General features: G+C 66.5%; 106 protein-coding genes, 2 tRNA genes and 3 pseudogenes (2 of these 111 running past the window's edge). 50 read left to right on the forward strand and 61 right to left on the reverse strand.

Annotated elements, in window-relative coordinates; all coding sequences use genetic code 11:
* Both MELE44368_RS24150 and MELE44368_RS24155 read right to left on the reverse strand, forming a co-directional pair.
* Positions 1-285, reverse strand: the 5' portion of a protein-coding gene (locus tag MELE44368_RS24150) for a penicillin-binding transpeptidase domain-containing protein (protein ID WP_409366155.1). 1,506 nt of this gene lie to the left of the window's left edge; 285 of the gene's 1,791 nt are visible here — the first part of the coding sequence; the start codon lies at positions 283-285; the stop codon falls past the left edge of the window.
* Between the two features lie 30 nt (positions 286-315).
* A complete protein-coding gene (locus MELE44368_RS24155; protein ID WP_164890214.1) occupies positions 316-1,329 on the reverse strand; it encodes a 4-hydroxy-3-methylbut-2-enyl diphosphate reductase in 1,014 nt (337 codons plus the stop codon).
* Positions 1,330-1,395: 66 nt separating this feature from the next.
* On the opposite strand from MELE44368_RS24155, the gene MELE44368_RS24160 reads away from it, so the two are divergent.
* From MELE44368_RS24160 to MELE44368_RS24175, 4 genes are all read left to right on the forward strand, one after another.
* Positions 1,396-1,956, forward strand: coding sequence for a lipid droplet-associated protein (locus tag MELE44368_RS24160; protein ID WP_128110802.1), 561 nt, complete (start codon positions 1,396-1,398; stop codon positions 1,954-1,956).
* Positions 1,957-1,960: 4 nt separating this feature from the next.
* Positions 1,961-3,202, forward strand: coding sequence for an exodeoxyribonuclease VII large subunit (gene xseA, locus MELE44368_RS24165; protein ID WP_128110803.1), 1,242 nt, complete (start codon positions 1,961-1,963; stop codon positions 3,200-3,202).
* Positions 3,199-3,411, forward strand: a complete 213-nt coding sequence (locus MELE44368_RS24170) for an exodeoxyribonuclease VII small subunit (protein WP_128110804.1) — start codon at positions 3,199-3,201, stop codon at positions 3,409-3,411. The genes xseA and MELE44368_RS24170 overlap by 4 nt, the downstream gene beginning before the upstream one ends.
* Before the next feature lie 64 nt (positions 3,412-3,475).
* Entirely contained in the window at positions 3,476-4,552 is a 1,077-nt protein-coding gene (locus MELE44368_RS24175) for a 3-beta-hydroxysteroid dehydrogenase (RefSeq protein ID WP_128110805.1), read from the forward strand.
* 92 nt (positions 4,553-4,644) lie between these two features.
* On the opposite strand, the gene MELE44368_RS24180 is transcribed toward MELE44368_RS24175, so the two are convergent.
* From MELE44368_RS24180 to MELE44368_RS24190, 3 genes are read right to left on the reverse strand one after another with little or no spacing between them, the layout of a single operon-like run.
* Positions 4,645-4,923 carry a dsRBD fold-containing protein gene (locus tag MELE44368_RS24180; RefSeq protein WP_128110806.1) on the reverse strand — a complete coding sequence of 93 codons (279 nt, stop codon included), beginning with the start codon at positions 4,921-4,923 and terminating at the stop codon, positions 4,645-4,647.
* A 37-nt stretch (positions 4,924-4,960) separates the two neighbouring features.
* Complete coding sequence (locus MELE44368_RS24185; RefSeq protein ID WP_128110807.1) at positions 4,961-6,598, reverse strand: fatty acyl-AMP ligase; 1,638 nt, start codon at positions 6,596-6,598, stop codon at positions 4,961-4,963.
* A complete protein-coding gene (locus MELE44368_RS24190; RefSeq protein WP_264031228.1) occupies positions 6,595-7,074 on the reverse strand; it encodes a DUF5994 family protein in 480 nt (159 codons plus the stop codon). The genes MELE44368_RS24185 and MELE44368_RS24190 overlap by 4 nt, the downstream gene beginning before the upstream one ends.
* Positions 7,075-7,217: 143 nt before the next feature.
* On the opposite strand from MELE44368_RS24190, the pseudogene MELE44368_RS24195 reads away from it, so the two are divergent.
* The 3 genes and pseudogenes from MELE44368_RS24195 to MELE44368_RS24205 all read left to right on the forward strand — a co-directional run.
* Positions 7,218-7,552 (forward strand): annotated as a pseudogene (locus tag MELE44368_RS24195) (haloacid dehalogenase-like hydrolase); the annotation flags it as partial.
* 88 nt (positions 7,553-7,640) lie between these two features.
* Positions 7,641-8,508 (forward strand): annotated as a pseudogene (locus MELE44368_RS24200) (formylglycine-generating enzyme family protein).
* A gap of 19 nt (positions 8,509-8,527) precedes the next feature.
* The gene (locus MELE44368_RS24205) at positions 8,528-9,574 is read left to right on the forward strand and encodes an NAD(P)-dependent alcohol dehydrogenase (RefSeq protein WP_128110809.1); all 1,047 of its coding nucleotides are present in this window, start codon (positions 8,528-8,530) and stop codon (positions 9,572-9,574) included.
* A 3-nt stretch (positions 9,575-9,577) separates the two neighbouring features.
* Here MELE44368_RS24205 and MELE44368_RS24210 read toward each other — a convergent pair whose 3' ends face one another.
* Positions 9,578-10,027 carry an SRPBCC family protein gene (locus MELE44368_RS24210; RefSeq protein ID WP_206613857.1) on the reverse strand — a complete coding sequence of 150 codons (450 nt, stop codon included), beginning with the start codon at positions 10,025-10,027 and terminating at the stop codon, positions 9,578-9,580.
* A gap of 78 nt (positions 10,028-10,105) precedes the next feature.
* Between MELE44368_RS24210 and MELE44368_RS24215 the strand changes: the two genes are divergently transcribed.
* From MELE44368_RS24215 to MELE44368_RS24225, 3 genes are read left to right on the forward strand one after another with little or no spacing between them, the layout of a single operon-like run.
* On the forward strand, positions 10,106-10,885 hold the full coding sequence (locus tag MELE44368_RS24215) for an SDR family NAD(P)-dependent oxidoreductase (RefSeq protein WP_128110811.1): 780 nt from the start codon (positions 10,106-10,108) through the stop codon (positions 10,883-10,885).
* On the forward strand, positions 10,882-11,697 hold the full coding sequence (locus MELE44368_RS24220; RefSeq protein WP_128110812.1) for an SDR family oxidoreductase: 816 nt from the start codon (positions 10,882-10,884) through the stop codon (positions 11,695-11,697). The genes MELE44368_RS24215 and MELE44368_RS24220 overlap by 4 nt, the downstream gene beginning before the upstream one ends.
* Before the next feature lie 44 nt (positions 11,698-11,741).
* Positions 11,742-12,923 carry an AI-2E family transporter gene (locus MELE44368_RS24225; protein WP_128110813.1) on the forward strand — a complete coding sequence of 394 codons (1,182 nt, stop codon included), beginning with the start codon at positions 11,742-11,744 and terminating at the stop codon, positions 12,921-12,923.
* Here the strand turns inward: MELE44368_RS24225 and MELE44368_RS24230 are convergent.
* Positions 12,904-13,701 (reverse strand): dienelactone hydrolase family protein, encoded by a 798-nt coding sequence (locus MELE44368_RS24230; RefSeq protein WP_128110814.1) that lies wholly within the window; start codon positions 13,699-13,701, stop codon positions 12,904-12,906. The two genes, MELE44368_RS24225 and MELE44368_RS24230, sit on opposite strands and share 20 nt — an antisense overlap.
* Before the next feature lie 25 nt (positions 13,702-13,726).
* Positions 13,727-14,374: a DUF4245 domain-containing protein gene (locus MELE44368_RS24235; RefSeq protein ID WP_128110815.1), complete on the reverse strand. Its 648-nt coding sequence runs from the start codon at positions 14,372-14,374 to the stop codon at positions 13,727-13,729.
* A 55-nt stretch (positions 14,375-14,429) separates the two neighbouring features.
* Here MELE44368_RS24235 and glpX point away from each other — a divergent pair, with 55 nt between their 5' ends.
* The 4 genes from glpX (at position 14,430) to MELE44368_RS24255 (ending at position 18,850) form a co-directional block, all read left to right on the forward strand.
* On the forward strand, positions 14,430-15,458 hold the full coding sequence (glpX, locus tag MELE44368_RS24240) for a class II fructose-bisphosphatase (protein ID WP_128110816.1): 1,029 nt from the start codon (positions 14,430-14,432) through the stop codon (positions 15,456-15,458).
* 24 nt (positions 15,459-15,482) lie between these two features.
* The gene (locus MELE44368_RS24245; protein WP_128110817.1) at positions 15,483-16,907 is read left to right on the forward strand and encodes a class II fumarate hydratase; all 1,425 of its coding nucleotides are present in this window, start codon (positions 15,483-15,485) and stop codon (positions 16,905-16,907) included.
* A 161-nt stretch (positions 16,908-17,068) separates the two neighbouring features.
* A complete protein-coding gene (locus MELE44368_RS24250; RefSeq protein WP_128110818.1) occupies positions 17,069-17,950 on the forward strand; it encodes a universal stress protein in 882 nt (293 codons plus the stop codon).
* Between the two features lie 12 nt (positions 17,951-17,962).
* A complete protein-coding gene (locus tag MELE44368_RS24255; protein WP_128110819.1) occupies positions 17,963-18,850 on the forward strand; it encodes a universal stress protein in 888 nt (295 codons plus the stop codon).
* A 41-nt stretch (positions 18,851-18,891) separates the two neighbouring features.
* Here MELE44368_RS24255 and fdxA read toward each other — a convergent pair whose 3' ends face one another.
* Entirely contained in the window at positions 18,892-19,233 is a 342-nt protein-coding gene (gene fdxA / locus MELE44368_RS24260) for a ferredoxin (protein WP_128110820.1), read from the reverse strand.
* Positions 19,234-19,306: 73 nt separating this feature from the next.
* Entirely contained in the window at positions 19,307-20,779 is a 1,473-nt protein-coding gene (locus MELE44368_RS24265; RefSeq protein ID WP_128110821.1) for a bifunctional aminoglycoside phosphotransferase/ATP-binding protein, read from the reverse strand.
* A gap of 132 nt (positions 20,780-20,911) precedes the next feature.
* On the opposite strand from MELE44368_RS24265, the gene MELE44368_RS24270 reads away from it, so the two are divergent.
* The gene (locus tag MELE44368_RS24270) at positions 20,912-21,913 is read left to right on the forward strand and encodes an Acg family FMN-binding oxidoreductase (RefSeq protein ID WP_128110822.1); all 1,002 of its coding nucleotides are present in this window, start codon (positions 20,912-20,914) and stop codon (positions 21,911-21,913) included.
* Between the two features lie 12 nt (positions 21,914-21,925).
* Here MELE44368_RS24270 and MELE44368_RS24275 read toward each other — a convergent pair whose 3' ends face one another.
* Positions 21,926-22,810 carry a universal stress protein gene (locus MELE44368_RS24275; protein WP_128110823.1) on the reverse strand — a complete coding sequence of 295 codons (885 nt, stop codon included), beginning with the start codon at positions 22,808-22,810 and terminating at the stop codon, positions 21,926-21,928.
* A gap of 240 nt (positions 22,811-23,050) precedes the next feature.
* On the opposite strand from MELE44368_RS24275, the gene MELE44368_RS24280 reads away from it, so the two are divergent.
* From MELE44368_RS24280 to MELE44368_RS24290, 3 genes are all read left to right on the forward strand, one after another.
* Complete coding sequence (locus tag MELE44368_RS24280) at positions 23,051-25,810, forward strand: AAA family ATPase (protein ID WP_128110824.1); 2,760 nt, start codon at positions 23,051-23,053, stop codon at positions 25,808-25,810.
* A 30-nt stretch (positions 25,811-25,840) separates the two neighbouring features.
* A complete protein-coding gene (locus tag MELE44368_RS24285) occupies positions 25,841-28,615 on the forward strand; it encodes a helix-turn-helix transcriptional regulator (protein ID WP_128110825.1) in 2,775 nt (924 codons plus the stop codon).
* Positions 28,616-28,694: 79 nt separating this feature from the next.
* Complete coding sequence (locus MELE44368_RS24290; RefSeq protein ID WP_046751976.1) at positions 28,695-28,910, forward strand: hypothetical protein; 216 nt, start codon at positions 28,695-28,697, stop codon at positions 28,908-28,910.
* A gap of 57 nt (positions 28,911-28,967) precedes the next feature.
* Here MELE44368_RS24290 and MELE44368_RS24295 read toward each other — a convergent pair whose 3' ends face one another.
* The 4 genes from MELE44368_RS24295 to MELE44368_RS24310 all read right to left on the reverse strand — a co-directional run bounded on the left by MELE44368_RS24295 (position 28,968) and on the right by MELE44368_RS24310 (position 34,200).
* Positions 28,968-30,281, reverse strand: a complete 1,314-nt coding sequence (locus tag MELE44368_RS24295) for an RNA 5'-3' helicase PhoH2 (RefSeq protein WP_128110826.1) — start codon at positions 30,279-30,281, stop codon at positions 28,968-28,970.
* 191 nt (positions 30,282-30,472) lie between these two features.
* The gene (locus tag MELE44368_RS24300) at positions 30,473-31,300 is read right to left on the reverse strand and encodes an acyl-ACP desaturase (protein ID WP_128110827.1); all 828 of its coding nucleotides are present in this window, start codon (positions 31,298-31,300) and stop codon (positions 30,473-30,475) included.
* A 129-nt stretch (positions 31,301-31,429) separates the two neighbouring features.
* A complete protein-coding gene (locus MELE44368_RS24305; RefSeq protein WP_128110828.1) occupies positions 31,430-32,893 on the reverse strand; it encodes a glycine hydroxymethyltransferase in 1,464 nt (487 codons plus the stop codon).
* A gap of 101 nt (positions 32,894-32,994) precedes the next feature.
* On the reverse strand, positions 32,995-34,200 hold the full coding sequence (locus MELE44368_RS24310; RefSeq protein ID WP_128110829.1) for a DUF885 domain-containing protein: 1,206 nt from the start codon (positions 34,198-34,200) through the stop codon (positions 32,995-32,997).
* Positions 34,201-34,230: 30 nt separating this feature from the next.
* Here MELE44368_RS24310 and coaA point away from each other — a divergent pair, with 30 nt between their 5' ends.
* Complete coding sequence (coaA, locus tag MELE44368_RS24315; RefSeq protein ID WP_128110830.1) at positions 34,231-35,169, forward strand: type I pantothenate kinase; 939 nt, start codon at positions 34,231-34,233, stop codon at positions 35,167-35,169.
* Positions 35,170-35,254: 85 nt separating this feature from the next.
* Here coaA and MELE44368_RS24320 read toward each other — a convergent pair whose 3' ends face one another.
* The 4 genes from MELE44368_RS24320 to MELE44368_RS24335 all read right to left on the reverse strand — a co-directional run bounded on the left by MELE44368_RS24320 (position 35,255) and on the right by MELE44368_RS24335 (position 38,407).
* Positions 35,255-35,662: a hypothetical protein gene (locus MELE44368_RS24320; protein ID WP_128110831.1), complete on the reverse strand. Its 408-nt coding sequence runs from the start codon at positions 35,660-35,662 to the stop codon at positions 35,255-35,257.
* Positions 35,663-35,745: 83 nt separating this feature from the next.
* Positions 35,746-36,168, reverse strand: a complete 423-nt coding sequence (locus MELE44368_RS24325) for a hypothetical protein (protein WP_128110832.1) — start codon at positions 36,166-36,168, stop codon at positions 35,746-35,748.
* 83 nt (positions 36,169-36,251) lie between these two features.
* The gene (locus MELE44368_RS24330) at positions 36,252-37,604 is read right to left on the reverse strand and encodes a hypothetical protein (protein WP_128110833.1); all 1,353 of its coding nucleotides are present in this window, start codon (positions 37,602-37,604) and stop codon (positions 36,252-36,254) included.
* A 14-nt stretch (positions 37,605-37,618) separates the two neighbouring features.
* Entirely contained in the window at positions 37,619-38,407 is a 789-nt protein-coding gene (locus MELE44368_RS24335; RefSeq protein WP_128110834.1) for a (2Z,6E)-farnesyl diphosphate synthase, read from the reverse strand.
* Positions 38,408-38,464: 57 nt separating this feature from the next.
* Between MELE44368_RS24335 and trhA the strand changes: the two genes are divergently transcribed.
* Positions 38,465-39,226: a PAQR family membrane homeostasis protein TrhA gene (gene trhA, locus MELE44368_RS24340; protein WP_128110835.1), complete on the forward strand. Its 762-nt coding sequence runs from the start codon at positions 38,465-38,467 to the stop codon at positions 39,224-39,226.
* 64 nt (positions 39,227-39,290) lie between these two features.
* On the opposite strand, the gene MELE44368_RS24345 is transcribed toward trhA, so the two are convergent.
* From MELE44368_RS24345 to mca, 4 genes are read right to left on the reverse strand one after another with little or no spacing between them, the layout of a single operon-like run.
* Entirely contained in the window at positions 39,291-39,662 is a 372-nt protein-coding gene (locus tag MELE44368_RS24345) for a nuclear transport factor 2 family protein (protein ID WP_128110836.1), read from the reverse strand.
* 10 nt (positions 39,663-39,672) lie between these two features.
* Positions 39,673-41,676, reverse strand: coding sequence for a thioredoxin domain-containing protein (locus MELE44368_RS24350; protein WP_128110837.1), 2,004 nt, complete (start codon positions 41,674-41,676; stop codon positions 39,673-39,675).
* A gap of 36 nt (positions 41,677-41,712) precedes the next feature.
* Entirely contained in the window at positions 41,713-41,982 is a 270-nt protein-coding gene (locus MELE44368_RS24355; protein ID WP_128110838.1) for a hypothetical protein, read from the reverse strand.
* Positions 41,979-42,848, reverse strand: a complete 870-nt coding sequence (gene mca / locus MELE44368_RS24360) for a mycothiol conjugate amidase Mca (RefSeq protein ID WP_128110839.1) — start codon at positions 42,846-42,848, stop codon at positions 41,979-41,981. Before mca ends, MELE44368_RS24355 begins: the two co-directional genes overlap by 4 nt.
* A gap of 130 nt (positions 42,849-42,978) precedes the next feature.
* On the opposite strand from mca, the gene MELE44368_RS24365 reads away from it, so the two are divergent.
* From MELE44368_RS24365 to MELE44368_RS24375, 3 genes are all read left to right on the forward strand, one after another.
* Entirely contained in the window at positions 42,979-43,401 is a 423-nt protein-coding gene (locus MELE44368_RS24365) for a DUF4307 domain-containing protein (protein ID WP_128110840.1), read from the forward strand.
* 235 nt (positions 43,402-43,636) lie between these two features.
* Positions 43,637-44,131, forward strand: a complete 495-nt coding sequence (greA, locus tag MELE44368_RS24370) for a transcription elongation factor GreA (RefSeq protein WP_128110841.1) — start codon at positions 43,637-43,639, stop codon at positions 44,129-44,131.
* Between the two features lie 37 nt (positions 44,132-44,168).
* Complete coding sequence (locus MELE44368_RS24375) at positions 44,169-44,822, forward strand: GOLPH3/VPS74 family protein (RefSeq protein ID WP_128110842.1); 654 nt, start codon at positions 44,169-44,171, stop codon at positions 44,820-44,822.
* A 76-nt stretch (positions 44,823-44,898) separates the two neighbouring features.
* Here MELE44368_RS24375 and MELE44368_RS24380 read toward each other — a convergent pair whose 3' ends face one another.
* A complete protein-coding gene (locus MELE44368_RS24380) occupies positions 44,899-46,053 on the reverse strand; it encodes a cystathionine gamma-synthase (protein ID WP_128110843.1) in 1,155 nt (384 codons plus the stop codon).
* Between the two features lie 57 nt (positions 46,054-46,110).
* Here MELE44368_RS24380 and MELE44368_RS24385 point away from each other — a divergent pair, with 57 nt between their 5' ends.
* Entirely contained in the window at positions 46,111-47,283 is a 1,173-nt protein-coding gene (locus MELE44368_RS24385; RefSeq protein WP_128110844.1) for an acyl-CoA dehydrogenase family protein, read from the forward strand.
* A 6-nt stretch (positions 47,284-47,289) separates the two neighbouring features.
* Here the strand turns inward: MELE44368_RS24385 and MELE44368_RS24390 are convergent, their stop codons facing one another.
* The 4 genes from MELE44368_RS24390 to MELE44368_RS24405 form a co-directional block, all read right to left on the reverse strand.
* On the reverse strand, positions 47,290-48,303 hold the full coding sequence (locus tag MELE44368_RS24390) for a DUF2189 domain-containing protein (protein WP_128110845.1): 1,014 nt from the start codon (positions 48,301-48,303) through the stop codon (positions 47,290-47,292).
* A 30-nt stretch (positions 48,304-48,333) separates the two neighbouring features.
* The gene (locus MELE44368_RS24395; protein WP_128110846.1) at positions 48,334-48,963 is read right to left on the reverse strand and encodes an Rv1078 family RDD domain-containing protein; all 630 of its coding nucleotides are present in this window, start codon (positions 48,961-48,963) and stop codon (positions 48,334-48,336) included.
* 146 nt (positions 48,964-49,109) lie between these two features.
* On the reverse strand, positions 49,110-50,504 hold the full coding sequence (locus MELE44368_RS24400) for a cystathionine beta-synthase (RefSeq protein WP_128110847.1): 1,395 nt from the start codon (positions 50,502-50,504) through the stop codon (positions 49,110-49,112).
* Between the two features lie 29 nt (positions 50,505-50,533).
* Entirely contained in the window at positions 50,534-51,595 is a 1,062-nt protein-coding gene (locus MELE44368_RS24405) for an alpha/beta hydrolase (protein ID WP_128110848.1), read from the reverse strand.
* 196 nt (positions 51,596-51,791) lie between these two features.
* Here MELE44368_RS24405 and MELE44368_RS24410 point away from each other — a divergent pair, with 196 nt between their 5' ends.
* Both MELE44368_RS24410 and MELE44368_RS24415 read left to right on the forward strand, forming a co-directional pair.
* Complete coding sequence (locus tag MELE44368_RS24410) at positions 51,792-52,784, forward strand: SGNH/GDSL hydrolase family protein (RefSeq protein WP_128110849.1); 993 nt, start codon at positions 51,792-51,794, stop codon at positions 52,782-52,784.
* 44 nt (positions 52,785-52,828) lie between these two features.
* On the forward strand, positions 52,829-54,046 hold the full coding sequence (locus MELE44368_RS24415) for an acetyl-CoA C-acetyltransferase (RefSeq protein WP_128110850.1): 1,218 nt from the start codon (positions 52,829-52,831) through the stop codon (positions 54,044-54,046).
* Between the two features lie 42 nt (positions 54,047-54,088).
* Here the strand turns inward: MELE44368_RS24415 and MELE44368_RS24420 are convergent.
* Both MELE44368_RS24420 and MELE44368_RS24425 read right to left on the reverse strand, forming a co-directional pair.
* Positions 54,089-54,948 (reverse strand): annotated as a pseudogene (locus MELE44368_RS24420) (hypothetical protein).
* Between the two features lie 143 nt (positions 54,949-55,091).
* Positions 55,092-55,937, reverse strand: coding sequence for a Bax inhibitor-1/YccA family protein (locus MELE44368_RS24425; RefSeq protein WP_128110851.1), 846 nt, complete (start codon positions 55,935-55,937; stop codon positions 55,092-55,094).
* Between the two features lie 152 nt (positions 55,938-56,089).
* Here MELE44368_RS24425 and MELE44368_RS24430 point away from each other — a divergent pair, with 152 nt between their 5' ends.
* The 3 genes from MELE44368_RS24430 to MELE44368_RS24440 are packed head-to-tail and all read left to right on the forward strand — an operon-like array spanning position 56,090 to position 59,613.
* On the forward strand, positions 56,090-57,124 hold the full coding sequence (locus MELE44368_RS24430) for an enoyl-CoA hydratase/isomerase family protein (protein WP_128110852.1): 1,035 nt from the start codon (positions 56,090-56,092) through the stop codon (positions 57,122-57,124).
* The gene (locus MELE44368_RS24435) at positions 57,124-57,897 is read left to right on the forward strand and encodes an enoyl-CoA hydratase (protein WP_128110853.1); all 774 of its coding nucleotides are present in this window, start codon (positions 57,124-57,126) and stop codon (positions 57,895-57,897) included. The genes MELE44368_RS24430 and MELE44368_RS24435 overlap by 1 nt, the downstream gene beginning before the upstream one ends.
* Before the next feature lie 9 nt (positions 57,898-57,906).
* The gene (locus MELE44368_RS24440) at positions 57,907-59,613 is read left to right on the forward strand and encodes an alpha/beta hydrolase (RefSeq protein ID WP_128110854.1); all 1,707 of its coding nucleotides are present in this window, start codon (positions 57,907-57,909) and stop codon (positions 59,611-59,613) included.
* Here the strand turns inward: MELE44368_RS24440 and MELE44368_RS24445 are convergent.
* Together MELE44368_RS24445 and MELE44368_RS24450 are read right to left on the reverse strand one after the other, a co-directional pair.
* The gene (locus MELE44368_RS24445; RefSeq protein WP_128110855.1) at positions 59,610-59,993 is read right to left on the reverse strand and encodes a rhodanese-like domain-containing protein; all 384 of its coding nucleotides are present in this window, start codon (positions 59,991-59,993) and stop codon (positions 59,610-59,612) included. The genes MELE44368_RS24440 and MELE44368_RS24445 overlap by 4 nt on opposite strands.
* Entirely contained in the window at positions 59,990-60,526 is a 537-nt protein-coding gene (locus tag MELE44368_RS24450; RefSeq protein ID WP_128110856.1) for a cysteine dioxygenase, read from the reverse strand. Before MELE44368_RS24450 ends, MELE44368_RS24445 begins: the two co-directional genes overlap by 4 nt.
* Before the next feature lie 632 nt (positions 60,527-61,158).
* Between MELE44368_RS24450 and MELE44368_RS27380 the strand changes: the two genes are divergently transcribed.
* The 3 genes from MELE44368_RS27380 to MELE44368_RS24470 are packed head-to-tail and all read left to right on the forward strand — an operon-like array spanning position 61,159 to position 64,293.
* The gene (locus tag MELE44368_RS27380) at positions 61,159-62,853 is read left to right on the forward strand and encodes a hypothetical protein (RefSeq protein WP_206613850.1); all 1,695 of its coding nucleotides are present in this window, start codon (positions 61,159-61,161) and stop codon (positions 62,851-62,853) included.
* Between the two features lie 21 nt (positions 62,854-62,874).
* Complete coding sequence (gene lpqV, locus MELE44368_RS24465) at positions 62,875-63,309, forward strand: lipoprotein LpqV (protein ID WP_128110857.1); 435 nt, start codon at positions 62,875-62,877, stop codon at positions 63,307-63,309.
* A gap of 27 nt (positions 63,310-63,336) precedes the next feature.
* Positions 63,337-64,293 (forward strand): patatin-like phospholipase family protein, encoded by a 957-nt coding sequence (locus MELE44368_RS24470; RefSeq protein ID WP_128110858.1) that lies wholly within the window; start codon positions 63,337-63,339, stop codon positions 64,291-64,293.
* Position 64,294: 1 nt separating this feature from the next.
* On the opposite strand, the gene MELE44368_RS24475 is transcribed toward MELE44368_RS24470, so the two are convergent.
* Positions 64,295-65,146, reverse strand: coding sequence for a patatin-like phospholipase family protein (locus tag MELE44368_RS24475; protein WP_206613851.1), 852 nt, complete (start codon positions 65,144-65,146; stop codon positions 64,295-64,297).
* A 159-nt stretch (positions 65,147-65,305) separates the two neighbouring features.
* On the opposite strand from MELE44368_RS24475, the gene MELE44368_RS24480 reads away from it, so the two are divergent.
* Complete coding sequence (locus MELE44368_RS24480) at positions 65,306-66,544, forward strand: MFS transporter (RefSeq protein ID WP_046754265.1); 1,239 nt, start codon at positions 65,306-65,308, stop codon at positions 66,542-66,544.
* Between the two features lie 9 nt (positions 66,545-66,553).
* Here MELE44368_RS24480 and MELE44368_RS24485 read toward each other — a convergent pair whose 3' ends face one another.
* Positions 66,554-67,612 carry an NAD(P)H-dependent amine dehydrogenase family protein gene (locus tag MELE44368_RS24485; protein WP_046754257.1) on the reverse strand — a complete coding sequence of 353 codons (1,059 nt, stop codon included), beginning with the start codon at positions 67,610-67,612 and terminating at the stop codon, positions 66,554-66,556.
* Positions 67,613-67,764: 152 nt separating this feature from the next.
* Here MELE44368_RS24485 and MELE44368_RS24490 point away from each other — a divergent pair, with 152 nt between their 5' ends.
* The gene (locus MELE44368_RS24490; protein WP_128110859.1) at positions 67,765-68,967 is read left to right on the forward strand and encodes a lipid-transfer protein; all 1,203 of its coding nucleotides are present in this window, start codon (positions 67,765-67,767) and stop codon (positions 68,965-68,967) included.
* An 18-nt stretch (positions 68,968-68,985) separates the two neighbouring features.
* A complete protein-coding gene (locus MELE44368_RS24495; protein ID WP_046754259.1) occupies positions 68,986-69,303 on the forward strand; it encodes a hypothetical protein in 318 nt (105 codons plus the stop codon).
* Positions 69,304-69,356: 53 nt separating this feature from the next.
* Here MELE44368_RS24495 and MELE44368_RS24500 read toward each other — a convergent pair whose 3' ends face one another.
* The 4 genes from MELE44368_RS24500 to MELE44368_RS24515 form a co-directional block, all read right to left on the reverse strand.
* Complete coding sequence (locus MELE44368_RS24500; protein ID WP_046754260.1) at positions 69,357-69,647, reverse strand: hypothetical protein; 291 nt, start codon at positions 69,645-69,647, stop codon at positions 69,357-69,359.
* A gap of 140 nt (positions 69,648-69,787) precedes the next feature.
* The gene (locus tag MELE44368_RS24505) at positions 69,788-70,798 is read right to left on the reverse strand and encodes an MmpL3/TtfA transport complex stabilizer (protein WP_241566752.1); all 1,011 of its coding nucleotides are present in this window, start codon (positions 70,796-70,798) and stop codon (positions 69,788-69,790) included.
* A 489-nt stretch (positions 70,799-71,287) separates the two neighbouring features.
* On the reverse strand, positions 71,288-71,749 hold the full coding sequence (locus tag MELE44368_RS24510; protein ID WP_241566753.1) for an ATP-binding protein: 462 nt from the start codon (positions 71,747-71,749) through the stop codon (positions 71,288-71,290).
* 32 nt (positions 71,750-71,781) lie between these two features.
* Complete coding sequence (locus MELE44368_RS24515; protein WP_198529530.1) at positions 71,782-72,090, reverse strand: STAS domain-containing protein; 309 nt, start codon at positions 72,088-72,090, stop codon at positions 71,782-71,784.
* A 290-nt stretch (positions 72,091-72,380) separates the two neighbouring features.
* Between MELE44368_RS24515 and MELE44368_RS24520 the strand changes: the two genes are divergently transcribed.
* Complete coding sequence (locus MELE44368_RS24520) at positions 72,381-72,806, forward strand: hypothetical protein (protein ID WP_128110861.1); 426 nt, start codon at positions 72,381-72,383, stop codon at positions 72,804-72,806.
* Between the two features lie 165 nt (positions 72,807-72,971).
* Positions 72,972-75,071 carry a PE family protein gene (locus MELE44368_RS27385; RefSeq protein WP_264031192.1) on the forward strand — a complete coding sequence of 700 codons (2,100 nt, stop codon included), beginning with the start codon at positions 72,972-72,974 and terminating at the stop codon, positions 75,069-75,071.
* 5 nt (positions 75,072-75,076) lie between these two features.
* Here the strand turns inward: MELE44368_RS27385 and MELE44368_RS24530 are convergent, their stop codons facing one another.
* From MELE44368_RS24530 to MELE44368_RS24565, 8 genes are all read right to left on the reverse strand, one after another.
* Complete coding sequence (locus tag MELE44368_RS24530) at positions 75,077-75,928, reverse strand: DUF4344 domain-containing metallopeptidase (protein WP_064890061.1); 852 nt, start codon at positions 75,926-75,928, stop codon at positions 75,077-75,079.
* A 93-nt stretch (positions 75,929-76,021) separates the two neighbouring features.
* A complete protein-coding gene (locus MELE44368_RS24535) occupies positions 76,022-76,318 on the reverse strand; it encodes a DUF732 domain-containing protein (protein ID WP_064890151.1) in 297 nt (98 codons plus the stop codon).
* A gap of 62 nt (positions 76,319-76,380) precedes the next feature.
* A complete protein-coding gene (locus MELE44368_RS24540; RefSeq protein ID WP_241566754.1) occupies positions 76,381-77,394 on the reverse strand; it encodes a peptidoglycan-binding protein in 1,014 nt (337 codons plus the stop codon).
* Positions 77,395-77,554: 160 nt separating this feature from the next.
* Positions 77,555-78,427: a peptidoglycan recognition protein family protein gene (locus tag MELE44368_RS24545; protein ID WP_128110863.1), complete on the reverse strand. Its 873-nt coding sequence runs from the start codon at positions 78,425-78,427 to the stop codon at positions 77,555-77,557.
* 87 nt (positions 78,428-78,514) lie between these two features.
* The gene (locus MELE44368_RS24550) at positions 78,515-79,039 is read right to left on the reverse strand and encodes a GNAT family N-acetyltransferase (RefSeq protein ID WP_157861354.1); all 525 of its coding nucleotides are present in this window, start codon (positions 79,037-79,039) and stop codon (positions 78,515-78,517) included.
* A gap of 25 nt (positions 79,040-79,064) precedes the next feature.
* A complete protein-coding gene (locus tag MELE44368_RS24555; RefSeq protein WP_052761528.1) occupies positions 79,065-79,316 on the reverse strand; it encodes a hypothetical protein in 252 nt (83 codons plus the stop codon).
* Positions 79,317-79,360: 44 nt separating this feature from the next.
* The gene (locus MELE44368_RS24560; protein WP_083042207.1) at positions 79,361-81,163 is read right to left on the reverse strand and encodes a molybdopterin-dependent oxidoreductase; all 1,803 of its coding nucleotides are present in this window, start codon (positions 81,161-81,163) and stop codon (positions 79,361-79,363) included.
* 203 nt (positions 81,164-81,366) lie between these two features.
* Positions 81,367-82,194 (reverse strand): endonuclease/exonuclease/phosphatase family protein, encoded by an 828-nt coding sequence (locus MELE44368_RS24565; RefSeq protein WP_128110864.1) that lies wholly within the window; start codon positions 82,192-82,194, stop codon positions 81,367-81,369.
* 121 nt (positions 82,195-82,315) lie between these two features.
* Between MELE44368_RS24565 and MELE44368_RS24570 the strand changes: the two genes are divergently transcribed.
* The 3 genes from MELE44368_RS24570 (at position 82,316) to MELE44368_RS24580 (ending at position 87,561) form a co-directional block, all read left to right on the forward strand.
* Positions 82,316-83,269, forward strand: coding sequence for a DMT family transporter (locus tag MELE44368_RS24570; protein WP_128110865.1), 954 nt, complete (start codon positions 82,316-82,318; stop codon positions 83,267-83,269).
* A gap of 122 nt (positions 83,270-83,391) precedes the next feature.
* Positions 83,392-85,404, forward strand: coding sequence for a bifunctional phosphatase PAP2/O-acyltransferase family protein (locus MELE44368_RS24575; protein WP_164890215.1), 2,013 nt, complete (start codon positions 83,392-83,394; stop codon positions 85,402-85,404).
* A gap of 411 nt (positions 85,405-85,815) precedes the next feature.
* Positions 85,816-87,561, forward strand: coding sequence for an Ig-like domain-containing protein (locus MELE44368_RS24580; RefSeq protein WP_164890216.1), 1,746 nt, complete (start codon positions 85,816-85,818; stop codon positions 87,559-87,561).
* 56 nt (positions 87,562-87,617) lie between these two features.
* Here the strand turns inward: MELE44368_RS24580 and MELE44368_RS24585 are convergent, their stop codons facing one another.
* On the reverse strand, positions 87,618-88,472 hold the full coding sequence (locus MELE44368_RS24585; protein WP_128110868.1) for a 5'-methylthioadenosine/S-adenosylhomocysteine nucleosidase family protein: 855 nt from the start codon (positions 88,470-88,472) through the stop codon (positions 87,618-87,620).
* Between the two features lie 239 nt (positions 88,473-88,711).
* Here MELE44368_RS24585 and MELE44368_RS24590 point away from each other — a divergent pair, with 239 nt between their 5' ends.
* From MELE44368_RS24590 to MELE44368_RS24600, 3 genes are all read left to right on the forward strand, one after another.
* Entirely contained in the window at positions 88,712-90,103 is a 1,392-nt protein-coding gene (locus MELE44368_RS24590; RefSeq protein WP_128110869.1) for an HNH endonuclease signature motif containing protein, read from the forward strand.
* A gap of 328 nt (positions 90,104-90,431) precedes the next feature.
* Entirely contained in the window at positions 90,432-91,289 is an 858-nt protein-coding gene (locus tag MELE44368_RS24595; RefSeq protein ID WP_128110870.1) for a class II glutamine amidotransferase, read from the forward strand.
* A gap of 243 nt (positions 91,290-91,532) precedes the next feature.
* Complete coding sequence (locus tag MELE44368_RS24600) at positions 91,533-91,793, forward strand: hypothetical protein (RefSeq protein ID WP_128110871.1); 261 nt, start codon at positions 91,533-91,535, stop codon at positions 91,791-91,793.
* 226 nt (positions 91,794-92,019) lie between these two features.
* Here MELE44368_RS24600 and MELE44368_RS24605 read toward each other — a convergent pair whose 3' ends face one another.
* The 4 genes from MELE44368_RS24605 to MELE44368_RS24615 form a co-directional block, all read right to left on the reverse strand.
* Positions 92,020-92,427, reverse strand: a complete 408-nt coding sequence (locus MELE44368_RS24605) for a hypothetical protein (RefSeq protein ID WP_128110872.1) — start codon at positions 92,425-92,427, stop codon at positions 92,020-92,022.
* Positions 92,428-92,794: 367 nt separating this feature from the next.
* Positions 92,795-93,211 (reverse strand): nitroreductase family deazaflavin-dependent oxidoreductase, encoded by a 417-nt coding sequence (locus MELE44368_RS24610; protein ID WP_128110873.1) that lies wholly within the window; start codon positions 93,209-93,211, stop codon positions 92,795-92,797.
* A 122-nt stretch (positions 93,212-93,333) separates the two neighbouring features.
* Positions 93,334-93,410: transfer RNA gene (locus MELE44368_RS26795), tRNA-Leu, on the reverse strand.
* A gap of 311 nt (positions 93,411-93,721) precedes the next feature.
* Positions 93,722-94,051, reverse strand: coding sequence for a hypothetical protein (locus MELE44368_RS24615; protein WP_128110874.1), 330 nt, complete (start codon positions 94,049-94,051; stop codon positions 93,722-93,724).
* Between the two features lie 651 nt (positions 94,052-94,702).
* On the opposite strand from MELE44368_RS24615, the gene MELE44368_RS24620 reads away from it, so the two are divergent.
* Positions 94,703-95,131, forward strand: a complete 429-nt coding sequence (locus MELE44368_RS24620; protein WP_082948538.1) for a very short patch repair endonuclease — start codon at positions 94,703-94,705, stop codon at positions 95,129-95,131.
* A gap of 8 nt (positions 95,132-95,139) precedes the next feature.
* Here the strand turns inward: MELE44368_RS24620 and MELE44368_RS24625 are convergent, their stop codons facing one another.
* Both MELE44368_RS24625 and MELE44368_RS24630 read right to left on the reverse strand, forming a co-directional pair.
* Positions 95,140-96,051, reverse strand: coding sequence for a Cfr10I/Bse634I family restriction endonuclease (locus tag MELE44368_RS24625; protein WP_064919233.1), 912 nt, complete (start codon positions 96,049-96,051; stop codon positions 95,140-95,142).
* Positions 96,052-96,162: 111 nt separating this feature from the next.
* A complete protein-coding gene (locus MELE44368_RS24630; protein ID WP_082948539.1) occupies positions 96,163-96,393 on the reverse strand; it encodes a type II toxin-antitoxin system RelB family anti-toxin in 231 nt (76 codons plus the stop codon).
* 130 nt (positions 96,394-96,523) lie between these two features.
* Between MELE44368_RS24630 and MELE44368_RS24635 the strand changes: the two genes are divergently transcribed.
* From MELE44368_RS24635 to MELE44368_RS24645, 3 genes are all read left to right on the forward strand, one after another.
* A complete protein-coding gene (locus MELE44368_RS24635) occupies positions 96,524-97,702 on the forward strand; it encodes a DNA cytosine methyltransferase (RefSeq protein WP_128110875.1) in 1,179 nt (392 codons plus the stop codon).
* A gap of 109 nt (positions 97,703-97,811) precedes the next feature.
* Entirely contained in the window at positions 97,812-98,780 is a 969-nt protein-coding gene (locus tag MELE44368_RS24640) for a phosphorylase family protein (RefSeq protein ID WP_128110876.1), read from the forward strand.
* 1 nt (position 98,781) lies between these two features.
* A complete protein-coding gene (locus MELE44368_RS24645) occupies positions 98,782-100,686 on the forward strand; it encodes a HEAT repeat domain-containing protein (protein WP_128110877.1) in 1,905 nt (634 codons plus the stop codon).
* Positions 100,687-100,767: 81 nt separating this feature from the next.
* Here MELE44368_RS24645 and MELE44368_RS26920 read toward each other — a convergent pair whose 3' ends face one another.
* Entirely contained in the window at positions 100,768-101,508 is a 741-nt protein-coding gene (locus tag MELE44368_RS26920; RefSeq protein WP_206613853.1) for a hypothetical protein, read from the reverse strand.
* Positions 101,509-102,023: 515 nt separating this feature from the next.
* On the opposite strand from MELE44368_RS26920, the gene MELE44368_RS24660 reads away from it, so the two are divergent.
* On the forward strand, positions 102,024-102,737 hold the full coding sequence (locus MELE44368_RS24660; protein WP_128110878.1) for a hypothetical protein: 714 nt from the start codon (positions 102,024-102,026) through the stop codon (positions 102,735-102,737).
* A 136-nt stretch (positions 102,738-102,873) separates the two neighbouring features.
* Here the strand turns inward: MELE44368_RS24660 and MELE44368_RS24665 are convergent.
* Positions 102,874-102,947 (reverse strand) — tRNA-Leu (locus MELE44368_RS24665).
* A gap of 124 nt (positions 102,948-103,071) precedes the next feature.
* Here MELE44368_RS24665 and MELE44368_RS24670 point away from each other — a divergent pair.
* A complete protein-coding gene (locus MELE44368_RS24670; protein ID WP_128110879.1) occupies positions 103,072-105,582 on the forward strand; it encodes an ATP-binding protein in 2,511 nt (836 codons plus the stop codon).
* Here the strand turns inward: MELE44368_RS24670 and MELE44368_RS24675 are convergent, their stop codons facing one another.
* From MELE44368_RS24675 to MELE44368_RS24695, 5 genes are all read right to left on the reverse strand, one after another.
* Positions 105,583-106,248 (reverse strand): response regulator transcription factor, encoded by a 666-nt coding sequence (locus MELE44368_RS24675; protein WP_064890035.1) that lies wholly within the window; start codon positions 106,246-106,248, stop codon positions 105,583-105,585.
* Positions 106,233-107,705: a sensor histidine kinase gene (locus MELE44368_RS24680; protein WP_128110880.1), complete on the reverse strand. Its 1,473-nt coding sequence runs from the start codon at positions 107,703-107,705 to the stop codon at positions 106,233-106,235. The genes MELE44368_RS24675 and MELE44368_RS24680 overlap by 16 nt, the downstream gene beginning before the upstream one ends.
* A gap of 70 nt (positions 107,706-107,775) precedes the next feature.
* The gene (locus tag MELE44368_RS24685) at positions 107,776-108,180 is read right to left on the reverse strand and encodes a hypothetical protein (protein ID WP_128110881.1); all 405 of its coding nucleotides are present in this window, start codon (positions 108,178-108,180) and stop codon (positions 107,776-107,778) included.
* 100 nt (positions 108,181-108,280) lie between these two features.
* Complete coding sequence (locus MELE44368_RS24690) at positions 108,281-108,766, reverse strand: DUF309 domain-containing protein (protein WP_128110882.1); 486 nt, start codon at positions 108,764-108,766, stop codon at positions 108,281-108,283.
* Positions 108,766-109,626, reverse strand: a complete 861-nt coding sequence (locus tag MELE44368_RS24695; protein ID WP_128110883.1) for an alpha/beta fold hydrolase — start codon at positions 109,624-109,626, stop codon at positions 108,766-108,768. Before MELE44368_RS24695 ends, MELE44368_RS24690 begins: the two co-directional genes overlap by 1 nt.
* Before the next feature lie 40 nt (positions 109,627-109,666).
* Here MELE44368_RS24695 and MELE44368_RS24700 point away from each other — a divergent pair, with 40 nt between their 5' ends.
* Entirely contained in the window at positions 109,667-111,538 is a 1,872-nt protein-coding gene (locus tag MELE44368_RS24700; protein WP_128110884.1) for a propionyl-CoA synthetase, read from the forward strand.
* Between the two features lie 12 nt (positions 111,539-111,550).
* Here the strand turns inward: MELE44368_RS24700 and zwf are convergent, their stop codons facing one another.
* Positions 111,551-112,679, reverse strand: the 3' portion of a protein-coding gene (gene zwf, locus MELE44368_RS24705) for a glucose-6-phosphate dehydrogenase (protein WP_128110885.1). 257 nt of this gene lie beyond the right edge of the window; the window shows 1,129 of its 1,386 coding nt (coding positions 258-1,386); its start codon lies beyond the right edge, outside the window — the gene reads right to left on this strand; the stop codon is at positions 111,551-111,553.

Here is a 112,679-nt window from a genome sequence, read left to right on the forward strand (position 1 = left end):
GGCCGGCTTGTCGTCTTCGTGCTGCACCGAACCGACCTCGACCTGCAGGTCCGTGCCCAGGCTGGCGAACAGTTCGGCCAGCGTGGCCGATGCCTGTGTCGGATCCGAGGTGAGCGCGCCTGCCGCCGACGCGTCGCCCTTCGACAACGCCTCAGCGAACTCGTGAACCGCAGCGGTCAGCCGGTCCTGCGCATCCGAGCATCCGGAGAGCACCAAGGCCACCGCCACCAGCCCGGCGAGCAGACGTGAAAACCCCTTCAAACAGCCGCAATTGGGGGTTTTCACGTCTGCTCGGCCAAGGGGAGCAAGGGGAAACTATGCGCGTGCCGGCCGGATCTCGCGAGGAAGGGCGAACACCAACGTCTCGTTGGCCGTCGTCACCGGCTGCACGGTGTCGTAGCCGTACTCGGCCAGCCGCTCCAGCACGCCGCGCACCAGGATCTCGGGCACCGACGCGCCGGAGGTGACACCCACGGTCGTCACCCCGTCAAGCCAGGCGGGGTCGATGTCGTCGGCGTAGTCGACCAGGTGGGCGGCGTCCGAACCGGCACCCAGGGCGACCTCGACCAGGCGCACGGAGTTCGACGAGTTGCGCGACCCGACCACGATGACCAGCTCGCACTCCGGGGCCATCGCCTTCACGGCGACCTGGCGGTTCTGGGTGGCGTAGCAGATGTCGTCGCTGGGCGGATCCTGAAGCTTGGGGAAGCGCTCACGCAGCCGGTGCACGGTCTCCATCGTCTCGTCGACCGAGAGCGTGGTCTGCGACAGCCAGATCACCTTGTTCTCGTCGCGCACGGTGACCTGGTCGACCGACTCGGGCCCGTCGACCAACTGCACGTGGTCGGGCGCCTCACCGGCGGTCCCGATGACCTCCTCGTGGCCCTCGTGGCCGATCAGCAGGATGTCGTAGTCGTCGCGGGCGAACCGCTTGGCCTCGTTGTGCACCTTGGTCACCAGCGGGCAGGTGGCGTCGATGACCTTGAGATCGCGCTCCTTGGCGCTCTGGTGCACGGTCGGGGCGACGCCGTGCGCGGAGAACACCACGATGGCGCCCTCGGGGACCTCGTCGGTCTCGTCGACGAACACCGCGCCGGCCTTGGCCAGCGTCTCGACGACGTGCCGGTTGTGCACGATCTCGTGACGCACGTAAACCGGTGCCCCGTGCTTTTCCAGCGCGCGTTCCACGGTCTCCACCGCCCGGTCCACCCCGGCGCAGTAACCACGTGGTTCCGCCAGCAACACCCGTTTGCCCATGACGCCACCGGCCCCCGAGCCCGCTGCCGTCTGGCTGACGCCCGGAATTCCCATGTCAATAGTCGGTGGCATGGCTTCCAGGGTACGCATCGGCGGCCTTCCCAGACCAGCGCAGCAGCCAGCCGTAGGCTGGGGGCCATGGCAACTGCACCGTATGGGGTCCGTCTGCTCGTTGGCGCAGCGGTCACCGCCATCGAGGAAACCCGCAAGCTTCCGCAGACCATCCTGATGTATCCGATGACGATCGCCAGTCAGGTCGCGCACCTCGTGATGAAGGTGCAGCAGGACGTGGCCGACCTGGTGATCAAGGGCGACGAGGCGCTCGAGGCGATGTTCCCTCCTAAGGAGGAGCAGCCGGAGTGGGCCACGTTCGACGAGGACCTCGAGGATGCGGACACGGTGGGCGGCGACGGCCAGCGCCGCACCGAGGGCCGTTTCGCGCTGTTCAGCGGCGGTGAGCCCGGGTCGCCCGCCGCCGAGCCCGGGGTCAACAACGCGTCGGTGACCGTGGACGAGGTGCCCGAGATCGTCACCGAGCTGGACTACGAATCGCTGACGCTGGCTCAGCTGCGCGCCCGGTTGGCGTCCCTTCGGGTGGCCGACCTGGAGGCCCTGCTGGCCTACGAGGAGGCCACCAAGGCGCGCGCACCGTTCCAGACGCTGCTGGCCAACAGGATCACCCGCGCCAGCGCCAAGTGAGCCCGTGACCGAGGCCGAGCCGGGCAGGTCGCCCGACAACCCCTGGCCGGTGCGCGCGGTGGCCACCCGGGTCGCCAAGTACATCGACCGATTGGGCACGGTGTGGGTCGAGGGGCAGATCGCCCAGCTCAACTTCCGGCCCACCGTGGTGTTCATCCTGCTGCGCGACCCGGCCGCCGACATGTCGCTGACGGTGGTCTGCCCGCGAGACCTGGTGGCCAACGCCCCAGTGGAACTCATCGAGGGCGTGCAGGTGGTGATGCACGGTAAGCCACAGTTCCACACCGGCCGGGGCAGCTTCTCGCTGCGGGTCAGCGACATCCGCGCGGTCGGCCTCGGCGAGTTGCTCGCACGCATCGAGCGTCTCCGCAAGCTGCTGGAGGCCGAAGGGCTTTTCGACCGGCGTCTCAAACGTCCGCTGCCGTTTCTGCCGAACACCGTCGGGTTGATCACCGGGCGTGCCTCGGCAGCCGAGCGCGACGTGCTTTCTGTGGCCCAGAGCCGTTGGCCCGCAGTGCGATTCGCGATCCGTAATACCGCGGTGCAGGGACCCAACACCGTTCCGCAGATCGTCGACGCGCTACGTGAACTCGACGCGGACGGCGAGGTCGACGTGATCGTGATCGCCCGCGGCGGCGGTGACATCGACGCGCTGCTGCCGTTCTACGACGAGACGCTGTGTCGGGAGATCGCCAAGTGCACCACGCCGGTGGTGAGCGCGATCGGCCACGAGCCCGACAACCCGCTGTGTGATCTGGTGGCCGACGTGCGGGCCGCCACGCCCACCGACGCGGCCAAGCGCATCGTTCCCGACGCCGCGGCCGAGCAGGCACGCATCGCCGACCTGTGCCGTCGCGGCGGACGGGCGCTGCGCAACTGGGTGCACCGCGAACAGCACACGCTGGACCAGTTGCGCAGCCGGCCGGTGCTGGCCCGGCCGCTGGCCGCGATCGACGCGCGCGCCGACGAGGTGCACCGCGCGCTGGCCGCTGCCCGACGCGACATCACCCGGCTGGTGGCCGCGGAGGCCGACCGCGTCGGGCACCTGTCGGCGCGCCTGTCCACGCTGGGGCCGGCGGCCACGCTGGCGCGGGGTTACGCCGTGGTGCAGACCATGCCCGACGCGCACGTGCTGCGCACGACGGCCGACGCGCCGGCGGGCACCCGGCTGCGGGTGCGCGTGGCTGACGGCGCGATCTCGGCGGTCAGCGACGGCCCAGAAGGACCCGAAGGGACGGATCGATGAAGCCCATTAGTGAACTGGGGTACGAAGAAGCTCGCGACGAACTGATCGCCGTGGTGCAGCAGCTCGAGCAGGGCGGGCTCGACCTGGATGCGTCGCTGAAGCTGTGGGAGCGCGGCGAAGGACTGGCTAAACGTTGCGAGGAACACTTAGCTGGTGCGCGCAAACGTGTCGAGGATGTGTTGGCCGCCAGGGATGCCGACGAAGGTTGAGTTTTCAAGCAATCCGCCCTTCGGGGGTCGAAACTGTAACACGTTTCAGTTAGTCTCGTCCGCTATGGGCGATTCAGCGTTGACCACCGAGCTCGGTCGGGTGCTCGTCACCGGCGGTTCCGGGTTCGTCGGCGCCAACCTGGTGACCGAACTACTCGACCGCGGACATCAGGTGCGTTCGTTCGATCGCGCGCCGTCGCCGGTGGCGGCCCATCCGCGGCTCGAGGTGATCGAGGGCGACATCTGCGACGCCGACACCGTGGCGGCGGCGGTGACGGGCATCGACACCGTCTTTCACACCGCCGCGATCATCGACCTGATGGGCGGGGCATCGGTCACCGAGGAGTACCGGCAACGCAGCTTCGCGGTGAACGTGCACGGGACGGAGAACCTGGTGCGCGCCGCCCAGGCCGCGGGGGTGAAGCGATTCGTCTACACCGCGTCCAACAGCGTGGTGATGGGCGGCAAGAAGCTGTCCGGCGGCGACGAGACATTGCCCTACACCGAGCGTTTCAACGACCTCTACACCGAGACCAAGGTCATCGCCGAGAAGTTCGTGCTGGCCGCCAACGGTGTTGCCGGCCTGCTGACGTGTTCGATTCGGCCCAGCGGGATTTGGGGTCGCGGTGATCAGACCATGTTCCGCAAGGTGTTCGAGAGCGTGCTCGCCGGTCACGTCAAGGTGCTGGTCGGCAGCAAGAACGTCAAGCTGGACAACTCGTACGTGCACAACCTGATTCACGGCTTCATCCTGGCCGCCGAACACTTGGTCCCCGGCGGAACGGCGCCCGGTCAGGCCTATTTCATCAACGACGGCGAGCCGATCAACATGTTCGAGTTCTCCCGTCCGGTGGTGGAGGCCTGCGGCCGGCGCTATCCCAGGCTCCGGGTGCCCGGCCGGCTGGTGTGGGCGGCGATGACGGCCTGGCAGTGGCTGCACTTCCGGTTCGGGTTGCCCAAGCCGATGATCGAACCCCTTGGCGTGGAACGGCTTTACCTCGACAACCACTTTTCGATCGCGAAGGCCGAGCGCGATCTGGGCTACCGCCCGCTGTTCACCACAGAGCAGGCGATGGCCGACTGCCTGCCCTACTACATCGATCTGTTCAACCAGATGAAGGCAGCCCCGGCGACAGCCTGACCACGATCTGCGGGGCGCGAACGTGGGTTACCCGCACACCCAACCGCGATTCTGTGTGCGGGTAACCCACGTTCGGCGGGCTGGGCCGGTGTTCAGTGATACAGGTGCACCGGCTGGTGCGTGCTCTGCGCGATCCGCGCCGACGCCTCCTCCAGCAGCTGCGCGGCCAGCGCGAAGAGGGCGCGCGCCGCCGCGATCTCCTCGCCCACCATCGGCTGGCTGTCATCCCTGGGATTGCGGTAGGCGTCCCCGGTCGTCGTCATCGTGGCATCGTCGCGCAGCGTGGCTCGCGCGGACGCGTGGGTGTGGACCTCGTCTTCGGTGAACTCCACCTCGACGTGCCACTTGTTCTCCAGAATGCTGTCGTACATAGCGATCACCTTCCACCTACCAGGGTGCGCCCCGAAGCTAGCGGCCGACAAGAGCCAGCGCGTGGGTGCGCCGCAGCTTGCCCGACGGCGTCTTCGGGATGGCGCCCGGGCACAGCACGGCCACACTGCGCGGCCGCATGTCGACTTCGGCGAAGACTTCGTGGGCGACCTGGTGCTGGATTCGTCGCGCGTCGACGCTGTCCTCGAACGTGTTGGACTCCACGGCGACCGCGAACCCCTCCCGGGACCGGCCGGCGTCCAGGCGCACCGCGATCGCGCACCCGGGCCGCACCCCGGCGACACGGCATGCCGCCCGCTCGATGTCGGTCGGGTAGATGTTGCGGCCGGCCATGATGATGACGTCCTTGACCCTGCCGCACACGACGATGCGGTTGGTCTCGGTCACGTAGCCGAGGTCGCCGGTGTCATACCAGCCCTGCGCGTCCTGTGCGGGTTGGAAACCGCCCATGGTCGTATATCCCGTTGTCACCGGTTCACCGCGGACTTGGATGACACCGACACCGCGGGTCGGTAGAACATTGGCGTCTTCGTCGACGATCCTGACCTCCAGGCCGGGCAGTGGCGGACCCAGCGTCGCCAGGCGCCGGGTGCGTCCCTTCGTCGCCGGAACCGCGCGGTGAAGCGCGGCGAGCAGATCGGCGTCGACCTCGTCGACCACCAGACCGCCACCGCAATCGGAGAACGACACGGCGACAGTGGTTTCCGCCATCCCATACGCGGGCAGGATCGCGTTCGGACGCAGCCCGAACGGTGCGCCGGCCTCACACAGTTCTTCGACGTCGGCGGGTTCGACCTGCTCAGAACCCGACAACGCCCAGCGCAGCGTCGACAGGTCGAACTCGCCCGGCGTGGCCTGCCTGCGCAGCCGCTTGGCGAACAGCGCGTACGCGAAGTTCGGCGCCGCGGTCATGGTGCCCTTGTACTTGTCGATGAGCCTGGCCCACAACAGCGTGTCGCGCAGGAAATCCATCGGGCCGACCTTGATCAACTCGGCGCCGAAGTACATCGGCACCACCAGGAACCCCGTCATCCCCATGTCGTGAAACAGCGGCAGCCAGCTCACGATGACGTCGGTCTCCAGGTCGTACTCCGCGCCGGTGAACATCGCTTCGGCGTTGGAAACGAGGTTGCGATGCGTGATCTGAACCGCCTTCGGCGGCCCGGTCGACCCGGACGTCAGCTGTAACAGCGCGAGGTCGTCCTCACCAGCGTCCACGGGGCCGATCCCGTCGTAGGCCAGCAGCTCTGCGATAGTGACCACCTGAAAACCTTTGCCCGCCAACACCGCAACGGCCGCCATGAACGGCTCGGAGACCACCACCACCTTGGCGTCGATCACCTCGACCACCAGGGTGGTCTCGGCGGCCCACAACAGCAGGTCGGTGCGCGGCGTCGGTTGGTGCAGCATGGTGAGGTGCGCCCCGCGCATCCACACCGCCTGGGCGGTGGGCGCGATCTCTGCCGGCGCCCCGGCCAGCACCGCGACAGCGTCGCCGGGGCCCACGCCCGCGGCCGCAAGACCACCGGCGATCCGTCGGGCACGGTGATGCACCTGTTGCCAGGTGTATCGGACGGGCGCGAACGGTTCGCCGGTCACCATGCCCCTGCTGCTCGACTGAGCATTCGCATACATGGTGTCGCAGAACCGGCTCACGGCGTTCGCTCGGCCGGACTCGCGGAAGCGACTGTGGGCTCGACATCGGAGATGTCGTTGGCCAACTGCCGCAGCATGTCTGCGCTCATCGGCCCGTCGGCGCCGTCAACCGTGCGGAGCAACCGCCCAACCACATCTCCGCGGCTCGAGGGTGGCAGCACATAGAGCACCGCGTCGCGGGAGTGAGTGCCGATCAGGTAGATCGTGTCGGAGGCGACCAGCGAGTACGGGTCGACCGCGACCATCGTGTTGCCACGAATGATCCGCGACGGCGCGTGCGGCCAGATTGCCGGGTCGTAGACGACGCGGCGCACAGGTCCGATCAGTCGCCCGAACACGGCGACGAGATCGGGAAGGGCACTTCTCAGGTCGGAGCTGGGAGGCCACCAGACTCCGTCCACGGCGCCTGTCTGACTGCCCCGGTCACAGAGCACCAACCGGGGTGTGTTCGAACGCTGGGACGTGATTTGCACCATGGGGTGCTCCCGTCACCTAGGTATGCGATCGCAGACGGAAACCAGGAGATGGAGACGCGACGAACCTACGACCCCGTCACCCTAACAGCAGCGGGCCCCTGCTCCGGTCAACCGGGCCGCAGCGCGAAGGGGGCGCGACGCACCCGGAACGCGTGATCGGCAGTTCGGTCGGGTTGATCTATCAGGACGGCGACATCGTCACCACCCCGAAACTCGAGTTCCTCGACGACGGGCCGATCAAGCCCGTCCGATCTGGAGCCGGGTCGGGCGCCGGCCGATCCTCGCCGCCGGCAACTCCAACGGCGACATCGAGATGCTCGAGTTCACCCGGGGTCTTCGGCTCCTCGTGTTGCACGACGACGCCGAACGCGAGTTCGACTACACCGCCGGTGCGGAGAGGTCGTTGGCGCAGGCGGCGCGCGACGGCTGGACGGTGGTGAGCATGCGCAACGACTGGACGACGGTCTTCGATGGCTGACCCCTCGGCTGACCCCCCGTCGCCCAAACCAACCTTTGGGCGAGAAAGTGCGGGTGGATTCCGCCAATACGTCGATCTCGGCGACGACCTGGTGTGGATTCCGGCGCAGACGACAATCGTCGGGTCGGACGCCCACTATCCCGAGGAAGCCCCCGCCCGCGAGGTGGCCGTCGACGGCTTCTGGATCCGAGCTCACCAGGTGACCAACGCCGAATTCGCCGAATTCGTCGCGGCCACAGGATATGTCACGGTCGCCGAGCGGCCGCTCGATCCCGATGACTATCCGGGCGCTCCGGTGGAGAACCTGCAACCCGGCTCGCTGGTGTTTCACCGCACGGCCGGACCCGTGGACCTGCGGCACCTCAACCAATGGTGGACGTGGACACCGGGCGCGTGCTGGGACCATCCCCGCGGTCCACGCTCGTCGCTGCGGGGACGCGAGCACCACCCTGTCGTCCACGTCGCGTTCGAGGACGCCGCGGCGCACGCGGAATGGGCCGGACTCGCGCTGCCGATCGAGCATGAGTGGGAGGTCGCCGCCCGCGGCGGGTTGAAGGGCTCCGTGTACACGTGGGGCCGACGAGCCCGATCGGGCCGGTCAGCGGCTGGCCAACTACTGGCATGGCGAGTTCCCGTACCTACCCGAGACGGGCTACGGGACCGCCGCCGCCGTCGGCAGTTTCGCGCCGAACGGTTACGGCCTGTACGACATGGCGGGCAACGTCTGGGAGTGGACCGTCGACTGGTACACCGACAGCCCCGCCGAGGGCGCCTGCTGCGCCGAGGACAGCTACGATCCCGCCCAACCACAGTTCCGAATTCCACGCAAGGTCATCAAGGGCGGCTCATTCCTGTGTGCGGACAGCTACTGTCTGCGGTACCGCCCTGCGGCACGCCGGCCCCAGCAAGTCGACACCGGCATGAGCCACATCGGCTTTCGCTGCGTGAAGCGTTGAGTTCGAAGGTGGAGGAGCGATGCAAGCACTGCGACTGATGGACTGGAAGACCGAGCCCGAACTCGTCGAGCTGCCGAAACCGACGCCGGGCCCGGGGCAGGTCGTCGTCAAGATCGGCGGCGCCGGGGCCTGCCACTCCGACTTGCACGTCATGCACGACTTCGACGCCGGGATGATGCCCTGGCAGCTGCCGTTCACCCTCGGCCACGAGAACGCCGGCTGGGTCGACTCGGTCGGCGACGGCGTCAGCACCGTCTCCGAAGGTGACGCCGTCGCGGTGTACGGCCCGTGGGGTTGCGGCAAGTGCCAGCGATGCAGGCACGGCGTCGAGAACTACTGCGAGAACCCCGCCGAAGCGCCGGTCATCAGCGGCGGCGGCGGACTCGGCCTCGACGGCGGGATGGCCGAGTACATGCTGGTGCCGTCCGCGCGGTCGTTGGTTCGGCTGCCCGACGGTCTGGACCCCGCGATCGCCGCGCCCCTCACCGACGCCGGGCTGACGCCCTACCATGCGATCCGCCGGTCATGGCCGAAGATGACGCCGACGTCGACCGTCGTCGTCATCGGCGTGGGAGGGCTGGGCCACGTGGCGCTGCAGCTGGTGAAGGCGACGACGGCGGCCAGGCTCATCGCCGTGGACAACCGCACCGAGGCGCTCGATCTCGCGGCGCAGGTCGGCGCCGACCACACCGTTGTCTCCGATGCGGAATCCGCGAACGCGATCAGGGATCTCACCGAAGGTCGCGGCGCCGACGTGATCCTGGACTTCGTCGGGGCCGAGGCGACGATCGAGCTGGCGCGTACGGCCGCCCGGCCGCTCGGCGACGCGACCATCGTCGGCATCGCGGGCGGCTCCGTGCCGTTCTCGTTCTTCTCGCAGCCCTACGAGGTCAGCATGCAGACGACCTATTGGGGGTCACGCCACGAGCTCATCGAGCTTCTGGAGTTGGCGTCCCGAAAACTGGTCCATGTCGAAACGACCGAATACTCACTCGGCGACGCCCTGCGCGCGTATCACGATCTGCGGGACGGAAAGGTCCGCGGCCGCGCCGTCGTCGTGCCCTGAGAGTCAGCGTGTTTCGGCCGCGGCCTTGATCGCCGCGAGCGTCGCGGGGATGCCCGTCCGCGCCGCCTCACGCCGCTTGTCGATCTCGATGTCGGCCTGCTCTCCGAACCGCTCGCGGAAGCCGGCGATGCCTTTCGACAGCAACTCCCACGATTCGGTCAGCCGGGTGCCGCCGTCCTCGGGTTCGAAGGTGTAGCCCCAGTACACCCAGCCGTCGTTGACCTCCCACGCGAACGCCTTACCGGGATCGGCGGTCACCACCTGTGACCGTGTCTCCCACGTGCGTTCCGGCGTCTCGTTGCGACCGGTGAACCAGGCGCCGACGTGTGGGCCCGCTCCCTCGTCCCACCAACACACCCGGCAGACCGGGCTCCACTCGCCCATCCTGGTCACGTCCGACACCATCCCGTACAACTCCTCGGGCGGCACCGCGACGTGGATCGACTCCGACATCTTCAGATCGGTCACGAACCGAGTGTGCCAAAGGGTTAAGTTGAAACACGTTCCACTCAGCGTCGAAGGGTCAACGGGATGGACGACAGTAGCGACCGCGCGGGAAGGAAGGCGCTGGTCATCGGTGCCGCGTCGGGAATCGGATGGGCCTCGGCGCAGGCGCTGGTCGCCGACGGCTGCCAGGTCACGATCGCCGATCGCAACATCGACGGCGTCAAAGAGCACGCCGGCGAACTCGGCGACCCGCACACCGCCGCCCCCGTCGAGGTCACCGACGAAGCATCGGTGCAGGCGTTGTTCGACCAGACCGGACCGCTCGACGTCGTGGTCAACTGCGCGGGCTTCTCCAACGTCGGACTGATCACCGACATGCCCGTCGAGGACTTCCGCGCGGTCATCGACGTCTGCCTCAACGGCGCGTTCATCGTCGCCAAGCACGCCGGTCGCACGCTGCGCAAAGGCGGTGTGCTGGTGTCGATCAGCTCACTGAACGGTCGCCAGCCCGCGGCCGGCATGAGCGCCTACTGCGCCGCCAAGGCCGGGCTGTCGATGCTCACCCAGGTCGCCGCGCTCGAACTCGGCCCGCGCGGCATCCGCGTCAACGCCGTCGCGCCCGGCTTCGTGCACACCCCGCTGACGGCGCCCGCCGCCGCGGTGCCCGGCGTAGTCGAGGAGTACGTCGAGAACACCGCGCTGGGCCGTGCGGGCACCCCGAAGGACATCGCCGAAGCGGTCCGTTATCTGTGCTCGCCGAGCGCATCTTGGTTGACCGGTGAGGTGCTCGACATCAACGGCGGCGCCCACATGAAGCGGTACCCGGATGTGATGGGTCACGTCATGAAGCTTGCCGCGCAATGACATTCGACGGAAAGCACGCGATCGTCACCGGGGCGGGCTCGGGTATCGGCGCGGCGCTGTGCCGGGCGTTGACCAGCGCGGGCGCGCAGGTGTTGTGTACCGATGTCGACGGCGACGCGGCCGAGCGCACGGCGTCGGCGCTGGGTGCGCGGGCGCGGTCGCTGCGCCTCGACGTCACCGACGCGTCCGCCGTACAGGCCGCCGTCGACCACGTCGTGGACCGGGCGGGCCGGTTGGACCTGATGTTCAACAACGCCGGAATCGTATGGGGCGGTGACAGCGAACTGCTCACGCTGGATCAGTGGAACGCGATCATCGACGTCAACATCCGCGGGGTGGTGCACGGGGTCGCGGCCGCCTACCCGCTGATGCTGCGGCAGGGCCACGGCCACATCATCAACACCGCGTCGATGGCCGGGTTGACCGCGGCGGGCCAGGTCACCAGCTACGTGATGACCAAGCACGCGGTGGTCGGGCTGTCGTTGGCGCTGCGCTCCGAGGCGGTGGCGCGCGGCGTCGGCGTGCTGGCGGTCTGCCCCGCCGCCGTGGAAACCCCGATCCTCGACAAGGGTGCCATCGGTGGTTTCGTCGGCCGCGACTACTTTCTCCAGGCCCAGGGCGGCAAGCCCTACGACGCCGACCGGTTGGCCGACGACATTCTGCGCGCCGTGAAGAAGAACAAGCCGCTGTTGGTGAAACCCCGTATCGCCCATGCCCAGTGGTTGTTCGCGCGGTTGGCGCCGGGCCTGATGAACCGGATGTCGATGCGGTTCATCGCCTCGCAGCGGGCTCGTCAGCGCGCACAAGCCTGAACTCCCGCCGATCCCGTCGCGGTGCCCGTAGTCTGAACGCGCCCATGACCGACGAATTCAACACCACCCAGAAACGCGCGCTGGCCGTCATCACGGTGATCGCCCTGCTCGTCGGCGCGTACTTCCTGCGCGGGTTCTTCGTGTTGATCGTCATGGCGGCGGTGTTCGCGTACTTGTTCACCCCGCTCTACGAGCGGCTACGCCGACGGCTCAGTACCGGGTTGTCGGCGGCCATCACGCTGCTCGCCGCGCTGCTGATGGTCGCCGTGCCGATCGCCGGGATCGTGCTCCTGGCGATCGTGCAGATCACCCACATGGTCAACGCGGTCAGCGACTGGGTGGCCCAAACCGACCTGTCCACGCTGGGTGACCGCACCCTGAAGCTGATCAACGATTTGCTTTCGCAGATACCGTTTCTGAACATCAACGTGACGCCGGATTCGCTGCGCCAGGCGATCATCACGGTCTCGCAGCGAGTCGGGGAATGGCTTCTGCAGCTGCTGCAGGGCGCGGTCGGCAACGTGGTGGCCGCGATCGCCGGGGCCATCATCTTCCTGTACGTGTTCATCTCACTGCTGGTGAACCGGGAGAAGATCCGCACCCTGATCCGGCAACTCAATCCGCTGGGCGAGGAGATCACCGACCTGTACCTGGCCAAGACCGGCGCGATGGTCCGCGGAACGGTCAAGGGGCAGTTCGTCATCGCACTGTGCCAGGGTGTGTCGGGCGCGATCTCGATCTACATCGCGGGCTTTCACGACGGCTTCTTCATCTTCGCGATCCTGTTGACGGCCCTGTCGGTCATCCCGCTCGGCGGCGGTATCGTCACGATCCCGTTCGGGATCGGAATGATGTTCTTCGGCAACATCATCGGCGGGGCGTTCGTGGTGATCTTCCATGTCGTGGTGGTCACAAACATCGACAACCTCCTGCGGCCGATCCTGGTACCCAAACAGGCCCGGCTGGATCCTGCCCTGATGCTGCTGGCGGTGTTCTCCGGTATCGCGCTGTGGGGGTTCTGGGGGATCATCATCGGCCCGGTGCTGATGATCATCATCGTCACCACCATCAGCGTCTACCTTTCGGTGTACAAGGGCGTGCCGATCACCGATCCCGACGAAGAGGAGGAAAAGCCCCGGCGCCCAACGCTGTTCAGCCGATTGGTGGACCGCATCAAGCAGGCTCGAAAACAGGACAGGAAGCCGGCTAAGTCAGCCGTTCGGTGAGGAACTCGACGACGCGCTTGCGGGCCTCGTAGGCCGGATGTCCGTCGACCTCGCGCACTTGGTCGGTGAGCACCGAGTGCGCCGTCTTCGAGAACCCGTGTTGGTTGCCCTTGCCCGAGTCGATCTCGATGACCTCGAACGCGTCGCCAAGCCGCGCTTTGAGCGTCTTGAACCGCTCGGCAGGCACCAGCGGGTCCTCACTGAACCGCAGCCCCATCGCACACAGCCCCTCGGCGGCGGCGCGCTGTTCGACGATTCGGAGCTCGGCCTCCGACAGGCCTGGGTCGCGCCGCTGCTTGGGCGTCAGCGGCAGCGGCAGTGACGGCTGGCTCAGCACCGGGGCGAGCACGCTGGCCTCGACCGCCGCCGCCAACGCGAAGCCGCCGGTGAAGCACTGCCCGATCACCCCGACGCCCTTGCCCGGCGTCTTCTCGTTGAGGTCGCGGGCCAACGCCCGAAGGTAATGCGCCACGGGCCGGTCGGCGTTGGTGGCAAACGCCGCGAACTCCCGCGCCACGCATCCGCGCAACAGCACCGGCACCATGCCGGGCCGCATCGCAGCCGCCCCCGGCGTGCCGAACAGCGACGGCGCGGCCACCGTGAAGCCGTTGTCCACCAGATGGTTTCCCAACGCCAGCACGCCCGGATGCAGACCCGGCATCTCGGGGATCAGCACCACACCGGGACCCTGCCCCTTGCGGTAGACGTCGTAGGTGAACCCGGCCGCGGAGAACGGTTCGGCGGTCCAGCCGCTCAGATCGGCTTCTGGTGCGGTCATGGCCTCTCCGTCCGTTATCCGTACGTCAGTGGGCGGGCAGCGGCGCGGCGCTCTGTGTCGCCGCGGCCAGCGTACGAAAGTCGTCCTCGCTGCCGGCACCGGTGATCGCGATCTGCGCCGGTCCGGTCGGGCCCTCCAGCCGGGTGGTCCACACCGGCTCGGCGGGCTGGTCGCCCTGCTCGCCGCCTTCGTACACCACCCAGGTGACGCCGCCGACGTCCTCGACGCCGACCGGATGGGTGTCGGTGTTGATCGAGGCGACCAGCTTGGCCTCGTCGGCGTTGCTCTGCGTCAGGCTGACGTACATGCCGCTCGGCGCGAGGTAGCCGACGATCGAGCTCACGGCGCGCACCGGCTGTTTGGTCGTCGGATCGGCGCGGCCCGCCTCGATGCCCTTGCGGCTTCCGGAGTTGGACTGCCAACCCTCGGGCAGCTGCGGCAACCGGATGGGGATGCCGAGGGCGTCGGCGTCGGCCTGCAGAGCCGCGGGCGCGTCATACGACGGGACGGGGCCCGAGCCGGGCCCGCTGAGCTGGAACGAACACATGCCCAGCAGGCCGGCCAGCACGATGCAGGCGAGCACCAGCGGTGCCATCGACCAGAACATGTCGCGGCCGTCCTGCAGAAGCCGGGGCTTCGCAGGCCTGGGCCCCGGTGGCGGCTGCGTACTCATGGTCACCAGTATCCCAGCTGCCACAGAACGACCCGATAATGGGACAATCTGGCCTATGACGCCAGCTCATAAAGAAGCCCCAGACCGAAACCTCGCCCTTGAGCTCGTCCGAGTGACCGAGGCAGGCGCCATGGCGGCAGGCCGCTGGGTCGGCCGCGGCGACAAGGAGGGCGGCGACGGCGCCGCCGTCGACGCCATGCGTGAGCTGGTCAACTCGGTGTCGATGCGCGGTGTCGTGGTGATCGGCGAGGGCGAGAAGGACAACGCGCCGATGCTCTACAACGGCGAGGAGGTCGGCAACGGCGACGGCCCGGAGTGCGACTTCGCCGTCGACCCCATCGACGGCACCACGCTGATGAGCAAGGGCCTGGCCAACGCGATCTCCGTGCTGGCGGTCTCCGAGCGCGGCACCATGTTCGATCCGTCGGCGGTGTTCTACATGAACAAGATCGCCGTCGGCCCGGACGCAGTCGACGCCATCGACATCACCGCCCCGATCGCCGAGAACATCCGCCGAGTCGCCAAGGCCAAGAACGTCTCGGTGTCTGACCTGACCGTGTGCATCCTGGACCGGCCCCGCCACGAACAGCTGATCGCCGACGTGCGCGCGGCGGGCGCGCGGTGCCGGCTGATCTCCGACGGTGACGTCGCAGGCGCCATCTCCACGTGCCGCTCCACCACCAGCACCGACATTCTCGCCGGGATCGGCGGCACCCCGGAGGGCATCATCGCCGCCGCGGCGATCCGCTGCATGGGCGGTGAGATCCAGGGCCAGCTGACCCCCCGCGACGACGAGGAACGGCAGAAGGCCATCGACCGTGGCTACGACCTCGACCAGGTGCTGACCAGCGCAGACTTGGTTTCCGGCGACAACATCTTCTTCGCCGCCACCGGCGTCACCGACGGCGACCTGCTCAAGGGCGTGCACTTCTACAGCGGCGGCTGCACGACCCAGTCGATCGTGATGCGGTCCAAGTCCGGCACGGTCCGCATGGTGGAGGCCTATCACCGGCTCTCCAAGCTCAACGAGTACTCCGCCATCAACTTCACCGGCGACGCCACCGCGATCCGGCCGCTGCCCTGACAACAACGAGCGAGGAACAAACAGATGAGCGTGGAGCAGGACGGCGCCACCAACACCGAGTACCGCATCGAGCATGACACCATGGGCGAGGTTCGCGTCCCGGTCGACGCGCTGTGGCGCGCGCAGACCCAACGGGCCGTGGAGAACTTCCCGATCTCGGGCCGCGGCCTGGAACGCACCCAGATCCGGGCGCTGGGCCTGCTGAAGGGCGCGTGCGCTCAGGTGAACAAGGACCTCGGGCTGCTGCCCGCCGACAAGGCCGATGCGATCATCGCCGCAGCCGGTGAGATCGCCGACGGCCGCCATGACGACCAGTTCCCCATCGACGTGTTCCAAACCGGTTCGGGCACAAGCTCGAACATGAACACCAACGAGGTGATCGCCAGCATCGCCGCGCGCAACGGCGTGACCGTGCACCCCAACGACGACGTGAACATGTCGCAGTCGTCGAACGACACCTTCCCCACCGCCACGCACATCGCCGCCACCGAAGCCGCTGTGCGCCACCTCATTCCGGCGCTGGAAGTGCTGCACGAGTCGCTGAGAGGCAAAGCGCGGCAGTGGCGCACCGTGGTCAAGTCGGGCCGCACCCACCTGATGGACGCCGTGCCCGTGACACTGGGGCAGGAGTTCGGCGGATACGCACGCCAGATCGAGGCCGGCATCGAACGGGTCAAGGCCACCCTGCCCCGGCTGGGTGAACTGGCCATCGGCGGCACCGCCGTCGGCACCGGTCTCAACGCGCCCGACGACTTCGACGTGCGCGTCGTCGCGGTGCTGACCCAGCAGACCGGGCTGGCCGAACTTCGGGTGGCCACCAACCATTTCGAGGCGCAGGCCGCGCGGGACGGCCTGGTCGAGGCGTCCGGCGCGCTGCGCACCATCGCGGTCTCGCTGACCAAGATCGCCAACGACATCCGGTGGATGGGCTCAGGTCCGCTCACCGGCCTCGGCGAGATTCAGCTGCCAGATCTGCAGCCGGGTTCCTCGATCATGCCGGGCAAGGTCAACCCCGTGATCCCCGAGGCAGTGACCCAGGTGGCCGCGCAGGTGATCGGCAACGACGCCGCGATCGCCTTCGGTGGCGCGTCCGGCGCGTTCGAACTCAACGTGTACATCCCGATGATGGCGCGCAACCTGCTCGAGTCGTTCAAGATCCTGACCAACTCCTCGAAGCTGTTCGCCGAGAAGTGCATCGACGGTCTGGTCGCCAACGAGGACCGGCTGCGGGAACTGGCCGAGTCCTCGCCGTCGATCGTCACGCCGCTGAACTCCGCGATCGGCTACGAAGAAGCCGCCGCCGTCGCCAAGCAGGCGCTCAAGGAGAAGAAGACGATCCGCCAGACGGTCATCGACCGTGGCCTGATCGGCGACAAGCTCTCGCTCGAAGAACTCGACAAGCGGCTCGACGTGCTGGCCATGGCCAAGGTCAAGGACGACGACCAGTAGCCGAGGACCACTGGCACCGCCACGCGGGACCAATGGCCCTGCGCAATCCGGGCCCACCGACCTAGGGTTGGTGTCGATGCGGCGCGTACGTGCATCGCCCGGACAAGGGCGGCAACTCCACGCGCCGGCAGACCGCGCAGACCGAATCGAGGGGTAGCGAAATGGCGGAGTCCATCACCAAGTACGGAATTTTGGTAGCGGTCGACGGATCCCCGGAGTCCGAAGCCGCTGTCAGCTGGGCTGCCCGCGAGGCAGTCATGCGCCGCCTTCCCGTCACCTTGATGCACGTCATCGCCCCGGTGGAGGTGACCTGGCCCGTCACGTACCTGCAGTCGAGCTTCGACGAGTGGCAGGAGGAGAACGCCAAGCAGGTCCTGGAGCAGGCCCAGAAGACGTTCCAGGGAAGCGTCGGCGGTGCCGAGGTGCCCGCGGTGAATTCCGTCGTGGAACACGGCCCGATCGCGTCGACGCTTGTCGCGGCGTCCGCGGACGCGTGGATGGTCGTCGCGGGCAACCGCGGGATGGGTGCGCTCGGCCGCGCGCTACTGGGTTCGGTCAGCAGCGGTCTGCTGCACTATGCCCGCGGCCCGGTCGCGATCATCCCCGCAGAGGCCCCGACCCCTGATCCCGCGGCGCCGGTGCTGCTCGGCATCGACGGATCGCCTGCCGCGGAAGGGGCCACCGCGCTGGCGTTCGACGAGGCGTCGCGTCGCGGCGTGGAGTTGGTGGCCCTGCACGCCTGGAGCGACACCCGCGTCTTCCCGATCGTCGGGGCCGACTGGCAGAAACACCAGGAAGAAGGCCAGGAGGTGCTCGCCGAACGCCTGGCGGGTTGGCAAGAGCAGTACCCCGAGGTGCGTGTGCGGCGCCGCCTCGTCTGTGACCAGCCCGCCCGTTGGCTGCTTGACGAGTCCGACCAGGCCCAGCTTGTCGTGGTCGGCAGCCGCGGCCGCGGCGGCTTCAAGGGCATGCTGTTGGGCTCGGTGGCCGCCAAGGTCGCTCAGGGCGCCCAGGTTCCGGTCATCGTCGTCCGGGACCGTTAGAGGATGTCCGAAATGCCTGACAGCACAGGGGCGGTGGTCGTCGGGGTCGACGGCTCGGACGACGCGCTCAACGCCGCGGTCTGGGCGGCCGCCGTCGCGGAGAAGTTCGACGCGCCGTTGCACATCGTGCACGCCACCCCCGACCCCGGTCGTCTCCTCACCGACGCCGCGGCCACGATGTACGCGGCGCTGATCGCCGAGCAGCGCACAACCGCCGAAGCCACCCTCAAATCGGTCGAGGACGCGGTGCGGGCGAAGTTCGCGACGCTGACGATCACCGCCACGCGCTTCGACGAATCGGCGTCGAAGGTGCTGACAAGCCTGAGCGAAAACGCGCGCCTCGTCGTCCTCGGCTGTCCCGAGGTGCACACCGGCGCTGCTCTGCTACTGGGTTCGACAACCGTTGCGGTGACGACACACTCGTCGTGTCCGGTCGTCGCCTGGCGTGGCGGGATCACCGCCCCGACCGATCAGCCGATCGTTCTCGGCGTGAACGGTGACCAAACCGGCGACGCGGCGTACCGGATCGCATTCGAGTTCGCGGACCGCTTCGGTGTCCCGATCTACGCGGTCAACGCCTGGCCCGGCCGCCGGGTGCTCGGCGGGATCGAGATCCCGGCGATGATCGACTGGGGCGCCGTCGAAACGGCGCAATGGCAATTCGTCATGGGCTCGGTGGAGCCGTGGAGTGAACGCTACCCCGACGTCGAGGTCAGGTACTTCATCGAAACGGCCGGGGCAGGCCAGGCACTGCTGCAGCACGCCGCCGATGCTCAGTTGGTGGTCGTGGGCAGCCGTGGCCGCGGCCTGCTCGCCGGTACGGTGCTGGGCTCGACGAGCCTGAACATGCTGCACCACAGCCCCGTTCCGGTGCTGGTGTGCCACAATGCGGTCCGGTAGCGGTCCGGTAGCGGTCCGGTAGCGACCCGGTAACGAAGGCGTCAAGCCCCCCGCGGCATGGCCGCGATCAGCGGCGTGTCCACGCCCACCGGGCCGAGTCGGGTCGCGCCGCCCGGTGAGCCCAGCGGGGCGTCTCGTCCCGGCAGGACTTCGTTGAAGAACGCGGCGTTGTCCGCCAGGTGCTGCAACTCTTCCTCGGGCAGGTCGGTCTCGAAGTAGATCGCGTCGACCTCGCACACGAGCTTGCAGGCACCGCAATCCACACATTCATCGGGGTTGATGTAGAGAACCCTTGCGCCTTCGTAGATGCAATCCGCCGGACATTCCTCGACACAGGCTTTGTGCATCACGTCCACACACGCTGAACTGATCACGTAGGTCATGGCTCAGAACGTACGCATCGAATCCGCTGCGAGTCGCCGGCCAAAGGCCATCGGTACTGAGGACCAAGGTCCCTTACCTGAGGGCCACCGGCGTCTCGAACACCGCCTTCCGAGCCTCGGCGACCGATTCGGCCAGCGGGCCGCCGGTATCGATGCGGTGGGCCTGCGGCCAGGCGTCGTCGGCTTGGGCGAGCCTGGCCGCGATCTCGGGGGTGGCATCCGAGCTCGTCGGTCCGCGGCTGACCGTTCTGGCCGCCGCATCCCGCACCGGAACATGACAGCTGAGTTCCACCACGAGCGCCTGGGTTTCGCCCGCCAGCCTGCGCACCCGCTCGCGCTGGTGCGCATCGCGCCACGTCGCGTCGAGGATGACCGTCTCACCCCGTTCCAGGTGGTGACGGGCACGCTGCAGCACGGCGTCGTAGACGGCCGCGACGTTCTCCGCGCTGTAGAGCCCGGCTTCGGGCTCACCGACCGCGCCGGAGATGACACCCGCGGACTGCAGCTCACGGCGCACATCGTCGGTCGAGATGACCTGCGCTCCAAGCGGTTCGGCAAGCGCACGCGACAACGTGGTCTTACCGGTTCCCGGGCCGCCACCGACCATGACCAGCCGTACCGTGGCTGCCCGCAGATGGTCGAGGGCGATGTCGATGTGGCGCTGGGCATCTTCGGCCGCTTCGGGATGCCCTTGCGCCACGCGCACACAATCGACCTTGGCGCGCACCACCGCACGGTAGGCGATGTAGAAGTCAGCCAGCGTCACCGGTGCCGTCTCCCCCGCGGCGCGGCGGTAATGATCCAGCAGGAACTCGGCCAAGTCCTTGCGCCCCAAGTACTCCAGGTCCATGGCGAGAAATGCGACGTCGTCCAGACCGTCGACGTAGCGCAACCGGTCGTCGAACTCCAGGCAGTCGAGCAATACGGGCCCCTCGGGCATACAGAAGATGTCGTCGGTCAGCAGATCGGCATGTCCGTCGACGATGCGGCGGTCGGCGATGCGCTGGCTGAACAGCGCCGACCGGCCCGAGATGTACTGCGAGGCAAGGTGCCACACCTCGTCGATGAGTCCGGGCGCCAGTACCGCGTGGTGGTGAAGCTCGTCGATGTTGGCCTGCCACCGCGCGGCGACGGCGTCGGCGGTACCGCAGGCATCGATCGCATCGCCCCGCGCCGCGCCGGCATGAAACGATGCCAATGTCTCGGCGATCGACACCAGGTGTGCCTCCACCGGAGTTCCGTGCCGCACCAGGTATGTCAGCCGGCAGGTGTCCGGATATCGGCGCATCACGATCACCGGCTCGGGCGGTTCGCCCTCGACGCCGCTGAAGTGCGCCAGACCCAGATAGCTGTCGGGCGCGAGCCGACTGTTGAGCTCGATCTCGTGGGCACAGGCTTCTTCGCGCTGCTGCGCGGTGCGGAAATCGAGGAACTCGGTGACCAACGCCTTCTTCGCCTTGTAGGCCCGCTCCCCGAGCAGGGCAACCAGCCCGGTGTGGGTCTCATGCACCTCAGCGGACAGGTTGCCGGGCGTCGTCCAAGCCATGCACTCATCTTGCCGCCCGATCGCACACCTGTGCAGCGGTCGTCAGGCCCTACCCGTGGAGGCACAAAGGCCCTACCCGAAACTCCGGCCGGCGTGGAAGCCTAATAGTTGGACAGGTAGCTGGAGGTTCAGATGACACAACCCCCGCCGCCCACGGTGGATGACAGCACGATCGCCAACGCCGTGAAGCTGGCGTGCCGGGCCCCGTCGTTGCACAACAGCCAACCGTGGCGGTGGGTGGCCGAGGACGGCGAGCTTCAGCTGTTCGCCGAACCGTCGCGCAGAGTGCGCAGCACCGACGAGTCCGGTCGCGAGACGCTTCTGAGCTGCGGCGCGGTCCTCGACCACCTGCGGGTCGCGATGGCGGCAGCCGGATGGGCGACGTTCGTGAGCCGGTTCCCGAACCCCAACAACCGGCTGCACCTGGCGACCATCGACTTCGGCCCGATGGACTTCGTCACCGAGGGCCATCGCCGCCGAGCCAACGCCATCCTGCTGCGACGCACCGACCGCCTGCCGTTCGCGCCGCCTCCCGACTGGGAATCCTTTGAGCCGCACCTGCGCAACGTCGTGGGTTCCGAGGCGGTACGTCTCGACGTGATCGCTGATGATGCGCGCCCGAAACTGGCCGAGGCGTCGCAGCTCACCGAAACCCTGCGCCAATACGATTCCTCCTACCACGCCGAACTGCAATGGTGGACCGCGGGTTTCGAGACCGCCGAGGGCATCCCGCAAAGCTCACTGGCCTCGGCTTCCGAGGCGGATCGCGTCGATGTCGCGCGCAGGTTCCCCGTGAGTCAGCATCGCGATCGCCGGGAGGGTGTCGAACGAGATCAGTCGAAGATCCTGGCGCTGTCGACGTACGACGAATCCCACGACAGTGTGCTGCGCTGTGGTGAGCGGCTGTCGGCGGTGTTGCTCGAAGCCACGATGGCAGGCATGGCCACCTGCACCTTGACCCACATCACCGAGCACCCTGAGAGCCGGCAGATGCTCACCGAGCTGATCGGTCGGGACGTCACCCCCCAGGTTCTCGTCCGCGTCGGCCTGGCACCGTCGATCGATGACTTGCCGCCCCCGACGCCGCGACGGCCGCTCGACGAGGTGCTGGAATTCCGGTCGCGCCGAGAGTGATTCGGCTCGGTGTCAGGATGACCGCGCGACGATCACCGGCATCCGGGCCGATTCGGCGACCGCGGCGGCCACCGAGCCCAGCAGCATCCCCGCGAAGCCGCCGCGGCCGTGGCTGCCCACCACCACCAGCTGCGCGTCGTCGGCCTGCTTGACCAGCTGGCGCGCCGGCTGATCGCGGACCACCACCTGCCGCACAGGCACCTCGGGATAGCGCTCATGCCAACGCGCCAGCTGTTGCGTCAGCGTCTGTTCTGCCATGCCCTTACCGGTGGCCGTCCATTCGTCCGCCGGTAGCTCGAAGGTGGTGTCGTCCATCCACGCGTGCACCGCCACGAGCTCGACACCGCGGCGCGATGCCTCGTCGAACGCGATCTCGGCGGCCAGCTCCGAGGCCGGCGAGCCGTCGATCCCGACGACCACGGGCGCCTGCTCGACGGGGCACGACATCAGCGGATCCTCGTCGTGCACCACCGCGACCGGGCAATGGGCACGTTGGACGAGTCCCCGGCTGATCGACCCCATCAGCCGTCGCGCGAGCGAGCCCTGCCCGCGGCACCCGACCACGATGAGCTGCGCCTCCTTGGAGAGGTCGACGAGTGAAGGCAGCACTGCACCGTCGAGCAGGCGGGTGTCGATTCGGCCGGGGGCGGTCATCGCCTTCTCGGCCACCGTGGTCGCCTCGCGCAGCCATCTCTGGGCTTGGGACTGGTAGAGCTGTTCGATTCTCGATGGTGTCGCCACCTCGGGCCAGAATCTCGCAGCGGGCAGAACGTGCACCAGGGTGAGCGGGGCGTTGCGCATGTCCGCCTCTCGTGCCGCCCAGTCGACGGCCACCTTCGATGCCGGCGAACCGTCGACGCCGACCACGATGCCGTGTCGGCCGGAAAAGACGGACATCAAACCGCTCCTTGCGCTCTCGTCAATACCTCGACGATATGACGTGGTCAGGCAACGGTTCTGGGGTCTTTGGTCACCGATGATACGGACCAACGGCAGTCGCGGCGGTCAGTATCTGGTCCGTCACCATGGGGTTCGACATTCGCATCCAGCGAGATGTCGATACGCTCAACCAACGACGACAAATGGAGATGTTGACCCCGTAACCGTCGACCGCGTACTGCCGAGAGTTATCACGTTATGCCCGCGTATCTTCCGCATCGCCCCGCCGAGGAGGCGGCGGTGGCAGAGTTCCTGGATTCGGCGTCAAGCACGCCGTCGGCGCTGTTGATCGAGGGTGATGCGGGCATCGGCAAGACCACGCTGTGGATGGCGGCGTCGGATGGTGCACGCCGCCGCGGGTTCCGTGTGCTCACGACCCGCGCGGCCGAGGCGGAGTCGGTATTGTCCTACACCGCGTTGGCCGACCTGCTCACCGGTGTCGACCCGACGGTTTGGTCGGACCTGCCGGGACCGCAGCGGGCCGCGGTGGACCACATTCTCTCCAGGACAGCCGATTCCGATGCGGCGACCGACCAACGTGCGGTCGCTGCGGCGTTCCTGTCGATCGTCGAACGGTTGAGCGACGACGGTCCGCTGCTTCTGGCCATCGACGACCTGCCCTGGCTGGACCCCTCCAGCGCCTACGTCATCGCCTATACCGCCCGGCGCCTCACCGGTTCGGTGGGGCTGATCGCCACGATCCGCACTGAAGGCGTGGCCGGCGACGCGGCATCGTCGTTGGAGCTTCCCCGGCCCGATGCCGTTCGCCGGATCACGTTGGGTCCCTTGTCAGCTCGCGCACTACATCAAGTCGTGTCGGATAACGTCGACAGGCCGTTGTCACGCTCGGCGTTCAGGCGGATCCACCAGGTCTCGGGCGGGAACCCTTTTTACGCCATCGAATTGGCCCGTGCCTTCGACGAGAACGACGCCATCGAACTTCCCAGCACGTTGGCGGAGGTGGTGCGCGTCAGGCTCGGCGGCCTCGACCCGGAGACCCATGACGTGCTGCTGGCCGCCGCCTCGCTGGCCACGCCCACCGTCGAACGGGTGGTTGCCGCATCCGACACCGACCGCGACCGGGTGATCGAACTGCTCGAGGCCGCAGAACAGCAGGACATCATCGCCATCGAGGGGCACCGGATCCGGTTCACCCATCCCCTGTTGGCCGCCGGTGTGTACTCCGACTCCTCACCGGACCGGCGCCGCTCGATGCATCGCCGGCTGGCCGCCGTCGTCGCCGAACCCGAACTGCGTGCGCGGCACCTGGCCCTGGCCGCGACGACGGGCGACCCCGAGACGCTGCGCGCGCTCGACGACGCCGCCGCCTCGGCGCACGCGCGCGGCGCGCCCGCCGCCGCGGCCGAGCTGCTCAACCTCGCCATCGAGCTCGGCGGTGACACCCCCCAGCGCCGGATCCTGTTGGCGACCCACACGTTCGACGCCGGCGACCCGGCGCGGGCCCGCGCGCTGCTGGAGCAGGCCATCGCGGACCTGGAACCGGGGCCGCTTCGCGCGCATGCCCGGCACGAGCTGGCGTTCGTGCGGTTCATGAACGACGGCTACCTCGAGGGTTGCCAGCTGCTTCAGCGCGCGCTGGATGAAGACGCACCCGAGGGCCGGCTTCGGGTCAGCATCCTGATCGCGTTGGCCTACGCGCTGTACATGACCGGCCGCCCCGAGGCCGCGAAGCGCACCGGCGAAGAGGCCGTGGACCACGCCGAGCCGCTCGGCGACTCCGGGCTGCTCAGCCAGGCCCTCGGCGTGCGCGCGACGCTGCAGTTCTTCGGTGGCGGCGGGATGGACGAGCCGAGCATGCAACGCGCCCTCGAGCTGGAGGACCACGACGCGTTCATCCCCACCATGCTTCGCCCGAGCGTCGAACGCGCGCTGATCCTGGCCTGTAGCGGCGACCTGGACGCGTCGTTCGAGCAGCTGCGGGCCGTCGAGCGGCGCTGCGTCGACCGGGGCGAGGAGGGCGAGCTGATCTTCGTCAGCTTCTACGTGGCGCTGAACCGGATCTGGCGCGCCGATTTCGTCGAGGCCAAGCGGCTGGCCAAGGACGTCACCGGGCTGGCCCACCAGCTCGGCGGGGAGTTCCCCGCCATGCTGAGCCAGTTGCTCAAGGCCTGGCTCGCCGTCTACGAGGGCGCCGAGGCCGACGCCCGGATGGCGATCGCCGACGCGATCGACGCCTGCAAGGTCAGCGGCACCGCGTGGCACGAGGACCAGGCGAACACGGCGCTGGGCCTGCTGGAGGTGTCGCTGGGCAACTACGAGGCCGCGGTGAACACGCTGGAGCCGCTGATGTCCCGGCATGCGCCGACCTCCACGGAGCTTTCGGCGGCGGCGTACCTGCCCGACGCCGTCGAAGCGCTGGTGGAATCTGGCAGGGTGACCGAGGCCGAGACGTTCGTCGAGGATCTGGAACGAAACGGACGTCGGCTGGACCGGGCCTGGATGCTCGCCATGGGTGCGCGGTGCCGGGCGCTGGTGAAGGCCGCCCGTGGCGACCTCAAGGGGGCCGTGGCCGAAGCACAGCAGGCGATGACGCATCACGACCGGCTTCAGATGCGGTTCGAGCGTGCGCGCACGCAGCTCGTGCTCGGCACGGTTCAGGCGCGGTCACGACAGCGCGAGGCATCGGCGTCGTTGCACGAGGCGCTCGCGGCGTTCGAGCAGCTCGGCACCCCGTTGTGGGCGGCCCGTGCGCGCGCCCGGTTGCCGGGCGGAGCCGACGCGGCCCGTAAGCGTCGCGAGTTGACGGCTGTCGAGCTCCGGGTGGCCGAGCTGGCGGCGTCGGGAATGACGAACTGCGACGTCGCCGAGGCGCTGTCGCTGAGCGCCAAAACCGTCGAGGCCACGCTGGCGAGGGCCTATCGCAAGCTCGGCATCCGGTCCCGCGCCGAGCTCGGCCGGGCGATGCTGTCGACCGCGAATCAGTCGAACGGCCGGTGATCCCGGCAGTTTGCTGAGATTCTTTCTGATATGGCCGGGGAAGTTGTGCGGACCCATCGGGCGCATAGGCGAACGATCGACGGGTTCCTGGAGTCCACCACCGTGGGCCCCTCGGCATTGTTGATCGAGGGCGAGGCCGGAATCGGCAAGACCACGCTGTGGTTGGCCGCGATCGAGCAGGCCCAGGCGCGTGGGTTCCGTGTGCTGTCCGCGCGCGCGGCAGAAGCCGAATCGGTGCTGGCCTACGCGGCGCTGGCCGACCTGCTCGACGAGGTCGACGCCCGCGCATGGGCTGATCTGCCGAGCCCGCAGCTGCTGGCGGTCGATCAGGTGTTACTGCGCGCGGACAACGACGCGGCCACCGACCAGCGCGCGGTGGCCGCGGCGTTCCTCTCCGTCATCGAACGGCTCGGTGATGAGGGCCCGGTGTTGCTGGCGATCGACGATCTGCAGTGGCTGGATCCCTCGAGCATGCACGTCATCGCGTTCGCAGCGCGCCGGCTCATGGGGCCGGCGGGAATCCTCGCCACCGTACGGACCGAGCCGGCGGACGGTACCGGCGCGGCGTGGCTTCAGTTGCCGCGGCCGGAGGCGCTCAGACGGATCCGGTTGCACCCGTTGAGCGTTCAGGATCTGCACGCGGCGGTGACGACGCGGCTGCGAAAGACGTTCTCGCGTCCCACAATCGGACGAATCCATCAGGTGTCGGGCGGGAACCCGTTCTACGCGATCGAACTGGCGCGCGCCATCGAGGACCGGCCGGCAGGCGTCGGCACGCCGCTGCCGCGCACGCTGACCGACGTGGTGCGCCGCCGTATCGGCAATCTCGATCCCGAGGTGCACGAGGTGCTGCTGGCCGCGTCGTGCATGGCGACACCGACGGTCGAGTCGGTGTCCAGCGCGACCGTCGCAGACGACGACCGACTGATCGAGCTGCTCGAAGTCGCCGAGAACAAAGGCATCATCGCCATCGACGGCAACCGGATTCAGTTCGCGCACCCGCTGCTGGCCAGGGGCGTGTACAGCCAGGCCCCGCCCGGCCGCCGTCGGTCGATGCACCGGCGGCTCGCCGAGATCGTCGACGAGCCCGAGCTGCGCGCCAGGCATCTGGCGCTGGCCGCCACCAGCGGCGACGAGGTCACCCTCGCGGCGCTGGACGAGGCTGCCGAATCGGCGCGGATGCGTGGTGCACCCGCTGCCGCTGCCGAACTGGTGGACCTCGCGATCGGGCTCGGTGGTGACACACCCGATCGTCGGCTCCGCAGTGCGCTGCACCATTTCGACGCCGGTGACCACCGGCGGGCGGCCCTGGTGCTCGAGGAGACCGTCGGCCGGGTGCCGCCGGGCGACGTGCGCGCCGAGACGTTGAGCCGCTTGGCGGTGGTGCGCCTCTACGGGGAGGGCTTCTTCGAGGCCGCGCGCCTGCTGCGCGATGCGCTCAACGAGGTGTCCGACGACAGCCCGTTGCGGGTCCAGCTGCTGATTACGTTGGCGTACTGCCTGTTTCACAACAACCAGCTTCATGACGGTGTGCAGATGGCCGACCTCGCGGTGTCACGCGCCGAGCAGCTGGACCAACCTCACCTGCTGAGCATGGCGCTGGGCATGCGATCGATCCTGTTGTTCACCGCGGGGCTGGGTCTTGACGAGGAATCGATGCAGCGGGCGTTGGAACTGGAGGACCAGGAAGCCCTCACGCCGCTGGTTTTCAAGCCGAGCGTTCAGCACGCCCTGCTCTTGCAATGGACGAACCAGTTCGACCGCGCCGATCAGATGCTCGAGAAGATCCGGGCCAGGTGCATGGAGAGGGGCGAGGAGGGTGAGCACGTCTTCATCGCCCAGCACGCGGTGATGAACTCGGTGTGGCTCGGCGACTTCGTCAACGCCAACCTGGTCGCCGAGGACACCATGGAATACGCGCGCCAACTCGGTGGAGCCACGCCGCTCTTTCTCGCGCAGAGCCTGCGCGCGCAGCTCGCGGCATACGCGGGCCATGAGGCCGAGGCGCGGCAGGCGATCGCCGATGCGCTCGAAAGTGGAAGGCGCACAGGAACTTCGCGGCTCTCGGAGCGGGTGCTGGGTGCGCTGGCGTTCCTCGAGCTGTCGTTGGGGGACTATGACGCCGCGCTCGCGGCGGTGGCGCCGATGTTGTCGACGTTCGACCCGTACCGCACCCCGACGGAACTGCCCAACGCGGCCTATCTACCCGACGCGATCGAGGCACTGGTGCAGTCGGGACGGCCCGACGAGGCCGAGCCGCTGATCGAAGCGCTCGAACGCAACGGGCAGCGGCTGGACCGGCCCTGGATGCTCGCCGTCGGGGCACGCTCGCGCAGCACGCTGCTGGCGGCGCGCGGTGATCTCGAGGGCGCACACGCCGCCGCACTGCGCGCGCTGGACGCACACCAACGGTTGTCGATGCCCTTCGAGCGGGCCCGCACCCTTGTGCTGCTGGGCCAGATCGAACGCCGACAACGCAAGAAGGAATCCGCGTCGGTGCGGTTGCAGGAAGCCTTCGACACCTTCGAGCGGCTCAGCGTTCCGCTGTGGGCCGACCGGGCACGGTCGGAGTTGGTGCGCGCGAGCATCGGGCCACGCCATTCCGGTCAGCTCACCCCGTCGGAGCAACGGATCGCCGAACTGGCCGCCTCGGGTATGAAGAACCGCGAGGTGGCCGCTGCGCTGTTCATCAGCCCCAAGACCGTCGAAGCGAACCTGGCCCGCATCTACCGCAAGTTGGGTATCAAGTCCCGCGCCGAACTGGGTCGCCACGTCGGGCGTCCGGAGAAAAATTCCGACGCATAAGCGCACACCTATTCCCCAACCGGCTGCGAGGAACTAGCGTCGAGGCGCCGGACCCATCCGATTCGCCTCAGGAGTACTGGTGCTCGCTGATCACGCCTCCGCTACCGTGTCCGTTCCCGCCTCTGCTCTGGTGACCACCGGCACCTGTCAGCCGGCGCTGCGCACCGGGTTCGCGGCGCTGGGACTGGCGGCCCTGCTCGACCTGCCGCGCGCTGACCGAGCCGATCGCGTGGTGGCCCTCGGCGGCGCGGCGGCCGCCGGCTGGTACCTCGTCCGCGCCGGCCGCCGTCGCTGATCGGTGGTTTCGGCGTAGTTCGTCACGCTGAGCGTGACCAACTACCCACAAATCGCGTCAGGGCAGTGCGCCGGGGCTGATCTCCTCGAGCATCTCGGTGACCAACGCCGCGATCGGTGAGCGCTCGCTGCGCAACAGCGTGATGTGAGCGAACAACGGGTGCCCCTTGAGCTTTTCGATCACCGCGGCCACCCCGTCGTGGCGGCCCACCCGCAGATTGTCGCGCTGGGCCACATCGTGGGTGAGCACCACCCGCGACCCGGCGCCCAGCCGCGACAGCACGGTGAGAAGCACGTTGCGCTCCAGCGATTGCGCCTCGTCGACGATGACGAACGAGTCGTGCAGCGAACGGCCCCGGATGTGGGTCAGCGGCAGCACCTCGAGCATGCCGCGGGCCAGCACCTCATCGAGCACCGCGGGACTGGCCAGCCCCTCGAGGGTGTCGAAGACGGCCTGTGCCCATGGGCCCATCTTCTCGCTCTCGCTGCCGGGCAGGTAGCCCAGATCCTGCCCGCCGACGGCATACAGCGGCCGGAACACCACGACCTTGCGTTGGGTGCGACGCTCCAGCACCGCCTCCAGCCCGGCGCACAGCGCCAGCGCGGACTTGCCGGTGCCCGCCTTGCCGCCGAGCGAGACGATGCCGACCGAGTCGTCGAGCAGCAGGTCCAACGCCACGCGCTGTTCGGCGGAGCGTCCGCGCAGGCCGAACGCCTCCCGGTCACCGCGCACCAGCTGCACCCGCTTTTCGGCGTTGACCCGGCCCAGCGCGTGCGACGTACCGCCGAGAAGTCGAATTCCGGTGTGGCAGGGCAGGTTACGGGCCGCTTCGAGATCGACCTCGCCGTCGGCGAACAGCGCGTCGACGTCCTCGGCGGCCACCTCCAGCTCGTCCATGCCCGTCCAGCCGGAGGTGACGACGTCCTGAGCGTGGTACTCGTCGGCGCACAACCCGACCGCGCCGGCCTTCACCCGTAGCGGAATGTCCTTGCTGACCAAGGTGACCTTCTTGCCCTCCGCGGCCAGGTTGGCGGCGCAGGTCAGAATGCGGGCGTCATTGGTGTCGGTGCGGAAACCGGCGGGCAGCACCGACGGATCGCTGTGATTGAGCTCGACGTGCAGCGTGCCGCCTTGTGTGCCAACGGAAATCGGCTGATCGAGCCGTCCGTGTTCGAGGCGCAGATCGTCGAACATCCGCAATGCCTGGCGAGCGAACCAACCGAGCTCGTGGTGATGCCGCTTGGCTTCCAGTTCGCTGATGACCACCAGCGGGACAACGACTTCGTGTTCGGCGAACCGGGTGATCGCCCAGGGGTCGGACAGCAGCACAGAGGTGTCGAGCACATAGGTCCGCACGACCGAATCAGTCACGTAGCGCTCCTCGAGCCCGCGCGGCCCCACACGAACACATCGGTGGACACTGCGGCACGAGGACCGGGGCCGGTCCTCTCGTCGAAGAAACGATCGGTACCGCCGGGATAGCACAGCACGTCACTAGCCATCGGAAGCGACGCTACTCCCGTCGCGGCGTCCACGCCCGGCAGGCGCGCCGGGGCTGGAGGTTACGCGCCGGCGAACTGTTTGAGCTTGGGTTCGTCGGCCAGGCCCCACGCGGTGATCCGGTCGGTGATGACCCGGCGCAGCTGATCGGGCCCGAAGATGCCCACCTCGGCGACGTGCCGAACCCTGTCGGCGTAGGCGTCGATGTCCGCGCCGATGACTTGGAGTTCGGCAGCGCGGTTGGCGATCGCGTCGACGGTCTCGTCGCGGTGGGTGGTCAGCAGGTGCGAGACGAGGTTGGCGAAGAACTCCTCGTGGCGCTCCTCGTCCCTGGCGATCCGGCTCATCAGGCTCTTGAGGACCGGCTCGGCGATCTGGGCTTCGAGGTTGCGGCAGTACACCGCGTGGGCACGCTCGGAGAACGCCATGAACACCAGCCGCTCGATCTGGCTGTAGGTGTCGGCGCGGTAGCCCTTCATCACGTGCTCGACCCGCACGTCCTCGTTGGCCGCCGGGTCGATCTCGCGGGTGACGACGAGGTAGTTGCGCAGCGCGATCGCGTGCAGGTGCTCCTCTGCCGTCCACCGGCCGATCCAGCGGCCCCACTTCTCCTCGAGGATGAAGCTGAAGACGAACTCGCGGTGGAAGCTGGCCAGGTTGTCCTTGGTGATCAGCAGGATTTCCAGTGCGTCGGTGACGTGTTTGGGCAGCGTCACCTGCGAGGGATCCCAGTCCCTGCCGCCGAGGAAGGCGAAGTTCTCGCCCTGGTCGAACGGCACATAGTCGTGCGCGTACCAGAGGTCTTCGGAGTCGATGTGGCGCCGCAACTCCTGCTGCACGACGGGCTCGAGCTCGAGGGTCAACGCGTTAGGAACAGGTTTCTGTGCCATGCAGTTACAGTAACTCAAATATGTGGGAATCGTAAAATTCGCCACGCGGCACGTCGCGCTGTGTCGGCGAGTGTCGCGTTGACGTACGCCTCTGGCGCGAAAACGTCGATCAATCCGACATTCGGCGCGCTAGAGCGTCAGCCCTGGATACAGCGGGTTGGCGGCCAGCAGTTCGGCCGCGGCGGCGTGCACGCGGTCGGCGGTGCCGTCGGCCAGCTTGTACTTGGCCTTCGAGGTGCCCTCAGGGCTGGTGTTGGTCAGCACGTCGACGATGAGCTCGGCCACGCGATCGAAGTCGTCGGCGCCGAATCCACGGGTGGTCAGCGCGGGGGTGCCCAGCCGGATTCCGCTGGTGTACCAGGCACCGTTGGGGTCGGCGGGCACGGAGTTCCGGTTGGTGACGATGCCGGCGTCGAGCAGCGCGGACTCGGCCTGGCGGCCGGTCAGGCCGAACGAGGTGACGTCGAGCAGCACGATGTGGTTGTCGGTGCCCCCGGTGACCAGTCCCGCGTCGCGCTTGAGGAACCCGTCGGCCAGGGCCTGCGCGTTGTCGGCGATGCGCTGCGCGTACACCTGGAACGCGGGCTGGCGGGCCTCGGCGAGCGCGACCGCCTTCGCCGCCATCACATGCGACAGCGGCCCACCCAACACCATCGGGCAGCCCTTGTCGACGGCGTCGGAGTACTCCGGCTGGGCGAGCACCATCCCGCCGCGCGGTCCCCGCAGCGATTTGTGCGTCGTCGTGGTGGTGACGTGTGCGTGCGGCACCGGATCCTCGTCGCCGGTGAACACCTTGCCCGCGACCAGGCCCGCGAAGTGCGCCATGTCAACCATCAACGTCGCGCCCACCTCATCGGCGATCTCGCGCATCTTGGCGAAGTTGACGCGCCGCGGGTACGCCGAGTACCCCGCGACGATGATCAGCGGCTTAAACTCGCGGGCGGCGTCGGCCACCGCGCCGTAGTCCAGAAAACCGGTGTTCGGGTCGGTGCCGTAGCTGTGTTGGTGGAACATCTTGCCGGAGATGTTGGGCCGGAAACCGTGGGTGAGGTGACCGCCGGCATCGAGCGACATACCGAGCAGCCGCTGGTTGCCGAGCTTGTTGCGCAGCGTCTCCCAGTCCCGTTCGGACAGGTCGTTGACGTGCTTGGCGCCGAATTCGGCCAGGGTCGGCGCCTCGACCCGGGTGGCCAAGATGGCCCAGAACGCGACGAGGTTCGCGTCGATACCCGAGTGCGGCTGGACGTATGCGTAGGGCGCGCCGAACAGCTCGCGGGCGTGCTCGGCGGCGACACTCTCGACGGTGTCGACGTTCTGGCAGCCCGCGTAGAACCGGTGCCCGATCGTGCCTTCGGCGTACTTGTCGGACAGCCAACTGCCCATCGTCAGCAGCACCGCGGGCGACGCATAGTTCTCGCTCGCGATCAGCTTGAGCGAATCTCGTTGGTCGGCAAGCTCTTTACGGGTCGCGGCGGCGATGCGCGGTTCGACGGACTCGATCACCTGCAGCGCTGCCCGGTAGGCCTGGCTGGCGGTCTCGGCGTACTCCGCACCGGGAGCAGCGGCGTTGGTGGTCGCGGGGTCTGCGGTCATGGGGTCCAGCCTAGTCGGGCGCCTCAGGCCGCCGAGTGTGGGATTAACGCACGCCACATGCGCCGAAGGCGTGCGGGTAACCCACGTTCGGCGGGAGAAAGTCAAGCCGCGCTCAACGCCGACGGGATCAACGGCTCGTCGAGCAGCCTGGCGAACCGCTCCGTCAGCGCGACACCGGCCGGGCGGTCGTCGAGCCAGCCGCGCAGCAACCGGTAACCCTCGACATAGGTGCTGATGTAGGCCCGCCACAACGGCGATGACAGGAAGCGCAGCATCTGGCGGGCCCGCGCGTCGTCGACGAGCAGCCATCGCTCGAGGAACGCGACGACGTCGTCAACGTCGCGGTGCTCGTCGTGCAGCATCAGCGCCGCGTCCTGGCGCACATCAGCTAGCAGATGCCCAGCGTCCGCCACCGCCTGCGCCCGCTCGCCGTCGAACCGCAACCCCAGGTCGGCGTAGATCTCGGCGGCCCACGGCCCCCAGTCCGGCCCGATCGCCGCGTAAAGCGCCAGGTCGGCCAGGCCCTCGGCCATCAGGCACTGCGGCGTGTTGACCAGAAAGATCGTCTGCTCCTGCTGCCCCCTGCCCTTGACCAGGCCGGCCTCCTTCCGGCAGTGCTCGGTGTGGTGGCCCGGATAGGACTCATGCGCGACCAGCCGCGGCAGGTTGGACATCTGCTGCTTGAGGTCGGCGTTGACGGCGACGGTGGAGCGGTAGTCGCCGAGGTAGTAGTTGAACCCCGACCACGGCTTGTCGGTCACCACCTCGTAGGTGATGGTCTCGTTCTCGGGCAGCGGATATTCGGCGCGGACGCGATCACGCAGGGCGCTGGAGAACGCGTGAATGCACTCCTCGAGACGCTCGGGCGGGATCTCCTCGCCGGCGCGATAGGCCTGCATCCGGTCGGCCAGCGGCCCGTCGCCGCCCAGCGCCTCGTCGAGTTGCCGGTGCGCCCGCCGATAGCGCTCCTCGTCACCCTTCTCGATGCGCACGTCGAAGTAGGCCTCGACCTCCTTGACGAACCCGACATCCTCGCCAGCGAACTTACGTCCGGCGCAGGCGAGCGCGCGCAGGTGGGCGGCGATGAAATCGGCGCGGGCGGGCTCCAACCCGCCGGGCAGTTCGGCCAGCAGCCGGTCGGCCTGGCGGGCCAGCTCAGCGGGGTCGGGCTGCGGTTCCGCGGCCACGATCCGACGCAGCTGCGGGTCGCCGGTGAACGCGTCGACGTACCCCTCCTCCACGCGGTCGAAGCGCAAACCGAGCAGTAGATACTCCCGGACGATGGAAAATGAGGTGCTGGCGCCCATGGCCTCAACGTTAAATGCAACACTTGGCGCATGGCGCGGCTGAGCGAACCCAGCCCTTACGTGGAGTTCGATAGAAGTCAGTGGCGTGCGTTGCGCATGTCGACGCCGTTGAAGCTCACCGAGGAAGAACTGCAGAAGCTGCGGGGCCTCGGCGAGAAGCTCGACCTGCTCGAGGTCGAGGAGGTCTACCTGCCGCTGGCGCGGCTGATCCATCTGCAGGTCGCCGCCCGGCAGCGGTTGTTCGAGGCCACCGCGGAGTTCCTCGGTGAGCCGCAGCAGAACCCGGACCGCCCGGTCCCGTTCATCATCGGCGTGGCGGGCAGCGTCGCCGTCGGCAAGTCCACCACCGCCCGTGTGCTGCAGGCACTTCTGGCGCGCTGGGAACACCACCCGCGCGTCGACCTGGTCACCACCGACGGGTTCCTCTACCCGAACGCCGAGCTTGCCCGCCGAAACCTGATGGGCCGCAAAGGGTTTCCGGAAAGCTACGATCGACGCGCGCTGATGCGGTTCGTCACCTCGGTGAAGTCCGGCGCCGACCAGGTGTGCGCGCCGGTCTACTCACACCTGCTGTACGACATCGTGCCGGGCGAGAAGCAGATCGTGCGCCATCCGGACATCCTGATCCTCGAGGGCCTCAACGTGTTGCAGACCGGGCCGACGTTGATGGTGTCGGACCTGTTCGACTTCTCGGTGTACGTCGACGCCCGCATCGAAGACATCGAACAGTGGTACATCAACCGGTTTCTCGGCCTGCGCTCGACCGCGTTCGCCAATCCCGCCTCGCACTTCCACCACTACGCGACGCTGACCGACGACCAGGCCGTGTTCGCCGCCCGCGACATCTGGCATTCCATCAACCGGCCCAACCTGATCGAGAACATTCTGCCGACCCGGCCCCGGGCCACGCTGGTGTTGCGCAAGGACGCCGACCATTCGATCAACCGGCTGCGGCTGCGCAAGCTGTAGCACTCCCTCCCCCGGCGCGAGCAGACGCGAAAACCCCTGAAAATCGCACTTTCCAGGGGTTTTCACGTCTGCTCGGCGGAAAGGATCACCTCACGCGGCGCCAGCCCTGGTACTGCAGTTCGGCGAACACCAGCGTGTAGGCGCCGGTGGCCAGGGTCAACACCACCCCGATCGTCGTCAGCGGTAACACGTCGGCCAGGACGAACGCCACCGCGGCCACCGTGTAGACGACGTTGGCGATGATCACCGCCATCCCGGCGTTGCGCACCGACGGCAGCGCCGCCAGCCCGAGCACCGCGACCCCGTAGACGATGAAGAACGCACCCATCGCGTACTCGAATGTGGTTGTGGTTCCGGAGATGTCGGCCAGCCAACCGGCGAGCGGAAGCGCCGCGATACCGGCCAGCCCGGTGAGGATCCCGTCGGCGCGCATGGCGAAGCGCAGCAGCGAGTCGGTGGATTCGTTGAGTCTCGGTGTGGTGACGGCGGCCATCGAACTGTTCCTTTCTGCAGGGGATGGGTGGGACCGTTCCGGAGCCGACGCCGCAACCTCTGACGACGGCGGCTCCGGACCAGTCATGAAGGAGGCGCGCCGAGGCGACGCACCCCGAGGTACTGGCCGTAGGCGAAAGCGACGGTGAGGACGGTGAACGCGATCGTCGCGGCGACGCCGAACTCGGTCAGCGGCAGCCAGCCCGCGACGAGCACGACGGCCACCGAGACCGCGAACGCGATGTTGCCGCCCAGCACGCCGATCCCCACGCGGCGAACGTCGGGCAGACCGGCGAGCGTGAACAACAGCAGCCCGTAGCCGACCAGCGCACTGCCGCCGATCCATTCGGCGGTGGCCGACAATCCGGCCAGCCGCGACAGCGGGCCGGAGGTCATCACGACAAGCAGGCCGAGCGCGCTGCACAGCGTGGCGTCGGCGCGCAGCGCGACACGTAACAGGGCATCACCGGTCGTATCCCGGATCGGGCGGGTGGCGATTGCGGTCATGGCACCGATGCTGCTGGCGCGGTGTTGCCAGATCGACACCACACGCTGCCAACTACTGCCAGCCGCAGGTCAGCGGCACGGCCCTAGTCTTGGGCGGCGACCAGGCTGCCGCGCAGATCGGCGGCGATCAGCCGGGCGGCGGCGTTCTGCCAGTTGTGCAGCGAGCGCTGCGGCACCTCGGTGACGAACCACTGCCACGCCCGGCGCGCCACCGGGTCGAGGCCGGCGGCGGTGGCGTTCTGCGCGTATGCCCGCACCCCCACGACGTACGGGAAGTAAAGCGAGTTGTAGTGGCGCCATTCCTCGGTGGTGCCGAAGTCGCCGCCGTCACGCGGTTTGAGCCGGGCGATGCGGTCGGCCAACAGCGCCTTGAGTTCGTTGGCCCGCTCCAGCGGCTGGTCGGGCGCGCCGCGGGCCGCGAGCCGTTCGTCGATGATCGGCAGCGCGGTCAGGGGGCTGGCCACCAGCTTGGACAGGTCGCCGTAGTGGCCGAGCGCGCGGCGGGTGAGCCGCACGAAGGTCTCGTCGTCGACGTCGTCGAGGGGGTTGGTCGAGCGCCGCGGCAGCGCGGCTTCGGCATCGCGCAGCGCGGCGCGGTCGGCGCGCAGGGTCGGCGAGTGGGAGAACGCCACCCGGTCCAGCAGGCCGGCCAGCGGGTCGGCGAGCACGTTGATCGCGATCGCGATGCCCACGCTGGTGAACAGCAGCACCGTCAACGCCGTGTCGTGGCCGGTCACGGCCAGCCCGATCAGCGCCTGCCCGCCGAACAGCGCCGCCACCACCGCCGTCGCGGCGAACGAGCGCAACATGTCGGCGCGCAGCGCCTGGCCCTCGTCGAACGCATCCCCGATCGCGACGGCCACCCCCAGCAGCGCCACGTCAAAACCGGTGCCGGCCAACGCCAACCAGCTCGGCACCAGGCCCAGCGGAATGATCAGGATCGCGTTGCCGAGCGCGAAGAACAGCGTCGCGATGACGACGAAGCCCACCACGGGCCCGGGCTGTGCCCGTCGCACCGCCGCATGGACCATCGCGCCCAGCGAGGACACCGAGACCGCGCCGAACATCACCCAGTGCCCCGTGCGCAGCGGGCCGTCGACGCCGCCTGCCATCGCCGCGCCGACGAACGCCACCGCGGCCACCGCGGCCACCAGCGTGATCTCACCGGCGCGGCTGCGCCATTTCTCGCGTGGCCGGGACAGCTCCAGAAGCACCGCGAACCAGGCGATGCCCGGCACCGCGACCAGATAGATCTCGATGCGGCTGAGCGTGTCCGAACCGGCGACCACCCGCACCGCGTCCAGCGCCACCACCAACGCGAAGCTCGTCAGGCCGAGCGCGGCCAGCACCAGCACCGGCTTGCGCGGATCGCGGGCAAGCAGATACAGCCCCAACCACCAGCTGAGCGCGAAGACCACCGCCGACAGCGCAGCCATGGCTCCAGTTTCCATCACATGCCGTAGCGGCGGTGGCGCGCGGTGTAATCACGCAGCGCCCGCAGGAAGTCCACCCGCCGGAACGCCGGCCAGTACGCCTCGGTGAACCACATCTCCGAGTAGGCGCTCTGCCACAACAGGAACCCCGACAGCCGCTGCTCCCCCGACGTGCGGATGACCAGGTCCGGGTCGGGTTGCCCCGAGGTGTAGAGGTTTTCCGAGATCGCGTCGATGGTGACGGCGTCGACGAGCTGCTCACCGGTGGCCCCGTTGACCAGTGCCTTGCTGAGCAGTTGTCGCACCGCGTCGACGATCTCCTGACGGCCGCCGTAACCGACGGCCAGGTTGACGTGGAACGGCCCCCCGGCCTGCGTGGACTCCACGGCGTCGCGCAGCCGCCGGGCCGGCTCTTCGCCGATCAGCTCGAGGTCCCCCACGGTGCGCACCGTCCACCGGTTGTCGGCCGCGCAGATCTCCTCGACGACGTCGGTGATGATCTCGATCAGCGAGGACAGCTCTTCGGGGTCGCGCTGCAGATTCTCCGTCGACAGCAGGTACACGGTGGCCATCTCGATGCCGGTTTCCTGGCACCAGCGCAGCATCTCGGCGATCTTGCGGGCGCCCATCCGGTAGCCGTAGCTGACGTCATCGTGACCAGCATCACGCGCCCACCTGCGGTTGCCGTCGCACAGCACCGCGATATGCCGGGGCAGTTGGGATTTGGACCGCGCCAGCTCCTGGCGCAACCGCATCTCATAGATCCGGTATGCCGGTTCTTTGAGCCGCGGAGGAATGATGTCCACGAATATCCAGACTACTGTGATGCCCGGAAACGCCCACGCCGATAGCGGAGGTGACGTATGACGGCCCCCCTGCATCGCTCCGGTGACGACGTCGTCGCGCGCGGCCACGACCTGCTACGGAACCCGCAAGGACCGCCGGAAGATTTTCCCGAGGCGGTCGTCGAGGGTGTCGCCACTTTCATCGGCAAGCCGCGGGCGCGGGGCTGGATTCATGTCTACGCCGCCGTGGTGGCCGCCATCTGCGGTGCGACGCTGGTGTCGGTGTCGTGGTCGCTACAGTCCACCAGGGCCGGCGTGGCGACGCTGATCTACACGTTGACGATCGTGGCGATGTTCGCGGTGAGCGGCGCCTACCACCGGGTGACCTGGAAGTCGCAGACCGCGCGGAAGTGGATGAAGCGCCTCGATCACTCGATGATCTTCGTCTTCATCGCGGGCAGCTACACGCCGTTCGCGCTGCTGGCGCTGCCGTCGACCGACGGCATGGTGCTGTTCTGGATCGTGTGGGGCGGCGCGATCGCCGGGGTGCTGCTCAAGATGTTCTGGCCGTCGGCGCCCCGGTGGGTCGGGGTGCCGTTGTATCTGCTGCTGGGCTGGGTGGCGGCGTGGTTCGTCGGCCCGATCACCCACGGCGCAGGCGTCGCGGCGCTGGTGCTGCTGATCGTCGGCGGCGCGCTGTACAGCGTCGGCGGCGTGCTCTACGCGATGAAGCGGCCGAACCCGTGGCCCGCGACGTTCGGCCACCACGAGTTCTTCCACGCCTGCACGGCCGTGGCCGCGATCTGCCACTACATCGCGATGTGGTTCGCGGTCTTCTGACGCGATTTCGACGCGAATTCGGCGCGGTTCGTCACGCTGAGCGCGACGAAACGCACCCAACTCGCTAGAGCTGGGTGACGTTCTCCGGGGTCCAGTAGGCCTTCATCGAGGCGATCTGGCCGTCCTCGTTGAACGTCATGACGCTGATGATCTCGATGCGCATCCGGCTCTCGCCGAGGTCGATGGTCATCGACCAGAAGAACGCCGCCTCGTTGCCGAGGGTGCGCAGGGTGACGACGTCGCATTCGGCTTTCATGTTGGCGACGGCGTCATAGAAGCCGCGGATCGCCGCGCGGCCGATGTGCACCTCACCGCCCACCGGGTCCTCGACGGTCGCGTCGTCGGCGTACAGCTCGGCGATGTCGTCGGGCTTGCCCTGGGCAACCAGCTCCAGATAGCGATGAACGGTCTTGGCGTTGTCTTCCGGGGTGGCCATGCGCCGAACGCTACACGGAGGGGCTCAGCGCGGCGGCGAGTTCCCCTGCGGTGGTGACGGGTAGATCGCAGACCCGGCCGCGGCAGATGTAGGCGGCGTCGGCGCCGTCGACGCGGTCGCGGCCGGCCAGCAGCACCGAGGAGTCCACCGGGCCGCCGACCACCACGGCGCCGCCGGGCGCCAGCCTCCGCGCCGCCGCGAGCAGCGCGGAGCGCCGGGGCTCGCAGGCCACCGCGATCTGCAGCGGTCCGCGCACGGCGGCTTCCGCCACGGCCAGCCAATGGCCGCCCGAGCGGGGTAAGCGCGCGAGGATCGGTGTGCACGACGCGAGCGTCGCCTCCGCTGCCGCCGCGTAGGTGTCGGCACGGTCGGCGGCGACGAGATGCGTTGCCAGCAGCAGAGCTTCGGCGATCAGCGACGCTCCCGACGGTGTCGCTCCGTCGAGCGGATCGGCGGGCCGCACCATCAACGCCTCGGCGTCGTCGGCGCTGTCGAACCATCGGCCCGCGCGGTCGGGGTCGGCGAAGTGCTCGAGCGCGAGGTCGATCAACGTGGTCGCGGTGTCCAGCCAGGACGGCTCACCGGTCAGCTGGTGAAGCGTCAGCAGCCCGGTGGCCAACGCGGCGTGGTCCTCGAGCGCCGCCGCGGGTTCGCCGACCCGCCCGCCGAGGCTGGCCCGACGCAGCCGGCCGTCAACGAGATGCAGGTCGACGACCGCGCGTGCGCATTGTGTTGCGGCGTCGAGCAATTCGGGTTGGTCGAGCGCGACGGCGGCCTCGGCCAGCGCCGTGATCGCCAACCCGTTCCACGCCGTGACGACCTTGTCGTCGCGGGCGGGCTGCGGTCGGGTGAGCCGGGCGGCCAGCAGCACGGTGCGCACACGGGTGAAACGGTCGATATCGTCGGGGTCGCGCGGCAGCTGCAGCACCGAGCTGCCCGCCTCGAAGGTCCCCTCCGTCGTGACCTCGAAAGTCTCTGCCGCCCAACGCGCGTCGTCGGCATCGAGCACCTCGCGCAGCTGCGCGGGCGTCCACACGTAGGTCAGGCCTTCGACACCGTCGGCGTCGGCGTCCAACGACGAGGCGAACATCCCGCCGGCGCCCAGCTCGTCGATGATGAACCGTGCGGTCTCGTGGGCCACCTTGCGCGCCAACGGGTTCGATGTGCGACGTGCCCAGTGCGCATACACCCGCAGCAGCTGGGCGTTGTCGTAGAGCATCTTCTCGAAGTGCGGCACCACCCAGGACGCGTCCACGCTGTAGCGCGCGAACCCGCCGGCCAGCTGGTCGTAGATACCGCCGCGGGCCATCGCCGTGCAGGTGCGCTGCACCGCCTCCATGGGCAGGATGTCGCCGGTGCGTTCGTGGTTGCGCAACAGCGCCTCCAACAGCGCTGACGGCGGAAACTTCGGCGCCGCAGCCTGATTGGAGACGAACCCGCCGCGTTCGACGTCCTCGTCGCGCAGCGCGGCCGCGACGGCGTGATCGCACAGCGCGGGTTGCACCGGCGGTCCGTCGCCCGGCAACCCCGACGCCATCGACCGAAGCTCGTCGGTGATCCGGTCCGAGGCCTGCTCGACCTCGCCGCGCCGGGTGCGCCAGGTGTCGGAGACCGCGTGCAGCAGCTGCAGGAAACTCGGTTTCGGGTAGTAGGTCCCGCAGAAGAACGGCCTGCCGTCCGGGGTGAGGAAACAGGTCATCGGCCAGCCGCCCTGCCCGGTCAGCGCGACGGTGGCGTTCATGTAGACGGCGTCCAGGTCGGGCCGCTCCTCACGGTCCACCTTGACGCAGACGAAGCCGTCGTTCATCACGGCCGCGACCTGCTCGTCCTCGAACGACTCGTGCGCCATCACGTGACACCAGTGGCAGGCGGCATAGCCGACCGACAGCAGGATCGGCACGTCCCGCGCCTCGGCCTCGGCGAGGGCCTCGGGCGACCACTGCCGCCAGTGCACCGGGTTGTCGGCGTGCTGGCGCAGGTAGGGGCTGATGGCCGCAGCGAGTTGGTTCGTCACCCCTTCGACCGTAGCCCCGCCGCGGTCAGCGGTGGCTCAGCGCTCCTGCGGGTCGGTGCCCGAAGGTCCGGGGTCGCCGTCGTCGCCGTCGGCCTGCTGCAGTTCGTCGTCGGCCTCGAACGACTTGGGCACCTTGCGCAGATGCCGGTTCATCGACCAGACCAGCAGGAACGTCCCGATCAGCAGCAGCACGATGACCAGCAGCCCGAACGGGCTGGCCTTGCCGAACTCCGGCCCGGGATTGGGCTGCTGCTGGGCCAGGACGGCGGCCATCAGGTTGATGCCGTGCGCGACGACGTCGTTCATCGATCCTCGATTCCGGTGAACAGATCGGTCTCGGGTAACGAGACCGGCACCCGCGAGCGGGCCAGCTCGTACTCCTCGGTGGGCCACAGCCGTTGCTGCCATTCGATCGGCGCGCGGAAGAAGTCGCCGTTCGGGTCGATCTGCGTGGCGTGGGCGCGCAGCGCGTCGTCACGCTGGGCGAAGTACTTGGCGCACTCCACCCGGGTGGTCACCCGCTTGGCGAAGACGTCGTGGTCCGGATCCCAGTGCTTGAGCCACTTCGCGAACGGGCCCTCCTGCCCGTACTTGGCGAACTCGTCCTGCAGCAACTGCATGCGTTGACGCAGAAAGCCGTGGGTGTAGTAGAGCTTCCTGACCTCCCACGGGTCGCCGGCGTCCGGGTAGAGCCGGTGATCGGCGGCGGCCTCGTAGGCGGCCACCGACACCTGGTGGCAGCGGATGTGGTCCGGATGCGGGTAGCCGCCGTTCTCGTCGTAGGTGGTCATCACGTGCGGACGGAACTCACGCACGACGCGCACCAACGCCTCGGTCGGATGCTCCAGCGGCACCACGCCGAGACAGCCGTCGGGCAGCGGCGGCGGCGGATCGCCCTCCGGCAACCCGGAGTCGACGAAACCGAGCCAGTGGTGCTCGACGCCGAGAATCTCCGCCGCCTTGGCCATCTCGTCGCGGCGGATCTCGGCCATCCGGCCGTGCACCTCGGGCAGGTCCATGGCCGGGTTGAGGATGTCGCCGCGCTCGCCGCCGGTGAGGGTCACCACCAGGACCCGCACACCCTCGTCGGCGTAGCGGGCCATCGTCGCGGCGCCCTTGCTGGACTCGTCATCCGGGTGGGCGTGCACGGCCATCAACCGCAGTTCGCTCAACCTGTTCTGCCTTCTACCTCACGCCTGTTCGGCCGACCTGAGTCGGCCCCTGTCGGGACATATCAACCATCCGACACGCCCTATAGTTCCAGTTCGACAGATCCCTTCGACCGACGGGCGTGCAAAACCGATGATCGAACGTCCGGCCGCCCGCTACGGGCGCCAGCGGCTGTCGCGGCGCCAACGTCGATGGATCGCCGCGGCGCTGACGCTGGCGACGGTGGTAGCTGGGGTTGTGCTCGCGGTGATCGCTTTTCAGCGGTTCGCCAGCGAAGACGTCAAGGGTGAGATGGGCGGCTTCGAGCTGATCGACGACTCGAGCGTCGCGGTCACGATCAACGTCACCCGCAAGGATCCGTCACAGCCCGTGGTGTGCATCGTGCGGGCCCGCTCGATCGACGGAAGCGAGACCGGCCGCCGGGAGGTGCTGGTAGCGCCGTCGCCTCACCCCACCGTGCAGGTGACGATGATCGTCAAGGCCAGCCAGCCACCCGTCGTCGGCGACGTCTACGGCTGCGGCACCGAGATACCGTCGTACCTGGTGGGTTCCTAGCCCGGGCAGACGTCCGCAAACCGAACAGCGAACGACCAAAGCACGACGGCCTGGTGTGTTCGCGGTGCTATCATGGTCGGATACACGGTTCCAGCTGGGACCGTGTATTGCTGCTTTTAGCGCGCGCATCAATGACGGCGACTGCGGCAATACATAAGCGACCACTCCCGGCGCCGTGACACGAACCAACTACGTAGAACAACCGCGAGAGCAACAACGACAGGAGCGCGAGGACATGACCGACACCCAGGTCACCTGGCTGACCCAAGAGGCATACGACCGGTTGAAAGACGAACTGGATCAGCTGATCGCCAATCGGCCCGTCATCGCCGCCGAGATCAACGATCGCCGCGAAGAAGGCGACCTCCGCGAGAACGGCGGCTACCACGCCGCCCGCGAGGAGCAGGGCCAGCAGGAGGCGCGCATCCGCCAACTGCAGGAACTGCTGAACAACGCCAAGGTTGGCGAGGTACCCACGCAGTCCGGTGTCGCCCTGCCCGGATCGGTGGTCAAGGTCTACTACGACGACGACGAGAACGACACCGAGACGTTCTTGATCGCCACCCGCCAGGAAGGCATCAGCGCCGGCGATCTCGAGGTGTATTCGCCGAAGTCGCCGCTGGGTGAGGCGCTCATCGACGCGAAGGTCGGCGAGAGCCGCACCTACACGGTGCCGAACGGAAACACCGTCAAGGTCACCCTGGTCAGCGCCGAGCCGTACCAGTCCTGACGCGCGCCCGACGGTGCGCCGCGGTTAGAGTCCGCACATGGCGCAGATCGCCGAGGACCTGTTTCTGCTGCTGCTCGACAACGCCTCCGCCCAGCCCAACCTCGAACGGCCGCGCCGCGAGCGGGTGCTGGCGGCGGCGGTGCTGCTGGATCTGGCCTATGGGTGCCGGATCCGCCCGGCGATGGCAGGGGAACCGGTCGAGCCCGGCCGGCTGATCGCCCTGGCGGCGCCGCCTGCTGTGCCGGATCCCGTTGCCGAGCCGGCATTCGAGCTGCTGCGACGACGGCCGCTTCGGCCCGCGACGGCGGTGAAGCGCCTGTCCAGACACATCGAGGACGGGCTCAGCGGACATCTCGAGCAGACCGGCCACATCCGCCGGGTCCGCTTAGGACGCAGACAGTTTGCCTGGCCGTTGACCAACCGCGAGCGGGTGGGCCACGCGCGGTCGGCGCTGCTGGCCGCGTTGTTCGACCGCAAGCCGCCGACACCGGCGACCGCGGCGATCGTCTCGCTGTTGCACGCCGTCGACGGCCTCGGCGCGCTGCTGAGCCTCAACGACCGCGGCTGGCGCTGGGTGCATGCCCGGGCCGGTGAAATCGCCAGCGGCAGTTGGGTTGACGAGTACCCCACGGCGCTGCCGGAGGTGAACCTGGCGGTTACCACCTCGGCGGTGCGCCAAGCGCTGGGCTAGTTTTTCTTTCCGGCGAGCAGACGCGAAAACCCCCAAATTCCCCTACTTTCAGGGGTGTACGCGTCTGCTCGCGGGGTCAACTCAAGGCCTGCTCCAGGTCGGCGAGAAGGTCGGCGACGTCCTCGATGCCGACCGACAGCCGCACCAGGTCGTCGGGCACCTCCAGTTGGGAGCCCGCGGTGGAGGCGTGCGTCATGGCGCCGGGATGCTCGATCAGCGACTCGACGCCGCCCAGCGATTCGGCGAGAATGAAAACCTCTGTGCGCGAGCACAAATCGCGAGCAGCCTGCACGCCGCCGCGCAGCCGTATCGAGATCATGCCGCCGAATCCGCTCATCTGCTTGGCGGCGATGTCGTGGCCGGGATGGCCGGGCAGGCCCGGGTAGAGCACGGTGTCGACGGCCGGGTGCCCGTCGAGGAACTCGGCGATCACCGCGGCGTTCTCGCTGTGCCGCTGCATGCGCACGACGAGCGTCTTCAGCCCGCGCAGCGTGAGGTAGGCGTCGAACGGTCCCGGCACCGCGCCCGCGCCGTTCTGCAGGAAACCGAACGCCGTGTCGAGTTCCTCGTCGTTGGTCAGCAGCGCGCCACCGACGACATCGGAGTGCCCGCCGATGTACTTGGTGGTCGAGTGCAGCACGATGTCGGCGCCCAACGGCAACGGCTGCTGCAGCGCCGGCGAGGCGAACGTGTTGTCCACCAGCACTTTGACATTCGATGTGGCGGCCAGTTCCGCGATGGCGGCGATGTCGGCGATGGACAGCAACGGGTTGGTCGGTGTCTCGACCAGGATCATCTTGGTCTTGTCGGTGATCGCCGCCGTCACCGCGTCGAGGTCGGCCAGCGAGACCGCGGTGTAGCCGATCCCCCAGTGCGTGAAGACCTTGTCGATCAGCCGGAAGGTTCCGCCGTAGGCGTCGTCGGGGATGACGACGTGGTCACCCGGCCGCAGCACCGCGCGCAGCGCGCAGTCGGTGGCGGCCATCCCGGAGCTGAACGCCCGGCCGTAGGCGGCCTCCTCGACGGCGGCCAGCGACGCCTCCAGCGCCGAGCGGGTCGGGTTGCCGGTCCGCGCGTACTCGAAACCGCCGCGCAGCCCGCCGACGCCGTCCTGGGCGAACGTCGAACTGGCGTAGATCGGGGCGTTGACGGCCCCGGTCGCCGGGTCGGGGCGAAAGCCCGCGTGGATGGCCTTCGTGGCCAGTCCCTGGAACTTGTGCTGCTCGGTCATCACCGCTCACCCTAGCCATCGCGCCGGCCACCGGCCGGAGCGGTGTAGACAAGAACGATGAGCGCCACCACCCCGATCGACGACCTCCTCGACCTCGACTCGCTGCTGACATCCGAGGACATCGAGGTGCGCCAGACCGTGCGTAAATTCGGCGAGCAGCACCTGCGCCCGAATATCGCCGAGTGGTTCGAGACCGGTGAGGTCCCCGTTCGTGCGCTGGCCGCCGAGCTGGGCAAGCTCGGCCTGCTGGGCATGCACCTGACCGGCTACGGCTGCGGCGGCTCGACGGCCACGGCCTACGGGTTGGTGTGTCAGGAGCTCGAAGCCGTCGACAGCGGGTTGCGCAGCCTGGTGTCGGTGCAGGGATCGTTGGCGATGTTCGCGATCCACCGATGGGGCAGCGAGGACCAGCGCGCCCAGTGGTTGCCCGCGATGGCCCGCGGCGAGGCCATCGGATGTTTCGGGCTGACCGAGCCCGACTTCGGGTCCAACCCCGCGGGCATGCGCACCACCGCGAAACAGGACGGATCGGACTGGATCCTCAACGGCTCGAAGATGTGGATCACCAACGGCTCGGTGGCCGACGTGGCGATCGTCTGGGCCCGCGCCGAGGAGGGGATCGTGGGCTTCGTCGTGCCGGCGGGCACACCGGGCTTCTCGGCCACCGACATGACCCGCAAGATGTCGCTGAGGGCGTCGGTGACCTCCGAACTGCATCTGGACGACGTGCGGCTGCCGGCCGACGCGAAACTGCCCGAGGCCCGCGGGCTGTCGGGGCCGCTGAGCTGTTTGTCGGAGGCCCGGTTCGGCATCGTGTTCGGCAGCGTCGGCGCGGCTCGCGACTGCCTGCAGGCCACGCTGGACTACGTGGGCAGCCGCGAGGTGTTCGACAAACGACTGTCGGCCTATCAGCTGACGCAGGCCAAGGTCGCCGACATGGCCGTCGAACTGTCCAAGGCGCAGCTGCTGGCTCTGCACCTGGGCCGGCTCAAAGACGAGGGCCGGATCCGTCCCGAGCAGGTCAGTTTGGGCAAGCTCAACAACGTCCGCGAAGCGCTGCAGATCGCCCGGCAGTGCCGAACCTTGCTGGGCGCCAACGGAATCACGCTGGAATATCCGGTGATCCGGCACGCCAACAACCTCGAGTCGGTGCTGACCTACGAGGGCACGTCCGAGGTGCACCAGTTGGTCATCGGAGAGGCGCTGACCGGTGTCAGCGCCTTCCGATGACCACCGTTACCGAGCCGGGCCGGGCGGCAACGGCTGCGGGTTGAGCTCTGCGACCTGACCGCCGCTGAGCTTCCGGTAGGCGTAGACCTCGATGAGGATCACCAGCGGGATCGCGACGAGAAGCCCGACCCCGCACAGCAGTGCGCCGACGGCCGCGATCACCAACATCACCAGCCAGGTCAGCAGGGCCTGACCGAAGTTCTCCTTGACGATGTTGAAGCTGGTCTTGATCGCATCGATCGGCGCGAGGTTGCGATCGAGCAGGCCAACGATCGTGAACATCGTGAAGATGGACACGATCAGGCCCGGGATGACGCACAGGAACATCCCGATCGAGGTCAGGATCCCGACGATCAGACCCGCGATGACGACGTTGCCGATATTCCGCGGCGAGAAGAACGACCCGATCGAAACCTGTTGGCCGTTGGCGATGTCGAGCACACCGCTGATGTAGGCGGACTGGATCGCCGCGCCGACGATCAACAGCACGATCCAGCCGATGATCGACACGATGACCGCGCCGGGACTGTTCAGGCTGTAGGAGAACGCGAAGCTGCCTTCGTCCGCGGTGTAACTGGTGGTGTCACCCTCGTTGAGCGCTCCCCCGAGCACGTTGAAGATCACCTGCAACACAGCGATGACCAGGCCCCACACCAGCGTCGCGATCAGGAACGGGACGGCGTTGTTGCTGAACTTGTTCCATGCCCACGAGAACGCCTCCCCGACGCTATAGCGCTGCGCGCCACCGAAACCCGGCCCACCGGGAGGCGGGTAACCGCCGCCGGGTGGCGGATAGCCGGCATGCGGCGGCGGGGGATAACCGGGCGCACCACCTGGCGGCGGTGGCGGGTAACCGCTCCCGCCCGGGGGTGGTGGCGGCGGGTAACCGCTCCCGCCCGGGGGTGGTGGCGGCGGGTAACCGCCTCCGCCCGGCGGTGGTGGCGGGGGGTAGCCGCCTCCACCGGGTGGCGGCGGTGGCGGGTAGTTGCCCGGGGGTGGAGGTGGCGGTTGGTCGCTCATTGCTGCCTTCCAGTTGTGTTCGTTCGACGGTTACAGCGGTAAACAGATGGTACTGACGATCTTGTCGACCAAGGTCTGCCTCTTCGAGTCCCACAGCGGGAACAGGACTGCGATGAGCCAGAGCAGGCCACATGCGAAATACGCGATCAGGTAGATGAACTCGCGCAGCACCGACAGCCCAAAACCCATTGGCTGCCCGGTCTTTTCGGCGACCACCTTGAACTTCAAGATGGACTTGCCGATGCTCGACCCGGTACGGCCCTGGCGGTAGCCGAGATTCCAGACCAGATATGCCAGCGCGACCAGCGACGCGATCACCACCGACGCCTGCCCGAGCGTGGACGCGCCGGTGGCGCAGAACTCACCGAGTTCGTACTCCGAAACGTCGGTGAGGCAGGCGGTCTCGCGGGTGCCCGCCAACATCGCGAACCCGATCCCCAGGATGAGCGTGAACGGGATGTAGTCGATGATCCATGCGAGCACGCGGGTAAACCACGGCGTATAGGCCTCTTTCGGCAACATCGGAGGCATCGCCTGTGAGCCGGGCGGAAATCCGCCCGCTGCGGGCGGCGGATAGCCTCCGGCTTGCGGTGTGGACAGTGGCGGTTGGCCCCCAGATGGCGGTGGATAGTCCCCGGGCGTGGGCGGTTGATCGGTCATAGAAGACCTCCCCAGGGCTGCTCGAGGTGGCAACAAGCGTGCTTACATTACCTGAGAAGTCGCCGATGGCAGCGATTTCCGACGGGAAATGAACACGCGCCCAAATCGAAAGTTTGCTCGGCCCGAGTGATCCGGGCCGCCAACGGTTAACGCCGGGAGTTGGCGTCGGACAAAAACCCGAGGAGGTCGTGCCGGGTCACCACCCCAACGGGTTTACCCTCCTCGACCACCATGAGCGCATCGCATTCGCGCAGTGTCTTGGCGGCGCTGGTGACCAGCTCGCCGGAGCCGACCAGCGGCAGCGGCGGGCTCATGTGGTCGGCGACGGCGTCGGCCAACTTGGCGCGGCCCTCGAACACCGCCGAGAGCAGCTCGCGTTCCGAGACGCTGCCGGCCACCTCACCCGCCATGACCGGCGGTTCGGCGCCGACGACCGGCATCTGTGAGACCCCGTACTCGCGCAGGATGTTGATCGCGTCGCGCACGGTCTCCGACGGGTGGGTGTGCACCAGGTCGGGCAGCGCACCCGATTTGCCCCGCAGCACGTCGCCGACCGTCGATTCCTCGACCGACCCGTCCATCCGGCTGCGCAAGAATCCGTAGGACGACATCCACTCGTCGTTGAAAATCTTTGAGAGATAACCTCTTCCGCCGTCGGGCAGGAGGACGACGACCACCGAGTCCGGGCCGGCCCGCTCGGCCACCTTGATCGCCGCCACCACGGCCATTCCGCACGATCCACCGACCAGCAGCGCCTCCTCGCGGGCCAGGCGCCGGGTCATCTCGAACGAGTCGGCGTCGGAGACCGCGATGATCTCGTCGGGCACGGTCGGGTCGTAGGCCTTGGGCCAGAAATCCTCGCCGACACCCTCGACCAGATACGGCCGTCCGCTGCCGCCCGAGTAGACCGAGCCTTCGGGGTCGACGCCGATGATGCGGACCTTTCCGTCCGACACTTCCTTGAGATAGCGGCCCGCCCCGGTGATGGTGCCCCCGGTGCCGACGCCGGCGACGAAATGGGTCACCTTACCGTCGGTGTCGGCCCACACTTCCGGCCCGGTGGTCTCGTAATGGCTGGCCGGACCCATGGGGTTGGAGTACTGGTCGGGTTTCCACGCGCCGTCGATCTCCTCGACGAGCCGATCGGAGACGCTGTAGTAGCTGTCGGGATGATCCGGCGGCACGGCGGTCGGGCACACCACGACGTCGGCGCCGTATGCGCGCAGCACGTCCTGCTTGTCCGCGCTGACCTTGTCGGGGCACACGAAGATGCACTTGTAGCCGCGCTGCTGGGCGACGAGGGCCAGCCCGACCCCGGTGTTACCCGACGTCGGCTCGACGATGGTGCCTCCGGGTTTGAGCTCTCCGCTGGCCTCGGCGGCGTCGATCATCTTGATCGCGATGCGGTCCTTGGAGCTGCCGCCCGGGTTGAGGTACTCGACCTTGGCGGCGACCAGGCCGGCGCCCGGGGGCACCACGGAGTTCAGCTGTACCAGCGGTGTATTGCCGATGAGCTCACTGATGTGCCTGGCGATGCGCATGCGTCCATCGTGTCAGGCGCAGTTCAGCGTCACCAAGTGGCCTCGCGAATGTAGTCGCCGATCTGCCGCAATGACCGTTTCGCTTCGGAAACCAGCGGCGAGGCGAGCTGGAAGACATGCATCTGACCAGGCCAGATGCGGATCTCGACCGGCACACCGGCGGCCGCCAGCCGACGCGCGGCCTTGCGGGCGTCGCTGACCAACACCTCCGACCCCGAAACGTGGATCAGCGTGCGCGGCAGGCCGGGCTCGATGTGGTCCAGCGGCTCGTAGATCTCTTCGGCCTCGCCGTCCTTGCGGTGACGTCGCGCCGCCTCGTCGACGAGGTCGACCAGTGCGTAGAACGCCCGCGGCGGAAACATCGCGTCGCTGCGGATGTTCGGATGATTGGCCCGGGTCTCGTTGTCGATCTCGAACAGCGGTGACATCGTCACCATCGCCGCAGGCACCTCGCCGCGCGGGCCTTCCTCCTGCAGCCGTTCGGCGAGCGTCAGCGCGAGGTATCCGCCCGCGGAATCACCGGCCAGCACGATCTGGTCGGGCTCGTAACCCTTTTCGCGCAGCCACTTGTAGGCGTCGTAGCAGTCGTCGACGGCCATCCCCACCGAGTGCTTGGGGATCATCCGGTAGTTGACGACGAGCACGGGACAGTCAGCAAACCCGGACAGCGCGCTGACCAATCGCCCGTGCGAGTTGGCGCCGCAGGTCAGGAACGCCCCGCCATGCATGTAGAGGATGACGGCGCGCTTGCCGTCGGCGGGCAGCACGCCCTGCGCGCGCACCAGTTGCGCGGTGCAGTTCGGCAAAGAGATCGTGGCCCGAATCGTGCCCGGGGGTGGTCGCATCACCCGCGAGACGAAGTCCACCAGCCCCCACGGCCACGGCAGCCGCGGAGCGCAGCTTCCGATAGCTAGAGTCGGACGAATAGTTAGCAGAGCCGCCATCGCGGTGACCCGGCCTGCCAGGCTGGGACCGTCTTCGACGACCTCGACAGGCGCCCAGTCACTAACCGGAAATTTGCGGGGTTTTCGCCCCTTAACAGGCGGTATGCCAGCGCTGTGTGCCCTGGCTACCTTGCTGGGTGCCGTCATCGCCACACCTTCCCTACGTCAATGTAGTTCCGGGTGCCGCCTCTTTCCTGAGCGTGGCCCGTACCTTAGCTTGACACTCTATAAGCCGTTCAACAATCAGCGAGTCATATTCGATACCGGAGTTGATACCGCAATGTGACACCCGATCGCCTGTCGCCACGCGGATAACCCAGAAAATCCTGCTTAAACTCGACGTGTGGGTAATCACGCACCCCACCGAACGAAGACAGTCGCCCTGGCGGCCGCGGCAGCGCTGGTCTCGACGGGTTCGGCCTACCTCGGAGCCCGCAACCTGCTGAGCGAACAGGCCGCCCAAACCCGCGAAGTCATTCCCAAGGCTTGGGACATCCCTCCGCGCGCCGACGGCGTGTACAGCGCCGGCGGCGGTCCGGTCGAACGTTGGCAGCGCGACGTGCCCTTTGACCTGCATTTGATGATCTTCGGCGACTCGACGGCGACCGGCTACGGCTGCACCGACGCCGACGAGGTGCCCGGCGTGCTTCTCGCCCGCGAACTCGCCGAGGTCTCGGGTAAGCGAATTCGATTGAGCACCAAGGCGATTGTCGGCGCGACCTCGAAAGGCCTGTCCGGCCAGATCGACGCCATGTTCGTGGCGGGTCCCCCGCCGGACGCCGCGGTGATCATGATCGGCGCCAACGACGTCACCGCACTGAACGGAATCGGTCCGTCGACCCGGCGGCTGGCACGGGCGGTCAAACGGCTACGGGACAGCGGAGCCGTCGTCGTCGTGGGCACCTGCCCGGATTTCGGCGTGATCACCGCCATTCCACAGCCGCTGCGCATGGTGGCACGAAGCCGCGGCCTGCGCCTGGCGCGGGCTCAGGCCGCCGCGGTGCGCTCCGCGGGTGGAGTGTCGGTGCCGTTCTCCGATCTGTTGGCACCGGATTTCCGGCAGACGCCCGAAGTGCTGTTCTCGTCCGACATGTTCCACCCGTCGGCGGCCGGTTATGCGCTGGCCGCCAAGCAGTTGTTCCCGGCGTTGTGTAATGCGTTGAGCGAGTGGCTCGGTGGCGCAGTGCCCGAGTTGCCGTGGCAGTCGCGGGCGGCCGACAGTTCGACGCTCGTCGCTCGGGTGGGCAACTTGAGCAGGCTGTGGCGGCGCTCGACCGGCGTCCCCGCGCCGGTGCTGGGTGGGGTCCCCGCGCCCTTCGGAGCGAGCGCGGGCTAGGTTCTCTGTAGCTGTTTTCGGACCTGTCGTCGGATGGAGTTGCCATGCCTGAAGCCGTGATTGTCTCGACCGCGCGGTCGCCGATCGGCCGTGCCGCCAAGGGGTCGCTGGTCGATATGCGGCCCGACGACTTGGCTACGCAGATGGTGCGCGCCGCGCTCGACAAGGTGCCCGCGCTCGATCCGCGCGACCTCGACGACCTGCTCATGGGATGCGGGCAGCCGGCGGGTGAGGCAGGGTTCAACATCGGCCGCGCCGTCGCCGTCCAACTGGGTTACGACTTCCTGCCAGGCACCACGGTCAACCGGTACTGTTCGTCGTCGCTGCAGACCACCCGGATGGCGTTTCACGCGATCAAGGCCGGCGAGGGCCATGCGTTCATTTCCGCTGGCGTGGAGACGGTTTCGCGGTTTCCGAAGGGTACGGCCGACGGGTGGCCGGACAGCAAGAACCCGCTGTTCGCGGATGCGATGAGCCGCTCCGAGCAGGCGGCCGCGGGTGCCGACGAATGGCATGATCCGCGCGAGGAGGGTCTGCTGCCCGACGTGTACATCGCGATGGGCCAGACCGCCGAGAACGTCGCGCTGTTCACCGGCATCAGCCGCGAGGACCAGGACCATTGGGGCGTGCGCAGCCAGAACCGCGCCGAAGAGGCCATCAACAGCGGCTTTTTCCAGCGCGAGATCGAGCCGGTGACGCTGCCGGACGGTACCAAGGTCAGTACGGACGACGGCCCGCGGCCCGGCACCACCTACGAGAAGATCAGCCAGCTCAAGCCGGTCTTCCGACCGAACGGCACCGTGACCGCCGGCAACGCATGCCCGTTGAACGACGGTGCCGCCGCGCTGGTCATCATGTCCGATACCAAGGCTCGCGATCTGGGCCTGACGCCGCTGGCGCGCATCGTGTCCACCGGTGTCAGCGGGCTCTCGCCGGAGATCATGGGACTCGGCCCGATCGAGGCGTCGAAGAAGGCGCTGGCCAACGCGGGCATGTCGATCAAGGACATCGACCTCTACGAGATCAACGAGGCGTTCGCCGTGCAGGTGCTGGGTTCTGCGCGCGAACTCGGAATGGACGAGGACAAGCTCAACGTGTCCGGCGGCGCGATCGCGCTGGGCCATCCGTTCGGCATGACCGGCGCGCGGATCACCGCCACGCTGTTGAACAACCTGACCACCTACGACAAGACGTTCGGTCTGGAGACCATGTGCGTGGGCGGCGGTCAGGGCATGGCGATGGTGATCGAGCGGCTGTCCTGACTCTGGTTCTGGTGTGCGCTCAGATCGCAAATCCAGCGCATTTCAGGCGGTTCCGCGATCTGACTGCACACTAGACGAGCACGCTCGGCGCACACGGTTCACGATATCGCCGGGGCGGTCTCCGGCGACGACGCGAATGTGGGTCCAGCCGCGGTACCTGATGAACTCGGAGCGCACAATTCTTTCCTGAAGCTCCGGTGGTGGTCACCGTCGTACTCGACGGCGACCATCGTTTCCTCCCACCCCATATCGAGGAAGTAGCACGGGTCACCGAAGTCGTCGTGCACCGCAATCTGGGTTCGCGGTCTCGGAAAGCCCGCCCGGATGAGCAGCAGCCGCAGCCACGTCTCTCTTGGCGATTCCGATCCTGAGTCCGAAAGGTCCAGCGCCCAACGCAATTGCGGTAAGCCAGGTGATCCGGTGTGTCGCCGCGCAAGGCGTTCGACCGCAGATCGGTCGAAACGGGTCACGTTGCCGAGAGCGTCGAGCCGAGACACCGCCTCGTCACTTCTCCGGGTGCGGCCGAGGTCGAACGCAGTCCGCGCTGGTGTCGTCACCGGTATCCCACCCAGTAACTGGAATTCGTCGGGCAGCAGGCGGTCCCTGCGGGTGACGATCCCGTCGGGTGGTCGCGCGTTGGCCCATATCAGTTCCACGGGAATGTCGTCGGCAATCCACCGCGCACCGAGTAGCGCGGATGCTGTCAAACCCGCGACCACGCCTCGGCGTCGCGTCCATAACCAGGCTCCGGCCGTCCGCTGCGCCAAACTCGCCGAACTGCCGATCGGCAGGTAGACATCCGGAAAGAGGGCCCGATGGCGCGTGCGCAACCGGTGCTTGTTAGCGACCACGCCATCGCGAAGGGCCTCACTACCGATGAACGGCCAGCGATGCGTCGTCATGGTCTGAGAATCGCCGCTCAATGCCGCTTGGCGGTTCGAGACTGCGCACAGATCGCGATCTGTGGATGAATCGCGATCTGTGTACAGTTTCGGCGCAGAAAGAAAGCCCGGCACCGAGGTGCCGGGCTTTACTCGTCGAGCGACTACTCGCTGTTGAAGTAGCTGAGCAGACGCAGAATTTCGATGTACAGCCAGACCAGCGTGACGGTCAGGCCCAGCGCGATACCCCACGCGGCCTTCTCCGGCGCGCCTGCCCGCACCATCTGGTCGGCGGCATCGAAGTCGATCAGGAACGAGAACGCCGCCAGGCCGATGCACAGCAGCGAGAAGCCGATCGCGAGCATGCCGCCGTCGCGCAGGCCCAGGCCGGCGCCGCCGCCGACGCCGAAGATCGCGAGCACGAGGTTGAGCAGCATCAGCGCCAGCACCCCGAACAGGCCGGCGACGATCATGCGGGTGAACTTCGGCGTCACCCGGATCGCGCCGGTCTTGTAGACGACCAGCATGCCGAAGAACACGCCGATGGTGCCCACGATGGCCTGCGAGATCATTCCCACACCGCCGACCGAGATGACGTTGGCGATGATGAACGAGATCGCGCCGAGGAACAGGCCCTCCAGCGCGGCGTAGGTCAGCACGATCGCGGGGTTGTCCTGCTTGCGCCCGAAGGTCGCGATCAGCACCAGGACCAACCCGCCAAGACCGCCCACCAGGGCGAACGGCGCTGCCAGGGCCAAGTTCTGGGCCACCAGGAAGTACGAAACGACACCGACCGCGGTCAGCAGGGCCAGCGTGATGCCGGTCCGGGTGACGACGTCATCGATGGTCAGCGGCCGCGAGACGCCGGTCTGCTGCGGCTGGTACTGGGTCGTATAGGGGTCCGCTTGTACCGCCTGCGCACCGTAGCCGGCGGCTCCGGTACCGAACTGCGCATATCCGCCCTGTGTCCTGGGCAGCGAACGAAATACCGGGTTGCTGGTTTCCCGCACCGTCGGTTCCTCTCCTGTGAAGTGGTTCGACAGAGTTGGCGAACACACACGTAACGATCGCGGCCAGACGTCGGTTCCCGAACTGCCGGGCCATCACAGAAAACCTTACCCGGGGCTGCCCCAGGTCGGGTGACGATCTAGATTGCATATCTGTGGCAGAAAACGAGGATGTCCTAGTAAGTGTTGACCGTGGCGTCGGCCTGATCACGCTCAACCGGCCAAAGGCCATCAACTCGCTGAACCACGCCATGGTCACCGTGATGTCGCGGGTGCTGACCGAGTGGGAACGCGACGACGCCATCCGCGCTGTCGTGGTCGACGGCGCCGGGGAGCGCGGTTTGTGCGCCGGGGGCGACATCGTGGCGATCTACCACAGCGCCCGCGGCGACGGTTCCGAAGCACGGCAGTTCTGGTACGACGAGTACCTGCTCAACGCCCACATCGGCCGCTTCGCCAAGCCGTACGTCGCGCTCATGGACGGCATCGTGATGGGCGGCGGCGTCGGGATCAGCGCCCACGGCCGCGTGCGGGTCGCCACCGACACCACGAAGATGGCGATGCCCGAAGTCGGGATCGGTTTCATCCCCGACGTCGGCGGCACCTGGATCCTTTCGCGCGCGCCCGGCCTGCTCGGTCTGCACGCGGCGCTGACCGGGGTCACGTTCAACGGCGCCGACGCCATCGCGATGGGCTTCGCCGACCACTACGTCACCCACGACAAGCTGCAGTCGTTCAAAGACGGGCTGCTGAGCGACGGCATCGACGAAGCGCTGAGCGCCCACGCATCCGAGCCGCCCGCGAGTCAGCTTGCCGCACGGCGGAGCTGGATCGACGAATGCTATGCCGGTGAGACGGCCACCGACATCGTCGCGGCGCTGCGTGCCCACGAGGCGCCCGCGGCCAACGAGGCCGCCGACCTGATCGCCAGCCGTTCACCCATCTCAGTGTCGGTGACACTGGAAGCCGTACGCCGGGCCGCCAAACTCGACACACTGGAAGACGTGCTGCGCCAGGAATACCGGACCTCGTGCGCGTCGCTGCGCAGCCACGATCTCGTCGAGGGCATCCGCGCGCAGGTCATCGACAAGGACCGCAACCCGAAATGGTCGCCGGCGTCGCTGGAGGCCGTCACCCCCGCCGACGTCGAAGCCTACTTCGCGCCGGTCGATCGCGAACTGGAGTTCTGATGAGCTACGAGACCATTCTGGTCACCCGTGAGGACCGTGTCGGCACCATCACCTTGAACCGGCCCAAGGCGCTCAACGCGCTCAACAGCCAGGTGATGAACGAAGTCACCACTGCGGCAGCGGAATTCGACAGCGATCCGGGTATCGGCGCCATCATCATCACCGGCAACGAGAAGGCGTTCGCCGCGGGTGCCGACATCAAGGAAATGGCCGCCCTGACGTTCGCCGACGTGTTCGCAAGCGACTTCTTCGCCGCCTGGGGCAAATTCGCCGCGACGCGCACACCCACCATCGCCGCGGTGGCCGGCTATGCGCTGGGCGGCGGCTGCGAGCTGGCGATGATGTGCGACGTGCTGATCGCCGCGGACTCCGCGAAGTTCGGCCAGCCCGAGATCAAGCTCGGCGTGCTGCCGGGCATGGGTGGCTCCCAGCGGCTGACCCGCGCCATCGGCAAGGCCAAGGCGATGGACCTGATCCTCACCGGCCGCAACATGGACGCCGAGGAGGCCGAACGAGCGGGGCTGGTGTCGCGCGTCGTACCCGCCGACAAGCTGCTCGAGGAGGCGGCCGCGGTGGCCAACACCGTCGCCGGAATGTCGCTGTCGGCGTCGCGGATGGCCAAGGAGGCCGTGAACCGCGCGTTCGAGACCACGCTCGCCGAGGGACTCCTCTACGAGCGCAGGCTGTTCCACTCCGCGTTCGCCACCGACGACCAGACCGAGGGCATGAACGCGTTCACCGAGAAGCGCCCCCCGAACTTCACCCACCGCTAATCTGCCTTCGTGACAGACACCCGCGACGACACGGCGGCCGCGGTCCAGGAGCAAGCGCCACCGAAAGAGGCGGCCCGCACGCCGTGGTGGGAACGCCACTACACGTTCACCGGGACCGCGCTCGGGCTGGTGTTCGTCTGGTTCTCGTTGACGCCGTCGCTGTTGCCACGGGGCCCGCTGTTTCAGGGCCTTGTCAGCGGGGCGGCCGGCGCCGCCGGATACGGCCTCGGGGTGTTCGCGGTCTGGCTGGTCCGATACATGCGCTCGAAGGACAGCAGCCCGCCCGCGCCGCGGCCGGCGTGGATCGCGTTGGTGCTCATCGGAATCGCCGGCCAGATCCTGATGATCGTCTACTTCGATCGGTGGCAGGACGAGGTCCGCGACCTTGTCGGTGTGTCACGCCTGGGGTTCTGGGACTATCCGCTGACCGCCGTGCTGTCGATCATCGTGTTGTTCGTGCTCGTCGAAATCGGCCAGCTGGTGGGCAGGTTGGTGCGCTTTCTGGTGCGCCAGCTCAATCGCTTCGCCCCGCCGCGGGTTTCGGCCGTCGTCGTGGTCCTCCTGCTGTTGGCGTTGAGTATCGCGTTGCTCAACGGCGTCGTGGTCCGCTTCGCGATGAGCACCATCAACAACACCTTCTCGGCGGTGAACGACGAGACCGACCCGGACTTCTCGGCGCCGACGTCGCCGTTGCGCTCCGGCGGGCCGCAGTCGCTGGTCAGCTGGGAGTCGCTGGGGCATCAGGGCCGGATATTCGTATCGTCGGGCCCGACCGTCGACCAGCTCACCGAGTTCAACGGCGCACCGGCGGTCGAACCGATCCGCGCGTATGCCGGGCTGCACTCCGCGGACGGCATCAAAGCCACCGCGGAGCTGGCGGCTCAAGAGTTAAGGCGCGCAGGCGGACTGGACCGCGCCGTGGTCGCCGTCGCCACCACCACGGGCACCGGCTGGATCAACGGCGCTGAAGCCTCCGCGCTGGAATACATGTACAACGGCGACACCGCGATCGTGTCCATGCAGTACTCATTTCTGCCGAGTTGGCTGTCGTTCCTGGTGGACAAGGAGAACGCGCGCCAAGCCGGGCAGGCGCTGTTCGAGGCGGTCGACGAGATGATCCGCGAGATGCCCGAGGCGGAGCGGCCGCAGTTGGTGGTGTTCGGTGAGAGCCTCGGCTCGTTCGGCGGCGAGGCGCCGTTCCTCGCGCTCAACAACCTCATCGCCCGCACCGACGGTGCGCTGTTCAGCGGGCCGACGTTCAACAACACCATCTGGACCCAGCTCACCCGCGAGCGTGATGCGGGTTCACCGATGTGGCTGCCGATCTACGACGACGGGGAGAACGTCCGCTTCGTCGCCGAGGCGGAGAACCTCGGCAGGCCCGACGCCCCATGGGGCACACCGCGCGTCGTATACCTGCAGCACGCGTCCGACCCCATCGCGTGGTGGAACCCGGATCTGCTGTTCGCCGAACCGGACTGGCTGCGCGAGCCCAAGGGTTACGACGTATCGGGCCGCATGCAGTGGATCCCGATCGTGACGTTTCTTCAGGTGTCGGCGGACATGGCGGTCGCCGTAGACGTGCCCGACGGATACGGCCACGTCTACGTCAAGGACGTGGCGAACGCCTGGGCGGCCATCCTGCAGCCGCCAAGCTGGACCCCGGAGAAGACCGAGAAGCTGCGCCCCATGTTGAGAAGCAACGAAAGCTCTTAGACCAGAACGCTTTCGGCCCTCAAAGCCTGGTATCCGCCGATGACGTCGGTGGCGCGGCGCAAGCCGAGGTCCTGCAGTGCCGCGGCGGCCAAACTCGAGGTGTACCCCTCCGAGCACAGCACCACCCACTCCACGTCGTCGTCGATGGCCTGCGGCAGCCGCGCATCGCTGGTCGGATCGCATCGCCACTCCAGCACGTTGCGTTCGATCACCAGCGCGGCGGCGACGTCGCCCTCCCGGTCCCGTTGGGCCTGCGGACGGATGTCCACGAGCACCGCGCCCCGCTCCAGCGCGGCGGGCACCTCGTGCGCGTTCAGCCGGCGCAGGCGAGTCCGGGCGTCGGCGAGCACCCGGTCGATTCGGCTCACGGCCATGGTCATCCCTCCGGAGCGTCGGTGAGCTCGGTGCGCCTGCGGCGTAGCGTGTTCCGATGTGTCACGTCGTAGTACGACATCGCGGTCAGCGGCGGTGAGTACGCGTGCACGCTCAGCGTGGGCACCGAGTCGTTGCGATCGGGTGCCCACACCACGTCGTGCACCCAGCCGAGCGGAAACGCCGCCTGATCGCCCGCCGACAACCGGCGGTGCCGTAATGCGGCACCGTCCCACCGAGTTTCGCGAAGCGCACCCGAGACCACGGTGAGCGCGCCCAGTGAGCCGCCGTGGTCGTGCAGTTCGGTCGACCGGTCCGGCACCCAGCTGATCAACCAGATGTCGAGTTCGTCGTCGACGTGCAGCCGCGTGAACCACCTCTCGTCCCGCGGGGGTCCGCTGGCCGCCAGCAGCCGGTCGTGGCGGCCGCTGAGCACCTCGTCGGCGGCGTGGTCGGTGGCCAGTAACAGATCGGGCAGCCGCAGCCGGGTGGGCGCGGACACGGCGGGCGCTGTGGACGCCAGCACTGCAGAGGTGGACATGAAGACTCCAGAGATGACGAGGGATGGGGGCGGCGGCTCTCAGGCGGCGCAACACCACTTCGATCCGGTCGTCATGTCCGCCAGTGTGGCAGCGAAGGAAGCGTGCCGCGACGCCCGAGCACGAGGCGCAGGTGGGTGAACGCCGAATGACCTGCTCAGGAGGCTCCACGCAGGGGATCGGCCAAAACTCACGCTGAGCAGAACCCGCCGGCCGTCCTCGGCAGGGCTCCGCAATGGTTTGCGCGACACTTCGATCGACGTTGCTGACAGCCGATCATGATTCGGCGGATACGTCAATTTCGATCGCACATCCGAACTTCGCGAGCAATCCCCCTCGGCGGGCCGCGCCTCCGCAGCCTGACTGCCGCTGATCGATGGCATCCAAGTTTGCAGATCATACGTTATCCGCTATAAACAGCGATTTAATGTGTGACTTTGTGATTTGCTGTCGATCGACCCGACAGCAGCCGCGAAAAAATCACCGACCTGCCGCTCAGCGATTTCGATTCATCTCGCCGAGTCCCTATGAAAACCGTCACTAATTGTGCTAATCATATGTTGCTCACCGTTTGCGGTTGATTAGCCGACACATCGAGGGTTTCCCTCACAAGGCGAAGGGGTCGACAGCGCCGATGGCCAAGCACAAGCGCTCAAAGCATGCCAAGAACAAGAAGTCGCTGGTCACGGCCGCTGCCTTGACCAGTGGAGTGCTGGCAGCCGGCGGTGGCGCCATCGCCAGTGCGTCACCCGCCGTCGCCGACGACTCGCCGTCGTCGTCGACGCAGGCCATCAGCGACTCGCTGTTCGGCTTCGGCGCGTTCGTGCCCTCGCTTCTCGGGCTGACGCCGCAGGGCGGCACCCCGTACTCGCCAGATCTCTACGAAAACCCCGACAGCAGGGTGATGTTCGGCTGGACCGAATACCTACCACCGTCACCCGTGGCACCGTCGGGCAACGCCAACACGCCCCTGTTCGACTGGACGGCCGTGATCCCCAAGCCCCCGGGCAACCTGTTCGGTTGGGCCGCCCCGGCCACCGGCGGCAACTGGAGCGCACCGAGATCACCGTTGACGGACGGCCTCATGAGCGCCAACTTGGCGTTCCAGAATGCGGCGCTCGCGATGAGCTCAGCGTTCCAGACCGGCTTCAAGACGCTGTTCCACAACGGCACCGAACCCGGCGAGAACGGCGGCCTGCTGATCGGCAACGGCGCTGACGGCGGGCCGGGCCAGAACGGCGGCCGCGGCGGGCTGCTCTTCGGCAGCGGCGGAAACGGCGGCGCGGGGGTCGCCGGAGTCAACAACGGCAAGGGCGGCAACGGCGGCAGCGCCGGCCTGTGGGGCAACGGCGGCGCGGGCGGCGTGGGCGCCAGCATCACCGACGAGAACGGTGACGTCGTCGCCGGAAACGGCGGTGACGGCGGCAATTCCGGGCTGGTCTTCGGCAACGCCGGCGTCGGCGGGGCGGGCGGCGACGCCACCAGCGTGTCCGGTGACGCGCAAGGCGGGCAAGGCGGTCACGGAGGCAACAACACGTGGCTGGGCAGCGCCGGGTTCGGCGGAGCGGGCGGTGACGCCGCCAGCGAGACCGGCACCGCCACGGGCGGGGCGGGCGGCGACGGCGGCAACGCGGGGTGGCTGTTCGGCTGGGCCGGCGGCGGCGGCGCGGGCGGCGCGGCCACCAGCGAGACCAACGACGCGACCGGGGGCGCCGGCGGCGACGGCGGCAATATCGGCATCGAAGGTGACGGCGGCAACGGCGGCGCCGGCGGCACGGCGCAGACCAACGACGGCACCGCGACCGGAGGCGACGGCGGAAACGGCGGCGGTTCGTTCTTCAACGGCACCTCGGGCGACGGCGGCGACGGCGGCGACGCGTCCGCCGGGACCGGTATCGCCAACGGCGGCAACGGCGGCGACGCGGGCCACGGCGGATTCGACGGCCAGGGTGGCGACGGCGGCAACGGCGGGGACGCGGAGGTCGACGACGGCGAAGCCAACGCGGGCAACGGCGGCAGGGGCGGCGGCAGCGGCCTGATGCAGGACGGTGGTGACGGCGGCGACGGCGGCGACGCCACCGCGGAGACCGGTACCGCCACCGGGGGCGACGGCGGCACCGGCGGATCGACCAGCTGGGCCAACGGATACCAGGGCGGTCGCGGCGGTGACGGCGGCGACGGCACCGCGACCAACGGGGTCGGCAACGGCGGCAACGGCGGCAACGGCGGGCGTGACGGTCTCGGCGCCGCGGACGGGCCGGGTGGCTCGGGCGGCACCGGCTCGGGCTCGGACGGCAGCAACAACGGCTCCGACGGGGCCAACGGATAGCGATTGCATAGATTGGCGGGCATGCGCTCGCACTTTCGGTACGCCTTCGCGGCGACCTCGGTGATCGTCGGCCTCGGTGTCGTCTCGGCCTGTTCCTCCGGCACCGACACCGAGCCAACGGCGACGCCGACGTCGGCCACCTCCGACAGATCCGAAACCCCGACGGCCGCACCCGGTTCCGTCGCGGTGTCCCCCGGCGGTGTGACGACAGCGGTCGGCGCCCCGGCCGACTCGACGGAAGACGAGTACTACAAGGCCTGCACCGCCGCGCGGGAGTGGATGGCGCAGCAGGGCGGCGACCCGCACGAGCAGATCGAGCCGTATCTGGGCATGTTGCAGTCGACGGACTCGGCAGGACCGGCCACCTACGGCATCCCGTGGTCGCAGTTGCCTCCGCCGCGCCAGGCCGCCGTCATCGTCGCGGTCCGTGCGGCCGCCGACGCACTCTGCGGCTGATCGCCCGCGAAGCGGGACAATGGCGACATGGCTGACAAGCGTGTCGCGCTGGCACTTGGCAGCGGGGGCGCACGGGGATACGCCCACATCGGCGTCATCCGCGAACTCGAGGACCGCGGCTACGAGATCGTCGGGATCGCCGGTTCGTCGATGGGCGCGCTCGTCGGAGGGCTGCGCGCGGCGGACAAACTCGAGCAGTTCGCCGACTGGGCGAAGGCGCTGACCCAGCGTGCGGTGCTGCGGCTGTTGGACCCCTCGATCACCGCCGCGGGGGTGCTGCGCGCGACCAAGATCCTGGACGCCGTGCGCGACACCCTCGGCGACGTTCGCATCGAAGACCTTCCGATCCCGTACACCGCGGTGACCACGGACCTGATCGCCGGCAAGTCGGTGTGGCTTCAGCGCGGTCCGGTCGACGCCGCGATTCGCGCGTCGATCGCGATCCCCGGGGTGATCGCGCCGCACGTGCTCGACGGCCGGCTGCTCGCCGACGGCGGCATCCTCGACCCGCTGCCGACGGCGCCGATCGCGGCCGTCAACGCCGACCTCACCATCGCGGTCTCGTTGGCGGGCAGTGAATCCGCCGGATCCGAGGAGGCCGAGTCCGGACCGAGGACCACCGAATGGTTGACCAAGATGTGGCGCAGCACCACGTCGCTGTTCGACTCCAGCGCGGTGCGGGGCGGTTCGGAATCAGGCCCCACCGACAGCGAGGCGGAACTGGTCGACGCCGGCAAGGAAGCGACGGTGCCCAAATTCGGCTCCTTCGAGGTGATGAACCGCACCATCGACATCGCCCAGGCCGCGTTGTCGCGCCATCAGCTGGCCAACTATCCGCCCGACCTGTTGATCGAGGTGCCGCGCAGCGCATGCCGCAGCCTGGATTTCCACCGCGCCGCCGAGGTCATCGAGGTGGGCCGCACATTGGCCGCCGAGGCGCTCGACAAACGCGAAACCGGTGAAACCTCCACGCCGGACGGCTGATTCAGCGCGCGAGAAAGTCCGCGATCTCGGTGGCGATTCGTCTGCCCTGGCGTCGGCCGGCCGACGCCGACGGTATCCGGCACTGCGGATCAAGCGGATCCTTGCCGAAGGCCCGCAACGACTCGGCGTCGGCGAACACCGCGAACGTCGCGCCGCCGAACGCGCCGATCTCCTCGGCGGTGCTGACACCGAACGGCGCCGGTGTCGACTCGCCCTGCGGAACCAGCACCACCGCGACGTCGCAGTCGTCGGCCAGCGCCATGTTCACCGAGCTGCCGACGCCCCCGTCCATGTAGCGACGATCACCGATGGTGACGGGCGGCCATACCCCCGGCACGGCGCAACTGGCGGCGACCGCGTCCACCAGTGCGACACCGGATGTCCGGTCGAACGCGACGAGTTCGCCTGTGGCGATGTCGATCGCGCTGATACGCAGTCGACGGTCCGGCCAGTCGTGGCTGGGCAGCCGGTGGGCGATCACCTCGCGGCGCACGGGTTCGGGCACGGTCGACGTCGATGCCGCGACCGCGCCGATCCTCCGCAGCTTTTCGGCTTTGGTGCCCGGCTGGGTCACCGCGGTGAGGAAGAGCTCGGTGATGTCGTCGATGCCCGCGGTGGGGCGCAGCTCGGCGGAGGTCGCGGCGGTCTGACGCTCGTACAGGGCGTCCACGCCCAGCCCACTGGACAGCTGCGCGGCGACAGCCGAACCCGCCGAGGTACCGACCAGCACGTCCGAATCGATCAATGCCTTGGCGGTCTCCGGCGACACGTCGGCAACGCCCGCCAGAACACCGGTCTCCCAAGCGATTCCGGCCAGCCCACCGCCTGCGAGCACCAACGCACGCCTCGTCACAGACGGGGAGTGTGCCAGATTTTCCACCGATAAAGCTAACAATGGCTAGTTTGCCCGCACGCTAAATGGCCGCAAGAAATGCAGCGGGTTGGTGACGGTGAAATTTTCTATTTCGCTTCGCGGATAGCGCATAAATAGTAGATTTCGCGCAGATTCCGTATGACTGCTGATGGTGACTTAAATGCGCGCACTGACCGCTACGGGGTGCTGCTCACGCAGGGAACTTTTTACACGACCGGCATGCAACTGGCGAACATCGCGGTTGTGCTGCCGTTTATCTGTGCGCACCACGGAAATCTGTTGGCCGCGGCGTTGGTGTTCCCCGCATACAGCCTTGGTGCGATTCTCGGAAACTCGATATCGCCGGTTGTTCTGGAACGCTCGCGGCACCTGAGACATCTCGTCCTGGTGGCGACCTCGTTGACCACAGCGGCATTGTTAATGGTCAACGGGCTGGCGGCCGTGACGGGATCGAGGATAGGACCGATATTTCTGACCACATCGGTGGCGCTCGGTATTGCCAGCGGGATATCGAAAATTGCTTTCTCCGATGTGTTGTCCAGCAAATTGAACGAAATTCGCCGCGGCGATCTGATACTCAATCAAAGTGCTGTTGGGGCGGTGGTCGCCATTCTGGCCGCCGTTATGCTGCTACCGATTCTGGAAAGCAAGGACCCACTCACCGGCCATATCGACCTGCTATGGCTGGGCACCGCAGGATTGGTGGCCGCCGCGGTAACCAGCATCTTCATCGGACCCATTCATTCTCATTCGGCGCGGGCGGCTCGCCGGTTACGCGAAATTTATCGAGAAGGCCTCTCCATCGCCCGCAGCCACGATTGGTTTCGCCGGTACGTCGCCGTCCAATTGTTGTTCGTGCCGATCAGTCTGGGCGCGACGTTCTACAGCCTGCATACGGCCGAAGATCACGCCGACGACGCCGGCACCCTGCACATCCTGGTGATCGCCACCAGCGCCGGGCTGATCGTCGGCGCGGTCCTGTGGAGTTTCGTGCACCGCAGCAGGTTCGCGGCGCGCGGGATGCTGGTCGCCAGCGTGCTGGTCAGTTCCAGCGCAGCGGTGCTCTGTATCGTCGGCGAGGCGATCGACGCCTGGTCCGAGCCGTGGATGCACGGCGTCGTGATCCTGATGGCGACGGTGGCCAACCAGGCGATCCTCACCGCCGCGACCACGTGGATCAACATCTTCGCCACCGAACACCAGCGCGCGACCTTGATGGGATTCTCCGCCGTGCTTGTCGCCATCGCCACCGCCGCGCTCGGCGCCGTGCTGGGCGGAATCGCCCAGGGCTCCTCTGCGATCTGGCCGGTCGTGATCGTGCTGCTGTTGAACCTGGCGGCGTTGCCTGCCGCGCTGCGCGCACCGATGCGGGCGTAACTCGTTTCGTCAGCCCAGGTGCGGGGCGGCCCTGCCGCTGATCAGCGGCAGGTCGAGATACGTGGCGATGCCGGGGGCGGCCGCGCACACCGCGGGTATGGAGTTCACACAGTGCGCGGCGGTGCCGACGACACCGTATTCGGGGCCCTGGCCGCCGATCTCCGACTGAAAACCCTTGATGCTCACCGAGATATCGGGGTTGCCGCGCACTTCGATCTCATAGCGTTGCCCTTCGGGGCCGAACGTCCACGCCGGGTCGAGGTTGTCCTCCCCCATCAGCCAGTTCACCGTGATCCGCACGACGGGTTCACCGTCGACCAACGCCTCCCAGTGGAACTTGCGGCCCGCGACCTGGCCCGGTTCGATCTCGCCGATCGGCGACGGGATCGGCGCGGTGGCCACTGCGATCTCCTGTGACGAGCGGACTTTCGGCTCGGCACGGAACCCGATCTTGTCGACGCACATCTGGACGGCCTGGATGAAGCCACCGTCGAGCAGCTTCTGCATCGGTCCGCTGAGCGCCTTCTCGGGGACCTCGCCGAAGCCCATCACATGGCGGACCACATCGGGCGCCTCGTAAGTGCGCAGATCCGAGAACTCCTCGGCGCGAACGAACGTCACGCCGGTCGACATGATCGAGAACATCAGCGGGAACTTCTCGCTGATGCCGCCGGGAGCGATTCCGGTGCCGTGCAGCGTTGCGTTGCCCTCCAGCGCGGCGGCTTTGAGCGGCGCGGCCTGCCGTTCGCTCGGATAGATCCAGCCAACGGGTGTCACCACGTTCTTGCCCGACCGCAACAGCGCGGCCACCTCGTCGGGGTTGGGGAGCAGCGGGGCGTAGACGACCGCGTCGGCGTCGAGAGCGAGGATGTCGTCGATGCTGTTGGTGGCCGTGACGCCCAGCGGTTCGGCACCGGGCCCGTCGATGATTTCGCCGACGTCTTTGCCCGCCTTCTCCGGTGAGTGCACCCAGCAGCCCGCGAGTTCGAGGTCGGGGTGCTCGAGCACACCCCTGATGGCCGCGACGCCGACCCCGCCGGTGGCCCACTGCACGACCCGCAACCCCATGACGCCTCCTGACAAAACTAGAACACGTTCTACTCTTTGTACCCTGCTTCCCGGCCAGCAGACGCAAAGTCGCACTTTTCGTGCCGAGAATGGACGACTTTGCGTCTTCTCCTGCGATTAGGGTGTGCAGAGCGCAGCGAAAGGAACGTGGAATGGCCACCGCAGGAAAGAACAAGGTCTACGTCGTCGGCGTGGGGATGACGAAGTTCGAGAAGCCCGGGCGTCGTGAGGGCTGGGACTACCCCCAGATGGCCATGGAGTCGGGCACCAAGGCACTCGAGGACGCGGGCATCGACTATTCGGAGGTCCAGCAGGGCTTCGTCGGCTACGTCGCAGGCGACTCGACGTCGGGCAACCGGGCGCTCTACGAGCTCGGCATGACCGGCATCCCGATCGCCAACGTGAACAACAACTGTTCGACGGGTTCCACGGCGCTGTTCCTTGCCGCGCAGACGATCCGCGGCGGGCTGGCCGACTGCGTGATCGCGCTCGGCTTCGAGAAGATGCAGCCCGGCGCGCTGAAGGGCGGCTACGAGGACCGTGAGTCGCCGATGGGCAAGCACGTCAAGGCGATGGCCGAGATCGACGAGTTCGCTTTTCCGGTGGCGCCGTGGATGTTCGGTGCGGCCGGGCGCGAACACATGCGTCAACATGGCAGCACCGCCGAACATTTCGCGAAGATCGGGCTGAAGAACCACAAGCACTCGGTGAACAACCCGTACGCGCAGTTCCAGGAGGAGTACACCCTCGAGGACATCCTGGCGGCGAAGATGATCTCCGATCCGCTGACCAAGCTGCAGTGCTCACCGACCTCCGACGGTTCGGGCGCGGCGATCGTGGCCAGTGAGGCATTCGTGGACAAGCACAACCTGGCCGGCCAGGCCGTGGAGATCGTCGGCCAGGCGATGACCACCGACTTCCAGTCCAGCTTCGACGGCTCGGCCAAGAACCTCATCGGCTACGACATGAACGTGCAAGCCGCACAACAGGTTTACGAGCAGTCCGGGCTCGGGCCCGCCGACTTCCAGGTGATCGAGTTGCACGACTGCTTCTCGGCCAACGAGCTGCTGCTCTACGAGGCGCTGGGGCTGTGCGCCGAGGGCGAGGCGCCGAAGCTGATCGACAACAACGACACCACCTACGGCGGGCGCTGGGTGGTCAACCCGTCGGGCGGGCTGATCTCCAAGGGTCATCCGCTGGGCGCGACGGGCCTGGCGCAGTGTGCCGAGTTGACGTGGCAGCTGCGGGGCACCGCCGACAAGCGCCAGGTCGACGGTGTCAATGCCGCGCTGCAGCACAACATCGGGCTCGGCGGCGCCGCGGTCGTGACCGCATATCAGCGCGCCGAGCGCTGATGAGGGATCATTGAACCCATGCGGACCACATGGATCCTTGCCGGGGCTGCCGCCGTCGCGTACGCGGCGATCGCCGCACCTGCCGGCGTCGCGGCGGCCGACGACGGCGATTCGGCCCAGGAAGTGATCAACAAGCTGCAGGACCGGGGCTACAACGTCACGATCGACAAGATCGGCACCGCCCCGATGTCGGAATGCGTGGTCACCAGCGTCCGCAACCCGCAGGAGTTCACGCAGCTGATGCCGCTGCTCGGCGGTCGAAACGACGGCGTGCTCTTTCCGGTCACCATCAGCCAGCCGATCTCGGTGTCGCTGGACTGCCGCCGCCATCAGTGATTTGGGCGTAGTTGGTCACGTTGAGCGTGACCAACTACGCCCTGATCGCTGGGTCAGCGCCGTGAACAGTCGGCCGTGACGGTGATGGACCGCTCGGTGACCACCTGAACCAGGTCGTCACCGCGACGCACCAATTCCGTTCGCTCCCTTGGCTTCCGGATGTCGGTGATCACGCATTCGTCCAGCGATGCGCTGCCGATCTTGTTGACCTTCACGTCGAAACCCTGCGCCTCCAGGGTGGCGATGGTCAGCTCCGCCGATTCGGCCGCCGCCGCGACGGGCACGGCAATCGTTCCGCAGACCGCCGCGGCGATCCCGGCCAGTACCAACAGCGTTGCGCGCATGGCCGCGCCCCTTTCCCTCGGTGAAGACCCCGGTGGCCTTCACCGCGGTTCAACGGGGCAACCGCGGAAGAGGTTCAACGCCTCGGCGAAAAAATTTCAGGGCACGCCCCTGGGCAGGCCCCCTGGGCGCGCTGCCGGGGCTAGACGGTGGCCGGTTCCAGCTCGGGAACGTCGGGCACCACGATCGGATCGGTGGCCACGAAGTCCGAGTACATCAGCGGCGCGGCGGTCGCGACGGCATAGGTGGTGACGACGCCGGTGTAGTCGGCGACGTGCAGCCGGCCACCGGCGGCCTCCACCGCGACGCCCGACGGGCGAGCGCCCACCGTGATCGTGTCGATGACCTTGTGGGTGAGCGTGCACAGCACCGCGACCCGGTCGTAGTCGACAACGTATGCGCGGGCCTTGTCCGTGCCCATGATCAGCTGGGTCGGCGCACCGCCGAGTTGCATGGTTCCGGTGATCCGGCCAGTGGCCAGCGCGATCACGTGGACGACGCCACCGCGGGCACGGTCGGACGTCAGCACATAGGCCGTGCCGTCGGCGACGGCGATGCCGCGGATCGGGGCGCCGATCTGCACGGCGCGCTCGACGCGCGCGGTCTCCACGTTGACGATGACCAGCGCGCTGCCGCGTGCGTCGGTGGTGCCCACGTACAGGCGCTTACCGGTGGCGTCGAGCGCGACGGCGTCGATGCCGATACCCGCTCCGGTGGCGACGTCGATCGTGCCCATCCGCTCCGCGGGCACGTCGATGACGGCGACGTCGGCATAGCCGTCACCGGTCCGGCCGGCGAACACCCGCTTGCCATCGGGGCTGACGGTCAGCGCCGTGACGCTGAAGGCGAGGTCGTAGGTCGCGATCACGCTCTTGGTGGTGAGGTCGACCACCGCGATCTCGTCATGCGTCCACGAGGAGGTGCTGACATAGGCCCGATCGTCGGCGACGGCGACCGCGACCGGCTCGCCGGGCAACGCGATGATGCTCTGCACCGCCACCCTGGCGGCATCGAGCACCGCAATGCTGTCGTCGCCGTAGTTGGCGGCGACGATCACACCATCGGCCGCGGCGATATCACCGATCGGACCGCGGCGCACCGCCACCGATCCCACCAAGCTGACATCCGGGCCGCCGTGAACACCTTCTTTCACTTCCGAACCAGAAGTCTTCGCCTGCATCACAGGCGCCACAACGTTAGCCATTCGCATTCGGTACCTCCGCCGGTCTTGGCGTTCACCGGCCCTAGATTTCAAGTGTTACTACGCCTTTGGCAATTACTACGCCTTCGGGCGCGAGTTTCATCCGAGTCTAACGACGATTACCGACAGCTTTGATCGCCGCAGAGAGCCGCGCCGCAGCGATCGGCGGAAAGCTCTCAGACACTGCTTAGGAAATTCTTCGTTATCGATTCGTTACCCTTCAGGGTCGTCCCGTAACGTCGGCTTAACGTGGGGTTTTGTCGGCGCCGTAAGCGCTTCGGGAGCGAGCCACCGATCGGCGAAGCGCTGCGTTCTCAGGTTCCGGGCCGAAAAGTGAGCGGCAAATCACAGCCGACATGCCCGGGAAGCGTTCGCGCGCAAGCGCAATCGAGGCGCTCTGAGAGTGACGGGGGTCACGTGCGCGGTGGGGTCGGCGATACGTCACGCGCGTGAGGTGCAGATCTTCCGGGTGACCAGGCCGCAGTCGTCGAACTGCAAGCGCACCTGGGTTCCGGTCGACTCCTTGGAGATGGTCGTGCGGTCCGCCAGCGCCTGCATCAAGGGGATGCCTCGGCCGCGGGTGTTCGGACGTGACTCGGGGTCGACGTGGCGCCACCTGCCGCGATCGGAGACGACGACCTCCAGCTGGCGGTCGGCGGCGTGGTGGCGGGCGTGCATCGTCATCGTGCCGCCGCGCCCGGTGTAGGCGAATTCGGCCGCGTTGGTAAGCGCCTCGTTTACGGCCAGGACCACATCGTTGAGCCTGGTCGCGTCCAGCGTGAAATGGCTGCGTAGCCAACCGGAAAGCTCGGATCGAAACTGTGCGACGTTACGCGCGTCGGCGACGTCGTTCCGGATGAGGCTCGCGTCCATCTCGCCCGCGGAGCAATTCAACTTGGTCATCGTGCCAATTGGTTACCCAGCGGCGCCCGATGTCATGCGGCAAAGTTCTCGAGGGCGACCTCGACCGAGGAGTACATGTCGATCAGGTCCGCGATACCGGTGATCTTGAGTGGTCGGCTGGTCGCGGGCCCGTCGGCCACGACGGCGAACCGGGTGTCGGTGCCGTCGACGTGGTTATGGGCCTCCATCAACACCTGCATGCCCGCCGAACCCAGGAAGTCCACCTGGGTCAGATCGACGATCAAACCGGCAGGGTCCTTGCCCAGAGCGGCGTCGACAGCGTCCTTCAGCTGCGGCGCCGTGAGCATGTCGAGGTCACCGGACGCGGCGACCACCGCCACACGTCCGACCCAATTCTCGGTACAAAGCTGTCCGTCCAAGCCTCACCTCTTGCTTCGCGGCGCCCACAAAGCAGCCTGAATCAACGTCTGAAGGCTGCAGTCTGAACCCGCCGCTAGAGTATCGACTTCGTCAACCCGGCGCATCGACGGCACCTTCTCGCCCTTGTCGACCGCCGCGATATTCGTCATATCGGCAGGTCCGGGGCTTCTCGTCGAGTTAGAGCGAATTTTCCGGCGACCCACGCGATAATGGTCGGCATACCTCAAGTCCCCGATATGAAGGGTGATCAATGGGCTCCATCTCACTGTTGGCGCGACGCGTGATCTTCGTCGCCGGGTTCGCGATCGCGGCGGCGGCCCCGGTCCTCGGAGCGACGCTGGCCGCACCGGCCGTTCCCACGTCGCATCTCGCCAACTGCCCGGCCGGCGAGGAACAGGATCTTTACAGCGGCCACTGTGTTCCTTATATGGTTCCGAACTCGCCCGAGTCGGCGGCGACGCCCGCTTCGGCGTCGGACTCAGCGCATGAATCGGCGCCTGCGGACGCCGCGACCCAGGGCGCGAGCCCGAGCTTGTGTCCTCCCGGCGTCAGTGGCAGCGAGTGCGGCGGTCCGACCGGCGGCCAGGCGAGCTCTCCGCAGCCGAACATGCCCGCGGCGGTTCCACCGCAGGAACCCGAGCAGGAACTCGCCGAGGTCGAGACCCCCGACTACTGACGCGCCGGTAAACGCCTCCGAACCGTTTTCCTCAGCGCAACTTTTGCGAGTCTCGCCCGCCGCTGATGCCGCGGTGGGACACTTTCCCGGTCAGCCCAGTTCGGGCGGGCGCTGGGAGGTCCGGCGATGTCTATTTCGCCGCACAAATCCATGGCGACTGTTGTGATGGCAGCCGGAATTCTCGCTGTACCCAGCACCGGTTCCGACCCCCTTCCCCCGCCGTCGTATCCGGTCAAGTCGCTCAGCTCTGTTTCTGCCATCACCCCTCCGGCCGTCATCGCACCGATGACGCCCAACGCCCTCGCCGGCGCTGTCGCGAGCGGAGCGACGATCAGATCGACGCGCAACATCGGGACCTCGGATGCGTTGGCGCCGTTCGGCTTTACCGTAGCGCCTCACCCGAAGGACGACACCGATGACGAGAACTCCTTAGCCGGTCCGAGCCTCCCCGACATCACTGTGCTTCGTGTCCGTGCACCGGCCGCACTGATCGGAACCGGCGGTGCGCCTTCGCCATCCGGCCGGGCACAGACAGCGCTGCTCCTGCCCACGCCCGCCACCATCGGGACCGACTTCATCTCCTTCTTCATCGGTGACGGCGACGAACCCGGTGAGAACGCGGGCCTGCTCATCGGCAACGGCGCCGACGGTGTCGCACCCGGCCAGGCCGGCGGGCGCGGCGGCTTGCTGTTCGGCAACGGTGGAGACGGTGGGCCCGGTGGCCGAGGCGGGGACGCGGGCCTCATCGGCAACGGCGGCGACGGCGGTAACGGCGTCGACGAGATTCTGTTGACCGGCAACGCAGTTGGTGGACCTGGCGGCGACGGTGGTCGTGGCGGCCTGCTGTTCGGTAACGGCGGAGCAGGCGGCAGAGGGGGCAACGCCGAAGGCGGAGAGAACGCCACCGGCGGCGCCGGAGGCGCCGGAGGAAACACCGGACTGTTCGGCCGCGCCGGGGACGGCGGCGCCGGAGGCACGGCGAAGACGAAGGAAGACAACGGCGCTGCCCTCGCCGGGGCAGGCGGCCAGGGCGGAAGCGTGCTGGGCATCGGCACCGCGGGCAACGGCGGGAGCGGCGGCAACGCGGATTCCCTCGATCTGCACTCGGTCGCCACCACCGCAGGTGCCGGTGGAGCAGGCGGCACGGTCGGGTTCATCGGCCGCGGCGGTGACGGCGGTGCGGGTGGAACCGCGACCGGGTTCGAGGCCACCACGGCCGGTGCCGGCGGCGTCGGCGGCAACGGCGGCGCTCTCATCGGAGGCGGTGGTACCGGCGGGGCCGGCGGCGACGCCTCGAGCGGTCGCGGCTCAGCGACGGCCGGTGACGGCGGCAACGGTGGTCAAGCCGGTTTCTTGGGCGACGCCGGCGCGGGTGGTGTTGGCGGCGACGCGGTTTCGCAGTTCATCGGGCAAGCCACTGCGGGCGACGGCGGAGACGGCGCCAGCGCCAGGCTCATCGGAAATGGCGGCGCCGGCGGTGATGGCGGTACCGCGTTGGGAGACAACGGTAGTGACGCCTCCGGCGGGTCCGGCGGCAACGGCGGCAACGGTGGGCTGCTGATGGGTGACGGCGCCGTCGGCGGCAACGGCGGTGCGGCAGAAGGCTTTGAGGATGTCACGGGCGGTGCCGGTGGCCACGGCGGCAGCACCGGCCTCAACGGCAACGCGGGCGACGGCGGCGACGGCGGCGCGGCCAAAACCACCGGCGACAACAGCGACGCGACCGGCGGAGCCGGTGGAAACGGCGGCAGCGTCGCCGGGGTCGGCGATTCCGGCGACGGCGGTGACGGCGGCGGCGCAACAGCATTGGACCTGCACAGCGTCAGCACCCAGGGCGGTGACGGCGGCGCGGGCGGCAGCACGGGTGTCAGCGGCGCGGGCGGTGACGGCGGCGCCGGGGGTTCGGCCTCCGGCTTCCTCAACACCGTGGGCGGCGACGGCGGTGACGGCGGCAACGGCGGCACGCTAAACGGCGACGGCGGGTCCGGAGGCAGCGGGGGTACCGCGACCGCCGACGGTGCACTCAGCACCGCAGATGGCGGCGACGGGGGCGACGGCGGCAACGGCGGCGTGCTGTCCGCGGGAGGTGCGGGCGGCAACGGCGGCTCAGCGTTGGGCTCCGCAACAGACCGCGAGGGCGGCGACGGAGGTGACGGCGGCGACGGTGGCATCGGCGGGGGCGGCGACGGCGGCAACGGCGGCTCTCCCGGTGGAGCCGGAGGCAGCGGAGGAAGCCCGGGCGGAAGCAACGGCGCCGACGGCTGACCGCGCTACTTGAAGTACGGATCGAGCAATGTCGACCACGCCTTCTCGAGCTGTGCCCACTCCTCGCCGCATCCCGACGCGCGGTCTTCCGGTAGCCGGTCGTCAGTGACCAAATCGGCGTTGGCTTCCGGGTTCGAACCGTAGATCCAGCACTCGAGGTTGTACATGCGGGTTTCGTCCAGGGAGTGCACGTCGGCGAAATCCTCGGCGCTCAACTCGGTCGCCTGCGCGCCGGATGCGCCGAACGCGAACGCAAAGTCCTTGACGGCCTGCACCGATTCGGGGTCGGTTTGACCGTCCTCGCCGGGCGTCAGGAGGACGTAGGCGGCCAACTGATCGGCGACATCCTCTTCGCGTCCGGTGACCGGGAGGTCGTAGATGGTGATCGCCATGTGCCCCACCTCGTGATAGAACGTCGCGTACTCGGAGTTGATCGCTGCCGCGGTGGGATCAGGGTCGCCCGCTTCGGTGAAGATCTTCTGTGCCGAGTCGATGTCCTCATAACAGATCGTGATGGTGTTCGCGCCGGCGTCCCAGAACGCGTTGGGCTGATCGCATTGGGACCCGCGCAGCGAAATGTCGTGGGGCAGCTTGAGCGACTGGTTGATGTCGTCGGCGAGGTCTTCGAGCAGGTCGTTGTCCTGCATCAGCGCGCGCCCATTGACCGCTTCGGGGCTTTCGGCGTCGTCGTAGAAGACGATCATTTCGCCGTCGGCGGCGACGCCGTCGTCCTGGGTGGCTTCGGGAGTGGGCGTCGCCGGAATTGTCGGAGCTTGTGCCGTGCCGGATTCCGGCGCCGCACTGCACCCGACGGCCATCAGCCCACACGCCAACACAATGAGAATCCGTGACCGCATGCCCCACCCCTTCGTTCGTTCGGCGTCTCAGTGCGCGGCACAGCGCCCCTCACCGTGTTGACCGGTGGGGCGCTGAGCCCGTTGGAAGACTAATCAGCCTTCGTTGACTATAAAGTCGTATTCCGGACAGAACGCGGCCGTCGCCGCGCCGATGAGTACTCCCGCGTCCTGCGGATCGAGATACTCGGTGAGACCGGCGATCTCGCCCTCCAGGGTGGCCCCGTTGGCCCAGTCCTGGCAGACCCCGTGACCGGCGGCGACCATGTTCGCGGGGGTGGCCCCCGGCCAGGTGACACCGGCATCGTCGAGAACGTCCAGGAAGGTGTCCTCCGGTGTCGCACCCGCTGTCGGCGCGCACAGGAGCGCAGCCGCCGCAATTCCGCAAAACATTGCCACCCCGCAACAATTGTCGGCCATCCCGCTTTATGGATTGCCGGAGTCGACACGGTCCCCTACACGCCGGCAGGGGCGGTCGCGACGATCTGCACTGCCCGCTGCACTCCCGTCTGGCCATCGAACCCCACCCAGTCGTGGTAGTGGACGTGCGGATTACGGATCAGGAAGTCACCGACGACCACCGCCGTCTGGACCACCTTCGCGAAGGTCTCCGGCGTATTGGCGAGGTTCAACAAGTCCAGGAACTCGTTGCTTTGAATCAGAGCGAGGATCTCGAGGGCGAACGGCAGTTCGAGTTCCAACGGAGTCAGTGCCTCGTAGCCGAGGTGCAGCAAGGTGTCATCGGTGGTCGTGGCGTACATGTCACCGGGCAAGACGAAATCGTATGTGCGTGCGCGGAATTGGTCCGGTGTGTAGAAGCCGGCGATCCCGGCTCCCGGCGGGTTGTCACCCAACAGCGTGGGACCGGGCGGCCGGCAGGGGCTGCCGAACTGGATGACCGCGATGAGGTCGTCCGCGCGATGCGCCAACGGCTGGCCGGGCAACATCAACCCGAGGGTTCGCGCCACCACTTCGGCGCCCTGGCTGTAGCCGCACAGATAGAACCGACCGGCGTTCATCAAGACGAGCCGCGCGAGCTCGGCGACGCCGAGCGCCACCGATTCGTTGTAGCTCAGAAACGGGTTGGGATACAGGAAACCGGACGCGGGATACCCGACCGGCTGGTTCCGGACTATTCCCCTCTGCTCGAGCTGCCATCCGACGTCGAACTGAGGCCCCATGAACGGCGTCTGCCAAGTGCCTGACGCACAGTAGAAGAACGGCAGAGACGTCGGAAGCGGACGCGGTTGATCGAAGTCGAGGCCGAGACGCCCGAGCGTCTGTGGACCGGCGACGCCGTCGACGACCAGACCGGCACGGCGTTGGAACTCCCGCACGACGCCGGTGGTGGCGGGGCCGTAGATGCCGTCGACGACCAGGTTGGAATACAGCGGATAGTCGCGGTTCAGCCGGGCCTGTAGCAGCCGGACGAGATCATTGCTGTCACCGGGTCGCAGCACCACCGCCATTTGCAGCATTCTACGTGCGAAACATGTTCAGCCTGGCTGGCTTTCGTGCCGAACAAGCTCAGGCAACTGGTTGGCGCTTCGCTCGATATCCCCGGCGCGGGGCATATTGGCGGTACTTCAGGAGCGACGCCGATGCCGGGCGTTGCTGGATCGAAGGGGGCTAAGCGATAGTGGCGGTTGCGGTACGCGCCAGGTTCAATCGCAGCGCGGCAGCGGTGGCCGGACCGACGATGCCGTCGACCTCCAAGCCGGGTGTGCGGCGCTGAAACTCCCTGACCGCGGCTTCGGTTTGGGGGCCGAAGTCACCGTCGACCGCGAGGTGGCCGGCGAACTCGGGATAGGCGGATTTGAGCAGCCGCTGCAGGTCGGCGACCTCGGGCCCCTCGGTGCCGCGAAACAGCAGCACGTCCGCGTACTCACCGATGGGCACGGGCGGGCTCGGCGTCGGCGCCAGGCGCGAGATGTCGCCGATTCGCTCCTGGATGTCGCGGCGCAGGATGTCCATGTCGATCGCACCCGGATCCCATTTGCCTTGGGCCCGGCCGGCGTACTCCTTGTGCCCGATCGTGCGCGCAGAGGTTTGCGACAGCCGGCGGTTGATCGCCGCACAGCACCTCACCAGCGCGAAATACTGCGCGTCGGGCCAGTTGTGGCGATGCGGAGCCGTCGAGAAGGTTCCGCTGTTGGCACACTCGATACCGATCAGATGCCAGTTGCCCATGTTCGTCGGAACCCACGGATACATGCCGCGGCCCGCGTGCCATGCGACGCCGACGGCCACGATGCTGACTGTGCCGTCGCGCGCGATGTGCAGTTGTGACAGCGGGCCACGTAGGCCGGGATGACCGTAGGCGATCGACGCGGCGCTGGCGTTGTCCGATCCGGTGTGGTGCACCATGACGCCGCGGATGTCCTTGAAGTCTCCGTGACCGCGGCTCCGCCATCCGGGAAACTCGACGGGATCGATACCTTCAGCACGCAGAACGTCGGCCAGCCAGACCGGATCCCCGGTCCAGGGGGTTGTCTGAGGCACGCACGAATCCTTTCGGGTTCAGTGACTTTCGAGAGTAGAACCGCAGTCCGACAGATGACATACCCACTGATACCCGATCGTATGGGTTCAGAGGGGCAGCTCGAGGTACGTCGTGGCTCCGGCAAGACCGACGTTGCCTGCTTCGGACCCGTCGAACGGATCGATAGCCCTGGCGCCCACCGATTGATACAGCGCATGCGCTTCGGTCATGAAGCTCATGGTCTCGAGACGCACCCTCGTGTATCCCTCGGACCGCGCGTCGTTGAGCAGTCGGTCGAGCAGCGCTCGCGCGATGCCGCTGCCGCGCGCAGACGGCCGGACGAACATCCGTTTGATCTCGGCGGTTCGCTCATCGTAGGTGGGCTTGAAGGCGCCGACACCGACGATCTCATCGTCGCGTCGGGCAACCAGCAGCCTGCCCCCGGGACCGAGGAACCGTTGTGTCTCGGCGAAATAGGCGCGCTCCGCGGTGCCGTCCGGATCGACCGACTCCGCGCCCAGATCGGCGGCGAACCGCGCGAGTATCCAGTCGAGATACTCGCGGAACAGCGGCTCGACGACTGCGGCTGCGTCGGGCCCCGAGAGGGCTTCGATGCGCCAGGAAACGTTCAACAGTCGTGATCATCGCACTGGGGCCTCACAAGATCCAGGGGAAGAATCCGTACATCGGGTAGTTGTTGACGAACGGCGGTGCGTCGTTGAGCTCTGCATTGCCAGGCGAGGTGCACATGCTGCCGGCCCTGGTCCAGTTGCACGTCATCGGCGCGGGCTGGATCTGTTGTTGGGCGACCGGTTGCACCGTCGTGTCGGCGGCTCGAGCGACGGGCGCCAAGGCGATGGCCACAGCACACGCTGCGACGACCATGCCCGGGATCGGTCGGATCTTCATTTCCTACTTCCTGAACTGAGGCTGTGCGGGTCCAGACCGCACAGTTAGATCGGCATCCGGTAGCCGAAGTACTCGTGGTCTTCGTTGTAACCACCATGGCCCCAGCCGACGTCTTTGAAGCTCTCGACGAACTCGATGGCTTCGATCCACTTGACCTGTTTGAACCCCAGCTGGAGTTCGTTGCGCAGACGCAGCGGTGCGCCGTGCGCATCCGGCAGCGGTTCGCCGTTCATCTCGTAGGCGAGCAGCGCCATCGGTTCCCGCATGTGCTCGATGCGGTGGCAGTCGTAGTACCGCCCGGTGTCGGGTTCGGGTCCGTTGCCGAAGGAGTAGAACACGACCCACCGTGCTGTCGGCAGGGGCCGCACGATGTCGATGATGTCGCGCATGCGCACACCTGCCCATTTGGCCACGCCCGACCAGCCCTGAATGCAGTAGTGCTGGGTGATCTGTTCGTGTTTGGGCAGCGCCACGATCTCGTTGTAGGACAGGTTCACCGGGTTTTCGACCAGGCCGGTGACGCGCAGCGAGTAGTCGGACCAACCGGTGGCCCGCAGGTCGCGCCAGTGCTCGGAGTCCGGTACCCGCCCGTTGGCCCAGTGGTAGGGCGTGATGTCCCGCTCACGGTATGAGGCCTTGGGGTGTACACGTTCCATCCATGCCTTGGCCCAGCCGACGATGAATCGTCCGGTGTGCTGGACCGCTCTCGGGTAGCGAAGAGTCAGTGGTGTGGCGATCAGCCAGAGCACGGCCAAGAGAGCAGCGGCCATCCCGAATATGACGAGGGCCCAGGGCGACTGGGAATCCGTCCCCAATGTCATGTGGCTGAGGTTGCCGACCGCACCGGTGAGGAACACCATCGCGACGTGCGCGGCGATGAAGACCAGCATCCAGATCAGCACCATGAAGTGGACAGTCCGTGCGACCTGCCGGTTCAGCGGACCGCGTCCCGTCCCGAACCGGGCGGCGACGGCGGGCGCCTGCAGGAGACCGGTCGCGAAGGCCAGCGGTGCGGCGATGAACACCGTGATGAAGTAGGCCAGTATCTGCAAACCGTTGTATTCAGCGAAGCCTTCGTTGGCCGGAAAGTTCAGCGACGCATACTGAATGGCTGTCGACAGGGCGTTGGGGAACACGGTCCAGGACTGGGGCACGAGTCGGTGCCACTGGTCGGTGCTGAACAGCAGCACGTAGAAGATGACTCCATTGATCAGCCACAGCAGATCGAAGCTGAAATGCCACCAGCGGGCCAAGCCGATCGAGTGACGAAGTCCCGGTATTCCCAGCTGCTTTGGCAGGGAGACGGCGTCGTCCTTGGAGGTCCACAGGCGTGGTGGGTCGTTCTTGTCGATGCGGTCGGCGGGTACCGGATCGCTCATGCGGAACCACTCCGACCCCGGGCGACAACCCGAATTCAGGTAGAGGCGTGGATGATCGGCCAGAATCTGCAGTCCCGACCGGATGATGAACATCATGAAGACGATGTTGAAGAAGTGCTGCCAGCGCAGCCAGGCAGGAAAGCCGGATTCCACCGGCGTGGCGTAGGTGGCCGAGGTGCCTGGATAACGCGCGATGAAGGTCTGCACCCAGTCGAATGTGCGTAGTTCCTGAGCGATCACGATGAGGACGGCGAATCCGGCGATCGCCAACGCGACGAGCCACAAGATGCTGACCCACCTGCGACCGATGCGCACCAACGGCACTTGCGCGGGCACCTGCGGAATACCGCCGGCGAACTCGTTCACATCGACGCGCTGGTGGAAAACCCCCTTGGGTTCATGGTGATCCAACAGGGCGCGCAGCGGCGTCGGCGAAGTGGGATGCTCGGTTCTTGGTGCGCTCGTCACGGCTTGCCTCCAGGCGCGGGGTACACGACGCTGACTCCCCTGTCTGCCGAGATCCGCTCGGCAACCCAACGTCGCTATCCCCGATGGAAGGCCGGCCGCCTGGAGTGTGGCTGAATGCCCACTGTGAACTTGGTCGAACGGAGCCAAGAGCATGGTGATCTTCACCACATCGCAGTTGCGCCAATGCTTTCCGTGCGGATGCTTCAGGCGATCGGCGGGCCCTTTGGCTCCGCGGAACGGCCCGGGCTCGCCAGAGCCGCCGCCACACCCAGGTGGTCGCTCGGCCACACGTCTTCGCGGGGGCTGTCGCAGACGAGGCGCGCATCCAGCACGCGACCCGCACCGTCGCCGGCCCGAACGCCCACAAGGACGTAGTCGATGCGCCGGTCGGGATTCCGGTCCTCGGCGGCGAACGGGTTGACGTTCGTCCACGTGTAGCCGGGATCGTCGGGGTGGACGAGTTCGAAGGCATCCCAGAGGTGACAACTGCGGCCGTCGAGCGCATGCAACCCCTTGATGAACCGCATTTCGGTGGACTTCGGCACGGCGTTGAAATCGCCGCAGACGATCGGCGGGAATTCAGCCGGAGCATGACTCACCACGTCGGCGATTTCTCGGACCTGTCGCTCACGCGCCCAACCGTCGTCGAATCGATACGACAGGTGGGTCGATGAGAACGAAGCGGCACGTCCGTACACGTCGACCTCGACCGTCAGTATCGCTCGTGGCACATCGCCGCTTGAACCGTCGGCCAGAGGGCGACAGTCCGAACTCATGACGGGAAGCCTGCTCAGCACCGCATTGCCGAACTCAGCTCGCTCATACTTGCCAGCCGCGCCGAAAACCGCTGCCATGCCGGTCTTCTCAGCGATCCATGAGGCTTGACACAGGCGTTCCGTCCGGACCACCTCTTGGAGCGCAAGAAGATCTGGCGCGACTTCGTTGATCCAGTCGACGATCGCCTGCCGCCGTTCCTCCCACCGGTGCAGGTTCCAGATATTCAACGTCATCACGGTGACGTGCCCAGCCATTCGCCAATGATCCCACCGGCGGTGCGCCTGCGCGTCGCGCTGCGGTTGCCGGGTATCTAATTAGCGGCAGGACACCACAGAGGGCCGATGACCGCGGCCATCAGACGAACAGAGTGACAGCATGATCGTGGCCACCGTGCTGGGACTGGCGGCAGCGTTTCTGTTCGCGCTTTCGGCGTTCCTGCAACAGCGAGCGGCCCGACGGGCCACGGGCGGCGACACCTCGATCGTCATGCAGGCCAGGGGGCTACGACGGTTGGCCCACCGCCTTCCGCGCAGCCGCACATGGCTGCGGGGCTGGCTGACCAACCTGTGCGGGTGGGTGACCCAGGCAGCCGCGCTGAAGCTGGGCTCGGTGGCCGCGGTGCAGCCGCTGATGTCGGCGCAACTGCTGTTCGCCGTGGGCTTGGCCTCCGCGGAACAACGCCGTTGGCCCCGCTGGCAGGACTGGGCCAGCGCGCTGACGGTGTGCCTGGGCCTGGTGTTGTTGTTGACCACCGAGGGCAGGCCCCCGCTAGGCGGATCAGCGCGGCGCGAATACGTCCTGCTCGCGACGGCGTGCGCTGCGGGCCTGATCGTGTTGTTGGTGGCCATCGGGCGGCTGAGCGCGCCGTGGGTGACCAGCATGCTGCTCGGGGTTGCCGCCGGCGTCTGTCACGCGATGAACGCGGTGTTCATCAAGATGACCATCGAGGATCTCACCGGCCGCGGCGTGGCGGCGACTGCGGTGGACTGGCCCGGATATGCGCTGGCCCTGTCGACGTTGAGCGGTCTGGTGCTCGGGCAGTTGGCCTTCGCCAGCGGCGCACTGCCTCCCGCGGTGGCCGCGATCAACGTGACCAACCCGATCGTCGCGCTGGCGGCGGGGCTGCTGGCGTTTGACGCCCCGGTGTCCACCGCGCCGGGCGCGCTCGCCGCGCTGACGGCGTCGGGGGTGTTGATCGCCGCAGGCGTCATCGGGCTTGCCCACTCTCCCACCGCCAGGGCGATGTATGCGTTGCCGACCAGGCGCAGCACCGATGACGTCGAGCGGGCCACGGATTCACCCGCGGGCCAGGACGGCGACAGAAGATGAGATAACCGCAACCGCGCGGTGGGGCTGACGTCATTCCATGAAGCTGCCAGGTACGGCGCTTAGACTGGCGTTCTCGCCAGCAAGAGGGAGAGACCACGACCTCCGGGTGAAATATGTTGCAGGTGGAGACGCCCGCCGAAGCGGCACGCAGCCCACTCTGGCGCGACATCGCGCTGGGGCTGGCGGTCTTCGGCGTCTACGTGGCGGTTGCCCTGGACGCCTCCGCCGAAGGGCGGCGTGACTTCGCGGACAGCAACGCTCGCGCACTGCTGGATGTGGAGCGGTGGCTGCACATCGACGTCGAGCGATCGCTCAATCAATGGCTGGTGCCGCGTCGTGTGCTGACCGTTCTCGCGAATTACGAGTATGCCTACACCTACATCATCAGCGCGTTTCTGCTGCTGGCGTGGCTTTACCTCCGGCTGCCGGCCGACTATCGGCGGGCCCGCGATTCGTTCATTCTGCTGAACCTCATCGCCATCGCGTGTTTCGCGGTTTTTCCGGTCACCCCTCCGCGGCTGCTGCCTGGCATGGGCTACGTGGACACCGTCGCTCAAGGCGGCACTTTCGGGTCATGGGGCACTCCGCTGGTGTCCTCGGCCAACCAGTACGCGGCGATGCCGTCGCTGCATCTGGCGTGGGCGCTTTGGGTCAGCGTCGTGCTGGCCCGGCTGGCGCGCGGGGTGGCGGTGCAGTTGCTCAGCGCTATCCATGTGGCGGTGACGGTGTTCGTGATCGTCGCCACCGCCAACCACTGGGTGCTGGATGCGGTGGCGGCGATTCCGCTGGTCTGGGTGAGTGTCGTGATGATCGACCGGCGTCAAAGCGTCCGGGGGTTGTCGTTGGTGCCCACCGCAGACGCCTTCTTCCTGCACGTCGAAACCGATTCGGCGCCTCAGCATGTCGGCGGAATGGTGGTGCTGGCGCCGTCGTCGCCGGGTAGGCCGACGCTCGAGGAGATCCGCGAGCTGTTGCGCGCGGAACTGCCGAACATGCCACGGTTCCGGCAACGACCGGAACAGCCGTCGTCGGCGCGGCGCTGGCGCTGGGTCGACGTTGACCCAGCCGACATCGACTGGGACTGGCACGTCAGCGAACGTCCCGCCGCGGGTGGGGCCGACGCGACGGATGTCGACGGTGCGGCCGCGGTGCTGAGCCGCACGGTTGCTCAGGTGGCTACCGAGCGGTTGCCGCGCGACCGCCCGATGTGGCGAATCATCCTGGTACGCGATATCGCACCGGGCCGCTCGGGATTGTTGTTCCTGGTTCACCATTGCGTGGCCGACGGTGTCGGCACCGTGTTACAGGCGCTGAACATTCTGCAACCTCGCCTGAATCTGGCCGCGGATCGCCAAACGCAGCCGGGCAAGCTTCGCAAAGCGGCGGCGATCGTTGCGGGGCTGGCACAGCTTGCCACTGACGGGCGTCCGGCGGCCAAGCTGACGGCCGGCTCGGCGCGCCGCGGGTTTGCCACCACAGCATTCGATCTGAATGTCATACGGACGGTGGCCCGCGAACGAGGTGTGCGCGTCACCGATGTGCTGTTGGGCCTGCTCGCCGTTGCGGTGCGGCGTACCCATCCGGAGTTGTCGGCCGCCGTCGGCCATCGGCTGCGGGTGTCGGTGCCGATCATGTTGCGGGAGCCGCATTCTGCTGCGGCGGGCAACCTGACTGCGGCTGCGATGGTGGATCTGCCGCTGACGGACACCGTCGACGACGTCCGACTGCGTGAGATCAGCCATGCGACGGCGCGGTTGCGGACCCCTACAAGGGCTTTGGCGTCGCGGTTCGTGATGGCCACGGTGCTCGGACTGTGTCCGGTGGGCGTACATCGCTGGTTCGCGCGCAAGGTGTACGGGCCGGCGTTCCTTCAGGCCATCGTGTCGAACATGCCCGGCCCCGAGCCGGCCATGTCGATTGCGGGCATACCGCTGGACCGGGTGGTGCCGATCCTGCCGCTCGCGCCCGGAGCGCCGATAGCGTTGGGTGCGCTCAGCTGGACAGGGACGCTCGGTGTCGGGCTGGCCGTCGATGCCGGGCTTGTCGACGGGGGTCGCGTGGTCCTGGCGATGGCGCAGGCCTTCACGGAACTGCGTGCGCTGGGTGTGAATTCGTCGTCAAGCGCAATGAACTGACCGGGGCTTGAGCCGATGAGTGCCGAGCGCAACGCCGCGTATTGACCGTCGAAGAACCGTTGTGGACGAACGACTCCCGGGAACCTTTTCCCGAGCGTAAAATGCGAAGCCGCAGGCAGCACGATGCAGGAGGTGAGCGGCCGCAGGCCGGACCGCAGTGCCGCCCAAAGGAGTGCATCCAGGGCGGCCGAATATCCGCGCGCCCTGATACTTGGTGTCGAAGGGCTCGGGGCGCTCGCCATCGCGGCTGGGTTGGGTCTCGCGGTCGCTCCGGCTGTGGCACAGGCCGAGCCGACGGCCTCGTCGGATGCCACCTCGGGCGCCTCCTCCGCAGCTTCCGCGTCTCGCTCGGGCGATTCCGCTGCTTCCACGAAACCGGCGTCTGCGGTCGACTCCAAGCCGGAGACGAAAGTGCGCAGTTCGGGCGGCGCGCTTCTGTCGGGCGTCACCAAGCGCATCGCATCGGGAACGAAAGTCGGCGCCCGTCAGGCCGAAATGACCGATCGTTCGGACTCCGTGACGACGAAGCGACGCGCTTCGCCGCTGTCCCGCGACGACTGGACGCCCCGGGCCCGTACGGCGGCATTGAGCGCCACGCCGTCGACTGACGGTGAAGATCTCCCGCCCGGCACCGAAGTCGACCGCCAAAGCACCGTCACACCAAGGCTTTCCGTCGCAGCTCCAGCGGAATCCGCCCCGACACCACCCGCGACCGACGTGACGTCGAGCAGGTCGGCGACGGCGCCGATCACATCCGCGCAGACCTCGCCCGCGACACCGCCGACACCGCAACGCGTTGCCGTGGTGTCGACGCCGCTGGCCTCGGTGTTGGGTTCGCCGGCGGCCGACAGCCCGTCAGCACCCGCCCATCCACCGTTGGTGGAGGCGTTGTTGGCTTGGGTGCGCCGCCAGTTCCCTGAGACAGAGCTCAACACGCCACCGACCGTCTCATACGACTCGGCGCACACCATCCAGGTTCTCGACGGGACCATCACCGGCACCCTCGGCGTCAGCGATCCCGACGGAGACCGAGTCAGACTGGCCGTCGCCCGACAGCCCGAGAACGGGACCGTCGTCGTCGCGCCGGACGGCACCTTCACCTACATTCCCAATGCCGGCTACGCCGGTCCGGACACTTTCACCGTGCGCGCCACCGACAACACCGGGCTGCTTGTGCACGGACTGCTGCGTCTGGTCATTCCGGGCTTCCACACCGGTTCGACCACCGTGGAATTGACCGTCGCCCAAGTGGAAACGATCCAGGTCGGCGATAAACCCATGGGCATCGCACTGGCCCCCGAAGCGCCCCGCCTCTACGTCACCAACAACGGAGCCGACACGGTGTCGGTGATCGACACCACCACCAACGAGGTGATCGGCACCATCCAGGTAGCCAACGGCCCGACGACCGTCGTGCTCGGTATGGGCGGCGTCATCGCCTACGTCGGTAGCCAGACCGGCTGCAGCGACTGCAACGGCGACACGTTGGCGGTGATCGATGTCTTCAACGACGCGAACCAGGTCATCACCACCCTCGAGGTCCCTCCCGTCCCCCAAGGTTTGGCCGTCAGCCCAGACGGGACCCGGGTGTATGTCGCCAGCGTCGCCGAAACGCTGACGGTGATCGACGCCAACAGCAACGAAGTCACCGCCTCCGTTCACATAGACACCGGCCTGGAAGACGTGGCGGTCAGCCCCGACGGCAGCCGCGTGTACGTTGTGGGCTTCGTCGGAAATGTCGGCGCCGTGTACGTCATCGACGCCGCCACCAACGAAGTCATCACCCAGATTCCCGTCGGCACCTTGGCGTCCAACCTCGCGGTGACTCCGGACGGCAGCCACGTCTACGTCCCCAACGCCGCTACCGCCGAGGACAACACCGTGTCGGTGATCGACACCGCCACCAACACAGTGGTCGCCACCATCGAGGTGGGCCAAGGCTCCGCGGGCGTGGCGGTCAGCCCGGACGGCACCCGCGTCTACGTCGCCAACTTCACCGACAACACCGCCTCGGTGATCGACACCGCCACCAACAAGGTGATCACCACGATCGAGGTAGGCACCGGCCCCGACCAGATCGCCGTCAGCCCCGATGGCACCACGGTTTACGTCACCAACTTCAACGCCAACACCGTCTCGGTGATCACTCTGAACTGAGTCCGGCGTTCCGAGTGCCCGAACCGACACTGGACGCAGCTACTTGGCTATTCGGTCTAGCCGGGTGCGGGCGGACGCTCAGCCGGCGGTGGGCCGAGCGCCTCGATCATCGCCACGACGAATGCCGCCGCCGCTGAGGCCGCGAAATGTTGCCAATTGTCCCGCTTGTGAGCATCGGCGAAATCGCTGACCGCCTTGACAACTCCCCACGCGGGTTCCACGTCGTAGGTCGCGTGAGCGACACCCAGACTCTCCATCTCCACCCCGATGAGCTGGGGCCAATCTCGCCTCAGGCTGTCGCCCCATTCCTTGTCCGCGATGACTTTCTCCCCGGACGCCAGCACACCGAAATGAACCTTCAGCTTGTCGGAACGCTTGCTGGCGACTTCGGGCGGGATTCGCGCCCACCAGGAGGTACGGCCGGCGAACTCGGCGGCCTTGATGAGCTTGTGCGATGCGTGGTAGGCCTCGTACCGGTGCTCGAATATGCCGTTGCTCAGCTTGCCCGTCTCGTAGTTCACGACCTGCGTGGGTACCAAGATGTCGCCGAGATGCTGATGTTGCGTTCGAAACCCACCAGCGATACCGCAGAGGATCACATATTCGGGGTTCCACGTCGCGATCGCGTCACGCGCTGCGATCGCCGCGTGGAGATTGCCCGACCCGGCGATCGGGTAGACCACCACCCGCCGCGAACCGATGTAGCCCGCATAGTGCGATCGCATGCCGGGCGTCGCCGACCAATCGGTCAGCAGGGGTCCGAGCGCAGCCGCCTCCATGCCGAGCGCGGCCAGTACCACCACGCTCGCCCAAGGATCCGTTGAGCCACAATCCATCCGCTGAGGCACCGTCCCGCTCCGCGTCGAATGGTTTCCGCACCGTAATTGCACCATGACATCGACGCCGGACATAGCCGCGTGGGGATTCACCAATCGCTGGATCTTCGGGGCCGATCGGCACCTGCGCGCGGTGCCGAAAAGCTAGTCGGCAATGCCGTTCGAGCCGTTGGCGCCTGCGCCGCCTGCGCGCCTATGCCGCCGGACCGCCAGGCGCCTGACGCTGCCGTTCCCGCGAAACCACTTCTGTCACTTTGCTTTCTCCAGTCTCAGATCCCGGATTTCTGTCAGTGCTTCGAACTAGTGTTCGAAGCATGAGTTGGAGCGCGGTGTCGAATCGAGAGGTCATTTCGGCGGCCTTCGATGCGCTCGACTCTGCCTTCGACTCGGTGCTCGGACTGCAGTTCGATGCGATGACGGACGCCGAGAAGGTGGAGTTATGCGTCCGGCTCGAGCGCAACATGCGTCGCGCACCGGTGATCGGGCATAGGTTGGTCGGTGCGCTTGCGGCTGAGGCCGATCCGCAGGCTTTGGGTGGTACGTCGTTGGCCGACGTGCTTGCCACCGCGCTCCGCATCTCGAAGGAGGCTGCGAAGCAGCGCATCAAGGACGCCGATCAACTTGGTCCTCGACAGACATTTACCGGAGAACCGCTCGAACCAAAGCTCCGGCACGTCGCGGCGGCTCAGCAGCGCGGCGACGTCGGCGCTGAGCATCTGCGTGTCATCTCCAAGTTCTTCGACAAGTTGCCGTGGTATATCCCCGTCGACCTGTGCGACGCGCTGGAGGCCCATCTCGCCGACCTGGCCAGCGGACTCGGTCCCGCGGAACTAAGGAAGTCGGCCGAAAAGTTGGCCTATCTGGCCGACCAGGACGGTCAGCCACCGACGGACGAAGAGCGAGCCCGCAAGCGCGACTTCAAGATCCATCCCCAAGACGCCGACGGGATGAGCAAGGTCACAGGCTACTTGGATCCCGAAGCAACCGCGACTCTCAACGCTCTCCTGGCCAAGTATGCCGCTCCCGGCAAGTGCAACCCGGACGACGAGACACCGTGCGTTGATGGTGAACCGGAGCCAAGCGCGAAGGCGGCCGATTCGCGCTCTGCCGGTCAACGCCGACACGATGCGCTCAAGGCGATGGGCCGGGCGTTGTTGGCCTCGGGCGCGCTGGGGCAGCACAACGGTTTACCGGCGACCATCATCGTGTCCACCACGTTGCAAGATCTGCAATCCGCTGCCGGACACGGCGTCACCGGGAGCGGCTCGTGGTTGCCGATGAGCGATGTGATCCGGCTGGCCAGCCACGCATACCACTATCTCGCGGTGTTCGACAAGCACACCGAAGAGGCACTCTATCTCGGCCGCACCAAGCGCTTCGCGTCGCCGGGACAGCGGATTGTGTTGCACGCCAAGTACCGTGGATGTACGCGACCGGGCTGCACGGTCCCCGCAGATTGGTGCCAGGTTCACCATGTCGACGGCTGGGCAGCCGAAGGCGGAACCACCGACATCGACAAGCTCACCCTCGCCTGCGGTCCCGACAATCGGCTCATCGAAAAGAGCGGATGGACCACCCGCCAGCGGGCGGACGGCCGCACGGAGTGGATCCCACCACCAGACCTCGACACCGGACAAACGCGAGTCAACAACTACCACTTTCCGGAGAGGTACCTGCTACCCGACGATGACGACGATGTCCCGTAGCGCTCGCCGCCAACCCTTCCGGGTTGCGTGAACCGACACCGGGCACATCACAAAGGGTCCGGTGGGTTCTCCTCTGTCTAGAACTGGAAGCGCTGCTGTACTTCAACATCGAAGTGCGGCAGCGCTTTTCTGATGCAACGGCGGAGGAACTCAGCACGCGGACCTTCTCCTCCTCACGTTCGAGAGCTCAGCTACTGAGCGCTCCGGAGGCGGAAAGTCTGGCACATTTGCAGGCCGAACCGTCCCCGTGTGGCCTGTCATTGGAGTAAGACAGACCGCATGACTGATCCGCACGGCGGTGCGCACCGACGGCTCAGGCGTTGATCCGATGTGCCGTCTGTTCGCTCTGCACGCCGGCCGCCCCGTCACCGCGACTTTCTGGCTACTCGATGCGCCGGACAGCCTCACCGCACAGAGCAAGCGCAATCCTGACGGCACAGGTCTGGGAGTGTTCGGCGCCGACGGCGACCCGGTGGTACTCAAGCAGCCGATCGCCGCATGGCGCGACCTCGCCTTCGCGACCGAAACCCGCGAGATGTCGGGTACGACGTTCATCGCTCACGTCCGCTACGCCACGACGGGTCCCGCCGCGGAGGCGAACACCCATCCGTTTCTTCAGAACGGAAGGATCTTCGCGCACAACGGCGTCGTCGAGGGTCTTGAGATCCTCGATGCCCGGCTCGCCGAACTCGGTGCCGCCGAATGGGTACGCGGCGACACCGATTCCGAGCGGGTCTTCGCATTGATCACGGCATCCATCAGAAGCCACGGTGACGACGTGGGCATGGGGTTGGCGGAGGCACTGCGCTGGCTGCGCGAGAACGTTCCCATCTACGCAGTCAACGTGCTTTTGGCCACCGCGACGGACCTGTGGGCGTTGCGGTATCCCGACACCCACGAGCTCTACCTGCTCGACCGCACCGCCGGGGGGCACGGCGAATTCAGCATGCACAGCGCACGAATCAAGGCAGGCAGTTCACACCTGCACGACGCGCCGTCGGTTGTCTTCGCCAGTGAGCCGATGGACGACGGACCTTGGCAACTGTTGAATCCCGGCGAGCTGGTCCACGTAGGCGCCGACCTGAAGATCACTCGTCGCATGGTGTTGCCCGACCCGCCACTGCACCCGCTCAAACGATCCGACCTCGACCCCGTGACGGCGGTAGCACAGCACCCCACATCCTGACGCGATGCGACGCCCGTTGCCAGTATTTACATGCCCTCGGTGGCTGTGACGACGGGCAGCGGGAATCGATGCCCCGTCTCGGTGGGTCGCGGCTGCCGTGCAAGCCGATTGTGGGGCCCTGCGGAGTGGCCCGCGGTGCTCAGGCGATCGGGATGCCGCCCCAGTTGGTCAGCTTCCAGCCCGATCCCGGACTCCCGACGACCACGATCGGGCCCAGATTCGGCAGCGGTTTGGTCGCAAGCAATGAGTCGTTTCCACGATCTCGACCCGGACGAACTTCGCGAACTGGCGCCCAGGATCCCGATGGAGCTCGTCGAGGAGTTGATGTTCATCGGCAATGCGACCGAGATCGCCGAGCGGGTTAGCGGCTACGCCGCCAACGGACTTGAACACACGATCGTGGCCAGCGTGACGGGAGTAGTGGGTGGCATCGACGAAATCACCTCCGACACAGGTCAATTGATCGCACTGTTCGCTGCGCTGCGTGAAGTTACGCCGAGATAGGGTGGTGACTCACTGACGCGTCACGCAGTAGTGCACCTCGCATAGAGCATGGGCATCTGCGGGTGGAAAGTCCTGGAGCGGCTAACCGATGTCGGGCGACGTCCATCTACCACCGGCCGACCGTCGCGATGCCCGATTGGCGTCACTTGTTCTCGTCGCGCATCACCCGGGCGGTTCGGACGGCCGCCGCGGGGATGCGCATCGCTGAGAGTTACCGTGCTGGCCCTTAGGGCGACACGCCGAAGAACACGTCAAATGGCGTCCTAGCCGGCGCGTCGCTGGCGTTCGGAGCGTCCACCCCGATGTCCGGGATCCATTCAGGATTCTCGACGCCATTGCGCCCGTCGCCGATCGTCACCTTCGGCTCGGTGTTCACGATGTCGGTGGACGTATCCACGCCCGGTGTGACTAGGCCGCCGACCGGTTTGTCGTCGGTGACGACGATCGTGCCCGTCGAACCGGTCACCGGTCCCGACGAAATGGATATGCCGCTGGACGGGCCAGTGCTCGTCTGGTCCTCTTCGCCTGTGTCGGCGGATGCGATGAACGGGTTGAACACGATCAATGCTGCGAGAACAGGGGCAGCGGATGCCATCAATGCGATGCGGGCACCGCGTCCGTGCGTGTACTTCATGGGATTCTCCTTGTGTCGTTGGATGTTTCGTGTCGACTTCGGTGTCGGCAGCAGCACCTACCCTCCAGGCCGCGAGGCCCGGCGCCCATCCGCCGATCAGCCCGCGGTCCAGGGGAAACTGATGTCCCCCAATCGGTGGAACGCGCCAGGGTCAAGTCCTCGGGCCACGGGGCGGGCAAACGCACCATTCGAGCAGTGAGTCTGAGATACCTCTTGCGGACATGAGGAAACTGACTCTGTCAGCGATAGGGTTATCACTGTTTCTGAGCCTGAAGCCGGCAATGCTGCATCCGAGCAGTTAGCGAGCGCTTATTCGTTGAGTTCCGACGCGCGTTTAGAGCAAAGCTCCGAATGCGATCCCAACTACTCAGGCGCCTGCGTACCGATTGCCAGTGACAGAGCCCGCATTCGTTAGCAGCATGGCTGCCTCGTTGTACGGAAACGCTCGGTACAGCAGCCGAGAACGCGGTATGACGAGGCCCGCGGCCTCGTCCTTGCTCACCACCCGTGGGTTGACGAGCGCGACAGACTGTCCACGCTTGCGTAGCACCGTCGGTCCGCCGGCCAGCACGTTCTTCAACCAGTCCGTCTGTAGGCCGTAGCCGATAAGGATGGCGTAGCCATCATGGGTCTTGAATACCAGAAGAGGCGTTCGATATCGCTTACCCGACTTCCGCCCGACGTGCTCGAGCGTCCCGAGGTTCGGAAGCCACGGTGTAATCGTGCGAGCCGCCGGATTTGTGACTCTCCTGTTGAACTCTGCGATACGGCGAGGCACGCGCATTCTCGGAGTCTAGATATTGTTCGAAGTTCCTCGCTGACGCGGTGCTGACGCAAGGAGCTGCCAACGACAGCGACCGCTCGAATGTTCGAGTCGCAATCGGCCCCTGCATGCAAGAACTCCGGTGCCCCCAGTGGGACTCGAACCCACACTGGACGGATTTTAAGTCCGCTACTCAGAGCGTTTGTCGCGATTGAGAGGCGATGAAGTGATTTGCAAAATAGTAGCTAGCTGCGGGTTAACACCATACGACGTTGGCAGACGTTGAGTGCATTTGCAGACATGTGCATACACTCTGTTTACACTACTCGGCGAGTCTGGTGAGAAACTGTCTAGGCGAAATATCGGATCGGCGTACTTGCGCCAGCTAGGTGGCCATGTTTGGCCAACCGGTGTGAAGTTTCGAGGTTCCCGACAGTTGATCCCGCGATCGAGTTTGATGGACAAGCCTGAGAAAGGTGTGAGGGGCCACGTCCGGTGACTCGGGTCAGTATGTCCCGGCCGACACACTAATCAGCTGTTTGGCGCGGCAAACCTTCGGAGGAATCGCAGAAACTCTCGCCTGCGCTCCCCATCGACGCTCGGCAGTCCAGCGGTGTAGCGCGTCGAGATTACTTTCTTGGTCAGATCGCCGCCAGCATCCAAAGTCTCGAGCGCATCGATCACGGTTGACAAACGCGTCCTCCTGGTTGTGTGGAACCGGTCGGTTGCGACGAACCAGTTGAGCCGACTGACATCGACATCGACGCTAACCGCTGGTTCGGGCAATAACGACCATGCCTCGGACACAAGCTTTTCTAGGTGGGGGCTGACCGGCTGCTCAGAGTAGATCTGGCGCGACACGGCTTGGAGCGTCTGCTGGACGATGCCGCCCTCGAGATCCGAGCTTTGAAACTTGAGATGGGAGCCATACGAGGTTTGGCACGAAGGTATTAAGCAAAGGTATTCGGCTCGCGAGGCGATCAGAGTCGACCTTCCGCCAAATATGGGCAGCGACAAACTCTGAGCCCATCCGACGGCCGTTTAGACGGCTCCCCTTCGGACCGCGAATGTTAAGGCTTCGCGGTACTGACTTCACCAGCGAATTATCGTCTCGAAAAAATCCGTCCCCGTTCGGCGATCCCCATTCGTCGGGGATGTTCCTTGCCTTGCTGCCCCGGCACGTCGGGTCGCGTACGACCCACGGCAGAAGTATGGGGCTGTGCCGGTAGGCGTCCAGCGGGAGCCATATGGCCATACTCTGCACGAGGAGTTGGGGCACCACACCAATCAGTTCGGGTTCTGATTCAAAGAGGTCGACGAAGAACCGGTAAAGCAGATCATCGCCGTGCACCACCTTCTGCCTTGCCATGCAGTCTCTCTCGTTCGATGCGTGCCAGGTAGTCCAAGGCGGCCCGCGTGTAGACAACTCGTCACTCCTAGCGTGGCAGTCCATTGTCGGGCATCTCGGCCGGCCGGACTGCCGAAACGGGTGGGCTGCCGTGGTTAGGCAGAATGACTGACGTGGGCGAGGCCGGTTGGGTTAAGACGGACTGGAGTGGCCAGTTGGGTGGCCGCCGATCCAAGGACACGAAGCCTGAGGTCTTGCTGCGGCGGGAATTGCATCGGCTTGGAGCGCGCTTCCGACTGCACCGTCGATTGGCTAAAGGCTGTGTTCCCGACATTGTCTTACCTCGCCGTAGACTCGCAGTGTTCGTCGATGGCGACTTTTGGCACGGCTGTCCGCGCCACTGCCCTAACCGAAATCCGAAGGGGCCGAACGCCGCCATGTGGCAGGCGAAGTTCTCTGCTACGCGCGAGAGAGACGCAAGGGCGACTGCTATTGCGCAGGAGCAGGGGTGGATAGTAGTACGCCTTTGGGAATGCGAGGTAATCGAGAATCCGGCCGCTGCTGCGCGGCGTGTGCTCGATGCGTCTGAGTAAATGGTCTCTTATTGAACGCTGGCCATACGCTGATCTAGGAACGCGAGAAACCGGTCAACGAGTGGCATCGGGGTCGTGGGAATGTAGAGCTCGCGAACTGACCGGTGAACCTTTGGTGAATTGACCGCAACGGCGTAGATTGTCGCGGCGGCGTAGATGTCCATAGCAGCGGTGCCCTCAATCGACAGCGTGTGTACCTCGAAATCGACTCGAGGGGCTCTGAGGAAGTGCTCCAGTAACAGCTGCATGATGTTTGCCTCGTACAGCGGCTGATACAGACGATCGCTGCGGAGGCTACGCTTTGCTGCGATCGCAAGTATCAGTTCGCCAGGCTCGATTCTTCCAGCCAGTTCGCCGTATGACGAGTTCAATATCGTTTGCTGTGGCAGTTTGAGGTTATCGAGCGGGGTGCGCCACCGGTCATCCAAGCGAGACGCGGCGTCGGGCAGCACAACAATCGCAATATCAGGCGTACTCGTTGGGATGGTCAAGTCCTTGGCCCTGAGCGGCGCCCGGACAACTTCGATAGCTTGACGAGCTTCCGCGTTAAGCAACCGCACCCAATCGTAACCGCGCGGCAGGTTCAGTACCGCGACCTGCCGAGAGGGAAGAGGCGACAGTGTCGGCTTGGTGTAGCGTGGCGTAGCTGGCCAATCGCCGGTTGTCATATACATGTTCCACATAGCCGCAGCGTTCCAGAGCATTGCTGTGGTGATCGTTTCGTATAGGTCACCCAGAACTTTCGCTTTGGCGTTTCCGGATACGACGTAATCCTGCTGAAACCTTAGCTCCCCCTCTTCGTCGGCATTGTTGATGCCTTGTTGGACGAGTTCACGAATGTCTGTGGTGTTGTACACGTGGCTGCTAGAGAACCCCGGAACCCATTGATCGAATGTGTAGCTCAGAATGTTCTGCTGCATTAGCCGGAATCTTGTGTTACGCCCTCGGATAGGTGAGTTACGTAGATCAGCTACGAGTTGATCGAGTGGGTCCAGCGCGGACGTTGCGACTCTACTGAATAGGTAGGGCACCTAACTCAACTCCTCGGCTCGTTTGAGCAAATCGCTTAGTCGCACACCTAACGCAGACGCCAAGCGCGTCATCGAGTCAAGAGTCGGGTTCCGGGTTCCCCTCTCAACCCCACTGACGTAGGTGCGATCAAGACCAGCTAGCTCCGACAAGCGTTCCTGCGAAATGCCGAGACTCGATCTTGCCTCCCGAATCGCGAGGCCGAGTTCCGTGGCGAGTCCGCAGGTCGGCACACGGGCAACGTATGTCTTAGTGGCCTATATGCCCACGGCCTATAGTCGACATTCGCCGGCGATCGGCGAGCCTGCGTGACTTTTATGTCGGTGGTCGAACATAGTTTCTAGGGTGTCGAAGGGAGTGAGGGTGGGTTACAAGGCGGTATCGCTGTTCTCAGGGTGCGGAGGATTCTGCGAGGGTGTGAGGTTGGCTGGGTTCGATGTGCAAGCGGCCGTCGAACTAGATCGATTCGCTTGCCAGACGTACCGGCACAACTTCCCCGAGGTGCCACTGATGGAGGGTGACATCCATGATTTTCTCAATAGGCATTCAGCCGTTTGGCGGAAGGAAAAGCAGCGATTCGCGCACCTCGCTGATGAGGAAGTCGATCTCGTCTTCGGCGGTCCGCCCTGTCAGGGCTACAGCCAGATCGGCACGAGAATGTTGGATGATCCGCGAAATGAGCTGTACGCCGAATTCGTACGGGTTCTCCGCACGCTTCGGCCTCGTGTGTTCCTGATGGAAAACGTCCCGAACATGCTGCTACTTGCGAAAGGTCGGTTCAAGCGAGAAGTGCTCGAAGCGTTTGCCGACAATGGCTACTCAAACTGTGGCGTGGTTGTCGTGCCTGCAACTGCAGTGGGAGTGCCCCAACTTCGCAAACGCGCAATCTTCTTTGGCGTGCGGGACGGCTTAAATCTCGGTCAACCGGCAGAGAGCTTTTTTTCGTCGGGTCTCGACCAGGAAAAGCAACCGGAACAGTGGGTACGTCATGCTATTGGCGACATCCCGGAGCGAACCGCGATCCACTACGAGGATCTGAAGTATCCGAAGGCACGCGCCGGTAACGACATTCTTGATGAGCTTCGCCTCGACCGTGATGGTCGTTGGTACTCGTCGGCCTACAAACTTCGGCAAGCTGGTGGGCAGCTCCGCTTGTTTAATCACCATACGAAGGAGATGCAGGAGCGTAGGCGACTCCTCATCTCGCACCTGAAGCCTGGGGCTAAAGCTGACACCCTCCCTAAGGAAATCTGGAACGGCGCGCGGCCAGAGAAGTGGCGACGGTTGCACCCTGACAAGCCTGCCTACACAATCCTCGCGCAGATGCATCGTGACATGTCGGAGTGGGTGCACCCCAGTTTTGAACGGTGGATCACCGTGCGTGAGGCCGCTAGGTTGCAGTCTTTCCATGACGGTTTCGTGTTCAAGTCAAGTGAGTGGCAAATGTTGAAACAGATCGGCAACGCCGTGCCACCCCTGTTGGGGCGCGCTGTCGCCGCGGTCGCCGAGTCAGCTCTGCTGCAACTTGACGGGCTGGCGTGACACCTGGGATCTCTAGAGAGGTTCTAGCCCTCAAAATTCCTAATTAGGCAGCCGGGAGAGTGATAATCGGAACTGAAGCGGCCAGGTGCTCTGGCGAAGGGGGCAGCAAATGGTTGACGGACGGGCGGGTCATGCGCGCGTGGTTATCCTCGGTGTCACTCCACTTGAATCCGAGGTGCAAAACGAAGAGTTCGGTGCGGACACCGAGGTCATGAGTGAAGGTGTATTTGCTCCAAGAGCTACGCTCAATTGTACGACGGCCGACGGTAAACCCTGCCTCCCATTGATTCTCGCGGTATGTACCGACCGGTCTAACGGCCCCGCCCAGGAAACAGCGATGCACCTTTTAGAGCGATGGAAGCCCGAATATATTATTCTGTGCGGCACCGCGGGCGGCATTCTCAGGCGCGAAGAACGACCTCACAGACAGCCACGGTTGGTGGGTCCGGTACCAGGTGACGTCGTTGTAGGCGAATTTATTCACTATGCGGATTACGGCAAGAAATTGCAGGGCCACGAATTCAAACATCGGTACCTGCCCGTCGTTCATCCTCCGACGAGACTCACTAAGAAGCACACGCAGAAGCTAACGAGCTTTCCGTACGAGTGGCCAGAGCGTGTCCTAAAACATCACCCAAAGTATCGTCGACGCAATGGCGTTTCGGTCGTCGGGAGCACGCCCACGATACATCGCGGAGAGATCGTTGCCGTCGAGGCTGTTGCCGGTGACCCCCTGGATTCCAAACAGCAGTGGCTCGTTTCTCACTTTGATAAGGCGCTGGCAGTAGACATGGAGTCACATGGGGTCGCACGCGCTCTCCACGACAACGAGATGGGCGTTCACTATCGACCTAGTTGGCTCTGTGTCCGGGGGATTAGTGACCCAGTGGTGGGCTCCGACGAGGACCTCCAGCTGCTGAAAAAGAACAAGAACAATGAGAGGGAGCGGCGAAAGTGGGAACGTTATGCAGCTTCGGCCGCCGCTCACGTCGCACGGGTAATCACCGAGCGAATACTTGCGACGCCCCGACCACCCCATCCTCAACAAATAGGTGCACCCGCCTGGAAAGCGAATTAGAATGGCTAGCACGAAAGGCAAAGTCTCAGCTACAACCGATTTTGACTATGAAATCCGTTTATGCAGCAGTTTCGACGATGCCCTTTGGATTTCTGGCTCCCCTACGGATATAGCAGGCCTAGTTAACGTCGGATTCGAACGCGGGCGTATTCTGCTCCAGGCCCCGGGTGGTAGTGGCAAGAGCTACACCTTGAGGCGGATTGCAGATACCGATTTCGCCAGACCGAACGGGCTCGAGGTAGTGTTAATCGATCTCGGTAGCTACGGCCTTGACATGCTGAGGATGGCGGTTGAAACATCCTTTGAATTCGAGCTCGGGGAATTGCTGCTTGGCGGAGGGCCAATTCTCCTACTGGTCGATGGTTTAAATGAGATACCCCGTTTATTTTCTGAGAAAGTGCTAGATGTTGTCGATAATCGTGCATATAACAACCCAAATTTGGCAGTCGTCGTCGCCGATCGGCTAATCAGACGCAGCATAGACCTGGACCGCTGGGTACTGGCTACGCTAGCACCTGTCAGCAGGGAGAAGGTGAAGGCTGCTCTAGGCGTTAGTTCGATTACCGATGAGGACTATCAGTTCTTGCAGTCGCCGGCTAATCTTCGCTACTCGCTCGCACTGCGCACGCCATCGGCATCGAGAAGCGGTAACTATCTCGAATTCCTGCAAGGACACCACTTGCGTCCGCTCGATATTCAAGCTCTGAGTGATTTTGCGTACGAAGCATACAAGGACAGCGTAGAGACCGGGCAAACCCGAGTCTTCAAACTCGATGCTCTGCGGAAACTCAACAGAGAGTTGTTGAGCCGAACGCTCGATGCGGGAATAATTACCCGCCTAGACAACGGTCACGGCCGGTTTATACATCACCTGATGCATGACTTCCTTGCATCAAGGTCGGTATCAGCAAACCCTCGTTTATGGAGCCCGAGGGTATTCAACATATTAACGTTGAATCGGTCAACATTTGATAGCCTTTCCATGCTCTTCGAACAATGTGCCGAGAAGGATCAGCTAATTCGTGCTATTCAAAACTGGGACTTGTATGCTGCCGCCTATATCTTATTTGGAGTTTCGGGTCTCGACGAAGGGCATTGGCTTCGGTCTACGGAGTACCAAATACTTTCGATGATCGGAGAAAGAGTCTTTGACTGGTTTGAGTCGAGTGCCGTTATGGCTTCAGACGCACTGAAGCTTTATTCACGAAAGCCGTCGACCGGTGTTTACGCTAGCGAGCTTCTGAATTCGCCGAGTCTCACAGAAACAGTCGCGCTGGCTCGTCAGCGGATGGAGAAACGTGAAGACTGCGGAGCGTGGTTATCAGTCTTCGCGCGGGACGTGCCGCTGGAACTGTTAGTAGAATATATCGAAAGCGACGATGGCGCCATTGGTTGGACGGCAGCAAACGCGTTGCGACGCAATTTCCCGACGAGTCTAATTCCGAATCTTGTTAGGCATTGCGCGTCCCGGAGGCCAGCAGTGCGATGGCGGGCAGTTCATGTCTTGGGCGCCACCGCTTCAGGTGAAGTGGAGGACGCGCTATTTGATAGGTTATCGTTGGACCCTCATGACACCGTGCTCTACGGAGCTCTGCGGAGCATCATCGAGCATGCGGGGCGGATTGGCTCTCGAGCGCACAGGAAGCGAGTCCTCGATCGACTTTCTGAAAACGCGGCGATAATCTTCACTCGCCCCGGCCTGGCACGTCAGTTCGAGCGCTGTGCGCCTCTTTCGCCAGATCGACCGTACCCTCCCGGTTGGGCTAACGACGTCGGTAGCGTCATTGAGGAACTGCTAATTCTCTCGACCACAGTCACTGAGCAGGACAGATGGCGGTCGCTGTCAGCAAGACTCCGTGCTAACGAACGACGGCGCGCCGACGCCGACGTAGTCGCCGCAATGTGACTAAAAGCGTTCCGGCGAGTCGCAGTCCAGAGTCGCGCGACGTTCTGAGGTAGCTGTCGCAGAACTTTAGATTTGAGACACCTACCTTGATCGCCCCGGTGGCAGTGCGCGCAACTGGTTGGCCAGCGCGATCGCGTCCTCCCCGGTGATCGGCTCTGTATGCACGTAGGAGCGTTTTGGCCGATCGGGCCGCTGTGATGGCCTGGGCGAGCGGTTCTCATGGCCCTCTCGGTCTGCTGGGCCGGTGAAACCCAACTCACCGTAGTCACGGCTCACCGGCTCGGACGGCTCATGCAGATCATCGCTGGGGCCGTGGGGGTCTGGCGGGCGTTGGGAGCGTGGGCCAGAATAGATTCCCTCGAAAACTTCTTCATAGGGCTTGATTGATCCGACCTCTAGTTGCTCGCGGGGTTTGAGGCCAGCACGATTCAGTGAGTCTTTGATTGCATCTAGTTGCACCGCAGCGGGTTTGGTGTCATCAAAGGCTACTTCAATAAGCTTGCCCATCAATCGGTTTGAGGCCATCTCGACACGAACTCGCGCCTTGTTGACAACGTGTCTAGTTGAACCGCCGTGAGTCCTGCACACGGTCGAACCGGCGATGGCGAACTTTCTGCACCGTTCTCCTTTGGCATTTGTTCCGACACAACGTCTTTCGGCATTTGATTCCAGAGATTGATTGTACTGAGCGACGTTAATCTCATCGGTTGATAGGCCATCTGGTGTTCGGTTCGGTTTGGGCGGGTAGGTAGAGGATTTGCGCGAGCTCATCGAAAAAGCCTTGAGCAACAATGGAGACGCATCGAAGTCACCGCGATCCATGAAGCAGGCCACGCCTACGCCGCAAAACTGCGCGGTGGCACAGTCAGTGCGGTCACCCTTGACCCCGGCATGACCGTGTTCCGATTGCGCAGCCGATTCAAGTACTTTCGTAATGGAGCGAGGCTTGCCACCCCTGAGCCCCTACCGCCCACCGATGACCAACCCTTCATCTTCTTCGCAGGACCGTGGGCAGAAGCAAAACTACGCCAAATCAGCACCGGAGCGGACTTTTCACGCTGTTTAGAGGCTGCGACAAAAAAGAACCACTCTGATGCCGCGCAGTACCACCAGCACCCAAACATCACCGCCTGGTCTTCTGAGCTAGAAACCCACTGGGACCAGCTCGTGGCCCTAGCACACCGCCTACTGACCACACACCGCTTCGATTCCTACTACGGATGAGTTGACTCTTTTTCTAACTGCCCACCAGTGGGCAGTTAGCACTTGCGCACTAGTGGCGAGGTCTGTTCTAGAGCCTGAGCCGGTTTTTCTTAGCGTGGTTGTACCGTGCCGCTATGGAGACTTCAATGCTGTCACTGGCGCTTACTGCGGGAACGCTGATAGTGGCGGCGGCGACGTTCGCATTCGTACTCATCGGTGAACTTCGGTTCAGACGGCGGTTTGTCGGTGTGCAATGGTGGCTGCACTACGAGAAAGACGAAAATGCGCCTCAAGAAACGCTGCCAAACGTTCCCCGTTACTACGCTTACAGACTCACAAATCTGGGGAGCGAGTCAGCTACCCACGTATCTATCGAAGCTACATCGGGCCTACAATCTACCGGGGCGAAGGCGTCATTCGTAAAATCCGGCGAAACCCTAAGCGGCATTCGAATTGAGTCAGCGGATTTCGATCACGATTGGCTATTGGTTGACTGGATAGACGCTAGCGACAGGCGATTCATTCGATATCAGTGGTTCCCGCTGAATCCCACCGGCCCACTTGAGAAGTCCGCGCAAAAGCAGTTGCATGAGGCCAATACTAGGGCTTGGTTTCAGCGGCTCCGCGATCGCTGGGCAGGCACAAAATCAGTAGGCCCGGGGGACGGTGTTCTTTGGACGTCAGTTCGCAATGGAAAAGGTGGTTACGAAGAATACTTCAGAAACCATCAGAAAGCCCGTAAACTGTTAGATCAAACGCGAGAATCACGTACTGGTGTAAAGACCGAATTTATTTACGATGAAGACACTCTGCGAGTGAAATTTTCCAGTAGTTCACAGGATGAATAACCATGCGCGGCCAATGTTTGCTAGTTTCCGTACCAGGCTTTGTACTGCTGTTGGAGTGCTGTTAGACAACTCCGACTGCACAGCTAGCTACCTAATTAGTTCAACTTCATAACACTACTAGCTGCAAGAACTTCGGTGCCCCCAGTGGGACTCGAACCCACACTGGACGGATTTTAAGTCCGCTGCCTCTGCCAATTGGGCTATGGGGGCTGACCCGGGGAGCACGCTACCGCTTGGCCTCGACCATCCAGAATATCGGCCCTGTGACCTGCGCTGATGCATCCAACGGGCGGTAGCCGCCCCCGGCACGGCGACCATCAAGGAAAATAGATCCATGGGCATTCTCAGCCGAAACCGTGGCGACCTGCGCATCTACCTGGGCGCTGCGCCAGGCGTCGGCAAGACCTACTCGATGCTGGCCGAGGCGCACCGGCGCATGGAACGCGGGACCGACGTCATCGCCGCCGTCGTAGAGACCCACGGCCGCCGCAAGACCGCCCAGCGGCTCGCCGGCATCGAGGTGATGCCACCCCGCATCGTCGAGCACGACGGTGAACGCCACCCCGAGATCGACCTCCCCGCGATCCTCGAGCGGCGGCCCAAGGTCGTGCTCGTCGACGATCTCGCCCACACCAACGCCCCCGGAAGCAAGAACGCCAACCGCTGGCAGGACGTCGAGGAGCTGCTCGACGCCGGCATCACGGTGATCACCACCGTCAGCGTCCAGAACCTGGAGAGCCTGGCCGACATCGCCACCCAGATCACCGGCGTCGAAACCAAGGAGCGCATACCCGACGAGATCGTCCGCGCAGCCGACCAGATCGAGCTGGTGGACATCACGCCACAAGCGTTGCAGCGCAGGCTCGCTCACGGAAACATCTATCCACCGGAACGTGTCGACGCCGCGATGTCGAACTATTTCCGGGTCGAAAACCTCACCGCGTTGCGGCAATTGGCGCTGCTGTGGCTGGCCGACCAGGTGGACGCCGCCCTGGCGAAGTACCGTTCCGACAAAAAGATTCCCGACACCTGGGCGCCCCGCGAGCGGGTGGTGGTCGGCGTCACCGGCGGCCCCGAGTCAGAAACCCTGGTGCGCCGCGCCTCTCGTATCGCCTCACGGTCGGGTGCGGAGCTCATGGTCCTTCACGTCGTGCAGGGCGAGGGCCTCACCGGGATCTCGTCCCAACAGAAGAAAGCCGTGCGCGACCTCGCCGTCAGCCTCGGCGCGACGATGCACACCGTCATGGCCGGCGATGTCGCCTCGGCGCTGCTCGACTTCGCCCGCGACGTCAACGCCACCCAGGTCGTCATCGGCAGCACCCGACGGTCGCGATGGGCGCGCCTGTTCGAGGAGGGCGTCGGCGAGGCGGTCGTGCGGCAGTCCAACACCATCGACGTCCACATGGTCACCCACGAGGACGCCGGGGCCGGTTCCTCGGCGGCCCGTAACACGCCCCGACGGCGACGCGTGCTGTCTTGGCTTGCCGCCGTCGCGATTCCGCTCGCGATCTCCGCAGCGACCGTGTCCCTGCCCGACGGGCTCCTCGGGATCGGGTCTCAGACCGCACTGTTCTTCACCGGCGTGCTCGGCGTGGCCCTGCTGGGCGGACTGGTCCCTGCGGTGTTGTCGACGGTGCTGTCCGGGGTGTTGCTCGCGTACTTCTTCGTCGCACCGGCGAACACGTTCGCGATCACCGACACCAACGGCGCGATCACTGCCGCGGTGTTACTGGTGGTCGCTGTCATGGTGGCCGCCCTGCTCGACCACACAGTCCACCGGTTCCGTGAGGCGCGCCGGGCGTCGCAAGACGCCGAATTGCTTTCGCTGTTCGCCGATTCGGTGCTGCGCGACGCGGATCTCGACGTGTTGCTCGAACGGATCCGCGAGGCTTACTCCCAACGCGCCGTGAGTTTGGTTCACCTCCACACCGGCGACGTCGTCGCCGCAGTGGGCAAGGACCCGTGCAGCGACGTCGATGACGCCGACACCGCAGTCGACGTCGGCGACGACGAGTACAGCATGCTGCTGGCCGGCCGGCCGCTCACCACTCACGATCGCCGGGTGATCAGCGCCGTCGCCAAACACGCGGTGGATCTGGTAAAACGACGCGAATCCGCCGAGGAGGCCAGCAGAAGCGGCGCCGTCACCAAGGTGGACGAGTTGTGGCGGTCGCTGACGTCAGCGGTCAACCACGGTCTGCGCACGCCACTGGCGGCGGCCAGAACGGCGACCTCTGTGCGCGGCGGTGACGCCGACTTCCCGCCTCAGGACACCACGGATCTTCTGGCCACCGGCGAGGAGTCGGTCGACGAACTCATGGCCGTCGTCGGCAACCTGCTCGACTCGTCTCGTCTGGGCTCTGGAGCAGTCCGGCCGAATCCCGGCCCCGTCGACCTCGAGGAGGCCGTGCAACGGTCGCTGGTCGGGATCAGCACGGGCAACACCGATTTCACTCGGCGCGGTATCGAGCGGGTCAAGGCGACCGTTGACGGCACGGCGGTGCTCGCGGACGGCGTGCTGCTCGAGCGCGTGCTGGCTAACGTGATCGACAACTCCCTCCGCTACGCGTCCGGCAGCGCCGTCCGGGTGACCGCGGGCCAGGTCGGCGACCGGGTGCTGATCGCCGTCGTCGACGAGGGCCCGGGCATCCCCCGAGGCACCGAGGAACAGATCTTCGAGCCGTTCCAGCGGTTCGACGGCGGTCCCAGTATCGGTGTCGGGCTTGGCCTTTCGGTCGCGCGGGGATTCGTCGAAGCGATGGGCGGCACGATCTCTGCCTCCGACACTCCTGGCGGTGGCCTTACCATCGAGATCGACCTGCCCGCCGCACCGAAGGACGCTTAGTCACTCGACGGTTTCGAGCCGGTATCCCATGCCCCGCAATGTGACAAACCGGTTTGCGCCGAGCTTGCGCCGCAGATACCGCACGTAGACGTCGACGACGTTCGATCCCGGGTCGAAGTCGTAGCCCCACACGTGGCTGAGCAACTGCTCCCGCGACAGCACCTGCCCCGGATGGCGCAGGAACGTCTCGGCCAAGGCGAACTCCCGCGCCGACAAGTCCACCGTGCGACCGTCGACCTGGGCCTGCCGCGTTCGAAGATCCAAATGCAAGCCTCCGCAGGACAGTACGGTCAACTCCGGCGTTCGATCCGGTGCCAACCGCACTCGGATGCGAGCCAGCAGTTCCTCGAACCGGAACGGCTTGGGCATGTAGTCGTCGGCCCCGCCTTCCAGCCCGGCAACCGTGTCCTGCACGCTGGTGCGCGCCGTCAGCACGATCACCGGGATCGGATGGTTCTCCGCCCGCAGCCTGCGCAGCACCGCGAACCCGTCCATCTCCGGTAGCCCGATGTCGAGCACCATCAGATCGAACCCGCCACTCACCGCGTAGTCGTACGCCGACGGCCCATCTGCCACCACCGTGGTGGTAAACCCGTTGGCGGACAACCCCTTCTCGATGAACGAGGCGATCCTCGGCTCGTCCTCGGCAATCAGTATCCGCGCCATTGACCCTCCATCACCGCCGGAATCACGACGGTGAACGTCGCTCCCCGGCCGGGTATGCTGTCCAGCCACACGTCGCCGCCATGCGCGACCGCGATCGCCCGAACAATCGAAAGCCCAAGCCCAGCACCGTCAGAGCGTCTCGGCCCACCTCGGGCGAAACGCTCGAAGATCCGCGCCCGCTCGTCGTCGCTGACGCCCGGACCGGAATCTGATACCCAGAACCGCAGCGATCCACCCGACAATTGCGACCCCACCCCGATCCAGCCGCCCTCCTCGGTGAAGCGAGCCGCGTTGTCGGCCAACGCCACCAGCGCCTGCGTGATCCGCTGCGGATCCAGCACTGCTGTCGTCCGCGCCGCCGTCTCCAATTGGAAATCACGATGCGCGAGGCGGCTGATCTTCGAGAACGTTTCCTGCGTCAGCGCTTCCACGTCGACGACTTCGGGATGCAGGAACGACGGCTGCTCGGACTGCGCCAACAACAACAGGTCCGACACCATCCGGTTCATCCGCCCAAGCTCGTCGTCGACCAGAGCCACCGTCGACGCCACATCCTGCGGGTCGGCGGGATCGAGCACCTCCAGGTGCCCCCGCACGATCGTGATGGGCGTGCGCAGCTCGTGGCCCGCGTCGTCGATGAATCGCCGCTGCGCCGACACCCCCGCCTCAACGCGGTCGAGCATGCCGTTGATGGTGGCGACCAGCCGGTCGAGCTCGTCGTCCTTGCCGCGCGACGGCACCCGCAGCGACAGGTCGGTGTCGCTGATCATCCGGGTGGTGTCGGCAACGTCGCGCAGCGGACGCAGGATCCGGCCGGCCAGGATCCAGGCCGCCGCCGCGGCGCCGAGCATCGTCACCGAGCCGACGATCAGCATCAACCGGGCCGCATCGTTGGCGGCGCCGCGTTCGGCGTCGCCCATGTACGCCGCGACGATGACACCGCGCGCGGGGTCGCCATCGAGGCGGACCGGGATCGCGAGATAGCGCACCTCGCCGGCCTCGGCGTGCTGGTACCGCCCCTCCACCGGCTCGGTCACGGTGGCCACGCGCTCGGCGAACGCAGCGTCCTGCGCCAGCACCTCCTGCGCGCCGGGCTCCTGCCTGCTCTGGGTTCGGTACCGCCCGTCGACATAGCCGAGAAACTTCTCGTTGGGCCGGGCGATGTTGTAGGCGATGGCCTCCCGAATCACCTCTTCCACGCCGGTGAACGGCTCGCCGGTACGCGGGTTCACGCCCGGCTCGGTCAGCTCGGCGAACTCCTGCACCTCAAAGCGCAGCGCCTCGTCCATCCGCGCGTCGATCGCCCGAACCAGCAGCTGCCACGTCACGAACGTGACGACGCCCAGCGCGGTCAGCACCAGCAGCAGCACCCAGGCGATGATCTGCGTGCGCGCGGTCCACGGCCGTAGTCGACGCCATCTCCGCCGCGGGTCGACCGGGGCAGATTCAACGGTCATCGTCGTCCTCCCCGGGTTGCTGCGTCTCTAGTACCCATCCTCCCGCGCGGCAGCTGCGACGGACGCCGGCTCAGTCGTCATCGTCATCGTCCCAGTCGTCATCGTCATCGTCCCAGTCGTCATCGTCGTCGTCCCAGTCGTCGTCAGCGCTGACCGCCGGTGGCGGGGCGGGCACGTCGACGGGCGGCGGCGGGGGCGCGAGCTTGGATGCGTCGGGCGGCCGCGGCGGACGCACGGGCACGACGGGCGCGGCCGGCGCATCCGGTGTCGACGGCGCCGCATCCTGTGGCGAGCGCGGCGTTTGTGGCGACGACGGCTGCTCAGGTGCGCGGACGGTGATCGGGCCGAGCGGCTCATGGTCGGCGGCCGAGCGCGTCGTCGCGATCACCACGCCGCCCAACCCGGCTGCCAGCAGGGCCAACGCGGCCACCGCAATAATCAACGATCTGCGCATGCCGTCCACGATCGGGTGCACGAATGTCACCGCGGTGATAGCCAGATGAGAAGGTTCTCATCTGCCCGCGCGTCCAAACTGAGCTTATGGCCGCAATCTGCGCCGAATCCGGCGCACAAGCTCAGGTTCGGCGTCGGATCACCAATCGGGGCCGTAACCGCGCGGCTGCGATGTCCGCGTCGCTGTCCAGATCGTCGATCAGCGCGCGGGCGTGGGTGATCAGCCCGTCGACGTCGATGCCGTGCGGTGGGGGCTCGGGCCGCTGCGCCATGCGCTCAGCGGCGCGGGTCAGCACGGTCGCGGCGCCGACGGTGTTGCCGCGCTGAATGTGGGTGATGCCCACCGCGAGCTGCGCCAGCCCCTGCCACATGTCGCGTTCGTCGTCGGGCGCGTTCTTCCAGGCCGCCTCCAGCACCTCGTGCGCGTTGAATGCCAGTCCGTCGTCCAGCAGCTCCTGCGCGTACGCCAGCGAGTCCGACGGCGACAACTCGAGATCCTCGGGGATGCGGGGCACGCCCTCGCTGCCGTGCGGCAGCGGTCTGCCGAGCGCGTCACGGGGTCGGCTGCTGCGCGCCTTGCCCGACTCGTCGCGATCCCGCTCCGCCACTACCGCTGCGTCTCTTCGGCCAACGAGATCAACCGCGCGCGAACCAGATCGGGCCGCTCGTCGATGATGAAATGGCTGGCGTCGACGGTCTCCAGCGTGTAGTCGTCGGCCTTCGCGGTCTCCGGCGCGGCGAACGAGACGTGCACGGCACTGTCGTGCAGCCCGAACAGACAGCGGATCGGCACCGTCGCGCGAGGCGGCGCCGGTGCGCGCACGGCGGCGGGAAGTTCGCGAAGCAGAAACGTCCGGTAGGTGTCCCTGGCCGTGCGGGCCACCACCGGATCGCGGAACCGTTCGGTGTAGACGCGGGCAGTGTCCCGGTCCATCGCGGAGGCCGACGCGAACGCCCGGTCGAGAAGGCTCGTGCGCTGCTGCACCGGCACCCCGACCGTGGCCATCAGCACCTGGTACCAGAACCGCCACAGATGCGGCGCCACCGCCTGCGGCGGCAGCCACGGGTGCGCCATGTTCATGACGAGGTAGCCGTCGAAACGCTCCGGCGCCCTCAGCACCATCCGGTAGCCGACGAAGCCGCCCCAGTCGTGACCGACCAAAAGCACGCGCTCGAGCCCGAGCACGTCCATCAGCGCCAGCACGTCGCTGGCGACGTCGTCCTTGGCCCACCGGTGCGGCGGCGGTCCTGACCACCCGTAACCGGGCAGGTCGGGCGCGATGATCCGCATCCCCGGCGGCGGGTCGGCCAGCAGATCGCGGTACACCCAATGGTGTTGCGGCCACCCGTGCAGGGCCAGGACGGGACGTCCGTCGGGCGCGCCTGCCTCGGTGACGTGGAACCGCACGCCACGGGCGTCGACGAACGAGCGCCGCGCCCCGTCGATGGGCGGCGGTTGTGCAGGCATAACGCGACTATAAGGAGGGCCGTCGCGCTACCGTGCCGGTATGGGCGGATACCGAGACCTGCGCGACGCCAGCCTTCGCGATCCAGCGTCGTTTTGGGCGGAGGCCGCGCAGGCGGTGACGTGGACCCGCGAGCCACAACAGATCCTCGACGACTCGAGTCCGCCGTTCTACCGCTGGTTTCCAGATGGGGAACTGAACACGTGCGCCAACGCGCTGGACCGCCATGTCGCCGGCGGGCGCGCCGACCAACCGGCGCTGATCTACGACTCACCCGTCACCGGAGCCCAGCGCACCTACACCTACGGCGAACTCCTCTCGGCCACAGCGCGTTTCGCCGGTGCTTTGCGCCAGCTGGGCGTCGGCAAGGGTGACTGCGTCGTGATCTACATGCCGATGGTGCCCGAAGCCGTGATCGCCATGCTGGCGTGCGCGCGGCTGGGTGCGGTGCACTCGGTGGTGTTCGGCGGGTTCGCCGCACACGAACTGGCCTTACGCATCGACGACGCCCGTCCGACGGTGATCGTGTCGGCGTCGTGTGGCATCGAGCCGACCCGCACCGTCGACTACAAGCCGATGCTCGACGCGGCTCTGGAGATGGCCGAGCACCCGGCTCCGCCGTGCGCGATCCTGCAGCGTGAACACCAGCCGTGCCAACTGGTCGACGGTCGGGACCGGGACTGGGACGAGCTGATGTCGACGGCTCAACCCGTCGACCCGGTACCCGTGAAGTCCACCGATCCGCTGTATGTCCTCTACACCTCCGGCACGACCGGAAAACCGAAGGGCATCGTCCGCGACAACGGCGGGCACGCCGTCGCGCTGCTGTGGAGCATGCGCCACATCTACGACACCGAGCCCGGCGACGTCTATTGGGCCGCTTCGGATGTCGGCTGGGTGGTCGGGCACTCCTACATCGTCTACGGCCCGCTGCTGCTGGGCGCGACGACCGTGTTGTACGAAGGCAAACCCGTCGGCACCCCCGACGCCGGCGCGTTCTGGCGGGTGGCCGCCGAGCACGGGGTCAAGGCGATGTTCACCGCGCCGACGGCGATCCGCGCGATCAAGAAAGAGGATCCCGAGGGCCGACACCTCGGCAAGTACGACCTGTCGGCGCTGCGGTATCTCTTCCAGGCCGGCGAACGGCTCGACCCGGACACCTACCAGTGGGCGGCGGAGAAACTCGGCCTGCCGGTGGTCGATCACTGGTGGCAGACCGAGACCGGCTGGTCCATCGCGGCCAACCCGATGGGCATCGAGCCGATGCCGATCAAGCCCGGTTCGGCCACGGTGGCGATGCCCGGCTACGACGTGCGCATCCTGCGCACGGACGGCTCGGAGTGCGACGCCGGCGAGGAGGGCGCGATCTGCGTGCGGCTGCCGCTGCCGCCCGGCACCCTGCCCACGCTGTGGGGCGACGACGACCGTTACGTCGCGTCCTACCTGTCGGCGTTTCCCGGCTACTACCTCACCGGTGACGGCGGCTATTTCGACGAGGACGGCTACCTGTTCGTGATGGGCCGCACCGACGACGTGATCAACGTTGCGGGACATCGGTTGTCGACAGGTGCGATCGAGGCGGTCCTGGCGGATCATCCGTCGGTGGCGGAGTGCGCGGTCATCGGTGTGGCCGACGAGATCAAGGGTCAGGTTCCGCGCGGGTTCGTCGTGCTCAAAGCCGGAGCGTCCGCCGATGAGCTGGCCGACGAACTGGTCGCCGCGGTGCGGGAGAACATCGGCGCTGTCGCGTGTTTCAAGACCGTCGACGTCGTGCCCGCGCTGCCGAAGACCCGATCCGGCAAGATCCTGCGCAAAACGATGCGCGGCATCGCCGACGGCCGCTACGAGCCGGTGCCGTCCACCATCGAGGATCCCTCGGTGCTCGACGCGCTGAAATCGGTGCTGCGGCGCTGAAGTCCGGCGAGGTCACAACCAGGGTTCGCGCCAACCCGGATATCCGGCAACGAGGTTCGCGGCACCGGGCGGCCCCCACGATCCGCGCGGATACGGCTGCACGGCGGGCGGGGCGTCGAGCAGGGGTTGCACGATGCGCCAGGTCTCCTCGACGCCGTCCTGGCGGGCGAACTGGCTGGAGTCGCCGCGCATGGCGTCGCTGAGCAGCCGTTCGTAGGGTTCGGGCGCCTCCCCGAGTTCCTCGGCGAAGATCAGCGACAAGTCCACCGCGCGGGTGCGATTGGCGCCGGGCTCCTTGGCCTGCACGATCAGGTCGGCGCCGGGACGCGGATCGATGCGCAGCACCAGCTCGTTGGCGTCGTGGGTCGACGCGGTGAAGGGCAGTTTGGGCGGCCGTTTGAAGATGACCCGAATCTCGGTGGCGCGCACGGGTAAACCCTTACCGGCCCGCAGGAAGAACGGGACACCCGACCAGCGCCAGTTGTCGATCTCCAGGCGCAGCGCCGCGAACGTCTCGGTCTGCGAGTCCGGCTTGACCCCCTCGATCGAGGTGTAGCCGTCGTACTGCCCGCGCACATACTGCCCGGGGTCGATCTCCGGGATCGCGCGGAACACCTCCACCCGCTTGTCGCGTATCCCGTCGGCGCCTGCGACGCTGGGCGGCTCGGCGGCGAACAACCCGATCAGCTGCAACAGGTGGTTCTGCACGACATCGCGCAGCGCCCCGACGGGGTCGTAGAAGCCGCCCCGGTCCTCCACCCCGAAGTTCTCGGCCATGGTCAGCTGCACGCAGTGGATCCGGTCGCGATTCCACAGCGGCTCGAAGACCGAGTTGGCGAAGCGCAGGTACATGATGTCCATCGCCGGTTCCTTGCCCAGGAAGTGGTCGATGCGGAAGATCTGCCATTCCTCAAGCACGCCGCGCAGCCTTCTGTTGAGCTCGCGCGCCGACGCCAGATCGTGGCCGAACGGCTTTTCCACCACGACCCTGGCCCGGTCGGTGAGGTTGGCCTGAGCCAGGCTCTCCACGACGCGGCCGAACAGCGACGGCGGTATCTCCAGATAGAACACCGGCGTGTGCTTGCCCTCGATCGCCTGGGCCACGCGATCATAGGTCTTCGGGTCGGCGAAATCGCCGGAC

Source organism: Mycolicibacterium elephantis DSM 44368 (assembly GCF_004014805.1).
In the GTDB taxonomy this organism is placed as follows: domain Bacteria; phylum Actinomycetota; class Actinomycetes; order Mycobacteriales; family Mycobacteriaceae; genus Mycobacterium; species Mycobacterium elephantis.

Excerpts from the sequence above, each read along its gene's own strand:
- MELE44368_RS24555 (WP_052761528.1), bottom strand. The coding sequence starts at position 79,316 with ATGAAGATCCGACCGATCCCGGGCATGGTCGTCGCAGCGTGTGCTGTG.
- MELE44368_RS24405 (WP_128110848.1), bottom strand. The coding sequence starts at position 51,595 with ATGACGGCACCCAGCAAGGTAGCCAGGGCACACAGCGCTGGCATACCG.
- MELE44368_RS24235 (WP_128110815.1), bottom strand. The coding sequence starts at position 14,374 with ATGAGTACGCAGCCGCCACCGGGGCCCAGGCCTGCGAAGCCCCGGCTT.
- MELE44368_RS24325 (WP_128110832.1), bottom strand. The coding sequence starts at position 36,168 with ATGACCGCAATCGCCACCCGCCCGATCCGGGATACGACCGGTGATGCC.
- MELE44368_RS24675 (WP_064890035.1), bottom strand. The coding sequence starts at position 106,248 with ATGGCGCGGATACTGATTGCCGAGGACGAGCCGAGGATCGCCTCGTTC.
- MELE44368_RS24585 (WP_128110868.1), bottom strand. The coding sequence starts at position 88,472 with ATGTCCGGCGTCGATGTCATGGTGCAATTACGGTGCGGAAACCATTCG.
- MELE44368_RS24355 (WP_128110838.1), bottom strand. The coding sequence starts at position 41,982 with ATGAACGACGTCGTCGCGCACGGCATCAACCTGATGGCCGCCGTCCTG.
- MELE44368_RS24175 (WP_128110805.1), top strand. The coding sequence starts at position 3,476 with ATGGGCGATTCAGCGTTGACCACCGAGCTCGGTCGGGTGCTCGTCACC.
- MELE44368_RS24375 (WP_128110842.1), top strand. The coding sequence starts at position 44,169 with ATGGCGCAGATCGCCGAGGACCTGTTTCTGCTGCTGCTCGACAACGCC.
- MELE44368_RS24270 (WP_128110822.1), top strand. The coding sequence starts at position 20,912 with ATGACACAACCCCCGCCGCCCACGGTGGATGACAGCACGATCGCCAAC.
- MELE44368_RS24345 (WP_128110836.1), bottom strand. The coding sequence starts at position 39,662 with ATGGCCACCCCGGAAGACAACGCCAAGACCGTTCATCGCTATCTGGAG.
- coaA (WP_128110830.1), top strand. The coding sequence starts at position 34,231 with ATGGCGCGGCTGAGCGAACCCAGCCCTTACGTGGAGTTCGATAGAAGT.
- fdxA (WP_128110820.1), bottom strand. The coding sequence starts at position 19,233 with ATGACCTACGTGATCAGTTCAGCGTGTGTGGACGTGATGCACAAAGCC.
- MELE44368_RS24160 (WP_128110802.1), top strand. The coding sequence starts at position 1,396 with ATGGCAACTGCACCGTATGGGGTCCGTCTGCTCGTTGGCGCAGCGGTC.
- MELE44368_RS24485 (WP_046754257.1), bottom strand. The coding sequence starts at position 67,612 with ATGGGGTTGCGGGTCGTGCAGTGGGCCACCGGCGGGGTCGGCGTCGCG.
- MELE44368_RS24210 (WP_206613857.1), bottom strand. The coding sequence starts at position 10,027 with ATGTCGGAGTCGATCCACGTCGCGGTGCCGCCCGAGGAGTTGTACGGG.
- MELE44368_RS24380 (WP_128110843.1), bottom strand. The coding sequence starts at position 46,053 with ATGACCGAGCAGCACAAGTTCCAGGGACTGGCCACGAAGGCCATCCAC.
- glpX (WP_128110816.1), top strand. The coding sequence starts at position 14,430 with ATGACGCCAGCTCATAAAGAAGCCCCAGACCGAAACCTCGCCCTTGAG.
- MELE44368_RS24330 (WP_128110833.1), bottom strand. The coding sequence starts at position 37,604 with ATGGCTGCGCTGTCGGCGGTGGTCTTCGCGCTCAGCTGGTGGTTGGGG.
- MELE44368_RS24695 (WP_128110883.1), bottom strand. The coding sequence starts at position 109,626 with ATGCCTGCACAACCGCCGCCCATCGACGGGGCGCGGCGCTCGTTCGTC.
- MELE44368_RS24480 (WP_046754265.1), top strand. The coding sequence starts at position 65,306 with ATGACTGCTGATGGTGACTTAAATGCGCGCACTGACCGCTACGGGGTG.
- MELE44368_RS24280 (WP_128110824.1), top strand. The coding sequence starts at position 23,051 with ATGCCCGCGTATCTTCCGCATCGCCCCGCCGAGGAGGCGGCGGTGGCA.
- MELE44368_RS24170 (WP_128110804.1), top strand. The coding sequence starts at position 3,199 with ATGAAGCCCATTAGTGAACTGGGGTACGAAGAAGCTCGCGACGAACTG.
- MELE44368_RS24400 (WP_128110847.1), bottom strand. The coding sequence starts at position 50,504 with ATGCGCATCGCCAGGCACATCAGTGAGCTCATCGGCAATACACCGCTG.
- MELE44368_RS24180 (WP_128110806.1), bottom strand. The coding sequence starts at position 4,923 with ATGTACGACAGCATTCTGGAGAACAAGTGGCACGTCGAGGTGGAGTTC.
- MELE44368_RS24275 (WP_128110823.1), bottom strand. The coding sequence starts at position 22,810 with ATGTCCGTCTTTTCCGGCCGACACGGCATCGTGGTCGGCGTCGACGGT.
- MELE44368_RS24595 (WP_128110870.1), top strand. The coding sequence starts at position 90,432 with ATGTGCCGTCTGTTCGCTCTGCACGCCGGCCGCCCCGTCACCGCGACT.
- MELE44368_RS24605 (WP_128110872.1), bottom strand. The coding sequence starts at position 92,427 with ATGAAGTACACGCACGGACGCGGTGCCCGCATCGCATTGATGGCATCC.
- MELE44368_RS24230 (WP_128110814.1), bottom strand. The coding sequence starts at position 13,701 with ATGACCGCACCAGAAGCCGATCTGAGCGGCTGGACCGCCGAACCGTTC.
- MELE44368_RS24385 (WP_128110844.1), top strand. The coding sequence starts at position 46,111 with ATGAGCGCCACCACCCCGATCGACGACCTCCTCGACCTCGACTCGCTG.
- MELE44368_RS24600 (WP_128110871.1), top strand. The coding sequence starts at position 91,533 with ATGAGTCGTTTCCACGATCTCGACCCGGACGAACTTCGCGAACTGGCG.
- MELE44368_RS24285 (WP_128110825.1), top strand. The coding sequence starts at position 25,841 with ATGGCCGGGGAAGTTGTGCGGACCCATCGGGCGCATAGGCGAACGATC.
- MELE44368_RS24435 (WP_128110853.1), top strand. The coding sequence starts at position 57,124 with ATGAGCTACGAGACCATTCTGGTCACCCGTGAGGACCGTGTCGGCACC.
- MELE44368_RS24415 (WP_128110850.1), top strand. The coding sequence starts at position 52,829 with ATGCCTGAAGCCGTGATTGTCTCGACCGCGCGGTCGCCGATCGGCCGT.
- MELE44368_RS24500 (WP_046754260.1), bottom strand. The coding sequence starts at position 69,647 with ATGCGCGCAACGCTGTTGGTACTGGCCGGGATCGCCGCGGCGGTCTGC.
- MELE44368_RS24445 (WP_128110855.1), bottom strand. The coding sequence starts at position 59,993 with ATGACCATGGCCGTGAGCCGAATCGACCGGGTGCTCGCCGACGCCCGG.
- MELE44368_RS24590 (WP_128110869.1), top strand. The coding sequence starts at position 88,712 with ATGAGTTGGAGCGCGGTGTCGAATCGAGAGGTCATTTCGGCGGCCTTC.
- MELE44368_RS26920 (WP_206613853.1), bottom strand. The coding sequence starts at position 101,508 with ATGGATCGCGGTGACTTCGATGCGTCTCCATTGTTGCTCAAGGCTTTT.
- MELE44368_RS24250 (WP_128110818.1), top strand. The coding sequence starts at position 17,069 with ATGGCGGAGTCCATCACCAAGTACGGAATTTTGGTAGCGGTCGACGGA.
- MELE44368_RS24625 (WP_064919233.1), bottom strand. The coding sequence starts at position 96,051 with ATGCAGCAGAACATTCTGAGCTACACATTCGATCAATGGGTTCCGGGG.
- MELE44368_RS24530 (WP_064890061.1), bottom strand. The coding sequence starts at position 75,928 with ATGCGGTCACGGATTCTCATTGTGTTGGCGTGTGGGCTGATGGCCGTC.
- MELE44368_RS24700 (WP_128110884.1), top strand. The coding sequence starts at position 109,667 with ATGGGCGGATACCGAGACCTGCGCGACGCCAGCCTTCGCGATCCAGCG.
- MELE44368_RS24520 (WP_128110861.1), top strand. The coding sequence starts at position 72,381 with ATGGGCTCCATCTCACTGTTGGCGCGACGCGTGATCTTCGTCGCCGGG.
- MELE44368_RS24390 (WP_128110845.1), bottom strand. The coding sequence starts at position 48,303 with ATGAGCGACCAACCGCCACCTCCACCCCCGGGCAACTACCCGCCACCG.
- MELE44368_RS27380 (WP_206613850.1), top strand. The coding sequence starts at position 61,159 with ATGGCCAAGCACAAGCGCTCAAAGCATGCCAAGAACAAGAAGTCGCTG.
- MELE44368_RS24670 (WP_128110879.1), top strand. The coding sequence starts at position 103,072 with ATGGGCATTCTCAGCCGAAACCGTGGCGACCTGCGCATCTACCTGGGC.
- MELE44368_RS27385 (WP_264031192.1), top strand. The coding sequence starts at position 72,972 with ATGGCAGCCGGAATTCTCGCTGTACCCAGCACCGGTTCCGACCCCCTT.
- MELE44368_RS24620 (WP_082948538.1), top strand. The coding sequence starts at position 94,703 with ATGACTGACGTGGGCGAGGCCGGTTGGGTTAAGACGGACTGGAGTGGC.
- greA (WP_128110841.1), top strand. The coding sequence starts at position 43,637 with ATGACCGACACCCAGGTCACCTGGCTGACCCAAGAGGCATACGACCGG.
- MELE44368_RS24450 (WP_128110856.1), bottom strand. The coding sequence starts at position 60,526 with ATGTCCACCTCTGCAGTGCTGGCGTCCACAGCGCCCGCCGTGTCCGCG.
- MELE44368_RS24190 (WP_264031228.1), bottom strand. The coding sequence starts at position 7,074 with ATGGTGCAAATCACGTCCCAGCGTTCGAACACACCCCGGTTGGTGCTC.
- MELE44368_RS24310 (WP_128110829.1), bottom strand. The coding sequence starts at position 34,200 with ATGGGCGCCAGCACCTCATTTTCCATCGTCCGGGAGTATCTACTGCTC.
- MELE44368_RS24305 (WP_128110828.1), bottom strand. The coding sequence starts at position 32,893 with ATGACCGCAGACCCCGCGACCACCAACGCCGCTGCTCCCGGTGCGGAG.
- MELE44368_RS24535 (WP_064890151.1), bottom strand. The coding sequence starts at position 76,318 with ATGTTTTGCGGAATTGCGGCGGCTGCGCTCCTGTGCGCGCCGACAGCG.
- MELE44368_RS24645 (WP_128110877.1), top strand. The coding sequence starts at position 98,782 with ATGGCTAGCACGAAAGGCAAAGTCTCAGCTACAACCGATTTTGACTAT.
- MELE44368_RS24320 (WP_128110831.1), bottom strand. The coding sequence starts at position 35,662 with ATGGCCGCCGTCACCACACCGAGACTCAACGAATCCACCGACTCGCTG.
- MELE44368_RS24245 (WP_128110817.1), top strand. The coding sequence starts at position 15,483 with ATGAGCGTGGAGCAGGACGGCGCCACCAACACCGAGTACCGCATCGAG.
- MELE44368_RS24640 (WP_128110876.1), top strand. The coding sequence starts at position 97,812 with ATGGTTGACGGACGGGCGGGTCATGCGCGCGTGGTTATCCTCGGTGTC.
- MELE44368_RS24220 (WP_128110812.1), top strand. The coding sequence starts at position 10,882 with ATGACATTCGACGGAAAGCACGCGATCGTCACCGGGGCGGGCTCGGGT.
- MELE44368_RS24680 (WP_128110880.1), bottom strand. The coding sequence starts at position 107,705 with ATGACCGTTGAATCTGCCCCGGTCGACCCGCGGCGGAGATGGCGTCGA.
- MELE44368_RS24365 (WP_128110840.1), top strand. The coding sequence starts at position 42,979 with ATGATCGAACGTCCGGCCGCCCGCTACGGGCGCCAGCGGCTGTCGCGG.
- MELE44368_RS24490 (WP_128110859.1), top strand. The coding sequence starts at position 67,765 with ATGGCCACCGCAGGAAAGAACAAGGTCTACGTCGTCGGCGTGGGGATG.
- MELE44368_RS24565 (WP_128110864.1), bottom strand. The coding sequence starts at position 82,194 with ATGGCTGGGCACGTCACCGTGATGACGTTGAATATCTGGAACCTGCAC.
- MELE44368_RS24510 (WP_241566753.1), bottom strand. The coding sequence starts at position 71,749 with ATGACCAAGTTGAATTGCTCCGCGGGCGAGATGGACGCGAGCCTCATC.
- MELE44368_RS24395 (WP_128110846.1), bottom strand. The coding sequence starts at position 48,963 with ATGACCGATCAACCGCCCACGCCCGGGGACTATCCACCGCCATCTGGG.
- MELE44368_RS24570 (WP_128110865.1), top strand. The coding sequence starts at position 82,316 with ATGATCGTGGCCACCGTGCTGGGACTGGCGGCAGCGTTTCTGTTCGCG.
- MELE44368_RS24255 (WP_128110819.1), top strand. The coding sequence starts at position 17,963 with ATGCCTGACAGCACAGGGGCGGTGGTCGTCGGGGTCGACGGCTCGGAC.
- MELE44368_RS24660 (WP_128110878.1), top strand. The coding sequence starts at position 102,024 with ATGGAGACTTCAATGCTGTCACTGGCGCTTACTGCGGGAACGCTGATA.
- MELE44368_RS24205 (WP_128110809.1), top strand. The coding sequence starts at position 8,528 with ATGCAAGCACTGCGACTGATGGACTGGAAGACCGAGCCCGAACTCGTC.
- MELE44368_RS24495 (WP_046754259.1), top strand. The coding sequence starts at position 68,986 with ATGCGGACCACATGGATCCTTGCCGGGGCTGCCGCCGTCGCGTACGCG.
- MELE44368_RS24610 (WP_128110873.1), bottom strand. The coding sequence starts at position 93,211 with ATGCGCGTGCCTCGCCGTATCGCAGAGTTCAACAGGAGAGTCACAAAT.
- MELE44368_RS24155 (WP_164890214.1), bottom strand. The coding sequence starts at position 1,329 with ATGCCACCGACTATTGACATGGGAATTCCGGGCGTCAGCCAGACGGCA.
- MELE44368_RS24470 (WP_128110858.1), top strand. The coding sequence starts at position 63,337 with ATGGCTGACAAGCGTGTCGCGCTGGCACTTGGCAGCGGGGGCGCACGG.
- MELE44368_RS24265 (WP_128110821.1), bottom strand. The coding sequence starts at position 20,779 with ATGGCTTGGACGACGCCCGGCAACCTGTCCGCTGAGGTGCATGAGACC.
- MELE44368_RS24215 (WP_128110811.1), top strand. The coding sequence starts at position 10,106 with ATGGACGACAGTAGCGACCGCGCGGGAAGGAAGGCGCTGGTCATCGGT.
- trhA (WP_128110835.1), top strand. The coding sequence starts at position 38,465 with ATGACGGCCCCCCTGCATCGCTCCGGTGACGACGTCGTCGCGCGCGGC.
- MELE44368_RS24300 (WP_128110827.1), bottom strand. The coding sequence starts at position 31,300 with ATGGCACAGAAACCTGTTCCTAACGCGTTGACCCTCGAGCTCGAGCCC.
- lpqV (WP_128110857.1), top strand. The coding sequence starts at position 62,875 with ATGCGCTCGCACTTTCGGTACGCCTTCGCGGCGACCTCGGTGATCGTC.
- MELE44368_RS24225 (WP_128110813.1), top strand. The coding sequence starts at position 11,742 with ATGACCGACGAATTCAACACCACCCAGAAACGCGCGCTGGCCGTCATC.
- MELE44368_RS24540 (WP_241566754.1), bottom strand. The coding sequence starts at position 77,394 with ATGGCGGTGGTGCTGCGACCCGGTGACAGCAATGATCTCGTCCGGCTG.